Below are 112,613 nucleotides of genomic sequence, written 5' to 3' on the forward strand. Positions count from 1 at the left end.
CGTCGTCGACGCCGGCGACGGGATCGCGCACGTCGAGGGCCTGCCCTCGGCGATGACCAACGAGCTGCTCGAGTTCGAGGACGGCACCCGCGGCATCGCGCTGAACCTGGATGTCCGCGACATCGGTGTCGTCGTCCTCGGTGAGTTCGACGGGATCGACGAGGGCCAGCAGGTGCGCCGCACCGGCACGGTGCTCTCGGTACCGGTCGGCGAGGGCTACCTGGGTCGCGTCGTCGACCCGCTGGGCAAGCCGATCGACGGCCTGGGCGAGATCCAGAACCTCGAGGGCCAGCGCGCGCTCGAGCTCCAGGCGGCCGGCGTGATGGACCGCCAGGAGGTCCGCGAGCCGCTGCAGACCGGTATCAAGGCGATCGACGGCATGATCCCGATCGGCCGTGGCCAGCGCGAGCTGATCATCGGCGACCGCAAGACCGGCAAGACGGCGATCGCGGTCGACACGATCATCAACCAGAAGGCCAACTGGGAGTCCGGCGACCCGAAGAAGCAGGTCCGCTGCATCTACGTCGCCGTCGGCCAGAAGGGCTCGACGATCGCCGCCGTCCGCGGTGCGCTCGAAGAGGCCGGCGCGATGGAGTACACCACCATCGTCGCCTCGCCGGCGTCCGACCCGGCCGGCTTCAAGTACGTCGCGCCGTACACCGGCTCGGCGATCGGCCAGCACTGGATGTACCAGGGCAAGCACGTCCTGATCGTCTTCGACGACCTGACCAAGCAGGCCGAGGCGTACCGCGCGATGTCGCTGCTGCTGCGCCGCCCGCCGGGCCGCGAGGCGTACCCGGGTGACGTCTTCTACCTGCACAGCCGGCTGCTCGAGCGCTGCGCGAAGCTGTCCGACGAGCTCGGCGGCGGCTCGATGACCGGTCTGCCGATCATCGAGACCAAGGCCAACGACGTCTCGGCGTTCATCCCGACCAACGTCATCTCGATCACCGACGGCCAGATCTTCCTCCAGTCGGACCTGTTCAACGCCAACATCCGGCCGGCCATCGACGTCGGTATCTCGGTCTCCCGGGTCGGCGGCGCCGCGCAGGTCAAGGGCATGAAGAACGTGTCCGGCTCGCTGAAGATCGACCTGGCCCAGTTCCGCGCGATGGAGGCGTTCGCGATGTTCGCGTCCGACCTCGACGCGACCTCCCGCCGGCAGCTCGACCGGGGCCAGCGGCTGGTGCAGCTGCTCCGTCAGCCGCAGTACTCGCCGTACCCGGTGGAGGAGCAGATCGTCTCCATCTGGTCCGGGACCCGGGGCAAGTTCGACGACGTCCCGGTGAACGACGTACTGCGGTTCGAGCGGGACTTCCTGGACTACCTGCGGCGCGAGAGCAAGGTGCTCGACGCGATCCGTGAGTCCGGGCTGTTCGGCGACGACGAGGCGCAGGCCGTGACCGAGGCGCTGGACGCGTTCAAGCCGACCTTCCAGACCTCCGAGGGCACGCTGCTGGGCACCGAGGCCGAGGCCGAGGCGATGGACGAGGGCGACGTGGAGCAGGAGCAGATCGTCCGGCAGAAGCGGGGCTGACCGATGCCGGCCAATCTACGGGAACTTCGCGATCGTAAGGCCTCGGTCACGACGATCAAGAAGCTGACCCGCGCGATGGAGCTCATCGCGGCGTCCCGGATCGTCAAGGCGCAGCAACGCGCCCAGGCGGCCGGTCCGTACGCGCGTGAGCTCACCCGTGCCGTGTCGGCGGTGGCGACGTTCTCGAACGTCGACCACCCGCTGACCACCGAGAAGCCGAACCCGAAGCGGGCCGCGGTGCTGCTGATCACCTCCGACCGCGGTCAGGCCGGGGCCTACTCCTCGAACGTGATCCGCGAAGGGGAGCGGCTGAACCAGCTGCTGCGCGAGGACGGCAAGGAGCTGGTCTCCTACCTCAGCGGCCGCAAGGGCCTGGCGTACTACTCCTTCCGGCAGCGTGCGGTCGCGCAGTCGTGGACCGGTGACTCCGACAACCCGAGCTTCGCCCGGGCCCGGGAGATCGCCGACGCGCTGATCGAGGCCTTCCTGACCCCGACCGAGGAGGGCGGCGTGGACGAGATCCACATCGTCTTCACCCGGTTCGTGTCGATGCTGACCCAGCGGGCGGACGTGATCCGGCTGCTGCCGCTGGAGGTCGTCGAGGGCGAGGAAGCACCGGCGGCGGATGACGTGCTGCCGCTGTACGAGTTCGAGCCGTCGGCCGAAGAGGTGCTCGACGGGCTGCTGCCGAAGTACGTCGCCAGCCGGATCCACTGGTGCATGCTGCAGGCGGCGGCCTCCGAGCTGGCCAACCGGCAGCGCGCCATGAAGTCCGCGACGGACAACGCGCAGGACCTGATCGAAAGCCTCACGCGGGACCTGAACCAGGCCCGCCAGGCTCAAATTACCCAGGAAATCAGCGAGATCGTCGGTGGCGCCAGCGCGCTCGCCGACGCGAGCGCCGGGAGCGAGTGAGAGAGATGACTGCCACGGTTACCGAGAAGAACAACGAGGCTGGTGCCACCGGCACCGGTCGCGTCGCCCGGGTGATCGGCCCGGTCGTCGACGTCGAGTTCGCGGCCGACGCGATGCCCGACATGTACAACGCGCTCGAGGTGGAGATCACCCTCGGCGACGTCACCCAGACGATCACCCTCGAGGTTGCGCTGCACGTCGGCGACAACATCGTCCGGGCGATCTCGATGAAGCCGACCGACGGTCTGGTCCGGGGCGCCGAGGTGCGCGACACCGGCGCCGCGATCTCCGTCCCGGTCGGTGACGTCACCAAGGGCCGGGTCTGGTCCGTGACCGGCAAGTGCCTGAACCAGGACGAGTCCGAGTTCGAGATCGCCGAGCGCTGGCCGATCCACCGCAAGGCGCCGGCCTTCGACCAGCTCGAGTCCAAGACCGAGATGCTGGAGACCGGCATCAAGGTGCTCGACCTGCTCACGCCGTACGTCCAGGGCGGCAAGATCGGCCTGTTCGGCGGTGCGGGTGTCGGCAAGACCGTTCTGATCCAGGAGATGATCTACCGGATCGCCCACAACTTCGGTGGTACGTCGGTGTTCGCCGGCGTCGGTGAGCGGACCCGTGAGGGCAACGACCTGATCAACGAGATGGAAGAGGCCGGCGTCTTCAAGGACACCGCGCTGGTCTTCGGTCAGATGGACGAGCCGCCGGGCACCCGGTTGCGGGTGGCGCTGTCGGCGCTGACGATGGCGGAGTACTTCCGCGACGTCAAGGAGCAGGACGTACTGCTCTTCATCGACAACATCTTCCGGTTCACCCAGGCCGGTTCCGAGGTCTCGACGCTGCTCGGCCGGATGCCGTCGGCCGTCGGGTACCAGCCGAACCTGGCCGACGAGATGGGCGTGCTGCAGGAGCGGATCACGTCGACCCGGGGTCACTCGATCACCTCGATGCAGGCGATCTACGTGCCCGCCGACGACTACACCGACCCGGCGCCGGCGACCACCTTCGCCCACCTGGACGCGACCACCGAGCTCTCCCGTGACATCGCGTCGCGTGGTCTGTACCCGGCCGTCGACCCGCTGACCTCCACGTCGCGGATCCTCGACCCGCAGTACATCGGCCAGGCGCACTACGACGTGGCCGTCCGGGTGAAGCAGATCCTGCAGAAGAACAAGGAGCTGCAGGACATCATCGCGATCCTGGGTGTCGACGAGCTCTCCGAAGAGGACAAGATCACCGTCGCCCGCGCGCGCCGGATCGAGCAGTTCCTGTCCCAGAACACCTACATGGCGGAGAAGTTCACCAACATCCCGGGCTCCACGGTGCCGCTGAAGGACACCATCGAGTCCTTCCAGAAGATCACCGAGGGCGAGTACGACCACGTCGCCGAGCAGGCCTTCTTCAACGTCGGCTCGCTGGACGACGTCGACCGCAAGTGGGCCGAGCTGCAGAAGGAAAACTGAGATGGCCGACGAGTCTGCCAAGCACCTCGAGGTCGCGCTGGTCGCGGCCGAGCGGACCGTGTGGCAGGGCCAGGCCAAGATCGTGATCGCCCGGACCACGGACGGTGACGTCGGAATCCTTCCTGGCCACGCGCCGCTGCTGGGCCTGCTGCAGGGTGGCACCGTGCAGGTGCGGACCGTCGACGACGAGTTCTTCGTCGCGGCCGCACCGGACGGGTTCATCTCGGTGGCGAACGACCGGGTCTCGATCCTGGCCGAGAACGCCGAGATGGGTCACGACATCGACCTGGAGGAGGCCCGGCGGGAGCTCGAGGAGGCGCTGGCGGCCGGCCTGGCCGACGCCGACGCCGACGAGGTGCGGCTCGCGGAGGCCCGCGTCCGGGCCGCCGAGCAGACCTCCTGACCGTGCTGCCATAATCGAACAACGTCACTTGGCAGTACGGTTCTCCGGGGTGCCCGGGGCAGTTACCGAACACTGGGCACCGGAAATGGGGTCGGCAAGGTATGAGGACAGTCCTCGACGTGGTCGGGATCTGTCTGGCTGCCGCCGTACTGTTCATCGTTCTCGTCGCGTTCCGCCGTCGCTGGTTGTCCAGGGACGGCGGAACGTTTGATTGCAGCCTCCAGCTCGCCGAGAAGGAGCACGGCCGCGGCTGGGCCCTCGGCCTGGCTCGGTACGTCGGCGACGACCTGCAGTGGTTTCGCGTCTTCAGCCTGGCCTGGTGGCCCAAGCTGGTCGTCAACCGCCGCCAGCTCGAAGGCATCACCACTCGCCGCCCGATGGGCAACGAGCCCCTGGTCACGTACGCCGGCCACGTCATCGTGGACGCCGACCTGCGCGACCGCACTGTCCACTTCGCCATGACCGAAGAGGCCCTCACCGGCGTCCTGGCCTGGATGGAATCCGCACCGCCCAGCACACAGACCTACCTGTAATTCGCTGGGCGTCCCGGTGGCTGGTATGCCACGATCGGGCGCATGAGCATGTTCTACCTCGCCGGCTAGCTTCCCGCTGGCCGGTTCGTGGTTTCGCCCGTGGTCAGCGATGCGGGAGCGGCTGTCTGGTCGCTCCCGAGCGCTCGCCGGGAGTTTGCTCATGCGTGCTGTCTTGGTTCGCACGGTTTCAGGTTTGGAAAGTTTGACGGCCGCCGAGGTGACGGCGGCCGGGCACCGAGTCCTCGAGATCTCCAAGCGCCAACTGATCGTCGAGGGTCTCGCGCTGGTGCAGGAGCCACCGCGCCTCGCCGACGACCTCTTCGTAGTCCACACCGCCCTACCCGACCCCGGTCACCGCAAGACTGATCTGCTGGCAACAGCCCGGGCCTTCCGGTTCGAAACAGCCCTGGGGGAGCGGCGCGGGTTTGCTGTCACGGCCTCGTTCGTCGGTGAGCGCAACTTCAACCGCTTTGATGTCGAGGACCTGGTCGGCTCCGCGCTAGGTGGCAGGTACTACTCGCGTCGAGACGGCCAGACCCCACCGGCCGACCGCGACGACTGGCGGGTCGTGCTCGACGGCAAGACCCTGTGGGTCGCGCGACGCCCGTACGACGTACCACTGCATCGGCGGCCGTGGCGACAGCAGACAGTCGTCGGCAGTCTGCACCCGCCCGTCGCAGCCGCCATGGCGCGTCTGGCGCGCCTCGAGCCGGGTCACCGCGTGCTGGACCCGTACTGCGGAGCCGGCACGCTGCTCGTAGAAGCGCACGCCCTCGAGCCGCGAGCGTCGTACGTCGGTCTCGATCGAGAGCCGACCGCGATCGCAGCAGCCCGCGCCAACTCCGCGGACATCAGGTGGTCCAGGAAGAAGGTCGACGGCTCCTTCGACCGGATCATCACCAACCCGCCCTGGGGCGTCCGGCTGCCGGCCGGTGACCTCGTCCGGCAGCTCGACCAGTGGCAGGTGAGCGGCCGCCTGGTCGCCATCGTCACCCACGACCAGGCGGCTCGGCTGAGCACGGCGTGGCGTATCGAGGAGCGGTACGACGTCTCGGTAGCCGGGCAACACGCCCGGATCGTCGTCGCGAAACGGCCGGTTCCGGACTGACGCACCGGGCGGGCGTGCGAGATCGGGGCGCGCACGTCAAGATCGGACAAGGGGGCCGGAAAGCGTTCTCCGACGGTGGAGAGCGGCGTACGACGACGACTGAGGAGTAGTCGCGTGGCCCGAACGAACGGAATTGTCAGATCCGAGAACGACCAAGCCGCCCTGGTCGACGTGACCGATTCCGGTCCACCAGGGCTCCCCGCACCGTCCGCCGGCTCCGGCGCGCTCTCCTGGTGGGCGCGCGCACGCCGCGACAAGGTGCTGCTGCTGATGGCGTTGCCCGGCCTCGCGCTGCTGCTCGCGTTCCACTACCTGCCGTTGTTCGGCAACCTGATCGCGTTCCAGGAGTACCTGCCGTTCGTGCCGCTCGGCCGCAGCGCCTGGGTCGGCTGGGACAACTTCGCGGTCATCTTCAACGGCGACGCGGAGTTCCTCAACGCACTGAAGAACACGCTGCTGATCACGCTGGTCCAGGTGGTGTTCGTGTTCCCGGCGCCGATCGCGCTGGCGCTGCTGCTGAACAGCCTGCTGTCCGAGCGGATCAAGCGCGTCGTCCAGTCGGTGCTGTACCTGCCGCACTTCCTGTCCTGGGTGATCGTGATCGCGATCTTCCAGCAGATCCTCGGCGGCAGCGGCCTGATCAACAACGTGCTGCGGTCGCACGGGATCGCGACGATCGACTTCCTCGGCAACCCGGACTCGTTCATCACGCTGCTGACCAGCCAGGTGATCTGGAAGGACAGCGGCTGGGGCACGATCCTGTTCCTGGCCGCGCTGACCCAGATCGACCCGGGGCTGTACGAGGCCGCGCGGGTCGACGGCGCGTCCCGCTGGCGGCAGCTGTGGCATGTCACGGTCCCCGGCATCCGTGGGTTGATCGTTCTACTGCTGATCCTGCGGCTGGGCGACTCGCTCACGGTCGGGTTCGAGCAGATCATCCTCCAGCAGAACCTGGTCGGCCGACCGGCCAGTGAGGTGCTGGACACGTACGTCTACAACAACGGCGTACTCGCCGGCCAGTGGGGTGTGTCCGCCGCGGTCGGTCTGGTCAAGGGCCTGTTCGGCGTCGCCCTGGTGATCGGCGCCAACAAGGTCGCGCACATCTTCGGTGAGGCGGGGGTGTACCAGAAGCCATGAGTACTGTCGTGCAGAACAAGGGTATTGACGACGTACCGACGATTCCGACCCGGTTGCTCAAGGGCATCGTGCTGCTGCTCTGTTGCACGCTGGTGATCGTGCCGTTCATCGGCGTGATCTCGACCAGCATCGCGAGCCAGCAACACGTGACGAACTCCGGCGGCTTTGTGCTCTGGCCGGACGGGATCAACCTCGCGGCGTACAAGTCGATCTTCAACGGCGGCGTGGTCCTGCAGGGGCTGCTGATCAGCCTCGTGATCACGCTCGGCGGGACGCTGATCAGCCTGGCCGGGTCGACCATGCTGGCGTACGCGCTCAGCCGGAAGGGCTCGTTCCTGCAGCGGCCGATGCTGCTGATCGTGCTGTTCAGCATCTTGTTCAGCCCGGGCCTGATCCCGAACTACCTGGTGGTGAAGGAGTTCGGGCTGCTCGACTCGCTGCTCGCGCTGATCCTGCCGACCGCGATCAACGGGTTCAACGTGATCGTGCTGCGGGCGTTCTTCCTCGGCATCCCGGAGTCGGTGACGGACTCGGCCCGGATCGACGGCGCCGGCGACTTCCGGATCTTCTGGTCGGTCGTCCTGCCGCTGTCCCGGGCCGTGCTCGCGGTGGTCGGGCTGTTCTACGCGGTCGGCTACTGGAACGCGTTCTTCAACGCGATGCTCTACATCAACGACACGGCGAAGTGGCCGTTGCAGCTGGTACTGCGGACGTACGTGATCAACAACACCGAGCTCAGCGGCGGTGATCTCGGCGGCGCGTCGGCCGACCAGCTGCCACCGCAGGAGTCGATCCAGATGGCGATCCTGGTGGTCTCGCTGGTGCCGATCCTGATCGTCTACCCGTTCCTGCAGCGGCACTTCGCCAAGGGGATGCTGACCGGGGCGGTGAAGGGATGATCACGCGACGAACGCTGCTCGGCGGATCGCTGGCGCTCGGGCTGACCGGCTGCGCGACCGTGACCCGCTCGACCGATATCGCGGCGCTGAACAAGCCGGTGACGTTGCCGGCGTACCGGCGGTTCGACGGGCCGAAGCCGGACCTGCCGCGCAGCCATCCGTTGATGCCGGACTGCTTCTACAAGTTCCCGGCGAACCCGCCGCGGGTGACCGACGGCGCACCGGGGGACGGGACCAAGCTGACCGGGACCGCGCCGACGTCGAACCCGATCCCGCCGTCGGCCGACCGGAACAAGTACTGGCAGGAGCTGAACCGACGGCTCGGATCGCCGCTCGACCTGACCATCACGTCGGCGACGGACTACGTGAACAAGTTCGCCACCGCGGTGGCCGGGGACACGCTCGGGGACGTGTTCAACGTGGAGGGCACGTTCGCGTACCTGCCGCAGTTCCTGGAGGCCCGGGCGCAGGACCTGACCGAGTACCTGTCCGGGGACGCGATCCTGGAGTACCCGTTCCTCGCGAACCTGCGGACCGAGTCGTGGCGCGGATGCGTGTTCTCGGGCGGCATCCGCGCCGTACCGATCCAGCGTGGGGTGATGTCGTCGAGCCTGCTGCTGGCGCGGCAGGACCTGCTCGACAAGCTCGGGGTGGAGCTCGGGTCGCCGACCGTGGACGACCTGATCAAGCTCGCGAAGGCGGTCACCGATCCGAAGCAGAACCGGTGGGCGTTCGCGTTGCCACCCTCGGCCGCGTTGAGCGCGATGCTGCGGATCCCGAACGGGTGGGAGGTGCGCGACGGGAAGCTGGTGAACGCCAAGGAGCTGCCGGAGTACAAGGAGATGATCGCGATCACCCGGCAGCTGCAGACCGCCGGGCTGATCCATCCGGACGGGGTGGCGAAGAACAACCAGAAGGTCTGGTTCAGCCAGGGGTCGGCCGTGCTGACCCAGGACACGTACTCGTCGATCCAGAGCTTCTACCGGCGGAGCGTGTCCCCGGGCTTCGCGATCTCGCTGCCGGTGGTGCGGGACGGCGACGGCAAGGTCGGGCGGTTCCTGCTCGGGTCGCCGAACAACTCGATCGCGGCGATCCGGCCGGGCTCGCCGGAGCGGACCAAGCTGATGCTCCGGATCCTGAACTGGATGGCGGCGCCGTTCGGCACCGAGGAGTACCTGTTCCGCAAGTTCGGCCTCCTCGGCCGGCACTACACCTTGAAGGGGACGGACCCCGTCCTCACCGAGACCGGCGGCAGCGAGGTCTGCCTCGGCGAGTTCCCGATCCAGTACCTCGCCGACGGCGGCTACCCCGTCTACTTCCCCGGCCACCCCGAGGGGGTCGACGTCGCCTACAACCACCTGAAGACGATCCTCCCCACAGCGATCCTGCCGCCCACCTACGGCCTCTACTCACCCACCCAGTCCACCAAGGGCAAGATCATGGACACCCGCCTGGACGCCATCACCAAGGACATCCAGCTGGGCCGGGCCGGCCTCGACTCCTGGGACGACGCGATGGCCAACTGGCGGAAGTCCGGTGGCGACTCGATCCGCGCCGAGTACGAACAAGCCCTCTCGATCCAGGGCAAGAGATAAGAGGAAGAAAAGAAAGGAAGAGACAGGGTATTCAAGCACAGGAAGAACAAGAGCGAAGGGAATCATAGGAAGAAGAAGAGAAAAGAAGAGAAGAGATTTTTAGAGTGGTGGCCGGCCTCGGCGGTCGGCAGAGGTTTCTGGGTGCTGTCTGCGTCTTCGAGGTCCACGAAGGCCGGCCCCAGACACCGGGCCCGACAGGGACGATGCGACTGACCACCTCCCCAAATCTCCATCCTTTCGGGTTGAGGCGGGTGGTGGCCGGATGTGCACGCCATCACAATCTGGAGCCTGTTGACGGCTGACCCCCACCCCGCCGACGACGAGGCGTTGGTGATGGCGCGGCGGTCCGCATCACCCCAAATCCTCGTGGTTACCGAGCACCTGGCGGAGCAGCGGACAAACTTCCAGCCAACCGGTGAGGCGGCGGCGACCTGGATGTTGAGTCCTTGGCGGAGGCGTTTGCTGGAGTAGTTGTGTTTGCTGTCCGCGCGGTTGCCGGTCGGCACGAGGGTTCCGTCGACGAGGACGTCGCGGTTTGGCGAACACCCTGACCAGGTCGGGTTCGTGCAGGCAGAGCACCTGGTCGAGCAGCGGCAGGATCGAGCCCGAGCACGGAGTGCTACCGCATCGACCCACCTGTATGAAGTTTTGTTGTCTGGTAACTCCAATTCTTCTATCCCGGTGGGTCGATGACCTCGCGGCGCTCACCGGAGCCAGCCGGCACTCTAAATCTGTCTTCTTTCTCTGATCCTTCTTTGTTCTCTTCCCTCGAAGGCGCAGACGGCACCCAGACAAACCTCCCGGCTGACCGCCGAGCCGGCACACCACTCTAAATCCCTTCCTTTTCTGTTCTTCTTCATCTCTTCCTGAAAGCGAGGAGGGACGATGGGAGCTGCGGGCGCGGAAGCTTGCGGGACGGGCAGGTGAGTGACTGATCGGCGGCGTGGGGTGCGGGTGACGTGGTGGTTCCGGGCGTGCGGGATGATGGGGGTGATGACGCTTACTGAGAGAGTGCCGGGGTCCGCGGGGCCTGACGAGCTGTTCGAGGCTTTTCAGGGCTGGGTGGGCGAGCAGGGGATTTCGTTGTACCCGGCGCAGGAGGAAGCGTTGATCGAGGTGATGACCGGGTCGAACGTAATCCTGTCGACGCCGACCGGGTCCGGGAAGAGCCTGGTCGCGACCGGGGCGCACTTCGCGGCGCTCGCGGAGGGCCGGCGGACGTTCTACACGGCGCCGATCAAGGCGCTGGTGTCGGAGAAGTTCTTCGCGCTGTGCGACGTGTTCGGGGCGGACAAGGTCGGGATGCTGACCGGCGACGCCGCGGTCAACGCGGGCGCGCCGATCGTCTGCTGTACGGCGGAGGTGCTGGCCAACGTTGCGCTGCGGGAGGGATCCGCGGCGGACGTCGGGCAGGTCGTGATGGACGAGTTCCACTTCTACTCGGAGCCGGATCGCGGCTGGGCCTGGCAGGTCCCGTTGCTCGAGCTGCCGGATGCGCAGTTCATCCTGATGTCCGCGACCCTCGGCGACGTCGAGCGGTTCAAGATCGACCTGTCCCGGCGTACCGGCCGTCCGACCGCGATCGTCGCGTCCGGCGAACGCCCGGTCCCGCTCGTCTACAAGTACGTCACGACGCCCCTGCACGAGACGCTCGAAGAGCTCCTCACCACGCACCAGGCGCCGGTGTACGTCGTCCACTTCACCCAGGCGGCCGCACTCGAACGCGCCCAGGCCCTGATGAGCATCAACGTCTCCTCGAAGGAGGAGAAGGAGAAGATCAACGAGCTGATCGGGCACTTCCGGTTCAGCAAGGGTTTCGGCCGGACGCTGCAGCGCCTGGTCAAGCACGGTATCGGCGTCCACCACGCCGGCATGCTCCCGAAGTACCGGCGGCTGGTCGAGCAGCTCGCGCAGGCCGGTCTGCTCAAGGTGATCTGCGGTACCGACACGCTCGGCGTCGGCATCAACGTGCCGATCCGCACGGTCGTGCTCACCGCGCTCAGCAAGTACGACGGACGCCGCCAGCGGATCCTGAAGGCGCGCGAGTTCCACCAGATCGCGGGCCGTGCCGGCCGGGCCGGGTACGACACCTCGGGCACTGTCGTTGTCGAGGCGCCCGATCACGTGATCGAGAACGTGAAGGCTCTCGCCAAGGCCGGCGACGACCCGAAGAAGCAGCGTAAGGTCCAGCGGAAGAAGCCGCCGGAAGGCTTCGTCACCTGGGGCGAGGAGACCTTCGACCGGCTGGTCGCGGCCGACCCCGAGGCGCTGCAGTCCCGGATGCGGGTCAGCCACGCGATGCTGCTCAACGTCATTGCGCGCGACGGCAACGCGTTCGAGAGCATGCGGCACCTGCTCCGCGACAACCACGAGGACTCCAAGGCCCAGCTCCGGCTGATCCGCCGCGCGATCCAGATCTACCGCACCCTGGTCACCGCCGGCGTCGTCGAACGCCTGGACGAGCCGGACGAGAACGGCCGGCTGCTTCGCCTGACCGTCGACCTCCAGAAGGACTTCAGCCTCAACCAGCCGCTGTCGACCTTCGCGCTCGCGGCGTTGGACCTGCTCGACCCGAACGACCCGTCGTACGCGCTCGACGTCGTCTCGATCATCGAGGCCACGCTGGAGGATCCGCGCGCGATCCTCTGGGCCCAGGAGCACCACGCCAAGGGCGAGGCCGTGAACGCGATGAAGGCCCAGGGCATCGAGTACGACGAGCGGATGGAGCTGCTCGAGGACGTCAGCTGGCCGAAGCCGCTCAACGAGTTGCTCGAGGCAACGTTCGAGATGTACCGGCAGACGCACCCGTGGATCGCCGACACCGGGCTGTCCCCGAAGTCCGTCGTCCGGGACATGTTCGAGCGGGCGATGACGTTCGGCGAGTTCGTCGGGTTCTACGGCCTGGCGCGCTCGGAGGGAATCGTCCTGCGCTACCTGAGCGACGCCTACAAGGCGCTGCGACAGACCGTCCCAGAGGCCTTGGTGAACGAGGACCTGTCCGACCTGGTCGAGTGGCTCGGCGAGGTGGTCCGGCAGACCGACTCCAGCCTGCTCGACGAGTGGGAGGAGCTCACCAACCCGACCACCGACGAGGTGGCCGTGCCGGTGCCGGCCGGACCGCGCCGGATCACCTTGAACACCAGGGCCTTCCGGGTGCTGGTCCGCAACGCCATGTTCCGCCGCGTCGAGCTCATCGCCCGCCACCGCTGGGCCGAGCTCGGCACCCTGGACGCCGACGCCGGCTGGGACGCCGGCCGCTGGGCCGACGCCGGTACGGCGTACTACGCCGAGCACGACTCGATCGGCACCGGCCCTGCCTCCCGAGGCCCGGCCCTGTTCCTCGTCGAGGAACACCCTGGCTACTGGGAGGTCCAGCAGATTATCGACGACCCCGAGGGCAACCACGACTGGCGCATCACCGCCACCGTCGACCTGTCCGCCTCCGACGAGGCCGGCGACCTCGTCCTGGAAATGGTGTCGTTCAAGCCGTTGTAGTGGGCCAGGGGATGTCGACCTCGGCTTCGGCGTCGTACTCCACGTTGGGTACGTCGAAGCCGTAGAGGCGGCGTACCTCGGAGAAGAACCAGGTGGTGTCGGCGACCTCGGCGATGTTGTCCTGGGTCGCTGACTCCCACTGGGCGCGTACTGCGGACTGTACGTCGTCCGTCAGCTCCCAGCGGTCGAGGCGGATGCGGCCCTCGTCGTCGAGGTCCAGCGGTGCCTCACCGGTCAGCTGGTCCCATAGCGAGATCGACTGCTGTACAGGGGTTTCCAGGCCGCGCACCTTGTGCAGCAGGCTGACGTACAGGCCGATGCCGGGGATGGCAGACGACGCTTGGGTGACGGCTGCGCCGTTGACTGAGGTCATGGCGGTCACGCCGTCCTTGGCCAGCTGTACTGCGGTCTGCTCGAGGTCCGCCTTCGCAGCTCCGATCGACCCCTGCCGGTAGATGCGGCCGGTCAGGTCAGACCCGATGTAGGTCAGCGCGACCGTGTTGAAGCCAGGCTTGAGCAGGTCGCGCTCCTGGAGCGCAACGATCCAGCGGGCCCAGTCCTCGCCGCCCATCACCTTCACGGTCTGGGCGATCTCGTCGTCGGTGGCCACGTCGATCGGCACCTCCTGCAGCACCGGCTCCCCGTCGTCGAAGGCGAGGCTCTTTGTGCTGTACGGCGTACCGATCGTCTTCAGCGCGGACTGGTACGTCTCACCGTTCCGCGGGTCGACCCGGCGCGGTGCGGCGACGCTGTAGATGAGGTGGTCGATCCCGCCGAGTCGTGCGGCGATCAGGTCGAGCACCTCGTCCTTGGTGGTGTCCGCAAACGCATCGGCGTTGACGAACGTCCACGACCGGCCCAGCTCCTCGGCGAGCGCTGCTGTCTCCGCAGTGCGGTACCAGCCGGCGCTGGCTGTACGACGAGCCGTGGCCGCCTTCTCGAAGGAGATGCCGATGCCGTCGACGCCGTACCGTGCCAGGCCCGCGATCGTCGTCGCCAGGCCGTAGCCCGAGCTGGAGCCGATCACGAGCGCGGTACGGCGCTCTGGTGTCCGCGGCTCGACCTGCGCGGCCATGTCCCGCACGATCCGGGCACACCCGGTCGGATGCGAGTCGAGGAAGAGGAACCCGCGCCCGACCGGCTTGATCACACGTTGCGTCATCGTCAGTTCCAGTACATCTCGGCGTCGTCGGGCTCGACCACTACATCGGCACCAAGCCGCCGCAGGTTGCCGGCGAAGTCCGTGTACCCGCGGTGCACGTGATGCGCAGCAGACACCAGCGTCTCGCCCTCGGCCGCCAGACCGGCCAGGACCAGCGCCGCACCCGCGCGGATGTCAGACGCAACCACCGGAGCTCCAGAGAGCCGCGGTACGCCGCGGACGACGGCATGATGCCCGTCCGTCTGGATCTGCGCGCCCAGCCGGGTCAGCTCCTGCGCGAAGGTGAACCGGCCTTCGAAGAGGTTCTCGGTCACCATCGCGGCACCGTCGCTCAGCGCGTTGAGCGCGATCACGAACGCCTGCAGGTCGGTCGCGAACCCGGGGTAGGGGAGCGTGACCACGTCCACCGGCTTCGGCCGGTCGTGCATCCGGACCCGGAAGCCCGGGTTCAGCACGGTGATCTCCGCGCCGGCCTTGTGCAGTTTGTCGAGCGGCAGTTCGAGGTGCTCGGCGTGCCCGTTCGTGACGGTGACGTCACCCTTGGTGATGGCGGCTGCGAATGCCCAGCTCCCGGAGACGATCCGGTCCGGCACCACGGTGTGGTCGACCGCGTTCAGGGGTCCGTCCACGCCGGTGATCTCGATCCGCGGGGAGCCGGCGCCGTCGACCTGCGCGCCCATCTCGACCAGCATCTTCGCGATGTCCTGGATCTCCGGCTCGCGGGCCGCGTTCTCGATGATCGTGGTCCCGCGGGCCAGCACCGCGGCCATCATGATCGTCTCGGTCGCCCCGACGCTCGGGAAGTCCAGCCAGACCTCGGCGCCGTGCAGGCCTTGCGGGGCCTCGGCGATCACGAAACCGTGCTCGATGTGGACCTTCGCGCCCATCGCCTCCAGGCCTGCGACGTGCATGTTCAGGCCGCGCGACCCGATGTTGTCACCGCCCGGCAGCGCCACCTCGGCCTTGCCGCAGCGCGCCAGCAGCGGGCCGAGCACCGAGATCGAGGCGCGCAGCTTGCGCACCAGTTCGTAGTCGCACTGGTGCTTCACCTCGCCCGGGACGGCGATCGTCGCGAGCCGTGCCTCCGCGTCCACCGTGACCGAGCACCCGAGCGTGTCCAGCAGCTGCGCCATGAACGTGACGTCGAGGATGCCCGGCACCTGCCGCAGCGTCGTCGTCCCTTCCGCCAGCAAGGCGGCCGCCATCAGCTTGAGCACACTGTTCTTCGCCCCGGCGACCTCCACGGCGCCATCGAGCCGTGCCTCACCCGCGATCCGAAACCGTTCCACCGGTCGACTGTAGCGTTTGACCGGCGCGCGCTTTGCGTAGAGTCCTGGCATGGCAGTGAACTTGACGCGGATCTACACCCGTACCGGTGACGCCGGCGAGACCCGCCTGGGCGACAACTCCACGACGTCGAAGACCGATCCGCGACTGGCGGCGTACGGCGAGGTCGACGAGGCGAACTCGGCGATCGGGGTGGCCATCGCGGCCGGCCACCTGAACAGCGCGATCGTGGTGCTGCTGACCCGGATCCAGAACGACCTGTTCGACGTCGGCGCGGACCTGTGCAACCCGGTCACGCCCGACCCGGAGTACCCGCCGTTGCGGATCACCCAGGACTACGTCGACCGGCTCGAGGGCTGGTGCGATGACTACAACGGTCGTTTGACCAAGCTCCGCTCGTTCATCCTGCCCGGTGGCACCGAGGGCGCGGCCTACCTCAACGTGGCCCGCACGGTGGTACGGCGGGCCGAGCGGGCCGGTTGGGTCGCGGTCGAGGCGCACGGCCCGTCGGTCAACCTGCTGGCGCTGACGTACCTGAACCGCCTGTCCGACCTGCTCTTCATCCTCGGCCGGGTCGCCAACCTGTCCTCGGGCGGCGACGTCCTCTGGGTACCGGGTGGCGAGCGCGAGCAGCCCTGACGATCGAGGGACCGGACGCAACCGATTCGACTGGTTTCGAAAGGGCTCTGCATCGTTGGACAAGCGCTTGATCTGGGTGGTTGCGTGGGTGCCTCGCACTCGTCCGAGGAGGAGCTTGATGGCACGAAAACACCTGCTGACCACCGCCCTCGCTGTGGCCGCCACCTGCACCGCAGTGGTCGCTGTGGCCGGCCAGTTCACTGCATCGCATTCACCATCGACAACCGCTGACCCAGCAGCCGTCGCATCCCGGCCAACTGATGCGCCTGCGGCCGTTGCGTCTCGGCCGACAGATGCGCCTGCGGCCCTTGCGTCTCGACCGACTGACGCGCCGGCAGTCGTCGCGTCCCGTCCCACCGACGCGCCGCGGGCCGTTGCGTCTCGGCCGACAGATGCGCCGGTAGCCGCAGGTCGCTGAGTCAGCTGACGGTCCAGGTCAGCGGCATCGTCAGCACGCCGGTCGGCGGGAGACCGAGCGCCGCGTAGATGCCGCTGGCCACCCCGTCCAGGCTGAGCGGCGGAGCGGTCACCGCCAGGTCGTCGGTCGTCGTCGGCGGGCGGAGCTGGCTGAGGAGATTGCGGTGCGGGACGGTCGTGACGGCGATCTCGTCCCGGTCCAGACCGGCCCGGTTACAGGCGAGGGTCAGCGCATGCTGGAAGCCGCCCAGCTCGTCGACCAGCTTGTGGCCGTGCGCGTCCGCACCTGTCCAGACCCGTCCACGAGCAAGCTCTTCCAGCCGCGCCTCGGGCAGTCCGCGGTCCTGCGCGGCCTTCGCGACGAAGTCCTGGTAGATGCGGTCGAGCGTCTCCTCCAGCCGCGCCCACTGCTCGTCGCTGAACTCCTCCTGCGCCGAGTACATCCGGGCGTTCGCGCCCTCGGACACGGCCTGCAGCGAGATCCCGATCCGGCCCAACGCATCCCGGACGACGCCCTTGCCGGTCAGTACGCCGATCGAGCCGGTGATCGTGCCCGGCTCTGCGACGATCACGTCGGCGGGCATGGCGACGAAGTACCCACCAGAGGCCGCGACGCTGCCCATCGACGCGATCACGGGTCGTCCGGTCGAGCGGAGCCGCAGTACCTCGTTGCGGATGGCGTCAGACGCGACGTAGGACCCGCCGGGGCTGTCGACGCGCAGTACGACGGCCTTGACGTCCTCGTTGTCCGCTACCGCCCGCAGGGCCGCGCCGACGGTGTCGGAGCCCGAGCCGGGGCCGCCCATGGGGCTGTTGGAGTTCCGGCCGACGGTGATGCCACCGGAGACGCGTACGACGGCTACGAGCGGCTTGTGCGGCCAGGGCAGCTGCCTGCGTAGCTCGTCGAGCGTGCGTGGCCCACGCCGTACGTAGCGCTCGGCCAGCAGGCGGTCGTCGTACTGCAGCTGCTTCTCCAGCTCGTCGTACACGTCCGAGCGGTACCCGAGCCGGTCGACCAGTCCGGCGTCCAGACCGGCCTGTGCGTGCAGCGGCGCGCTGTCGACGAGCTCGCGCACGCGGGCGGTGTCCAGCCGCCGCCGTACGGCGATGCCCTCGACGATCTGCTCGTACGCCGACTCCGCCAGCCGCGACGCCATCTCGCGCGCCGGCCCGGTCATCTCGCGCTCGGTGAACGTGTCCGCAGCGGTCTTGTACTCTCGCCGCTTACCGAACTGCGGAATCACCCCTGCCTTGTCCAGTGCACCCCGGACGAAGACAGCCCGCACCGTGACGCCAGTGATGGACAGGTCACCCGACGGCTGCAACCAGATCTCGTCGAACGCCGTAGCGAGGTAGTAGGGCACAGTGCCCTGACCGGACTCCCCGAACGACTCGGACCAGGCGACCGCAGGCTTCCCTGACGTACGGAAGTCGGCCACGGCTTCGCGCAGCTCCTGCACCTGGGCCAGCGACAGCTGCTGGCCGCCCAGGTGGGCGACCACACCGACCACGGTGTCGTCGCGGGCGCCCTTGCGCAGGGCGGCCACCAGTTCGCGCAGCGTCGGCAGGTGACGGGCCCGGAAGGCCGCCACCGGCGAAGCGGGCGGCGTCTCGAGTACGCCGCGGGTCAGGTCGAGCTCCAGCAGAGTCCCCATACCCCGACCCTAGACGGTCGGCCAAAGCCTGTCCCCGCCCAACTCCGCGGGCGGGGACAGAGCTGGTGTCAGCGCACTGAGTAGGCGTTGTGGATCGTCTGTTCCACCGCGTTGCCGGCGCTGTCCACTGCGTGCGCCCGCAGCGACACCAGCGAGCCTCCTGGCTGGTCCGTCTCCGCCACCCAGCCGTGGTCGGAGCGACGGACGGCGAGCGGGTGCCAAGTGCTGCCGTCATACGACGCCTCGATCGTCAGCGAGACAACGGCCCGCGGTACGACGCCGTACCGGTGCTCGACCGTCACCGGTACGTCGAAGCGCCCCGCCGGGGCTTGGTTGCGCTCGTCGAGCGCCGGCTCGTAGCGCACGGTCATCAGGGGCTGCGGCGTCGCCTTGCCGTCCGGCGTACGTTCCGAGCGGAACGTCCAGGCGGACTCGATCTCGGTGGACAGTTGGTACAGCTCTGCTGGACGCCGGACCGTCTTGGTGAGGACGTACTGAGCCTGCCCCGCCGGCAGCGCGAACACTTGCTGACCTAGCGCGTCGCTTGCTCCGACCGCTACCCCGTTCCGGGACAGCGAGGTGTGCTCGGAGTCGACGACAGCCAGGCCGAGCCGGTCACGACCACCGTCGGCGTACATCGGTACCGCGACGGTGAGGCTGTCACCGTCACGGAACACCCACGACTGCGGATCACTGGCCGGTACTCCGGCGCGGCTGTCCGGCAGGCTGGGCCCGAACACCGCTTGTTGCCAGCGGACCGGTGTGGTGCGACCGGCCGGGTACGCGGTCGGCACCGAGTCGACGAGTGAGGTGGTGTCGCCCTGGCCGTTGGCGTCCTGACGCCACACCTCGGTTTCGAAGCTCCAGCGCACCCCCTTGACCGCGTAGTACTCCTGACGGCGGAACGGCAGATTCATCTGCACGGCCGGTGAGAAGAGAAAGACGCCGCGCACCCGGCCGGCACGGTCGACTCCTGGCAGCGACGGGAAGCCGTAGTTGTTCGCGCGTTCGCCGGGGCTCCCGGCGTACGTCGCGTCCAGGCGGGCGAAGTCCTGCGGTGCAGTGGCCAGCACGGGGTGCTCCGGGAACCGGCCAGGCCAGGTGACCACGTCGTGGACAGGTACGGACTGTCCAGGTAGTAGTCGTTGTCGGGTGGCTGGTTCGGCGGCATCTTCGCCCAGACGGCCTGCGCGAAACCGGTGAAGTCCTGCGCGGAGCCGCCGGCGGTCGGTACGACGTACAGGTTCGGGGAGAAGCCCCGTGTGAGGGGGTTGATCACCGCGATCCCACCGACGAACGTCCCGGTGCCGAGCGGGCGGGTGTAGCCGACGCCGGCGCTGGCCGCATCGGCGCCCGCGACCGGGGCCCGCAGCGCGACCTTGACCGCCTCCCGGCCGTCGAGCACCAGGTCGCCAGGGCCGTCGAGGACCAGGTCGGGCTTCCCGAGGTACACGCCTTCGGCGTAGCCCTGACCACTGGGGTTGACCGTGCCGATGAAGGCGTCGACCGCGTAGCGGCCGCGCGGCAGCCGGACGGTGTCACCTGGCTCGGTGCGGTAGGACTCGAGCGTGTCCAGGTTGACGAACGTGGCCAGCCCCAGCCGGTTGTCGTCGTTCGTCACCGGCCGGCCGGCGCGATCCAGCAGCACCAGGCGGTGCTCGTCGGCCGCGGCCTCCTTGCCGACAGCAACGGTAGTGCGGATCGACAGGCCATTGCCAATAGCAACAAGCGTGCCGCCGTACGCGCCGTCCGGACCGGGTCTGGAGGTGTCGGCGGTGACGTCGACGGTGGCGGTGCCGTGCGCGGGGACGTCGACGGACCGGCGGCTCAGGCTGAACATCCGGTTCGGCAGGGCCAGCCGCAACCGCACCAGGTGCGGGCCCGCGTTGTGAAAGGTGACGGTTCCGCTGACCGGCTTGTCATCCGCGTGCGGGGACGTCTGCAGACCCAGGTTCAGCGCCGCCGGCGTCGCGATCACCTGCTGGCGGACGGCGCGTGCGACGTCCACCCGGCCGGTGCCTTGCGCGTAGACGTCCAGCCCGTCCAGGCCGAGGGCCGAGTTCATCAGGGCGGACTTGAGCTCGGCCGCTTTCCAGGTTGGGTGCAGCTGGGCGACCAGGGCTGCCGCACCGCTGACGTGAGGGGCAGCCATGGAGGTGCCGGACAGCTCGGCGTACGACGCGTTGACCGCGGACTGGCCGAGCGTCCCGGCGGCCCGCGCGGAGACGATGCGGTCGCCGGGCGCGGCGATGTCCGGTTTGACCGCGAGGTCGCCGATGCGCGGGCCGCGGCTCGACGTTGCGCTCAGGGTGTCGGACTTGGTCACCGAGGCGACAGCGAGCGCCGCGTCGGCGGCGGCCGGACTCCCTACGGTTCCGCTCCGACCGCGGTTGCCGGCGGCCGCGACGAAGAGCGTGCCTTTGCTCGCCGTCAGCGTGTTCACGGCCTGGGCGACCGGATCGGTGCCGTCCGACGGCGCGCCGCCGAAGCTCAGGTTGACGATCCGGGCGCCCTGGTCCGCCGCCCACTGCAGACCGGCGATGACGTCGGAGTCGCGGCAGAAGACGCTGCACACCTGCCCGACGAGCAGCTCGGCGTCCGGCGCGACGCCGCGGTACCGTCCACCGGACGCCGCGCCGCTGCCCGCGATCGTGGCGGCGACGTGCGTGCCGTGGCCCACCGAGTCGGTGGTGGCGTCACCGCCTTCGACGAACGACTTCGACGCGACAACCCGGCCCTTCAGGTCCGGATGGGTGGCGTCGTACCCGGAATCGAGGACGGCGACCTTGACGCCCTTGCCGGTCAGGCCGGCCCGCCACGCGGCCGGTGCGCCGATCTGCGGGACGCTTCGATCGAGAGTCGGCATCAGTCCGCCGTCGAGCCACACGTGCTCGACGATCCCGGTTCGGCTGGTCCAGGTCTTCCACAACGCGGCCGTTCGGTCCCGGGCCTGGTCGACGGCCACCGCGTCGACGAGGGCGAGTCGGCGGCTCACCGTCATGCCGGGTGGGAGCGCGGCGGCGCGGTGCCGGGCGTTGTACCGGATCAGCAGCGGCAGGTTCGGGGCGGAGGCGTCGTCGAGGTGGAGCGTGGCGAGCAGCTTCACGTCGAACAGGCGAGCGTCGAGGACACCCGCGGCAACCAGCGGTACCGCGTCGAACGGCAGTACCTCCTCCTTGTCGCCGAGGGTCGACTTGTGGAACATCATCCCGGCGCGCCCGGCACCCGGACGGACCTCGGTGCTGGTGACGCCACCTGGGCCCTGATGGACGATCACCTTGTCTCCGGTGATCAAGGTGAAGGTCAGCTCCGTGATCGCCGCACCGGCCCTGGCCCCCGCGGCGGGCCTATGGGTGTCCACGGTGGGCTGCGTGTGCGCGAGCAGGTCAGCAGCGGCAGGGTACGCAGTCGTGGCGATGACGGCGGCGGCGATGGTGGCCGCCACGGCGACTTTGGGGCGGAATCTGGGCAAGGGGGATCGGGCCTTTCCTGGCTCTGGGCAGGGGACGGCCTGGCGGCGGCCTGGGGAGGGCCTGTCGCCGGGTCACTTGACGGTGCGGGACGGGGGCGTCGGTCGGTCGTCCGTCCAGCCGGACTCGAGAACGACGGTCGAGCCGGTCTTGCCGCCGGTGACGGTCTGGCTGAGGAGGCGGCCGGTGGTCGGGTCGACGATGTAGGACGTGCCGACACCGAACATCACGGTGCGTCGACTGTCCGGCTTGTCCAGCGTCGTCCTGAGGGTGATCTCGGTACCGGTGCGGCCCAGCGGATCCTTGACGCCGGTCCGGATCCGCGCGCCGGGGAGGGCGGCGAGGACCCGCAGTGCCGCGCCCCGGAGCTTCGGTGGGGACGGCATCTCGAACAGCAACCGGCCGGCGGCGGCGAAGACGGTGTAGTCGACGTCGGCCCGGTCCGTGGCCGCGCCTGCCAGCACCTTCCGGAGCTGCGACGGGTCGGTCGGCAGCGCGGCGATCTGCTCGGCGCTGAGCGGCCGGTCGCCGGTCAGGTAGTACCCGGGCGGCACGTCCTCGAACGACATCCGATTCACGACAGGCTCGCCGTCGGTGGTGCTGATCGGGTCCTTCTCGTACGGGAGCTGCCACCTGGCGGGTGAGCCCTGAGCGCGCCAGCTGGCCAGGTCGTCGAGGGTCGCGGGCTGGTAGCCGAGGTTGACCCACCCGAACCAGGACTTCACGCCCGGCTTCATCGGCATCCAGCTCTCGGTGATGGACCGCCGCCGCAGCGTGTACTTCGGGTTGCCTACCTGGGTCGAGCTCAGGTGCAGGCTGCGGACCCGGAACCACTTGCCGGAGACCTTCTCGTTCGTCTCTTGCCGGATCGCCATCGCGATCAGCACCTTGGCCGCGGCGGTCAGGCGTGGTGTGGTCGGCGGCAGCGTGCTGCTGGGACCACCCGGGACTGCCTCGTCGGTCTTGTCGTGACCGACGAGGAGTGAGCCGCCCAGCGCGACCACGGCTACCAGCGCGGTGGCCGCTGTCACCGCGGTGCCGACCCATCCGGCGCGCCACCTGGCCATGAACCGGCGCCTGGGCGACCTGGCCGTACGGATCAGGTCCTGCACCTGCCGCCGCGCCCCCGCGGCGGCCTCGGCCGACGGCGGCTCCTGCTCCGGGAACGCCTTCCGCAGTACATCGAACTCGTTCACGACGGCTCCTCGGACGGGTTGGTGATGACAGCGCGGACGGCCTTGCGCGCGCGGGACAGCCGGGAGCACACAGTCCCGTACGCGATGCCGAGCGCTGCCGCGACCTCGTCGTACGTCAGGTCGCCGAGTGCCACGAGCAGCAGCACCTCCCGGTCCTTCGTGCTCAGATTCGCCAGTGCGGCCGCCAGCTCGCGGGAGGCGCCCTGTGCGGTGACCTGCGCCGCGATGTGGTCGTCCGGCGCACCGGACGGCACAGGTAGCGGCAGCTTGGCCATCGCCCGCCACGCGCGGACCTCGTCGCGGCGGTGCCGGCGGATCAGGTTGGTGGCGATCCCGTACAGCCACGCCCGCACGACGCCGCTCCGCCGGTCGAACCGCTCCCGCTGCCTGAACGCGATCAGGAACGTCTCCGCGGCCAGGTCGTCGGCCAGGTCGGTCCCCAGCCGGCGGGCGACGTACCCGTGGACCTGACCGAAGTACCGGTCGAAGATCTCGGCGAAGCGTTCTGGCTCCCGCACCGACGCCTCCAGTGCCCCTCCGTCGTCGTCCTCCGGTACGGCGGTGGGCCGCTGCCGGGCTACTTTCGACGGCAGGGCGACGGCCATGATGGCCAGGTCGGGCGTCATCGAACTCCTCGCGTCTGGTGAGCTCCCGGTGGGTTCACCCTGTTCTTGTCCGATGTCCCCAGCCCCCTTCTCGTGACGCGGTCGACCCGGGAGAGGACGCGCGAGAGCGCTCTCCGGAGGACACGTGCGAGCGAGAAGCCGGAATCAGGGGGCGTCGAGGAGCCCGCGGGCCGCTGCCTCGTCACGGGGCCAGACGTACACCGTCCAGCCCTCCTTGGTCCGGGCGGCGGTCGCCTTGATGCCGAAGTCCTTCAGCCGGGAGACCGTCACCCGGGCCTCGTTGTAGCTGGCGACGGTCCGGATGTCGGTCAGCAGGCCGAACGAATCGCGCTCGGCCGGCTTGGTGTCGACGCGGCGGACCAGCGAGCCGCCCTTGGCCTTCGAGAAGGCCCAGCGGCAGAGCAGTACCATCAGTCCGGCCAGGGCGAGAGCCACCACCGGGAACAGGAAGTACTCCTCGGCGAACACGGACACCATTGTCTCGCGAAAACAAAAGATCGTGAGGCCTTGGCAACCTTCCGTGTCTCCAGGGAGTCTTTACCAACACACGCTGCCTTGCGGCCGATCACTCGGGGGCCGCCGAAGAGCGGAGGGCACGGACATGCACGCACCGACCCCAGACAAGCCTGACAACGTGGTTCACCTGACCGGGATCCTGGACGTCCGCTCGGTGGGCGACGTCCGCCAAACGCTCAACGACCTGATCGACGCCTCGGACGGCGACGTGATCGTTGACCTGGAAGAGGTCGACGCGGTCGACGCCACCGGCCTCGGCCTGCTGGTCGCGACCCACCGCCGGACCCAGTCCCTCGGCCGCCAACTCGTCCTCTGGCACCCGATGCCGTCGGTCGTCCGCATCCTCGCGGTCACCCGCCTGCACCGAGTCCTGAACGTCGAGAGAACGCCGCTCCCAATCTCCGCTTGAGTGTGATCCACACCCCTGGTGACGCGAGTCACGAGGGCGGGACTCACAAGGTCACACGGTCCTACTCTCGGGTACATGGCGACCGATCGACCTTGGGTGATGCGGACGTACGCGGGCCACTCGTCCGCGGCGGAGTCGAACGCCTTGTTCCGCCGGAACCTGGCGAAGGGGCAGACCGGCCTGTCGGTCGCGTTCGACCTGCCGACGCAGACCGGGTACGACCCGGATCACCCACTCGCCAAGGGTGAGGTCGGGAAGGTCGGCGTACCGGTCGCGCACCTGGGTGACGTCCGGGCGCTGTTCGACCAGATCCCGCTGGCGCAGATGAACACGTCGATGACGATCAATGCACCCGCCATGTGGATGCTGGCGCTCTACCAGGTCGCTGCGCAGGAGCAGGGCGCGCTCCCGGACGAGCTGATGGGCACTACGCAGAACGACATCGTCAAGGAGTACCTGTCCCGTGGGACGTACGCCTTCCCGCCCGATGCGTCGCTGCGGCTCACCACAGACCTCATTGCCTACACCGTCAGCCATATGCCCAAGTGGAACCCCATCAACATCTGCAGCTATCACCTGCAGGAGGCCGGCGCGACCCCTGTCCAGGAGCTCGCGTTCGCGATGTCTACGGCGATCGCCGTACTGGACCGGGTTCGTGACTCGGGACAGGTGCCCGCAGAGCGGTTCGGTGACGTGGTGCAGCGCATCTCCTTCTTCGTGAACGCAGGCGTGCGTTTCATCGAAGAGATGTGCAAGATGCGCGCGTTCGTCGAGCTGTGGGACTCGATCACCCTGGAGCGGTACGGCGTGACCGATGCGCGGGCGCGGCGGCTGCGCTACGGCGTACAGGTGAACTCGCTCGGCCTGACCGAGGCGCAGCCGGAGAACAACGTCCAGCGGATCGTCCTCGAGATGCTCGGCGTGACGCTGTCGAAGAACGCACGGGCGCGTGCGGTCCAGCTGCCGGCGTGGAACGAGGCCCTGGGGTTGCCGCGGCCGTGGGACCAGCAGTGGTCGCTGCGGATGCAGCAGGTGCTGGCCTTCGAGTCCGACCTGCTGGAGTACGACGACATCTTCGACGGGTCTGTCGTCGTGGGGGAGAAGGTCGCTGCGCTGGTGTCCGGTGCCCAGGAGGAGATCGACCGGGTGCAGGCGATGGGCGGGGCGGTCGCCGCGGTCGAGAGCGGATACTTGAAGCAGGCCCTGGTCGCGTCGCATGCCGAGCGGCGGCAGCGGATCGAGTCGGGCGAGCAGATCGTTGTCGGCGTCAACAAGTTCGAGAACACCGAGCCGTCACCGCTGACCGCCGACCTCGACACCGCCATCCAGACCGTCGACCCCGCCGCCGAGGCCGCGGCTCTCTCGTCCTTGTCGGCCTGGCGTGCCGGACGCGACTCGGCGGCTGTGGAGCGTGCCCTGGCCCAGTTGCGCGATGTTGCCAAGGGCAACGAAAACCTGATGTTCCCGACCTTGGAGTGTGCCCGGGCCGGTGTCACCACCGGCGAGTGGTCCGCTGTCCTGCGCGAGATCTTCGGCGAGTACCGCGCTCCTACCGGCGTCTCGGGCTCGGTCGGCGCGTCCGGTGCCGAAGCCATCGCCGCGGTCCGCGCCAAGGTCACCGCAACTTCTGCCGACCTGGGCGGCCGCCTCCGTCTCCTGGTCGGCAAACCCGGCCTCGACGGCCACTCCAACGGCGCCGAACAGGTAGCGGTCCGCGCCCGCGACGTCGGCTTCGAGGTCATCTACCAAGGCATCCGCCTGACCCCGAGCGAGATCGTCGCCGCGGCGGTCGCCGAAGACGTCCACTGCGTGGGCCTCTCCATCCTCTCCGGCTCCCACATGGAGTTGGTTCCCCAGGTCGTGGCAGGCCTCCGCGAAGCCGGCCTCACGGATGTCCCGGTAGTGGTAGGCGGCATAGTCCCCGACGCCGACGCGAAATCGCTGCTGGCCGCCGGCGTCGCCGCCATCTACACCCCCAAGCACTACGACCTGACCACGATGATGTCCGACGTCGTCGACGTGATCCGCCGCGCGAACAACCTCACTGCCTGACCTCGCCGGGGATCACGCAGGGTGTTACAACGTGCTCGGTCTGAATTGATCGGCTGATGCTGTGGCGAGAGTGAATGGGGTCGGGCCGGCGGGGGCACCTGGTTGGTTCGTGTGGATTGCCGGGAACTCCTGCGTTACTCGCGGCGTCTACTGGCGGTTGAAGGGTGTGTAACCCTCGGTGGGGTTGTGTCAGGTTGGTGTGGGGCGACGTTGGGTACGGGTGGCTGGGTGTTGGTGGACGAGCGGTACACGGTTGGAGAGCTCCTCGGGCGGGGCGGTATGGGGGAGGTCTATCGCGGGACAGACGACCTCCTGGGGCGAGCAGTGGCGGTCAAACTGCTGCTGCCGTCGGACCGGGACCCGCGGCGGGCCGAGCGGTTCCAGCGCGAGGCGCGGGCTGCTGCCCGGCTGAGTGATCCGCATGTGATCTCCGTGTACGACTTCGGCGAGCACGGCGACGGGTTCTTCCTCGTCATGGAGCTCGTCGAGGGTGGGACCGTCGGGGACGAGCTGACGGAGTACGGCGCGCTGCCCATGGACCGCGCCATCGACATCGTTGAGCAGGCCGCAGCGGGGCTGGCGGCGGCGCATCGAGAAGACGTCATCCACCGGGACGTGAAGCCGGGCAACCTGCTGCGGGCGCCGGGTGGCGTGGTGAAGGTCGGCGACTTCGGGATCGCTCAGGTGCAGGGCGACGGGTCGGCCACGCTGACTGGTACCGGCGAGATCATCGGCAGCGCGCACTACCTGTCGCCGGAGCAGGCGCGCGGCGGACAGGCGGAGAAGGCGTCCGACGTCTACGCGCTGGGCTGCGTGCTCTATCAGCTGGTGACCGGCCGGCCGCCGTACGACGGTGAGCATCCGGCCGCGATCCTCTACCAGCACGTGGACGCCGAGCCGGTCAGGCCGAGCCTGGAACGCCCCGAACTCGCCGGACGCTTCGAGGAGATCCTCCTCGCCATGCTGGCCAAGGAGCCTGCCAACCGCCCAACCGCCGCCGACATCGCGGGTGGTGCGCTGCGTGGCGGCCCTGTGGGTACGGCGTTCGCCGCGGCCCCCACCGCGCCACTCGCCGGAGGCACCGGCGGGCTAGCCGGAGCTGGCGTCGCCGCATTGGCTGGAGCAGGCGAAGCGAGCGCGGCCGGAGCGGGTGCCCTGGCCGGAGCTGGCGTGGGCGCAGCGGGTGTGGCCGGGGGAGCGGGTGGCGTCGGAGCAGGATTGGGTGCTGGCGGCGCGGCTGCTGGCGGACCGGGCGCTGGTGAGCGGAAGACCAAGCCGGTGATGATCGCCGCGCTGGCTGCTCTCGCGGTCGCGGGTGCCGTGATCACCGGCGCCGTACTCAGTCGCCACACCGACCAGCCCCCGACGTCAGACGTAGGCCCGCAGCCAGGAAGCACTCCGACCTCTGCGATCACAAACCCCACTGGCCAGCCAACGGACTCCACCAGCGGCGGCCCAACCACCACCAAGCCAACCACCAGCACCACCACGAAGCAGACACCCACTCAGTCGCCGACCCCCACGCCCACCCCGTCGACGACCCCCAGCACCACGCCATCCACCACTCCGTCCCAGAGCCCCACCCCCTCCAAGACCCCGACCCGCAGCACCCCCACCCCCACCCAAACCGCGTCCAACACCCCCTCCCAAACGCCCACCGCCAGCACCACCCCCACGTCACCGGCCGCCTCCAAAACCCCAGCCCCAGCCGGCAACCAGTAACCGAGCCGGTCAGGACCTCAGCCGGCGGTTCGTGGGCTCGGGTGCGCCGAAGCGGAACAGCTCGCGGGTCCAGATGCCCAGGGCAACGGTCACGAGCACCAAAAGGAATCCACAGACGAACGTCGTGGACGCGGCCCCGTAGCGCTGCGCGAAAGCGCCAATGACCAGTGAAGTCAGCGGCATCACCCCGATCGCCAGCTCCTGCACGCCCAACGCCCTTCCGTGCAGCGGCGCCTCGGTCGTCATCAGCAGCAACGTCGTCTGGAGTACGCCGAACGCCGCGCTGAAGACCCCGATCACCCCCATCAGCACGAACGACACGACCGGGTTCCGGGAGATCGCGAACAACGCCCACAGCGTCCCCCACACCGCCGTACCGACCACGAACAGCCCACCCTTGAACGGAAAGTCGCCCAACCAGGCGATCACCAGCGAACCGAGCAGGCCGCCGACCCCTGCGCAGGTGAGCAACCAGCCGAGCCCGGACGCGCCCATCCCCAGCGACGAGGCGAACACCGGCATGAACGACTGCGCGATCGGCCAGAGGAAGATGTTCGCCCCCAAGGTGATCAGCAGCACCGTCGACGCCAGCCGGTTCCGCGAGATCGCCCGCAGTCCGCCCACCACCATCCGCAACGCCGAACCGCTGTGTGCGTGCACGACCTGACCCAGGCCACGCAGCGGGACGAGGAGTGCGAGCGAGACGGCGTACCAGATCGTCGACACCCAGAGCGTCGCCGGAGCCCCGATGCCGTTGACCATCAGGCCGGCCAGGGCCGGGCTGATCACGCCCGTCATGTTGATCGCCATCGAGTTGAGCGCGTTGGCGTTGCTGAGGTTCTGTCGGCCGACAAGGTCGAGCACGAGCGAGGCCCGCGCCGGTTGCGACGGCGACTGAGCCAGGCCGAGCGCGAGCGCGCCGGCGAGCAGCACGCCGTACGACGCCCGCCCGAGCGACGCCAGCATGGCAATGACACTGACCACTCCGAGCGCCCACGCCGCCGCAATGATCAACAGACGCACGCGGTTGTGCCGGTCCGCGAGCGCACCTGCGAAGGGACCGAGCAGCAGCGGTGCCAAGCGGACCGCCCCGAACACGGCGACCAAGAACTCGGAGTGCGTGGTGTCCCAGGCGAGCCAGCCCAGCACGAGCGTCTGCGTCCACACTCCGCCGAAGAAGAAGAGGTTGGAGTACCAGAGCAGGCGGAACGGCCGGTTGTCGCGGAGCGAGCCGAGCGTCCGGCTGATGACCGTACTCACACCTGTAGCTCAGCGTTGTGTACGACGACCCGCCCGCCGGCGACGACCGTCTCCCGGCGTGGCGCGCGGACCAGCGCGTCCGGCACGTTCTCGGCGTCGACCAGTACGACGTCTGCTCGGGCGCCCTCGACCAGTCCATGCGTCGCCCGGTGCACAAAGCGGCCAGCCGTCGCGAGCTCGACCGCATACGTCAGGTCCTCGTCCGCGCGCAGCCCGTGCAGCCGGGCGAATCCCCGCGCGACCTGCAGCAGATCGCCATCGCCGTACGGCGACCAGAGGTCCCGGATCCCGTCCGTACCAAGGCCGATCGCGACCCCCGACGCTCGCATCTCCTGCCACGGCAGCGGTGCCGACCGCACCGGTGCGACCGTCGTCCACGAGACCCCGGCCGCGCCGAGCTCCGCCACCAGCTCCGCCTGCCGCGCCGGCGGCAGCTCGCCGAGGGCGAACCCGTGCGACACGTTCACCTTCCCGCCGAGGGCCGCCGCGCGCGTGCGCTCGACGATCAGCTCGTACTGGAACGCGCCGAGCTCGCCTCCGTCGTGTAGGTGGATGTCGATGCCGACATTGCGCCGTACCGCGATCTCGAAGAGCGCGTCGAGCTGGCCGACCGGATCACGGTCGATCGTCGCGGGGTCGAGGCCGCCGATGCTAGTCGCGCCCTCGGCGGCGGCCTGGTCGAGGAGCTCGAGTACGCCGGGACGCCGGAGCACGCCGTCCTGGGGAAACGCGACGATCTCCACCTCAACTGCATGGTCGAGCGCCGCCGCTGCCTCCCGGACATTGGCAATCCCGCGCAGGCCGACGCCCAGGTCGACGTCGACGTGCGTGCGCGTCGCGGTGGTGCCGTGGCGGACGAACTCGCGCAGTACTGCGGTGGCGCCGGCGACGCTGGGGATCCCGTACCTGTCCCGCTCGGCCCGCTCATGCGCGATCCGACCCTGCGTGCCGGGCTCACCGCCGTACGAGACCCACGGCTGACCCCACCAGCTCTTGTCGACGTGCGAGTGCGCGTTGACGAAGCCAGGCAACGCCAGGAGGCCGCGGCCGTCGATGCTGTCCTCCGTGTCCGGCGCCGAGCCGGCCGGGACGACCTTGTCGATGTGGTCGCCGGCGATCACGAGGTCGACCGGCTCGCCTCCCCACGGGCGGATGTTGGTGAGCAGCATGACACGAATGGTATACCAAAAATATGTGCTGATAGTGACCGGTTGGTGCGGCATGCTGACGGTGGTATACCAAACCTGGGAGCGAGATGTGGACGAGTCCGAGACCGAGCGTGTGACGCGGCAGTTGCGCGAGGAGATCCTGGACGGGGTCCGGTCGGCGGGGGAGAAGCTGGTCGAGCGGGAGCTGGCGGCGGCGCTGGGTGTCAGCCGGGTGCCGGTGCGCGAGGCGTTGAAGGCGCTGGTGGCCGAGGGACTGGTGACGTTGCGGCCGCGGTCGTGGGCGGTGGTGCGCGAGTTCACCGCGTCGGACATCGCGGATCTGATGGAGGTGCGGACGGCGTTCGAGCCGTTGACGTTCCGGTTGGCGGCGGAACGGCGTACTCGCGAAGGTCTCGAACGGCTCCGGGAGACGCTCGACGCCCACCTGGCCGCAGCGCAGGCCGGCAACGCACTGGTCGCCCGTCGAAAGGCGGCCGACTTCCACGAGATCGTCACCGAACTGGCCTCGAACGAGCTCCTCGTCGAAATCCAACGCCCACTCCGAAGCCGAATCCGCTGGCTCCTGACCCAGCACGACGACCTACTCGCCATCGCCACCCAGCACCAGGCCCTCTACACCGCAATAGCCAACCGAAACCCCACCGAAGCCGAACGCCTCGCAATCAACCATCTCCTCTAGCGGAGGCCTACGTGTATTCACCGACACCGGCGGCCGTCTCGAGCGCTTTCGATCTGGGCGATCCGGATGGCGACCTCGTGCATGTCAGACGTGGCGATGCAGATGCCTGGCGGATCGACACGTCGACCGGAAGCTATTTCGTCAAGGCGTACTTTTCGACGAGCGCAGACGTGACCGAGCAATTGGCGGTCGCAATGGCGTTCGAGCGGCGGGCATTCGAGGCGGGTGTGGACATGCCAGAGCCGGTCATGCCTCGCGACCCGATCCTGGGGTGGGTGGCGCGGATCGAGGACCGGCTGTTTCGGGTGTACCGGTGGGTCGAACACGCTGGGACTCAGCCCGATGTATTGGGTTGGCTTGGGCGGACGATGCTGCAGGTCCATCAGTTGCAGCCTGTTGGCGTCGGTCTGCCTCGGTGGTGGCGGGACGCGGTACAGCCGCCCGCGACCTGGGAGGGTTGGTTCGCCGAGGCGCGGAGTCGTGGCGCGTCCTGGGCGGGGCTCGGCGCCGACACCCTTCCGCACATCCTCGCGGCCAACGCACGCATCTCCTCGTGGTGCGAGGTCGCCCCGGACCTGGTCACCACCCACGGCGACGTCAAGCCCCACAACGTCGTCATCTCTCCCGCAGGACCGGTCTTGGTCGACTGGGACAGCGTCCGCACCGACAGCGCAGCCCTTGAGGCGGCCCGAGTCGCGTACATCTTTGGATCCGGTCACGCCCGCCAGATCCAGCGAATCCTCACCGCCTACGCCGCAGCCGGCGGCAACCTGACCTGGCCCGGCCCGGACCTCTTCCTCAGCGTCACCCGAAATCACCTCCAGACCCTCGCCGACCACATCCGCACCGCCCTCGGCGAAACCCCCACCGCCCATTGGATGGGTGACGCCGCCGCAATCGAAGCCATCATCACCAACAAACTCCGGACCCTCCCCACCCAACTCGACGAACTGCGTCGCCTCGCTGTGGCCGTCGTTTAGGGGTCGAGCAGGTGCCCGAAGAGTCGGGCGGCGAGGTCCAGAGCCTCGGATTGGGTGAGGATTTGACCAGGGACTTCTGGGTGGGCGGCGGTCCAGGCTTTCGCCGCGTCGGGGGTCGCGAAGAAGTTGAGGTAGTTGCAGCAGGTGTCGGCCGAGGGCCCGGGCGCGTCGGCGCCGATGAAGGCGACTGTGGTGGGCGGAGTCCAGGTCGTTTCATCGCCGTTCATCGCCATCGAAATCGCCTCGCCGCTGGTGGGATCGCTGGACCGAATACTCGTCGGCCGGCCGAGCATCGGCGCGATGCCCAGGGCGTCGATCGCGCACATCGCGTAGACGTCAACCTGCCCGGCAATCCGCACCCGATGCCGAGTCGGCAGAGCAGAAAACGGATAAGCAACAACAATCTCGCCACCCCCACGCAGCCGAATCGCATCCATCCCATGCAACCCACCAAGCACCTCACCCACCCTCCGCCCACCAGGCAAACCGCTGGTACTGGTGGACAGTTGCTCCGGGGTTGGTGGGGCACCTGTGGTGGCGAAGGTGCGGAGGATGGTTTGGTGGGTGGTCTTCTCGGCTGGGTCCAGGGGGAGGGCGCGGGTGCGCCAGGCGCTGAGTACTGCGGTTGGTGAGGTGGCTGCGGTGAGTGCGGTTCGGAGCTGGTCGGTGCTGGGTATGCGGACGACCTGACCCTGGTCGCCGCGGTACAGCCGGCACGACAGGCTGGGCGCGACGGTGACGGTGGCGAAGGGGTCGGTGCCGTTGAGGAGGAGGGTGGGGGAACCGGTCATTCGGAGCTCGGCGGCCTGTGCCTCGGTGGTTATTTCGTGGGTGGTGACGGGAGGGTCGTGACCTCGTGCAAGCGTTGGAGGAGGGGGGCGAGGTTGGGGCAGTCGGGGACGTGGAGGACTACCAGGTCGACGCTCATCGGGGTGGCTCGATTGCTTGCAGGAGAGGGCAGGTCCGGTCGGCGCGGGGAAGGTCGCAGGTGGTGATCAAGGCGCCGAGGGAGGCGCTCATCCGTTGGAGATCGGCGATGCGAGCGTCCAGGTCCGCCTTCCGTGACGTCGCCAGGGCCCGGGCGGTATCGCAGCTGGTGGGGCCGCCGGTGTTGAGGTGGAGGAGTTCGGCGACCTCGTCGAGGATGAAGCCGAGCTCCTGGGCCCGCTTGACGAACCGGAGCAGCTCCACGGCATCAGCGGGGTAGTCGCGATACCCGCCGGCTGTCCGCGGCGGCTCGTCGAGCAGGCCGCGACGTTCGTAGTACCGCAAGGTTTCGGTGTTGACGCCGGCCTGCTCGGCCAGCTGACTGGTCCGCATGTCCCGATCATCGACCCCGGACCCAGCTACGGAGTCAAGGGCGGCGTGGTAGAAGTGGAGAATGACCAATGCGCAGGTGACGCGGGAGCTCTCGAACGGTACTGCGATTCCGGTGGTGGGGCTGGGGGTTTGGCAGATCAGCGACGGGGCTGAGTGTGAGCGCGCGGTGACTGCAGCGCTCGAGGTCGGGTATCGGTTGATCGATACCGCACAGGCTTACCGCAACGAGACGAGTGTGGGCCGGGCGATCCGGAGCAGCGGCGTACCGCGGGAGGAGATCTTCCTGACCACCAAGTTCTACCCGGGTGGGAAGGATGCTCGCGTCGAGGCGGAGAAGAGCCTCGAGCGGCTGGGCACGGAGTACCTCGATCTGTACCTGATCCACTGGCCGCAGGGCGGGCCGACGTGGGCCTGGCCGGGGATGGAGGCCGCGGTCGAGGGCAACCTGACCAAGGGGATCGGGATCTCGAATTTCGGCGCCGACGAGGTTCGCGAGCTCGCGAAGGTGGCGCAGATCCAGCCGGTGGTGAACCAGATCCAGTTCAGCCCGTTCGAGTACCGGCGCGGTCTGGTCGAGACCTGCGAGGACGCCGGCATCGTGGCGCAGGCGTACAGCCCGCTGGGTACCGGTCGGCATCTCGACCACCCGGCGATCGCCAAGCTTGCCGAGTCCACCGGCCGGACGCCCGCTCAGGTGCTGATCCGCTGGGCCATGCAGAAGGGCCTCTCGGTCATCCCGAAGTCGGTCCACCAGGCCCGCATCGAAGAGAACTTCAACGTCTTCGACTTCGAACTCGACGACGACGCCATGGCCTCCCTCGACGCCCTCGACACAACCGGCTCCACCTCCGACGCCCTCTCCAAGAGCGGCAAGTGGTGGTCCTGACCCCCTCCGGCTACTGACCGCCGGCCGCCACGCGCAGCCCGAGGCCCACGAGCACGCCTGCGCTCATAGCATCGACCCACCGCCTGACCCTGGTCTTCCGAAACCACCCACCAGCCCGGGCGACACCTGCTGCGAGCGCCAGGTACATGGCGGTCTCCAGCGCGACCTGCACGGCAGCGAGAAGGGCAGTGGTCGCGAGTAGCGGCCGGTCATGAGGTACGAACTGCGGGTAGAACGCGATCATGAACACGGCCGCCTTCGGATTGGCCAGCGACACCATGAGGGCCTTGGCGAAGGTCCGGCCGTGCCCTCGGACCGCCTCTGCAGGCGGTACCTCAGCACCCCGGCCGCGCCACGCCTTTACCCCCAGGACGACCAGCACGGTCGCTCCGGCTACCCGTAGTACGACGAACGCCACCTCTGACGCAGCTACCAGTGCAGCGAGACCAGCCGCGGCCAGCAGTGCCCACAAGTAGAGGCCCACCTCCAGGCCAGCCACCGTGGGTACTGCGGCGCGGAAGCCTCGCAGTGCAGCCTGTCGCAGGATCAACGCCATGGCTGGACCAGGCGCGGCGCTGATGAACACGACAGCCACAACAAACGACGGTAGTGAATTGAGGAGGTCCATTTCACACCGGACAGGCGGCTGGGGTGGTGCGGAGGCGTAGAGCGAAGATCAGCGTCGCGAGGATGCCGGCGGCGATGACGAAGACGGTTGTTCGGATCCCGTCAGCCGCTGACGCGCCGGCGTTGGCGACGAGGACGAGTGCGGCGAGGCCGACGGACGCGCCGATGCCTGAGCTTGTCGACACCATGCCCGACGCGACTCCCTGCTTCCGGTCGGAGACCCCGGTGGCTGCGGCGATGAACATCATCGTGAAGACCGCGCCGTCGCCGGCACTGACCAGCACCAGCCCGGGTACGAGCGCGACGTACGTCCCCGCCGACATGCCCACTCCGAGAGCACCGGCTCCCACCGCACCAATTGCCAGCGCGGCCAGCAAGGTACTGCGCAGCCCGAAGCGAGTCACCGCCTGCCCAGCGACCGTCGACCCGGCCACGACGACCGCGGTGGGGAGGAGGAAGCCCAGACCGGTCTCCAGTGGGTCGTAGCCGCGCACGTCCTGCAGGTAGATCGACAGGAAGTACAGCAGCGATCCGAATGTCGCCGCGAACAGAAACGCGATCACCAAAGCCACTACCAGCACAGGGTTCCGCAGCAGGTTCGGTGGGACCAGCGGGTCCGGACTGCGGCGTTCGATGCGGACAAACGCGACCAGAAGGACAACGGCCACCGAAGACATCAGCACAGCCGCGCCCCACCCGAGCGCAGGCCCCTGGACGAGCGTGAACACGAGCAGCGTCACCGCACCGGTCACCGTCAGCGCACCGGGCAAGTCGAACGACCTGCGAGCCACCGGGTGCCCACGGTCGAGCAGCGGCACCGCCAGTACGAGCGCGACACCGACCAGCGGCACGTTGACGAAGAACACCGCTTCCCACCCGAACAGCCGCGTCAGTGCGCCACCCAGCAGTACTCCGATCACCAGACCGGCTGCCCCGGACCCACCCCAGATCCCCAGCGCCCGGTTGCGGTCCCGCCCCTCGGCGAACATCGTGTTGATGATCGCCAGCGTGCTCGGGAACACCAGTGCGCCACCAAGCCCCTGCAGCGCTCGGGCGCTGAGCTGCCAGGCCGGTCCGGTCGCCAGACCACCTGCCAGCGACGCGACGCCGTACAGGACGAGGCCGGTCATCAGCATCCGGCGGCGGCCGAGCAGGTCGGACGCGCGGCCGCCGAACAGCAGGAAGCCGCTCGACGCGATCGCGTAGGCGCTGATCACCGACTGCAGGGTCTGCGCGGAGTATCCGAGCTCGTGCCCGATCTCCGGCAGCGCGACCACGACGATGTACTGGTCCAGCGACACGATCAGCATCGCGAACGACAGCAGCGCGAGTGCTGCGGACTTCCTCCGCTCCATGACTCCTCCTCGGGTAGCCCTGATTCGTACTGTACGGCACAGTTCAGATGAACTCAACCGTTCAGTTCAGATATCTGCTAGGCTGAAGGCATCATGGTCAAGACATCTCCCCGTGAGCTCACCGGCGACCGGGCAGCGCGGAAGCGGGAAGCGATCATCTCGGCCGCGCGGGCCGCGTTCATCCGCTACGGTTTCGACGCCGCGGTGGACGCGATCGCCGCCGAGGCCGGCGTGTCCAAGGTGACCGTCTACAACCACTACGGCGACAAGGAAACGCTGTTCAAGGCCGTCGTCGGCGATGCGCTCGAGAGTGCGCTGGCCGGGGCGATCGCCGGGACCGCGCAACGCCTGGAGGAGACCGACGACCTGCGGGCCGCGTTGAAGTGGACGGCGACCGCCTGGGTTGCCGGCATGACCCAGCCGGACGTGCTGGCCCTGCGTCGTCTTGTCACCAGTGAGGTGCGGCGCTTTCCCGAGCTCGGCGCCGCCTGGCGGGAGCACGGTCCGGATCGTGCCCGCCCTGCCCTCGTGCAGGCCTTCGAGCGCCTGATCGCGGCCGGCCGACTCACCATGCCCGATGTGGAGACCGCTTTCATCCAGCTCAACGCCCTCGTTCTGTACCCGCACCTGGTCGCCAGCACGTATGGCGACACTCTCGACCCGCACACCACGCAGCAGCTGATCGACACCGGCGTGGACATGTTCCTGCAGTACTACGCGTACCGCGACTAGCCAGGCCCTCTAGGACTTGGCCTTGATCAGGTCCTCGACGGCCTTCGGGATCGTGGTCTCGAAGTCGAGCAGCTTGGCCCAGGTCGGGGTGACGGTGATGACCGCCATCTCGTCGTACAGGCCCTTCACGCCGGCTTCCCACTCCGGGTACTGCTCGTCGGTCATCACCTTGTGGCCGGCGGTCAGGTAGCCCTCGGGCACGCCCGGCACGACCTCGACCTCGGCGGTGCCGCGGATCAGCAGCACCTTGGGCGGGAACTTGCCCTGGTCGATGGTGATCGCGACCTTCGGGTTCTGCCGCAGTGCCGGGACCTTGGCGGACTTCGGCACGGTCGCCATCACCAGCTTGTCGCCCTCGACCCAGAAGCCGATCGGGATCACGCGCGGGTCGCCGTCCAGGCCGACGTAGGCGAAGCGGGCCGGCTCGGGGCCGTTCAGGAGCTGCTGCGAGTACGGCTTGGCGAGGATGTCGGCGATCTGCTGCTGGTCCATGATGCTGGTTCCTTTCCGGAGGAGTGTTCTCATCAAGGGGACGAGACCGGTCCGGCGTTCTCTACATGGATAGGTTGATCAACTGTGGAGATCTTCGCTTTCGGTCCTGGGTTGATCCATGTTGACGATGATGGATCGGTTGATCAGGTCGTCCACCCGGACGGCCGTCAGGTGTTGCGGGCAACCGATGTCGATCATGCCTGGGGCAAGGGTTTCGTCGTCACGGACCGCGGATCGCACCGGTTCGACAGCCCGGTGCTCACGCGCTGGCGGAGCAGTGGGATCGACCTGCTCTACCAACTGGGCGGGCTGGAACTGCGGGTCGGTCGGCGCTTCGGTGAGCAGTGGACGGAGACCTACGAGGTCCGCAACACCACAGCGGACGCCATCACGATCGGCTCGCTCGCGGTGAGTACGCCGTACCGCGACGTCTACACCTCTAGTCGCGAGAGCCTCACTGGTGCGGTACACGCGCACGTCTGGACCGGGGGAGCGGACGCCTGGGTGTGGGCAGTGCCGATGGACGGCAGCAGGCCCGGTCTAGGTCTGCAGCTCAAGGAGGGCGAGCTCTGGGCGTACTCCATCGAGTCACGCGACCCTGGTAGCTCCAGCAACGTCCGCGGCCAGATCTACCTGCATGTCACCGACCAGGCCCGCGCGCCGCACACGCTGGGCGGCCAGCCGACCATCACCTTGCAGCCCGACCAGTCCTACCGCTGGACCTGGCAGCTCGCTTGGTACGACGACCTCCCCGCCTTCCACGCGGACCGCCGACCCGTCGTCGACGCGGACCGTCTGGCAGCTGAGGTGGGCGAGACGATCCACCTGACCGACGGCACCACGGTGACCAGCGACCATCCCGGTATCACCTACGTGGACAGGGCTAACGCGCGCATTGCCGTCCTCTTCCACGAGCCGCTCCAGCAGCTCGCAGTACGCCGGGTGCGCTTCATCCTGGAGCACCAGCGACGCCCGGAACTCCCGGACAGCCGCAAGCACGCGTTCGTCCCGTACGACAACGACAGTGGGCTCACAGTGCTGTCCGGTGCTTGGCGGGACTGGTCCGACGCGCGAGAGCGGATCGGTATGGCGCTACTGCTCCAGGAGGTCCGCAAGCAGGGCTGGGTAGACGTGGATGAGGCGCTGACCGGCTACGAGCAGTTCGTCCGCGAGCACCTGCTCGACGCCGACGCGACCATCAAGGACGACAGCCTGCACGAGTCCGCGGTACGCCTCTACAACTTCCCCTGGTTCGCCCGCTTCCTCCTGGGCCAAGGAGATCGCGACGGTGCCACCCGCATCCTCAACCGGTACTACGAACTCGGCGGCGACCACTTCCTCGCCTTCGACCTCGGTCCACTGCTCACCGAGCTCGGCCTGCACGACCACCTGATCCGCCACGCAAAGACCTTCATCGAGTACGGCGACGAGCTGCCGCCGCACGAGGTCAACTACGAGCAGTCGATGGTGGCGCCGCTCCTCGAGCTCCTGGTCGCCGCGTACCGGGTAGCGCCGGACCAGATCGACGCCGGCGAGCTGACGAGGCGCCTGCCCTGGCTGACCGCGTTTGCCGCCGACCAGCCGGACGTACGGCTCCGGCACGTCCCCATCCGGCACTGGGACGGCTACTGGTTCGGCCGGCTGCGGCTGTGGGGCGACGTGTTCCCGCACTACTGGTCGGTGCTCAGTGCAGCCGTGTACGCCGCTTGGCCGCGCGAGCTCGTTACGCTCGAGCAGGCGGCGTGGCTGGACGCTGCCGAGGAGGCGATCCTGCGCTCGAATCTGGTCAACTTCCGAGCAGACGGAACGGCCACCTGTGCCTTCGTCTACCCGAGCTGCGTCAACGGACAGCCTGCCCATACAGCCGATCCGCTCGCCAACGACCAGGACTGGGCCCTCGTCTACGCCCTGCGAAGGACACCGCCCCGCACCTGACCGTGGCGGTAGCGAGCTGGCGGAAGTCGGTTGGGGCGGGGCCGCGCAGAGGGCGGCCCCACCACGGCTATCCCAACGTGGGTAGTAGTTCTCGTAGCCGATCGTTGAGGTAGGTGTGCAGGCTGGTGCCGTAAGTGATCCGGGTGGCGCCGGCCATCGCCAGGTCGGCGGCCGACGGTCCGTCCGGCGACGCGTGAGCGTTGATCGGCCCGCCGACAGCGTGCGCCACCTCGGTCAGCTCCGGTGCGGGCGCGAGGATCGGGTACACGCAGTCCGCCCCGGCTCGCCGGTATGCACGGCCACGAGCGATCGCGTCCTCCGCAGTACCGCCGCAGAGGAACACGTCAACGCGCGCGTTGATGACCAGGTCGGCACCGGCCGCGGCCCGCACCTCGGCCAGGTAGTCAGCCTGCTCGGCCACGTCGACCAGCCGGCCGTTGACCGAGTCCTCGAGGCTGCAGCCGACCGCACCGGTCTCCAGTGCGCGGTCGACGAACTCCTTCGGTGGCAGGTGGTACCCCGCTTCCAGATCCGCGGTGACCGGTACGTCGACCGCGCGCACGATCCGGGCGACCGCGGCGAACATCATCGCCGCCGGCGTCTGCTGGCCGTCGTCGTACCCGAGGACGCGGGCGACCGCCCCGCTGCTGGTCGCAACAGCGGGGAAGCCGGCCTCGGCGATGATACGCGCGCTGACCGGGTCCCAGGCGTTGGCCAGGATCAACGGAGTGCCGCCGTGGTGCAGCGCGCGGAACAGTTCGGCTGTCATGGCCGGTTCAGCTCGGCTGGTAGTGGCCGGGCTCCATCTTCCCGGTCACGCCGACCCGGGTCCACATGTTGATCGTGATGATCAATGCGATCAACTGTGCAAGCTCCTTCTCGTCGAACGCGTTGGCCGCAACGTTGTACACGTCGTCCGGTACGTGATCAACGCTGACGAGCGTGATCGCCTCGGTCAGCTCGAGGGCCGCCTGCTCCTGCTCGCTGTAGAACTTCTTCGCCTCGCGCCACACCGGCAGCAGGGTGATCCGTTGCTGGTTGTCGCCAAGGTGCAGCAGGTCGAGCGAGTGCATGTCAGTGCAGTACGCGCACCCGTTGAGCTGGGAGGCGCGGATTCGGATCAGGTTGGCGAGCTTGGGGTCGATGCCTTCGTCGGAGACCCGGTCCAGCTCGATCATCGCCTTGTAGAAGTCAGGAACCAGGTTGGCGAGCTTCACTCGCCGCGTCGTTGTGCTCATGACTCCAACCTAGGCGCGGATCGGCCCAGGTGTATGGTCCACTTTCATGGAGGATTCACGGGCCACTTCGCCGTCGGACGGAGCCAGAGCCGAGGCGGCCGGCGCCGATCTGCATCTGGAGTTGAGCGCGACTCGCGGGCGCAACGACCTCGTCCAGGCGTTGCACGAGTCGATCCGGACCGGGCGGCTGGTAGCGGGGACGCGGCTGCCGTCGTCACGGTCGCTGGCAAAGGACCTCGGGATCGCGCGGAACACGGTCGCGGATGCCTACGGGCAGCTGGTCGCTGAGGGCTGGCTGACTGCGCGGCAGGGGTCCGGGACGGTCGTGGCGAACAGGGCCGCCGTACCCACGACGCCGGCTGCTGCCCGGCCGTTGGAGAAGACGTACCGGTACGACCTGCGGCCGGGCACGCCGGACGTGGCGACGTTCCCGCGGACCGAGTGGCTGGCCGCGACGCGGAAGGCGCTGACGATGGCGCCGAACGAGGCGTTCGGGCTGGGCGATCCACGCGGGCGGCCGGAGCTGCGGCAGGTGCTGGCGGACTACCTGGCGCGGGCGCGGGGCGTGCGGGCCGATCCGGAGCGGATCTTGATCTGCTCGGGGTACGTGCAGGCGCTGAGCCTGCTGGGGGAGATCGTCAAGACACTCGGCGGCACAACGATGGCGGTCGAGGAGTTCGGGTACGGGTTGCACCGCGACGTGATCCGGGCACGCGGACTGTCGCCCGTCGCCGTACCCGTGGACTCGCTGGGGGCCTGTACGTCGGAATTGACGGGGGAGGGGGTGCTGCTGACGCCCGCGCACCAGATGCCGACCGGCGTGCCGCTCGCGCCGGAGCGTCGTACGGCGGCAATCGAGTGGGCGCGCGAGACAGGTGGGGTGCTGATCGAGGACGACTACGACGGGGAGTTCCGGTACGACCGGCAGGCGGTCGGTGCGCTGCAAGCGCTCGATCCGGAGCGGGTCGTCTACACGGGTACGGCGAGCAAGAGCCTGGCGCCTGGTCTGCGCCTGGCGTGGATGGTCCTACCCGAACACCTGGTCGAGCCGGTGGTCGCCGCCAAACGCACGTCCGACTATCAGACCGCCACCATCGAGCAACTGGTCCTGGCCGAATTCATTGCCTCCGGCCACTACGACCGCCACGTCCGTCGCTCCCGCCTGCACTACCGTCGCCGCCGCGACCGCCTGGTCGAACTCCTGTCCGTCCGGGCTCCCAACGTGCAAGTGGCAGGCATCTCCGCCGGCCTGCACGTCCTCCTGGACGTCCCCGGCGACGCCGAAGACATGGTGGCCAGAGCCGCTCGCCAAGGCCTGGCCTTGGCCAGCCTCACCACGTACCACTTCAACCCCACCCCAGCCACCCGCCAAGCAGTGATCGTCGGCTACGGCACCCCACCCGACCACGCCTACCCCGGCGCCCTAGACCTGCTGTGCCAGGTCCTGGGCGTGTAGTTCGCGGATCTCGTCAGGGCCGATCCGACAACACCCACCGACGTACTCCGCTCCCCAGGTCGGCGCGAGAGCCGCCAAGCTGATCTTCGCACCCGTCCAGCTGCGAGCGCCGGCGTCCCAAACCTCGCCGCTGTTCGGGTAGGCAACCGCCGGCTTCCCAGTCACCGACATCGCGGTCGCCACGGCGGCCGCCACGTCCGTCGGCGAGCAGCAGTTGATGCCTACCGCAACGACTTGATCGATGGACGGAACGGCGAAGGCTTCGGTCAGCGGTTGGCCGGCGCGGGTACGGTCGCCTTCGATCGAGTAGGAGAACCAGGCGGGGAAGTCGAGCTCTGTCAGCAATGCGACCAGGACTTCGGCTTCCCGGGTGTCCGGAATTGTTTCGATGGCCAGGAGGTCGGGCTCGGCGGCAATCAACAGCTCAAGCCGCGGTGCATGGAAGTCTCGGAGGGCTGCGGAGCTGACGCCGTAGTTCCCGCGGTACTCCGACCCGTCCGCGAGGTAGGCGCCGTACGGTCCCACGGACGCGGCCACCAACCGATCCGCACCGAACTCGTCGCGGGCCTCGCGGGCGAGGAGGACGCTGCGCGTGATCAGGCGCTCGGCTTCGGCCCGGCTGAGGCCGGCTTGCTGGAAGCCGGGGAGGCTGGCCTGGTAGCTCGCGGTGGTCGCCACGGCCGCGCCGGCTTCGTAGTACGCGCGGTGAACAGCGGCGATCTCCTCGGGAGCGTCTTTCAACAGCCGCGCCGACCACAGCGCGTCCGAGAGGTCGTGGCCGCGGGATTCCAGGGCGTTCGACATGCCGCCGTCGAGAACGATCACCTCTCCAGCGTATTAGGCCAGCTGACCCGCTAGGTCGAAGACTTCGCTGGCGCAGCCCCAGGAGAGAGTGATGCCGGAGCCGCCGTGGCCGTAGCAGTGGATGATGGGCGTGCCGGCGGCGGCGCGGACCAGTTCGCAGCGGACTGAGGGCCGGGCGGGGCGCAGACCAACCCGTTGGCGGATGACGCGCGCCTTTCGAAGCTGAGGGACGAGTTCGAACGCCCGGTCCAGGATCTGTTGAGTGGTGTCGGGGTCGACGGCAAGGTTCCAGTCGTTGGGCTGGCTGGTGCCGCCGACGATGACGTCGCGTTCGCGGGGGATGACGTACGTGAGCTCGTCCGGCCCGCGATCCGCGATCAGCCACTCGCTCAACCCGCACGGCTCGAGCGTGAGGACCTGTCCGCGGACCGGCGTCACCGTCGGGTCGCCCGCCATCAGCCGCGCACCGAGTCCGCTGCAGTTCACCACCAGGTCCGCCTCGGTCGGCAGCGCGGACAACGCCGCCCGCGTCAACGTCCCGCCGGCGGCTTCGAGGCGCTTCACCAGCGTCGGCAGGTACGTCGGCATGTCGATCACCGGCGCCGTGTACGACCACCCGTCAGCGAACCCGGCCGGCGGCGACGGCACCCGCGCGAAGTCATCCAGTACGTCGGCCCAGGCCGGATCCGCCGTCCGGTCGACCAGGAACTCCCGCCCGTGCCGCAGCCGGATCGACGGCTCCAGCTCCGCCAGCTTCACGAACTCGTCGTACGACGTCCGCGACCAGGCGGCGACCCGGTCCACCGGCGCCGACAGGTACGGACCCCAGATCGCGGCCGCGACCGCCGACGTCGTCTCCAGCGGCAGGTCCCGGGCGAACACCGCCACCTCGTACCCGCCCTCGGCGAGCCGGACGGCACAGGTCAGCCCGATCACGCCGGCACCCACCACGATCACGCGCATTCACAAATTGTTACCCGCCGACCGCAATCCCGCCACCGTTGCCAACGGCATCATCAGCTCAGCGCAGCAAACACGGCCGTTTCGGGTCGAAGGTCCAGCCCTCGATCAGGTACTGCATCGCCACCGCGTCGTCGCGCGATCCCAACCCCTGCCGCAGATACAGCTCGTGCGCGGCGGCCAACGCCTCGCGATCAAGCTCCACACCCAGACCTGGCCCAGTGGGTACGGCGATCGCTCCGCCGGCGATCTGCAACGGGTCCTTGGTCAGCGCCTGCCCGTCCTGCCAGATCCAGTGCGTGTCCAGCGCGGTGATCTCACCCGGCGCCGCGGCACCCACGTGCGTGAACATCGCCAGCGAGATGTCGAAGTGGTTGTTCGAGTGTGAGCCCCAGGTCAGTCCGAAGTCGCGGCAGAGCTGCGCGACCCGCACCGACCCGGCCATCGTCCAGAAGTGTGGGTCGGCCAACGGAATGTCGACGGCGTCCGTCCGGATCGCGTGCGCGAGCTCGCGCCAGTCGGTCGCGATCATGTTCGTCGCCGTCCGGAGCCCGGTCGCGCGGCGGAACTCGGCCATCGTCTCGCGCCCGGAGTACCCGGGCTCGGCGCCGCAAGGGTCCTCGACATACGCGAGTACGTCGTCCAGTCCGGAGCAGACGGCGATCGCTTCGCGAAGGGACCAGGCACCGTTCGGGTCGATGGTGATCCGAGCCTTCGGGAACCGCTTGGCGAGGGCCCGGACCGCCTCGATCTCGGTCGCAGCGTCGAACACGCCGCCCTTCAGCTTGAAGTCCTTGAAGCCGTAGCGCTCCTGAGCGGCAACCGCCAGCTCGACCACCGCGTCGGTGGTCAGCGCGGGTTGACGTCGCAGCCCGGTCCAGCCGCCGCCAGGTTCGGTCAGATAAGGAAGGTCCGTCCGGGCTGAATCTCCGACGTAGAACAAGTAACCCAGGACTGGGACCTCGGTGCGTTGCTGCCCGTCGCCAAGCAATTCGGCTACGGGTACGCCGAGATGTTGGCCGAGCAGGTCCAGCAGCGCGGACTCGAGCCCTGTCACAGCATGGACCGTGGTGCGGAGGTCGAATGTTTGTAGCCCGCGGCCACTGCTGTCTTCGCCCGCAAACGTGGTGGAGACGGTGTGTAGCAAGCTTCGATAGCGGGCCAACGGCTGGCCGATCAACAGCGCCGTGGCCTCGCGGATCGTGGTGGTGATGGACTCGCCGCCAGGCACCTCGCCCAGGCCTGTGTGGCCCGAGCTGTCGGTGACGATGACGATGTTGCGGGTGAAGAACGGGCTGTGCGCGCCGCTCAGGTTGAGCAGCATGCTGTCGTACCCGGCGACCGGGACAACCTTCACGGACTCGATCGTCGGCGTCACTTCACCCTCCCGATCAGCTCGGTCAACTGCGCCCGTTCGTCCGCGGTCAGGTCCTGCAGCGGCGGTCGCACCGGCCCGGCGTCGCGCCCGACCGCCGTCACGCCGGCCTTCACGATCGACACGGCGTACCCCTTGGTCCGGTCGCGGAGGTCCAGGTACGGGATGACGAACTCGTTCAGCTTCCGGTAGACCTCGGCCCGGTTCTGCGCGAGCACGTCCGCGTAGAACCCGAGCGCGAACTCCGGCACGAAGTTGAAGATGGCCGACGAATACGTATTCATACCGAGCTGCAGCAGCGGCAGCGCGAACGTCTCCGCCGTCGGCAGCCCACCGATGTACGTGAGCCGGTCGCCGAGCCGCGCGTACGTCCGCGTCAGTTGCTCGACGTTCCCGACACCGTCTTTCAGGCAGACGAAGTTCGCGTTCCGCTCCGCCAGCGCCGCGACAGTCACGTCGGTCAGGACCGCATTCGCCCGGCTGTACACGATGACACCGAGCCCGGTACTGCGGCACACGGCCGACACGTGCTCGATCAGTCCGGCCTGCCCCGCCTCGGTCAGGTACGGCGGGAACAGGAGCAGCCCGTCCGCGCCCGCCGCTTCGGCCGCCCTCGCTTGCTCAACCGCCGTCGCCGTACCGCCGGTCGCCGGCGCGATCACGGGGACCCGCCCGTTCACCTCGGCCACCGCCGAACGCACGACCGTGTCGATCTCGGCCGGCGTGAGCGAGAAGCCCTCGCCGGTACCGCCCGCTGCGAAGAGTCCGGCAACGTCGTACTGGCTCAACCAGGACAAGTGCTGCCGGTACCCGCCCTCGTTGAAGCTCAGATCGGCGTTGAAGTGCGTGACGGGGAACGACAGCAGCCCGGTCTTCAGCCGCGCGGCGAGCTCAGAAGGCGAGTAAGGAGTCACGCCGGTCAGCCTAAGAACGTCCGTGGATACCTGTCCAAGATCGTTTGTGGATCTAGTGATGCTCAGGGAGCATCGTCAGCACCCGCTGCAGCACCGGACTGGTCGAGTCCCGCCGCCAGATCGCGTGCAGCTCGACCGGCTCACCCGGTACGCCGAGCTCGCAGTACGCCACGCCCTCGACGCCGAGCCGCCGCGCAGACGCGGGCACCAGCGCGACCCCACGACCGGCGGCGACGAGCAGGATCACGGTCAGGATCTGCTGCACCCGCTGTTCGATCCGGGGCTGGGAGTCGGCGAGGAACCGGACTGTCAGTTCGTGGAAGTACCGAGCCTGGCTGGGGGAGTAGCTGATCACCTGCTCGTCGGAGAAGTCCGCCGGAACCAGTGGACGTCCCAACGACGCCAGCCAATGGTTGCCGGGGACAACGGCGTACAGCGGCTCGCGGAACACGATCCGGGAGTCGAACGTGCGGGTGTCGAACGGCGGCCGGCCGAGTCCCAGATCCAGCTCGCCGCGCAGCAGACCGTCGAGCTGCGCCGGCGTCACCCGCTCGTGCAGGATCACGTCGACGTCCGGCAGCTCCTCGGACAACCGGCGCAGCAGCGGGCCCAGGGTCCGGATCGCCGAGGTCGCGGTGAAGCCGAGCCGCAACGTCCCTGCCGCGCCCTGGTCCACGCGGCGGGCAAGATCACCCGCAGTCTCGACCAGGGCAAGCAGCCGCCGAGCCTCGGTCAGAAACGCCTGACCCGCGTCGGTGAGCTCGACGCGCCGGTTGTCGCGCTCCAGCAGCCGCACCCCCACCGCGCGTTCGAGCTTCTGCACCTGGCGGCTCAGCGGCGGCTGCGTCATGTTCAGCCGCTCGGCAGCGCGCCCGAAGTGCAGCTCCTCGGCGACGGCGACAAACGCATTCAGCTGATCGAGCGAGAACATGATGCCGAAAAGGTATCAATTGCCGCCGCCAGGGCCGCAACGGATCACACAGGTGTTTGACGCTGCCGTAACACCGGGTGACCGGCTCGGAAACACGCGCCATACAAGCTCGTGACATGGCCGAATTCGACGTGGAGAGTCTGTTCCGCTCGTTCGACACCGATCGGACGAACGTGGTCTGGAAGTGGAAGCTGCTGGCGGAGCTGGAGCGGGCCGGGTTACGCGCAGACGATCCGCGGGTCGAGCACGCGCTGCCCTGGGTGCTGGAGAACGTCGGCGCCGGTGCCGACGCGCGGATCGCGCCGTTCGAGCGCGGCCAGCCCGAGTGGCTGGATCGCGACCAGTTCCAGTACCTCCTGCGCGAGCCGGTGATCCGGAAGGCGCTGACGGACGACCTGGCCATGCCGACGGACGAGTTCGCCGAGTTCACCCAGGGCGTCGAGGAGATCTACGCCGACCTGCTGGACGAGCGCTCCGGCGAGGTCGCCGACTATATCCCGACCCTGGCCACGGCCGACCCCGAGCAGTTCGGGATCGCGGTCTGCACCGCCGACGGCCAGGTGTTCATGATCGGCGACGCCGAGAACCCCTTCAGCGTGCAGTCGACGTCCAAGCCGTTCAGCTACGCGATGGCTCTCGAGGAGCACGGCGCGGACTTCGTGCACCAGTACGTCGGGCAGGAGCAGAGCGGCGGCCCCTTCAACGACCCACTGCGCTCGCTGGACGCATCCGGACGGCCGCACAACCCGATGATCAACGCCGGCGCAATCGGGACACTCGCCCTGGTCGACGCCGACCTCGACGATTCCAAGCGGTTCGAGAAGCTCCAGCACACCTGGAGCACGATGGCCGGGGCCAGGGTGCGAATGGACGAGCCAACCTTCCTGGGCGAGCAGGAGACGGGCCACAACAACCGCATGTTCGCCAGCGCGATGGCCGGCCGGGACACGCTGTACAAGCGCTCGAACCGGATGTACGGCCCGATCGAGGCGACCGACTTCTACTTCCGGGTCTGCTCCCTGGAGGTCGACGCACGACGGCTCGCCGCGGCCGGCGCGACCCTGGCCGGTGGCGGCGTGGCGCCGTACAAGGGTCAGCGGGTGTTCTCCCAGGAGAACACCCGCCGGGTGCTGAAGGTGATGGAGCACAGCGGGATGTACAACGACTCCGGCAAGTTCTCCGGCAAGGTCGGGCTGCCGGCCAAGAGCGGCGTCTCCGGCAACGTCCTGATGGTGGTGCCGAGCAAGCGGCTCGCGGTCGTCGCGTTCTCACCGCGGCTGGATCCGGTCGGCAACTCCGTCCGCGGCGTCCAGGTCTGCGAACGCCTGGTCGAGAAGTTCGACCTGCATCCGCTCCAGGACCTCGGCGCGGACAAGAGCCGGGCTGCCGAGGCTGCCCACCGGGTGGCGCTCGGCGGTGTCGCCACCGCCGGCGCACCAGGCGAGCGGACGACGACGGACGAGAACTTCTACGGCTCGTACGAGGGCGGAGCTGCAGGCCGTCACAGAGCGGCGGCCCCCGCCACGACGAACGTGACGAGGGCCGGTGGGCCGCAGTTGTGATGGCCTGGCGGTTCGGGCCTACTCGACAGTGACCGACTTGGCCAGGTTGCGCGGCTTGTCGACGTCGTGGCCGAGGGCAACGGCCGCGTAGTACGCGATGATCTGCAGCGGGATCGTGAGCAGGATCGGGTCCAGCTCCGGCTCGTTCTTCGGGACGACGATCTTCGCGTTCACGCCGTCCGGGACCTCGACGCCCGGGTGGGTGACGACGTACAGCGGGCCGGAGCGGGCGCCGATCTCGTGCAGGGCGCCGATGTTGCGGTCGAGCAGCTCGTCCTGCGGGACGATCGCGACACTCGGCACGTCCGGCGAGATCAGCGCGAGCGGGCCGTGCTTGAGCTCGGAGGTCTGGTACGCCTCGGCGTGCCGGTACGAGATCTCCTTCAGCTTCTGCGCACCCTCACGCGCGACCGGGTAACCGCGGGTCCGGCCAACGAAGAAGAGCGATTCGTGCTGGGCGAGCCGGCCGGCGATCTTGGCCAGCTCCTCCTCCTGCGCGACGATCGACTGGATGTGCTCGGGGAGCTTCTTCAGGCCCTCGATCAGCCGGCGGCCGTCGGCGGGGGAGACGTCGCGGATCCGGCCGAGGTGGATGCCGAGCATCGCGAACCCGACCGCCATGTTGGTCAGCGCCTTCGTCGACGCGACCGAGACCTCCGGGCCGGCGTGCAGGTAGACGCCGCCGTCGACCTCGCGGGCGATGCTGGAGCCGACCGCGTTCACCAGGCCGATCACCCGGCCGCCCTTGCGCTTCAGCTCCTGCACGGCCACCAGCGTGTCCAGCGTCTCGCCGGACTGACTCACCGCCACATACAGGGTGTCGCGCTCGACCACCGGATTGCGGTACCGGAACTCCGAGGCCGGCTCGGCGTCAGCGGGGATCCGGGCGACCTCCTCGATGAACTGCGCGCCCATCTGGCCGGCGTAGTACGCCGAACCGCAGCCGAGGATCTTGACCCGCTTGATCTCCCGCGCCTCGCGCGCGTCCATGTTCAGGCCGCCGAGGTGGACGGTGTGGAAGCGCTCGTCCAGGCGGCCGCGGATGACCCGGCCGACCGCGTCCGGCTGCTCGTGGATCTCCTTCATCATGAAGTGCTCGTGCAGGCCGCGCTCGTACTCGTCGGCCTCCCACTCGACCGTCTTGGCGGTCTTGGTGGTCGGGGCCGCGTCCTGGGTGAAGGTGCGGTAGCCGTCGGCGCGGACGGTGGCGAGCTCGCCGTCGTCCAGGTACACGACCTGGCGGGTGTAGCGGATCAGCGCGGCCGCGTCCGAGGCGACGTGCATCTCGCCGTCGCCGATGCCGAGGATCAGCGGGCTGCCGTTGCGGGCGACCACGATCCGGTCCGGGAACTCGAGGTCGATGACCGCGATGCCGTAGGTGCCCTCGATCCGGCGCAGCGCGGACAGCACCTTCTCCTCGAGGGTGTCGCCGTCGGAATGCTCGATCAGGTGCGCGAGTACTTCGGTGTCGGTCTCGGAGCGCAGCTTGACGCCGGCGTCCTCGAGCTGCGAGCGGATCGCCGCGGCGTTGTCGAAGATGCCGTTGTGCACGACCGCGATCCGCTCGTTGCCGCTGGTGTGCGGGTGCGCGTTGTCTTTGCTCGGGCCGCCGTGGGTGGCCCACCGGGTGTGGCCGATGCCGAGCTTGCCGCCGAACCGCTTGGGCAGCGACGCCTCCAGCTCACGGACCCGGCCGGCGTCCTTGTGCACCTTCAGCTCACTGGATCCGAGGACCGCGACTCCGGCCGAGTCGTAGCCGCGGTACTCCAGCCGGGCGAGTCCGTCCACCAGGATGGGGGCGGCCGGCTTGGTGCCGACGTACCCGACGATTCCGCACATGTAGTGGTGCCTTTCGAAAGGGTGTGGGTGTCCCGCCGGTCAGCCGTAGACGATCCGTCGCAGCTGCCGGGCGGAGAGTTCGGGTGAGCGGACCGGCCAGTGCCGGAGCTCGGTACCGAGGCGCGCGAAGATCTCGTCGTTGCGGGCGCCGTAGGTCTGCAGCTCACGGTGCCGGCGCCGGACGTACTCCTCGGTCGTCTCGGTGAAGTAGGCCAGCACGTCGGCAACCACCCGGCGCGCCACGTCCGGGGACAGTCCGGTAGTCCGGCTCACCTGCTCAGCCAGTTCCTCCACCGGCTCCACCGCCGCCTCACTGATCACCAGTCAACCATGCAGTCTGCCAGGGGCCAAGGCCAAGGTTTTGCCCGAAATCGGGCAAATTTGCCTGTTTGGTCAGGGGGAGAAGACCCCGCTCCGGATCTTGCCGGTCGCCGCGCGCGGGCGTACGAATGGCACTGTACGGGGCGACTCTCGGGGCTGGGGATCGGCCGGCCCGTCCAAGTCCGATTGGCTCGGGAGAGGTGTCGTCATGCCCCGAATCCGCGTCCTGGCCGCGATCGCGGCCCTCGCACTCGTCACCGCCGGCGGTTCGACCGCGACGGCCGGTCAGGTGGCCACGACTCAGCTCGGTGGCGGCTCGGTCGCCCTGTCCGGAGCCGCAGCCCGCGCCTTCGCCGTACCGGCGGGCATGGTCAAGGTCTGGTCGGCGAAGCGTGCCGGTGGCGGCACCCAGACCCGCTACCAGCAAATGGTCGGTGCCGCGTCCGTCCTCGGGGGTCAGCTGACCGTGCTGACCGACCGCTCGGGCCGGACCACTGCGGTCGTCGGGGCGTACTTCCCCGGCCTGCGGGCGAAGAACTCGGCCTCGCTGTCCGCGGCCTCCGCGCGGGGTATCGCGGCCAAGCGCGTCGGAACGGCCGGCAAGTGGTCGTCGGCCCTGCGGATCGATCCCAAGGACGGTCGCCTGTTCCACCAGGTCGTCAGCCAGCGGCCGGCCCAGCGCTGGGTGCAATGGGTCGACGCCGCCACCGGCGCGGTGAAGAAGCAGTACGACGCGCTCGCGTCCGGCGACGGCACCGGCGTCAAGGGCGATCACAAGACGTTCTCCACCATCCGCATCGGCAGCACGTACTACCTGCGCTCGGCCGACGGGCGTCAGGAGACCTACGACGCCGGCAACAAGGCCGTCCAGCCCGGCACGATCATGACCGACAGCGACGACCACTGGAACTTCAACCTGCCCAAGTTGCTGTCGCCCAGCCAGGCACCGGGCGTCGACGCGCACTACTACGCGAACGTCGTCGACGACTTCTACGGCGCCACGTTCGGGCGTAACAGCATCGACGGCAACGGGATGCGGATCATCTCGACCGTGCACTACGCGAACCGCTACTGCAACGCGTTCTGGAACGGTGAGCAGATGACGTACGGCGACGGTGACGGGAAGGTCTGCCTGCCGTTGTCCGGCGGGCTCGACGTGGTCGGGCACGAGCTCACCCACGGCGTCACCCAGTTCACCTCGAACCTCATCTACGAGAACGAGTCCGGCGCGCTGAACGAGTCGTTCAGCGACATGATGGGCGACACCATCGAGTTCTACGCGGCGCAGCACGGGCTCGACCCGGCCGCGGCACCGGACTGGCTGATCGCCGAGGACGTGTACGTCGCTCCGGACCTCGCCCCGGGGTTCCGGAACATGGGTGACCCGCAGGAGGACGCGGATCCGGACCACTACAGCGAGCTGGTCGTCACCTCCGCCGACAACGGCGGCGTGCACACCAACAGCGGGATCTCGAACCACGCGTACTACCTGGCCGTCAACGGCGGCAAGAACAAGGGCTGCACCGGAAGCCTGAGCGGTCACACGCACACGGCCGACTGTGACGTGACGGTGCCCGCGCTCGGGCTCGCCCGGGCGGAGCACGTGTTCTACGACGGCTTCACCAGCCTGCCGGAGTTTGCGAACTTCTGCGACGCCCGCAACAGCACGGTCGCGGTCGCGGGCACCGACGCCGCGGCGGTCAGCGCCGCGTGGGCAGCCGTGGGCGTGCACGACGGGTGTACGCCGGGAACACCGCCACCGCCGCCATGCGTGAGCGACCCCCACGCGACCATCCCGTTCGGATCGCCGCACCCGTACGGCAACAATGCCGACTGCACGTGGGTCTACGCCAACGGCACCGGTGGGTTCGCCTTCCACTTCAGCCTGCTCGACACGGAGAAGAACTTCGACTACGTGACCGTGTCGGACGCCGCCGGCAACGTGCTGGCGACGTACACCGGCACGTACCACCACGCGGTCACGTCACCGTGCATCAGTACGCCGACGGGTTCCGTCCACCTGAGCAGCGACAGCGGGGTGACGGCCCAGGGCTTCACCGTCGACGCGGTGGTTGCCTGTTAGAAGAGGCCTAGAACAGCCGCAGTACGTCGGACTCCATGCCGCGTAACGCGTCGTAGTCGACCGTCAAGCAGTCCAGGCCCCGGTCCGTGGCGAGGAACTGGGCCTGGGGCTTGATGAGTTGGGCGGCGAAGATGCCGCGGACCGGGGCGAGCAGCGGGTCGCGGTTGAGGAGTTCGACGTACCTGGTGAGCTGTTCGACGCCGTCGATCTCGCCGCGGCGTTTGATCTCGACCGCGACGTGCTTGCCGTCGGCGTCGCGGAGCAGGAGGTCGACCGGGCCGATCGCGGTCGGGTACTCGCGGCGTACCAGCGTCCAGCCCTCGCCGAACGTGTGGACGTGCTCGGCGAGCAGCTCCTGCAGGTGCGCCTCGACGCCGTCCTTGATCAGGCCGGGGTCCGTCCCGAGGTCGTACGACGTGTCGCTGTGCACCTCCTCGAGCGTGATCCGGAGCTCCTCACCAGCCTTGTTGGTGACGCTCCAGACCCCCTCGTCCTCGGTCAGCTTGCACGGCGGCGACATCCAGTTCAGCGGCTTGTACGAGCCGCCGTCGGCGTGGATCAGCACCGACCCGTCCGCCTTCACCATCAGCAACCGCGGCGCCATCGGCAGATGGGCCGTCAGCCGTCCCGAGTAGTCCACAGAACACGTAGCAATCACCAAGCGCACGAGAAAGCACCGTAGTCCACATCCCGGCCGGAACCTATGTCGCCGGGCCGGTCGAGGTGGCAGGGTGGACGACATGATGCCGAAGGTGAGCGAGCAGGCCGTCGCGGAGTACGACGCGGTCGCGGACGCCCTCGAGGCGGCCGGCGTGGTCCGGGGCAAGATGTTCGGGATGCCCTGCCTGAAGATCGGCAAGAAGGTGGTGGCCGGCATGTTCGGCGACGCGATGACCTTCAAGCTGCCGCCGGCGCCGCGGGAGAAGGCGCTCGCCCTGCCCGGCGCCGAGCCGTTCGACCCCGGCATGGGCCGCCCGATGAAGGAGTGGGTTGTCATCCCGCTGGCCCAGTCGGCGGTCTGGCCGGGCTACGCCGCGGAGGCCCTGGAGTACGTGCGCGGATGAACCTCATGTGCCCCGCGCGGATCCTCCTCCTGCCGGGGGACTTCCAAGACTCGGCCGTCGGCGAACGCATCGCCCAGGTGTACGCCGGCCCGTTCGAAGCCGCGGCCGGTTCGCAGCTAGCCGAGCGCCTCGGCGTCAAGCTGACCGTCGTACCGGAGCTGACCCAGCGGCCGGACGCGGAGCTGCAGTCGATCGCCGACCTGCACCGCGGCGAGACCGTGGTCGTCCTCGGCCTGGATCTCGGCCTGACCCTCCCGGCCGTCGTCGAGCACACCGGCGACGGCTGGACCCGCGTCCCGAGCGACAACGAGCTGACCCTCGCCGCGTACGAGCAGGCCGCGGACAAGTTCCGCGAGACGATCCCGGCCGGCGCCAACCTCGACCTGATCGACCTGCTGGCCGGTCAGCTCGGGCCCGGGTCCCGCATCCTCGAGATCGGCAGCGGCACCGGCCTGGACGCGATCGAGCTCGAGCACCGCGGCTTCGTCGTACGGCGGACCGACGCCACCCACGCCTTCCTCGCGATGATGCGCGCCGACGGGTACGCCGCCGACCACCTGAACGCGATCACCGACGACCTCGGCGGCCCATACGACGCCGTCTTCGCGGACGCGGTCTTCCTGCACTTCGACCGCGCCGACCTCACCAACGTCCTCCGCAAGGCCGCCCGCGCGGCGAAAGTGCTGGCCTTCGGCACCCGCGAGGGCAAGGGCGAGGAGTGGACCAACCGGCACCTGGACCTGCCGCGGCACTTCGTGCTCTGGCAGGAGCAACCGCTCCGCGACCTGCTCGCGAGCACCGGCTGGACCGTGCAGCAGTGGGAGCGCGGCGAGGGCCGCTTCGGTGGCTGGTTCTACGTCGTGGCGAGCCGCGCGTGATCCGCGCCGGGATCGTCCTGTTCTCCCCGGACGGGGTGGCGGCGATCGAGCGGGTCAGGTCCGGTCGGCGCTACCACGTCCTGCCCGGCGGTCAGGTCGAGGACGGCGAGAGTCCGGCCGAGGCCGCTCGGCGTGAGGCCCACGAGGAGCTCGGCCTGCTGGTGAAGATCCGCGGCCTGGTCGCGGTCGTGCACTTCGGTGACAGCACCCAGCACTACTTCCATGCCGAGGCGATCGGTGGCTCCTTCGGCGCGGGTGAGGGTCCCGAGATGGGCTCGGAGGATCCCGAGCGCGGCACGTACCGCGCCGTCTGGCTCCCCGTCCGCGACCTCGTCGTCCACGACCTCCGACCCAATCCGATCGCCAGCGCGCTGTGCGCCGCGCCGGATCCGGAGTGGCTGATCGACGGCTGGCTGGAGACTCCGGTGGCGTACGACGAGGGCGTGTGAGGTTGGCCTCCCGGGTGACTCAGCTCATGGGCTGACCAGTGCGTCGACTGGCATAGTGCACCCATGGCTCGGGAACTGACGACAGTGGGTGTGGTGGGTCTCGGCACGATGGGCGCCGGGATCGCCGAGGTGTTCGCGCGCAACGGCCTGACCGTGGTCGGGGTCGAACGCGACGACGAGGCCGCCGAGCGCGGCCGCGGGCACATCCAGCACTCGACCGACCGCGCGGTCAAGCGCGGCAAGCTGTCGGTCGAGGACCAGCAGGCGCTGTTCGACCGGGTCACGTTCGCCACCTCGCTGGAGGCGCTGGCCGACTGCGACCTGGTGATCGAGGCGGTCGTCGAGCGGCTCGAGCTGAAGCGCGAGATCTTCTCCGCGCTGGACAAGGTGGTCCGCGAGGACGCGATCCTCGCTACCAACACCTCGTCGTTGTCGGTCACCGAGATCTCCGTCGCCACCCAGCGCCCCCGCCGCGTCGTCGGCATGCACTTCTTCAACCCGGCGCCGGTGCAGGAGTTCGTCGAGGTGATCAAGACCGTCGTCACCGAGCCGGACGTGGTGGACGACGTCCAGGCCTTGGCCCGCCGGCTGGACAAGGTCCCGGTGGTCGCGGCCGACCGGGCCGGCTTCATCGCGAACGCGCTGCTGTTCGGGTACCTCAACCACGCGGTCTCGATGTTCGAGTCGCGGTACGCCACCCGCGAGGACCTCGACGCGGCGATGCGGTTCGGCTGCGGGTACCCGATGGGTCCGCTGGCGCTGCTCGACCTGATCGGCCTGGACACGGCGTACGAGATCCTCGACACGATGTACAAGCAGGGCCGCAACCGGCTGCACGCGCCGGCCCCGATCCTCAAGCAGATGGTCACCGCCGGACTGCTCGGCCGGAAGACCGGCCGCGGCTTCTACACCTACGAGGCGCCGGACTCCCCCGTCGTGGTGGACGACGAGCTGACGCCGTCGAGTGCCGATGGCGCGCCTGCTGTCCGGGCGGTCCAGCAGATCGGCGTCGTCGGCTCCGGCACGATGGCCGTCGGCATCGTCGAGGTCCTCGCCAAGGCCGGGTACGACGTCCTGTACGTCGCCCGCGGTACCGAGAAGGTCGACCGGGTCCGCGCGACGCTGGAGCGCTCGCTGGAGAAGGGCGTCCAGCGCGGCAAGCTGTCCTCGGACGAGCGCGATGCCGCGCTGCGCCGGGTGACCGGTACGGCGAAGCTCGACGACCTGGCGAGTGCCGACCTGGTGATCGAGGCCGTGGTCGAGGAGCTGAGCGTCAAGCAGGCGCTGTTCGAGACGTTCGACGAGATCTGCAAGCCGGGCGCGATCCTGGCCACCACGACCTCGTCGCTGCCGGTGATCGACCTGGCGATGGCGACGAAGCGGCCGGCCGACGTGGTCGGGCTGCACTTCTTCAACCCGGCGCCGGTGATGCAGCTGGTCGAGGTGGTCAGCACGGTCGGGACGGCGGCCGAGGTCGCCGACACGGTCGCGGCGGTCGCCGTTGCCGCCGGCAAGCATCCGGTCCGGTGCGGCGACCGCGCGGGCTTCATCGTGAACGCGCTGCTCTTCCCATACCTGAACGACTCGGTCCGGATGCTCGAGGCGCACTACGCCGGGGTCGACGACATCGACGCGGCGATGAAGCTCGGGTGCCGCCTGCCGATGGGACCGTTCGAGCTGCTCGACGTGGTCGGGCTGGACATCGCGCTGGCGATCCAGCGGACGCTGTACCTCGAGTTCCGCGAGCCCGGGTTCGCACCGGCGCCGCTGCTCGAGCACCTGGTCACGGCCGGGTACCTCGGCCGGAAGACCGGGCGCGGGTTCCGCGACTACTCGGCCTGATCCCAGCTAGCGTGGCTCTATGCCGGAGGAGCCGCGGAAGCACATCACCGAGGCAGTGGGCGGCCGATTCGTCGCGCCGCTGTCGCACGAGGAGCGGGCGGAGCACGAGCGGGTTCGCACGCTGCTCCGGGCAGTCATGTCGGCGTACAACGGTTTGATCGGCACGGCGATCGACGAGTCCCGGCGGGCTGAGCTCGAGGCGGAGCTCGCGGTGCACACCGAACGCTTCCGGCGGGTGGTGGGGCTGTCGGCCGAGGAACGGGCCGAGGTACTGCGGACGTATCCCGACCTCCTCGCCCGGCTGCGAGCTGACCTCGGCGAATGATCGATCTGGCGCTCACGCCGGCCGAGTCCATCCGGCTCGTCGCCCGGCGGATCGCGCAGATCATGCCGCTTCGGCGGCCGGAGCGAGCGCCCGGCGTACCGGCGCTCGCCGTAGTGATCGGTGGGCAGCCGGGTGCGGCGAAGTCGACGATCCAGTACCGGGTGCAGGCGGCGCTGGGGGAGGACACGGCCGCGTCGTACGAGGCGGATGACGACCCCGACGTCCATCCGCGGTACCAGGCAGCGACGCGCGACGGCGGGATGGAGGCTCACGGCGAGGTTGTGCGGAGCCTGCCGCCGGACTTGTCGGAGCGGTGCCTGGACAGTCTGCTGACGGCGGATCCGCCGTACGACGTGGTGACGAGCGCGTGGCTCGAGGCGGCGGAGCGGGCCGAGCAGACGCTCGCGCCATTCCGGGATGCTGGTCACCGGGTGGTGGTCGTGTATGTCGCGACGAACGAGGCCGACAGCATGCTCGCGATCGCGGACCGGTACCAGCGGGCGAAGGACGCGGCCGGGAGCGGGCGGTGGGTGGATCCGCGGACGCACGACGCCGTGTATCCGCGGGTGCCGGACGCGGCTCACGCAGTGGAGACGTTGGGGTACGCGGACGACGTGTACGTCGTGGATCGCGCCGGCAACGTGCTGTACGAGAACCACCGCAGGGCGGACGGCGCACTCGAACGGGATCCGGGGGTGCGCGAGGCAATCATTGCCGAACGCAACCGCCCACCGACCCCGGACGAGCAGCGCCACTTCGTCGAAACAGCACGGTCCTTACGGCAACGCGACGACTTGGAGCCGGCGGTTGACGACCTGGTTCGAGCAGCTATGCGCGCACAGGTCGACCGCCCCGCAGTCCAACCCGCAGCTGAACCGGATTCGTCGACCCGCCTCGATGCTCGGTTGGCAGCGTTGCGGCACGTGACTGGCGCCGGCATCGCGCCGCCCGGCGGGACCAGTGCGGGCGATGGATCTCGACGTACGGACAAGGGGCGACGCCCGCCGGGGCAGCAGTTGGATCGGTGATCTACGGCTCGGCGGTCGCGTATTCGCCGCAGGGACCGCCGCCGAGGGCTTCGGGCAGGACTGTTTCGCGGCGGTCCGGGTAGATGAGGGGGTTGTAGAAGGCGGCGATCTCCTGGCTGGCTTCGGGGATGTAGTGGAAGATCAGCGATCGCCGGAAGCGGTCCGCGGTGGTGTTCGGGCGGGAGCCGTGGACGACGCTGCCGTGGAAGAACAGCACGTCCCCGGCCGTCATCCTCGTCTGGACCTTGGTGAGGCCGTCGGGCACGGGTACCTCGACGTTGGTGAACGACTCGGCGAGGTCCGCAGGCTCGGGACAGACCAGCTCGGTCCGATGAGACCCCGGTACGACGGCCAGCCCACCGTTCCCCGCGTCCACGTCGTCGACCGCGATCCACGCCGCCAGACACGTCTCCGGATCGGCCCGCAGGAACGTGTTGTCCTGGTGCAGCGCCTGCCCGCGCGCCCCCGGCGGCTTGAAGTAGAACATCGACTGGGCCCCGAGGGCCGGCCCGATCAGCGCTTGGACCACATCGAGGATCCGGCTGTCGAGCATCAGCTCCAGCGCGACCTTCCCGGCCTCGGTGTCCGTCCGCCGGTGCGGGTGCACGAACCGCGGGTACTTCGCCAGCGGGTCGTCGTCCGGTACGCCGTCGTCGATCGCCAGCGAGTGGTCGACGGCGACCTGGTCCATGAACACGGTCCTGATCCGCTCGACCTCGGCGGGCTCGAGCAACTGGGGCACCTGGACGATGCCGTCCTGCCGGTAGATGTCCACGACTGTCATGCCCTCAGGATCTGCTCCCCACGGCGTCGCGAGCGATAGTCTATCGAGCTGTGAACCTTCGAGATCCTGCTGAGTCGCCGCACCCGGTGGTACGCCGGCTGGTGACCGGGGAGTTCGACGAAGGGTCTGAGTACGCGACGTTTCGGCGACACGGGACCACCGACTGGCTGCTGGTGCAGACCTTGCACGGCCGAGGACGATTCGGTCAGCCGGCCGAAGTGACTGGCAGTGTGGCCGCCGTACCGGGGAGCGTCACGCTGGTCCGGCCGGGCGTGCTGCACGACTACGGCACGGTCGGTGAGCGGTGGCACTTCCTGTACGCGCACCTGCACCCGAAGCCGGACTGGCTGCCACTGCTCGACTGGCCGGAGGTTGCCCCCGGCATCCTTCAGCTGCACCCGACCGCACTCTTCGACCAGATCGCGAACCACCTGCGCGACGCCGTCCGGCACCAGCGGAGCGTGTTGCCGCAGGCCGAGCAGCTGAGCGTCAACTCGCTGGAGGCAGCGCTGCTCTGGTGCGACACCCAGAACCCGAAGGCGGTCCAGATCGACGACCGGTTGCTGCGGGCGATCGAGCTGGTGGACCAGGACCTGACCGCGGCACTCGATGTACCGCGTCTCGCCCGCGCGGTGAATCTGTCGGTGTCGCGGTTCGCGCACCTGTTCCGCGAGCAGCTCGGAGTCACCCCGCAACAGTTCGTCGAACGCCGCCGGCTGGACGCGGCCGCCCGCCTCCTGGAGCTCACCAGCCGCTCCGTAGCCTCGGTCGCCGCCCAGGTCGGGTACGCCGATCCCCTCTACTTCTCGACCCGCTTCCGCCTCCACACCGGAACCAGCCCCACCACCTACCGCCGAAGGTCGTAGGGGGTGTCTGGCGATTTCCCGCCTACTGCGCGGCACTCGGCACGGCACCTCGCCGCACGGGTGCAAAGGCCACGATGCTCCGCATCGAGACCTTCGCCCCCGCGCGCCGATGCACCGCGCCGAGCACCTGCTCGCTACGGCGCGAAATCGCCAGACACCCCCTAGGCTTCTCCGCATGAAACCGGGAGTGGTGGTGGGGGTAGCGGCTCTGGTCGTGCTGGGCCTAGGGGCGTGCGCGCCGGAGGACAACGCGTCGTCGGGGCCGTCGACGCCGGCGGGGGCGGGTGACTGTGCGAAGGACAAGCTGGCGGTGAAGACGGCCGGGAAGCTGACGGTCGGTACGGACAAGCCGGCGTACGAACCGTGGTTCAGCAAGAACGATCCGAGCAACGGGCAAGGGTACGAGTCGGCCGTCACCTACGCGGTGGCGAAGAAGCTCGGGTTCGAGCAGGCGGACGTGACGTGGCGGACGGTGCAGTTCAACACCGCGTTCGCGCCGGGTACGAAGGCGTTCGACCTGGACGTGAACCAGGTGTCGATCTCGGAGGAGCGCCGCAAGGCCGTCGACTTCTCGTCCGGGTACTACGACGTCCGGCAGACGGTCATCACGACCGCGGGCAGCAAGATCGCCGGGGCCAAGACCGTCGCGGAGCTCGCCGACGCGAAGCTCGGTGCCCAGGTCGGTACGACGAGCTACACCGCGCTCCGCGACCAGGTGAAGCCGACGCAGGCACCGGCCGTGTTCGACACCAACGACCTGGCCGTCCAGGCGCTGAAGAACAAGCAGATCGACGGCATCGTGGTGGACCTGCCGACCGCGTTCTACATGACCTCGGCGCAGCTCGACGACGGCAAGATCGTCGGGCAGCTGCCGTCGAGCGGGGCCGCCGAGCAGTTCGGCTTCGTGCTGGAGAAGAACTCGAAGCTGACCGGGTGCGTGACGCACGCGGTCGACGCGCTGAAGACAGACGGGACGCTGGCGGCGCTGCAGAAGCAGTTCTTGACCGAGTCGGGCGCGCCCGAACTCTCGTGAGTACCTGGCAACCTTCGGAGCTTCAGCTTTCGCGTGATGCCTATCGCCGCCGGCGCGCCCAGCGGTCGACGGTGATCGCGGTGGTCAGCTCGGCGGTCCTGCTGGTGCTGGTGGTTCTCGGCGTCGGTTCGACGCCGGGCTGGCCGCGGGTCCGGGAGACGTTCTTCAACGTGCACCGCGGGTGGGAGGCGCTGCCGGTCGTCGCGCAGGGCTTGTGGCTGAACGTCCGGGTGATGCTGGTCTGCGCGGTGCTGATCGTGGTCTTCGGGATGACGCTGGCGATTCTGCGGACGCTCCGCGGGCCGATCTTCTTCCCGCTGCGGGTGTTCGCGGCTGCATATACGGACGTGTTCCGTGGGCTGCCGTTGCTGCTGGTGATCTTCCTGCTCGGGTTCGGCGTACCGGCGCTGCAGTTGCGGGGGCTGCCGAACCAGGCGGTGATCTGGGGCGGTGCGGCGCTGGTGCTGACGTATTCGTCGTACGTCGCCGAGGTGTTCCGCGCCGGGATCGAGTCGGTGCATCCGTCGCAGCGGGCGGCGGCGCGGTCGCTGGGGCTGACGTACCGGCAGACGTTGCGGTTCGTCGTCCTCCCGCAGGCGGTCCGGCGGGTGCTGCCGCCGTTGCTGAACGACTTCGTGAGCCTGCAGAAGGACTCGGGGCTGATCGCGGTGCTCGGGGTGATCGACGCGATCCGGGCCGCGCAGCTGGAGACGGCCGAGGACTTCAACTTCACGCCGTACGTCGTGGCCGGGCTGCTGTTCGTCGCGCTGACGATCCCGCTGACGCGACTGACCGACTACGTCGCGCGACGGCAGGGCTGGTACGGCGGGGGAGGTGGTCCGGTATGAGTCTGCTGAGCTTGCGTGGCGTGCGGAAGTCGTACGGCGACCAGTTGGTGCTGGACGGGTTCGACCTCGACGTCGAGGCGGGGGAGTGCGTCGTACTGATCGGCGCGTCCGGGTCCGGGAAGTCGACGTTGCTGCGGTGTGTGAACCTGCTCGAGACGGTCGACGACGGCGTGGTCGAGCTGGACGGCGTGGACATCACCGACCCGCGGGTGAACGCGGACCAGGTGCGGTCCGGGATCGGGATCGTGTTTCAGTCCTACAACCTCTTCCCGCACCTGAGCGTGCTGGACAACATCACGCTGGCCCCGATCCGCGTTCACGGCGTACCCCGCGACGCGGCGCGAACGCGCGCTCTGGAGATGCTCGACCGCGTGGGCCTGTCCGACAAGGCGGGCGCCCGCCCGGACGACCTGTCCGGCGGTCAGCAGCAACGAGCCGCGATCGCCCGGGCCATGGTCAACTCACCGCAGCTCCTGCTCCTCGACGAGGTCACCTCGGCGCTCGACCCCGAGCTCGTCGGCGAGGTCCTCGACCTGCTCCGGGAGCTCAAGTCCGACGGTATGACCATGCTCGTCTGCACCCACGAGATGACCTTCGCCCGCGACGTCGCCGACAAGGTCTGCTTCCTGCACCAGGGCCGCCCGCTGGAAATCGGCCCGCCGGCCGAGCTCCTGGACCATCCGCGCGAGCCCCGGACCCAAGACTTCCTCCGCCGGCTCCGCTCCTGACCGCGCTCAGCGGAACGACAATCGCTCAGCGGGACGACGATCGCTCAGCGGGACGACAATCGCTTAGCGGGCCGACAGGAACGTCAGCACCGCCATGACTCGGCGGTTGTCGTCCTCAGACGGGGGAAGGTCCAGCTTGGCGAAGATGTTGTTGGTGTGCTTGCTGACGGCCTTCTCGGTGACGAAGAGCGCGTTGGCGATCGCGGCGTTGGAGCGCCCCTCGGCCATCAGGCCCAGCACCTCGGACTCGCGCGGCGTCAATCGACTCACCGGCGAGTCCTTCGTGTTGCGGGCCAGTAGTTGGCCGATCACGTCCGGGTCCATCGCGGTCCCGCCGCCGGCCACCCGCCGTACCGCGTCCAGGAAGTCGGCCACGTTGGAGACCCGGTCCTTCAGCAGGTACCCGACGCCGCCTCCGCCGCCGGTCAGCAGCTCCCGGGCGTACAGCTGCTCGACGTACTGCGACAGCACGAGAATCGGCAGGCCCGGGACCTTCTCGCGCGCCTCGATCGCGGCCCGCAGGCCCTCGTCCGTGAACGTCGGCGGCAGCCGGACGTCAACAACCGCAACGTCCGGCCGGTGCTCCGTCAGCGCGGGCACCAGCCGGGGACCGTTGTCGACCGCTTCGACGACCTGGAAGTCGTGCGCCTCCAGCAGGCGGATCAGGCCGTCCCGGAGGAGGGCGTGGTCTTCAGCGATGAGGACTCGCAAGGTAGCTCCATGATCACAGTGGTCGGCCCGGCGCTCGGGCTCACCACGGTCAACGTACCGTCGAAGGCGGCCAGCCGCCGCTCGATACCGTACAGACCGCCGCCGGGCCGGACGACCGCACCGCCGATGCCGTCGTCGCCGACGATCATGTGCAGCCTCTCCTCCTCGTGGGTGATCTGGATCCACGCGGTCGTCGCCGCCGAGTACTTGACCGCGTTGGCCAGGCACTCCGCGATCGCGAAGTACGCCGCCGACTCGACCGGAGCAGCCGGCCGGCCCGGCACGTCGAAGGTCACGTCGACCTTGAACGGGCAGGAGAGCGCGAGCGCCTTGACCGCTCCTTCGAGGCCGCGGTCGGCCAGCACCGGCGGGTGGATCCCGCGGACCAGGTCGCGCAGCTCGGACAGCGCCGTACTCGCGGACTCGCGCGCCTCGGTCAGCAGCGCCGCCGCCTGGGCCGGGTCGCGGGCGACCATCTCCTCGGCCATGCCGAGGTTCATGCTCAGGGCGGCCAGCCGGGCCTGGGCGCCGTCGTGCAGGTCGCGCTCGATCCGGCGCAGCTCGGCGGCCTGGGTGTCGACCGTCTCGGCGCGGGACTCGGCCAGCTCGCGGACCCGCATCGCCAGCTTGGCGCTCTCGGTCGGGCCGAGCAGCGAGCGGGCCATGAACGCGTTGGCCTTCAGCAGCCGCTCCCCGGCGGCCTGCCAGATCAGGAAGGCGATCAGCGCGACCGGCATTAGCAGGAAGCTGCTCCAGAAGTTGACCGTGAACAACCCGCCGAACGGCTCGGTGAAGACGCCCTCCGGGGTGACGCCGACCAGCAGCGGGTAGACCAGGTAGAACAGGCTGGCCAGCGCGAGCACCGCGCTCAGCAGGCACAGCGTGAAGCCGACCACCGAGTTCACCAGCAGCCAGGCGATGTCGCGCCAGGTCTGCGGGTCGGTCATGATCGTCCGCAGCCGCATCAGGAGGCCCGGGAGCGGGGGCTGCTTGTACGGCCGGGGAATGGGTTCGCCGATGAACCCGGCCAGCATCGTGCGGTGACAGTTCGCGAACCAGCGGCTCGCGGGCACGACGACAAGCAGCATCGGGATCCCGACCCAGACCGCGATCAGTGGCAGCGACACCACGGACAGCACGAAGAACGCGATGCCGAGCTGGGCCAGGATGGCCAGGAACAGGGCGATCCACGGCTGGGCAGCCTTGGGATACCGCATCGGCGGTGCTGGGGTGGTGGCGACGGTGCTCATGGACCCATCATGACTGAGCGTGAGGCCGCGCACAGTGGGGTTATCCCCCCTTTTCCTGGGGCACTGACCCCCCGCCCGGTTCGGGGGTTAGCACCGCTGTTTTCGGCGGTTAGGGCACACAGACTTGATGCCGTACGCTGGCCGTGGCTGTACGCCTAGGCCTCCCCCGATCCCAGAGACGAGGCCTCGATGGTTCAGCCCATGCTTTCCTCCCCGCCTATCCGCGGCAGCGAATTCTCGCCGTTGCTGCGTGAGATCAAGGCGGCCGGCCTGCTCGAGCGCCGGACCGCGGCGTACGCGATGGCGATCGGGCTCAACGTCGTCCTGATGGCCGTCACCTGGGCGGCGATCGCCACCATCGGCGCCTCCTGGTGGGTGGTGCTGCTGGCGGTCCCGCTGGGCATCCTGACCACCCGGGCCGCGTTCTTCGGGCACGACGCCGGCCACCAGCAGATCGGCAGCTCGCGCAAGCTGCACGACTGGATCGGCATGCTGCACGGCAACCTCGTCCTCGGCATGAGCTACGCCTGGTGGAACGACAAGCACAACCGCCACCACGCGAACCCGAACCACACCGACAAGGACCCGGACGTCGGCGAGGGCATCCTGGTCTGGACGATGGAGCAGGCCGAGGGCCGCGAAGGCCTGTTCGGCTGGCTGACCCGCAACCAGGCCAAGGTCTTCTTCCCGCTGCTCACGCTCGAGGGCTTCAACCTCAAGGTCTCGAGCATCCGCTTCCTGCTCGAGCGCCGCCGGACCGAGCGGGTCGAGCTCGCGCTGATCGTGGCGCACCTGGCGGTGTACTTCGCCGCGCTGTTCCTGATCCTCACGCCGGGCCAGGCGATCGTGTTCGCGCTCGTGCACCACATGGTCTTCGGCCTGCACCTGGGCAGCGTGTTCGCGCCCAACCACAAGGGCATGGAGATGCCCGACCCGGAGGCAGCGAACAGCTGGGGCCACCTGGAGAAGCAGGTCCTCACGTCGCGCAACGTGAACGGCGGTCTGGTCACGGACTGGATGATGGGCGGCCTCAACTACCAGATCGAGCACCACCTCTTCCCGAGCATGCCGCGCGCCAACCTCCGCTTCGCCCAGCCGATCGTCCAGCGGTACTGCGCAAGCATCGGAATGCCCTATGTCACGACGACTCTGATCGATTCGTACCGAATGGGCCTGCGCCACATGCACGAGGTCGGCAGCGAACTCCGCGCCAACGCCTGAGGACGGCCGGGGGTGACCTAGGTCATACGACTAGCCTTGAAGCGTTATGTCGCGTCGAAAGCCTTCCAAGTGGCAGCGGCCGGTCAGCGACCGGCCGCTGCTCGGTGGTACGCAGAATCGGGAGACGAAGGGCAGCGGCGAGTGGATGGTCCGTCGGGTGTCCGGGTCCGCGTCCGCCAAGGCGTACCGCTGCCCGGGATGTGAGCAGCAGATCCTGCCGGGGACACCGCATGTCGTGGTGTGGCCGGAGAACCCGAGCCTGCTCGGCGCGATCGGCGGTGCGCAGTCTCTCGATGAGCGGCGGCACTGGCATACGGCTTGTTGGCAGCGCAGTCGGTGACCGCGCAGGGAAGGTGTAGGGGATGAAGCTTCCGGTCACGTCGTACGGCGAAACCGGTACTCCGGTCGTGGTCATGCACGGGCTGTTCGGCTCCGGCCGGAACTGGATGACCGGGGCCCGGCGGCTCGCCTCGGACCATCGGGTGTTCGCGCTCGACCTGCGCAACCACGGCACGTCCCCGCACGTCTCGTCGATGAGCTACCCCGAGATGGCCGACGACGTCCGCGAAACGATCGAGTCGCTCGGGGTCGGACCGGTCGCGCTCGTCGGGCACTCGATGGGCGGCAAGACCGCGATGCTGACGGCGCTGCAGTACCCGGCCGTCGTCGAGCGCCTGGTGGTCGTCGACGCAGCGCCGGTTGCGTATCCGCCGGCGTTCGTCGAGTACGCCCAGGCGATGCGGACCGCCGACCTGTCCGCGGTCCAGCGCCGCGCGGACGTCGACGCCCAGCTCGTGGACGCCGTACCGACGCCTGGGACGCGCGCGTTTCTCCTGCAGAACCTGATCCTCGACGAGGCCGGCGCGCGCTGGCGGCCGAACCTCCCGGTGATCGAGGCGGCCCTCCCCGCGATCTCCGACTGGCCGGCCGAGGCAGCTGGGCTGCGCTACGACGGCCCCACGCTGTTCATCTATGGCGGCAAGTCCGACTACGTCCAGCAGAACCACCGCGCGACGATCGCGCAGTACTTCCCCCACGTCCAGTACGCCGAGATCCCCGAAGCCGGCCACTGGGTCCACGCCGAACGCCTCGACGACTTCCTCGCCGCGCTAACCCCGTTCCTGCCTCGGTAAGAGTGGTGTCGCTCCCACGCGGCGCTGCGCGCGGCTCCTCCGCCGCCGTGCCGCGCGCCGCTCCCGCCCACCCTCCGGCTTAGCGCCGGCTTCCTGCGAGCTAACGCTCGCGTGCTGCCAGCTGCCGCTGGCGTGTTGCGGGCCGCCGCCCGCGGTTGCTCGCTGCGCTCGCGGCTGACTACGGCGTGGTCCGACCTGCTGCTGATGCCTTGCCTACACCTGGTGGGTGGTGTCGTTCCCACGCGGTGCTGCGCGCGGCTCCTACGTCGTCGTACTGCGCGGTCCGAATCAGCTACAAGGGTTGGCACTTCAGGCGGTCGGCCACGGGCTGCAAGGCCGACTGCGGGATCGAGCCTGGTCGGTGGCAGGCATAGAGCCAAAGCACTGGATCAATCTCGCGGATGTGGTTGCCCAGCACTTGCAGATAGGCCAGTACCTGATCCTCGGTGAGCTCGACCAGGTAGGCGCCAGTTGGGTCGTGCTGAGCAAAGACGAGTCGGTCTTCCGCGGGTTCGGAGTTCGCCGCGTCGATGTGTGAGCAGGTTGCGTAGCTCGTCACCGGCCGCACCGACTCAGGCCGTTGCTCGACTCCGAGCAGGTCGAAGAACAGTTCACGCTCCGACAAGGACGGATTCTGTGCCGGTCGTCTCCGATGGACTCGATGCGCGAGCAGGACTTCGTCGAGGACCTTGGTCAGGTAGACCTCATGCGCTGAGACGGCGTCCTTGAGTGTGTTGGCGAGTGTCAGCCACTCGTGCTCGTGCGGCATGAGGCCGTATACCCGGTCGTAGAAGACGTCGAAGGTCTCGCGCTCGTCGTGGTCGAAAGGGTCGGCGCTGGTGGCCAGCCAGATCTGGTCGTAGCGCTCGGTCATCCAAGCGAGCGTCACGTGGAGACAAGTCCGCTGATCGCGGTCGGTTATGAGCCACTCGTCCAATGCATAGGTGACCGACCCGCACCCATCGTCACGGCACTCCCACCCATCCTCGATTGCTCTTGAGCGAGGAGCGGGCGTCCAGGTGGTCATCTATCGAGAATCAGGCACTGCGGCGTACGCGGCCAGTGATTTGTTGTCGCCGTAGGCCGGTCATTCGACGTTGCGGAGGGCGCCGGGGGAGGTGCCGGTGGTGGATTTTATGTGGCGGGAGAGGTGGCTGGGGGAGTTGTAGCCGGTGAGGGTGGCGATGGCTTGGAGGGGGAGGGTTGAGTTGTGGAGGTGGGCGAGGGCGTGGCGCAGGCGGATTGATTGGAGGGCTGCTTGGGGACTGGTTCCGCGGAGGCGGGTGAAGGCGGCTCTCAGGGCTGAGGTGGAGATGCCTAGTTCGGCGGCTACCTCGGAGATCTTCACGCCGGTGGCGAAGCGGGACTCGAAGAGGCGTTCGGCTTGGGTGACGAGTTGTTCGGTGGGGGTTGGGGGTGTGGTGGCGGCGGCGCGTTGGAGGCGGAGGTCCAACTCGGCGAGGAGGAGGGCGCAGAGGCGGTCGGTGGTTGCGGCTGGTTGGGCGGTCTCCTCGACGAGCGCGTCGAAGATCCGGCCGAGGGTGCGCGCGCCGTCGTCGAAGCACACGCGCGGCCACGGGTGGGTGGTTGCGGCGGTGACCTGGAGGAAGCGGTTGGTGTATCCGGTGCGGCTTTGTTCGGCGTGCCAGGTCTGGGGTGGGGTGAGCAGGACGGTGCCGGGCGTGGCGGCGTACGTGTCCTCGCCGACGGGACAGGTGATCCGGCCGCGAACGTAGTACACAAGCTCCCAGCACGTGTGCGCGTGGCTCGGGTAGTCGTTGCCCGGCGCCGCGGTGTGTACGCCGGCGGTCAGGAGCTGGAGCGATTTGTGCATAAGGGTGGTCGCCTTCTGCATTGTTTTCCAGGTACGTCGGAACGATGCTGGCACGGATTCGTGCAACTCGGAAGGAGTACTGCGATGGACATGGCGACGGCGTTGCGGGACCTCGGGGTGAGCGACGACGTACTCTCGTCCGCCGAGAAGGAACAGCTCGACCGCGACGGATACCTGCCGCTGGAGGGGATCTTGTCGGCCGAGGAGGTGTCGGGGATCAACAAGCGGCTGGCGGAGCTCACCGCGGTCGAGGGGGATCGGGCCGGGCTCGAGGTACATCAGGAGAAGGGAACCGATCGGCTCGCGGACCTGGTGAACAAGGACGCGCGGTTCGAGGTCTGCTTCAGTCATCCGCGGGTGCTGGGGGCGATGCGGCACGTGCTGGGTGAGTTCAAGCTGTCGTCGCTCAACAGCCGGGCCGCGCTACCAGGCGAAGGACACCAGGGCCTGCACGCCGACTTCAGCCACCCGGTCGAGCCCGGCGCGTACGAAGTCTGCAACTCGATCTGGCTGCTCGACGACTTCACCCCGGAGAACGGCGCCACCCGGGTCGTCCCCGGCTCCCACCGCCGCGGCACCATGCCCGGCGACGAGATGGCCAACCCTGCCGACGACCACCCCGACCAGATCCTCCTCACCGGCAAGGCCGGCACCGTCATCGTCTTCAACAGCCACCTCTGGCACGGCGGCACCCTCAACCGCACCAACACCCCCCGCCGAGCCCTCCACGCATACTTCGCCCTCCGCCACCTCCCCCAACAACTGGACCAGCAAGCCCACATCCGCGTGCAGACCTACAACCGCCTAACCCCCGCCCAACACTTCATCCTCGCCGTCACCGGCACGAACTGAGGAAGCGTCTAGGCGGTTTGCCTTGATTACGTCTAGCTTTCTAGACTAAAATGCATGGTCAGTGAGCAACCGGCGCGGAAGGTTGTGAAGGCACTCAAGGCTGCTGGTTGGCGGCTCATCAGGACGGAAGGGTCGCACAGCTTGTACAAATGCCCTTGTGGGCAGCACACGTTCATGTTGCCGGACGGGCATCGGGTGATCTCGCCGGGTGTCGTACGGAAGGTCGGTAAGGCGCTGGCTGAGTGTGAGAGGTGGGGCGATGAAGACCTATGAGGTAACGGTCAGCCGGGATGGTCGGTGGTGGATGGTCTCGATTCCCGAGCTCGACGGGTTGACTCAGGCTCGGCGGTTGGACGAGGTGGAGCAGATGGCACGGGAGTACATCGCGCTCGCGACTGATGTTCCGCTGTCTCGGGTCGCGGTCGAGGTAGCCGGGATCGAGGCCGATGGCAGAGATCTGCTCGAGGCGAGGACGTTGGTTGACGGTCTCCGTCGCCGGGCGATGGATCTCGAGGCGTTGGTTGCCGTACTCGCGCGGGACATCGCGGCGGAGTTGACGACTGCGAACGTACCGGTCAGGGACGTGAGCACCGTGCTCGGAGTCTCGCATCAGCGGGTTTCGCAGTTGGTGCAGGCGGCCGGTGCCGACGAGGAGACCTCGGGGGAAGTCCGACGCAGGTCGAAGCAAGAGTTCGCCCATGATCTCGTCGTACAGCTTGATGACGGTCGATCTCTGCAGGTCGTCGAGGTGATCTCCAAGGGCAAGGCGCGGGTTGAACAGGCCGCGGCACCGGAGGAGCTCGCTCGCCCAGCGCGGAAGGGTGCGCGCGCACGACCAAAAGCCACACAAGCAGCCGGACATTCGACACCGCGGAAGCAGCGCGTCTAGCGGCGTGGCGAACCGCCTGGGCAGACAGCTCCCGTGGCCACGGCTCCGTCGCTCACGAGCCGCCCGTCGTACCGCGTCGGGCTTATGAGGCGTCGGCTTTGCGGACCCAGACTTCTCGGATTATCAGGAGGATGGCGGCGGCTGAGGGGATGGCTAGGAGGGCGCCGACCACGCCTAGGAGGGCGCCGCCCAGGAGGGCGGCTATGACGGTGACTGCGCCGGGGATGTCTACGGCTCGGCGCATGATTCTGGGGGCGACGATGTAGTTCTCGATCTGCTGGTAAAGGATTCCGTAGCCCAGGCAGGCGAGGCCGGTGACGAGGCCGTCGGTGAAGCCGATGAGAGCGACGACGACCACGCCGATCAGGCCGCCGACCATGGGGATGAAGTCGCAGAACATCACCACGATCGCGAGCGCTACGGCGTACTGACCCAGGCCGAGGATCTCCAGGAAGATGAACATGCAGACGCCGGCGCACAGCGCGACCAGGAACTGGCCGCTGACGTAGCCGCCGACGCGGGTCAGAACCTCGTCGCCGAGGATCGCGACGCGGGGGCGGCGGGAGCGCGGGACCAGGCTGTACGCCGCGCGCTTCACCGACGGAAGGCTGGCGAGGAAGTACAGCGTCAGGATCAGGATCGTGAACGTGTTGAACAGCGCGTTCGCGACCACCTTGCCGACGCCGAGGATGCCGCCGAAGGCGCGCTGAGCGAGGGCCGGGTCCTGGATGTAGTCCTGGGCCTTCTGGATGAAGTGGTACCGGTTGTTCAGCTCGTTCAGCGACTTCGACTTCTGCAGCAGGTCGAGCCAGCCGGGCGCGTTCTTGATCAGGCCGTCGATCTGGTCGGTGACGACGGGCACGATCGCGAAGCCGACGCCGACGACGGCGAGAATCATCAGCAGGAAGACGACGCCGACGGAGAGGCCGCGCTTCAGGCCGCGGCGCATGAACCACTCCACGAGCGGGTTCAGGCCGACGGCGATGAACATCGAGACGAGCAGCAGGATGAGGACGGAGCGGGCCTGGCCGAGGGCGTGCCAGAGGCCCCAGGCGACGAGTACGCCGAGGGCGGCGAAGAAGCCGAACATGAACGGGTTGGACCGCCGGAGCGGCGGGCCCGGCAGGCCCATGCCGGCGTCCGGGTGACGTTCCTCGATCAGTAGTTCGTCGGCGAGGTCCTCGTCGGCTTCCTCGGCGGCGTCTTCTGCCTCGTCCGCGGAGTCCTTCGCCGCAACCGCGGACTTGCCGGCCAGCGCGGCCGACTTCTCGGCGTCCTCGGCCGAGTCGTCGGCTTCGTCGGCTGACTTGTCGGCCTGCGTGGCTGACTTGTCCGCGTGCTCGGCTGACTTGTCCGCGTGCGATGCGGAGGTACGCGCGTCGTCCGCGGAGTCATCAGCCTGGTCAGCCGCCGCCTGAGCCTCAGCCGCAGCCGACCGAGCTTCCCGCGCAGCCTCAGCAAGATCAGGTCCCGCGTTTGACCCGGTGCCGGCGTTTGGCCCGGTGCCGGGGTTCGACCCGGTGCCGGCGGCCGATGCAGTCTCAGCGGCCTCGGTCGCGGTGTCCGACCCAGTCGCGGTGCCGGAAACCGTTGTGGTGCCGGGACCCGTTGTGCCAGGGGTTCCGGGCTCGGGGTCGGTTGCGGTGGTGGACGGAGTACCCGGTCCCGGCTTTGGGGCGGGGGTGGTGCCGGGGGTTGCTGTGGAGGTGTCGTCGCCGGGTGGCGTCACGTCTTGTCCTTCGGGGATCGCGCGCTCGCGGTGGTCTTGGCGGCGGAGTTGTCGCCGGACTTGGCCGAGCGTGCGTTCCCCGCTTGTCCCCGAGTCTCTTCCTTGGCGAGGTCATCCAGCCGGAACTCGTCGACCATGGTCGAGTCCTTCGGCTCCTCGTCGTCAGCCGGACCGCCACCGGTCTTGCTCGACAGGTCTGCCACATCCTTCGGGTCCACCCGCAGGCTGGAGTCGATCCGCGTCTCGTCCACCCGTGCGTCCCCGGCATCCAGTCCCACGAACGGGCTCGACCCGGTGAACGGGCCGCCGTGGTCTTCCTCGTCGGCCGGTTCGTCAGCAGTTGCGTCCGTCGCCGGGAACGGGGTGGCGCCGGCAAACGGGTTCTCATCACCAGCCGGAGTCGCCCCCGGGAACGGGTTGTCGGCGTCACTGCCACTCCCGAGAGCCGAGCTCTCGGAGTCGGCCGCGAACGGGCTGTCGGCAGTCGACGCCGCCGAGGTCGGGCCGCCGTCTGTGCCGGTCGCGTACGTGTTGTCCGCGGCGTCGCTTGCGCTGCCGAGAGCCGAGCTCTCGGAAGCGGAGGGTGCGAAGGGGCTGCCGGCGGACGACGCCGAGGAACTAGGGCCGCCGTCGGGGGTGCCGGTTGCGCTGCCGAGAGTCGAGCTCTCGGAGGCGGAAGCGGACGGGGCGAAGGGGTTGTCGGCGGATGGCGCCGAGGTAGCCGGGCGGTCGTCCGTGGTGTCGCTTCCGTTGCCGAGGGACGAGGCCTCGGGAGTGCGCCGGGCGAACGGGCTGTCCGAGTCGGCGGCGGCGGTTGCGCTGCCGAGAGCCGAGCTCTCGGAGGGGGAGGCGGATGGGGCGAAGGGGCTGTCCGAGGCAGCGGACGGGGCGAAGGGGCTCTCGGTGGAAGGTGCGGGGGAACCCGGGAGTCCGGCGGAGGGTGCTCCGGTGAGGGGGCTGCCGGAGGGGCCGGATTCTTCGGTGGAGGGGCGGGAGAAGGGGTTTACGTAGGGTGGGGCGGCGGTTTGGGAGTCCAGTTCGGCGGCCTGGCGGGCGATGTTGCTGGCGATTTCGTTCAGGCCGGCGATTTGGGTGAGGATTCCGTCGCGGCGCTTGGCGAGGCGTTCGGTTTCGCGGGCGACGATGGTGCGGGAGCGCTCGGCCTCGTCGGCGGCGTTCGCGAGCTCGGCCTCGGCGCGGGTGCGGGCCGTGGTGAGGAGCTGCTCGGCTTCGCGGCGGGCGCGGGAGATGGTGCGTTCGGCGGATTCCTCGGCCTCGGCGCGGATCTTGCGGGCCTGCTCGGTGGCCTCGGCGACGCGGCGCTCGGAGGCCTCGGCGGCCTCCTTCATCTGCTCGGTCAGGTTTTCGGTGTCGGCCGCGATCTGCTGGTGCTTGTCGGCCAGCTCCTTCGCCTGCTGCTCACGCTCGTCGGCCAGCCGTGCGCGCAGTGCGGCCGACTCGCGCTGGATCGCCGTACGGATCTTCTCCGCCTCGTGCAGCGCGCCGTTCTTCAGCGTGCTCGCCTGCGACTCGGCCGTCAGCTGCAGCTGCTCCGCCTTCCGGCGGGCGGCGGCTAGCACCTCGGACGACTCGGTCTCAGCAGTACGGCGCAGCTCGGCCGCGTCGCCTTCCGCGGTACGGCGCATGCTGTCCGCCTCGTTGAGCGCGACGGTGCGGATGTCCTCCGCCTCGCGCTCGCCGGTCGCCCGCGCAGCGGCCGCCTCCTTGGCGGCGTTGGCCCGCAGCTCCTCGGCCTCACGCTTGGCCTCCTCGAGCGCCTCGGACGCCTGGTCCTGGGCGAGCCGGAGGATCTGCGCGGCCCGGTCGCCGAGACCGGCGTACGACGGGTTGGCGCTGGCGTCGAGCTGACGCCGCGTCTCCGCGAGCTGCTGCTGCATCGGCGCCACGCTCTGCTGGAGCTCGTCGGCGCGGTTCCGCGCTTCGACGAGTTGCATTTCCAGCGCGCGGACGTAGTCGTCCACCGCCTGCTTGTCGTATCCACGACGGCTGACCGGGAAGCCCCCGGCCGCGGTCGCCGTACGGTCGAAGAACGGCAGGCTCGACTCGTCAGGCATGTCCCGAGATTCCCTTCTGGCGGTGTCCGGTGAATCCCCCACCGTAGCCTGTCAGAAAGGAGCCGACATCGGCCAATCCGAGGTCAATCGGAGGTCGGCAAACTACCTGTTCCGGAAGCGATTGATCCCGCCCAGGTGCTGCTCCCGCAGCTCGGTGTCCCGCACGCCCAGCCCCTCGGTCGGAGCCAGGGTCAGGACGCCGACCTTGCCCTGGTGCAGGTTGCGGTGCACGTCGTACGCCGCCTGGGCCGTCTCCTCGAGCGGGTAGACCCGGCTCACCGTCGGGTGAACCATGCCCTTGGCAATCAGCCGGTTCGCCTCCCACGCCTCGCGGTAGTTGGCGAAGTGCGACCCGATGATCCGCTTCAGGTTCATCCACAGGTATCGGTTGTCGTACTCGTGCATGAACCCGGACGTCGACGCACACGTCACGATCGTCCCGCCCCGCCGGGCGACGTACACCGACGCCCCGAACGTCTCCCGCCCCGGGTGCTCGAACACGATGTCCGGGTCGTCCCCGCCGGTCAGCTCCCGGATCCGCGCCCCGAACCGCTTCCACTCCTTCTGGTCCTGCGTCACCGGGTCCGACCAGAAGCGGTACCCCTCGGCCGACCGGTCGATGATCAGCGAGGCACCCATCGCCCGGCAGATCTCCGCCTTCTCCGGCGACGAAACCACGCACACCGGGATCGCGCCGCCGTTCAGCGCGAACTGCGTCGCGTAGGACCCCAGACCGCCCGATGCGCCCCAGATCAGCACGACGTCGCCCTGCTTCATGTTCGCGCCGTTCGCCGACACCAGCTGCCGGTACGCCGTACTGTTCACCAGCCCAGGCGACGCGGCCTCTTCCCAGGTCAGATGCGCCGGCTTCGGCATCAACTGGTTCGACTTGACCAGGGCGATCTCCGCCAGCCCGCCGAAGTTCGTCTCGAAACCCCAGATCCGCTGCTCGGAGTCGAGCATCGTGTCGTTGTGCCCGTCCGGCGACTCCAGCTCGACCGACAGGCAGTGCGCGACCACCTCGTCGCCCGGCTTCCACGCGTTCACGCCCGGCCCGGTCCGCAGTACGACGCCGGCCAGGTCGGAGCCGACCACGTGGTACGGCAGGTCGTGGCGGGCGGTCAGCGGCGACAACTTCCCGTACCGCTTCAGGAAGGAGAACGTCGACACCGGCTCGAAGATCGAGGTCCACACGGTGTTGTAGTTGATCGCACTCGCCATCACCGCGACCAGCGCCTCACCCGGCCCGAGCTCCGGCGTCGGTACGTCGTCCAGGTGCAGGCTCTTCCGCGGGTCCTTCTCCTTGCTCTCCAGACCGTCGAACATCGACGCGTCGTCGGCATGGACCGTGATCCCGCGGTAGTGATCGGGTACGTCGAGCTCGCCGACGGCGGCGGTGTCACCGGACAAGATTGCTTCGAGGATCTGCTTCACGGAAGTACCTCCTGCAACGGCGGCCCAAGGTCAATCGGTGAGCGGAACTTACCGTCGAGTATGCACGCCTGGCTGTGCCCTGTGACACAGCGAGCGACGGTTGAGACGACCGTCACTTCATCAGTCCACCGTTGTCGGTGGTCTTACCCCGGATCAGCGCAGCCGGGTGTACAGCCGGACCTGCGTGAAGTCGTCCCCGGACCGCAGCTGGACCAGGTCGCAGAGCTGGTTCGCCAGCCAGACGCCGCGCCCGCCCAGCCCGTCGAGCGGGGGCAGGACGCGCCCCACCAGCAGGTCGTCGATCCGCCCGCGGTCCGTGACGTCGGCGATCAGCGCGCCGTCGGCGATCCAGACCGCGAGCTTCCCGTGCCCGCCGCCGAACCGGAGGCTGTTCGTGCAGACCTCGTGCAAAGCCAGCGACAGGTCCTCGAGCCGGTCCCGCGAGACGCCGTGCGACGACGCCTGCCCGCCGACCCACTGCCGTACGTCGCCGAGCTCGGCCGGCCCGAACACCCACCGCTCGGCCCGATCCGGTACGTCGACCAGACCGGTCCGGAACTCCTTCTCCGCAAGGGCTTCCGCGCCGGAATGCGTCACCGTCGGGTCGATCCCGACCGACGCCTCGTAGGCGCAGTACAGCCGAAACGAGCCGTCGCCGGCGAAGGCGATGTCCGACAACGCCTCGTGCAACAACACCTCGTCGTACTCCGCAAGGCTCCGCCCCCGGTACGCCGTCTCGCACAGCCCGCGAAGTGCACGCTCCGGATCACGCCCGAGAGCCTCGCGCCAGAACGGGATCAGCCGCGCTGGGTTGCCCGCGGCAACGGTCGCGTCGGCGAACCGCACCGCGTCGGCGGCGGAGCCGAGGGCGGCCCGCAGTACCGCGATCCGTTCCGGTGGAAGTACGGCCACGACGTCGTCCCCCGCCGCCAGACCCGCGTGAACGAACGCAGCCGAGCGCTGCACGAACTCCCTGTCCGACGAGTAGACGAAGGCGTCGTGCCGGAAGCCGGTCGGCGCACCGTGCATGGAGTCGGTGGCGCTGTCCTTCAGCACCCGAACAGCGTAGACCGCCGCATCCAACTCCGGCGGGTGTCGGCGCGTGCCGTCACGCGCTGTGCGACACCGGTGGCTCGACGAGTTCGACCAGCACGCCGCCGGCCGATCGAGGGTGAAGAAAGTTCACCCGCGAGCCGGCGGTTCCGCGCCGCGGCTCGTCGTACAGCAGCTCGGCGCCCCGGGAGCGCAGCGTGGCCGAGACGGCGTCGAGATCGGTGACCCGGTAGGCGAGCTGCTGGATGCCCGGACCGCGCTTGTCCAGGAACTTCGCGATCGGTGACGCGTCGGACAACGGCGCCAGCAGCTGGATCGACGAGCCCGACGTACCGACCGACAGCATGGCCTCCCGGACGCCCTGCTCCTCGTTGACCTCCTCGTGCGCCACGGTCATCCCGAAGAGGTCGGCGTACTGCCGCACGGCCGCGTCGAAATCGGGGACCGCGATCCCCACGTGATCGATCGCCTCGAAGAGCTCGTCCATGCCCTTCACCCTAGGACCCGATCCCGGCAAGACGTCGTTCGTGTGACCCGTTCGACAGCCGCGTACCAGTGCTCGCGCAGGTATCGTGACGATATGTCTGACACGCGGAACCAAAGCGTCATCGTCGCCGGTGCACGGACCCCGATCGGGCGGTTGCTGGGCGGTCTCAAGGGCTTCACCGGCGCCGAGCTCGGTGGATTCGCGATCAAGGGCGCGCTGGCGAAGGCCGGCGTCGCGCCGGACCAGGTCGAGTACGTGATCATGGGCCAGGTGCTGCAGGCCGGTGGCGGTCAGATCACCGCCCGCCAGGCCGCGGTCAAGGGCGGCATCCCGATGGACGTGCCGGCGATCACGATCAACAAGGTCTGCCTGTCCGGGCTGAACGCGATCGCGCTCGCCGACCAGCTGATCCGCGCCGGCGAGTACGAGGTCGTCGTGGCCGGTGGCATGGAGTCGATGACGAACGCGCCGCACCTGCTGCCGAAGTCCCGCGAGGGCTTCAAGTACGGCGATGTGCCGCTGGTGGACTCGATGGCGTACGACGGGCTCTGGGACGCGTTCACCGACCAGGCCATGGGCGCGCTCACCGACCAGAAGAACAACACCGACGAGAAGCTGAGCCGCCAGGAGCAGGACGAGTTCAGCGCTCGTTCGCACCAGCGCGCCGCCGAGGCCTGGAAGAACGGCGTGTTCGCCGACGAGGTCGTCCCGGTCGAGGTGCCGCAGCGCAAGGGCGACCCGCTCGTGGTGGACAGCGACGAAGGCGTCCGTGGCGACACGTCGGTCGAGGTGCTGGCCAAGCTGCGGCCCGCGTTCGGCAAGGACGGCACGATCACGGCCGGTTCGGCGTCGCAGATCTCGGACGGCGGCTGTGCCGTCGTCGTGATGAGCAAGGCGAAGGCCGAGGAGCTCGCGCTCAGCTGGATCGCCGAGATCGGCGCCCACGGCTCGGTCGCCGGGCCGGACTCGACGCTGCAGAGCCAGCCGGCGAACGCGATCGCGAAGGCCTGCTCGAAGGAAGGCATCGCGCCGGCCGAGCTCGACCTGATCGAGATCAACGAGGCGTTCGCGGCCGTCGGCATCGCCTCCGCGCGCGAGCTGCAGGTCAGCGAGGACAAGGTCAACGTGAACGGCGGTGCGATCGCGCTCGGCCACCCGATCGGGATGTCGGGCGCGCGCCTGGTGCTGCACCTCGCGCTGGAGCTCGGTCGCCGCGGTGGCGGGGTCGGTGCGGCGGCGCTGTGTGGCGGTGGTGGCCAGGGTGACGCCCTGATTGTTCGCGTACCGAAGATCTGATGCCACGCCGCACCCCGCCTGTCGGTGAGCTGGTCGAACGTGCCCGGGACGGGGATTCCCGGGCCGTCGCCCGGCTGATCTCGCTGGTCGAGGACGAGTCGCCGCTGCTGCGCGAGGTGATGGCCGCGCTGGCGCCGTACGCCGGTCACGCGCACATCGTCGGGATCACCGGCTCGCCCGGCGTCGGCAAGTCCACGTCGACGTCCGCGCTCGTCTCGGCGTACCGCGAGACCGGCAAGCGGGTCGGCGTACTCGCGGTGGACCCGTCGTCGCCGTTCTCCGGCGGGGCGCTGCTCGGGGACCGGGTGCGGATGCAGGACCACGCGACCGATACCGGCGTGTTCATCCGGTCGATGGCGTCGCGTGGGCACCTCGGCGGGCTGGCGTGGTCGACGCCGCAGGCGCTCCGGGTGCTGGACGCGGCCGGGTACGACGTCGTCCTGGTCGAGACCGTGGGTGTCGGGCAGTCCGAGGTGGAGATCGCGGGCATGGCCGACACGACGCTGATCCTGCTCGCGCCGGGGATGGGGGACGGGATCCAGGCGGCCAAGGCCGGGATCCTCGAGGTCGGCGACATCTACGTGGTGAACAAGGCGGACCGGGACGGCGTACAGACCGTGACGCGCGACCTGCGGGCGATGCTGGCGCTGGCGGAGCGGGTCGAGGGCGCCTGGGTGCCGCCGATCCTGAAAACGGTTGCATCCCGCAACGAAGGCGTCGCCGAGGTGGTGCAGGCGATCGAGGACCGGCTGGCCTGGATGGAGTCGAACGGGGTGCTGACCGAACGCCGGCAGACCCGGGCGCGGGACGAGATCGAGGCGATCGCGACCACCGCGCTGCGCCGCCGGTTCGCCCATCTGCACGGCGACGCGCGGCTCGACGTGCTCGCCGCGAAGGTCGCGGACGGGGGTACGGATCCGTATTCGGCGGCCGACGAGCTGATCGCGGCCTTGTGATTTAGGTCTCGTGTGCAACACTCGATCACACAGTGTCACAACGTTCCCCGCTCGCCCGTGGGAACCGCGGGACCTGGGATCCACGTCTCACGGCGGCGCGCCGGTGGCTGCCATGCCCCCGGATCCGTTACAGAATGGACCTTGTAGCTGGTGAGCATTGTGCGGTGGGCTGTGTTCAGTCAGTGACAATTGGTGACGGTCCGTGATACAAACTCAAACACAGTCGACCGAGTGGTTGCGAACGAGGAGTGGCGACATGCCGAAGAAGCTGTTGATCTGGTCGCTCATCGCGTTTGCCGGCTTTTACCTGTTCACGCAGCCGGCCAACGCCGCCAACGCGGTGGGAGGGGCGTTCTCGGCCGTCGGTGACGCGTTCGCGAGCGTCATCACGTTCCTGACCGCGCTGTTCAGCTGATCTGCGGTTCGAGTGTCCCGTTGCGAGCGATCGTGCGGGACACTTGGCTGTACGGGGTCAACCGACGGCGTGACAGGGGAGTGAGCGGATGGCCGGAATTGGCCTGTTCCGGATCTTCGACCCGAAGGTCCGGCGCCATCTGATCTCGGACGAGGGTGAGGTCGTCATCGACGAGGTGCGGCACCACTGGGTGGTGTTCACGTTGCCGATGCTCGAGGTGGTGCTCGCGGCCGCGCTGCTGATCACCATGGCCAGCACCAAGATCGGCGGTCAGCCGGTGCTGCTGGCGATCGTGCTCGTCCTCCTCGGCCACGCCTTCTGGCAGTTCCTGACCCAGCATCGGGACCGCTTCGTGGTCACCAACATGCGCGTGATGCGGATCCGCGGCGTCTTCTCGCAGACCGTCGCGACGACCCCGATCGCGCGGGTCCTGGACATCACCCTGCAGAAGCCGATCATCGGCCGGATGCTCGGCTACGGCCACTTCGTTTTCGAGTCGGCCGCCCAGGACCAGGGCTTCCGCGAGATCAAGTGGGTCAGCCGGCCCGACGACCGGGACCTGACCATCCAGCGCGTCATCCAGCGCACCGGTCTGCGGGCCTCGGCGAGCGTCGACGTCGTCCAAGGCGACGAGGACTCCGACGACGACGGCACGGGCCCGATCGGGATGGACTCCGCGGCCGAGGTCAGCGGCGCGTACGCCCCGGTCACCACCACCACGAAGTCGTCGTCCAACGAATCGCGTCCGGCCCCGTCGACGGGAGCGAAGTCGATCTTCAACTCCGAGCGCGGCAACTGGAGCGACGAGGACTGACCTCAGCCGGCGGCCCGGCTCCGGAAGTGTTCGAGCCGCTGTTCGCGGTGCAGTCGTTCGGTCGCGGTGGTTGGGCCGGCCAATGAATTGGTCAGCTCGGCCACCGCTTCGTCGTACCGGTGCAGGCGGGCCAGGAGCTCGGCCCGGACGGCTTGCGAGCGAGGCGTGGGTGGGACCGCGTCCAGGAGCGGAAGGGCCGCCTCGGGGCCGTCGGCTTCGGCTTTGGCGACTGCTCGGGCCAGCTCGGCGGCGGGGCTCGGCGCGAGGTCGATGAGCAGGTCGTAGAGGCGGAGGATCTCGCGCCAGTCCGTGGCCGAGTAGCTGGGGACTCTGGCGTGCTCGGCGGCGATGGCGGCCTGGAGCTGGTACGGGTCTGCCTGGCGGTCGGAGCGGATGAGGGAATCGTTGAGCAGGGCAACGCCTCGGGTGATCAGCGACTGGTCCCAGAGGGAGCGGTCCTGGAGGTCGAGGGTCACTGCCTCGCCGGCTTCGTTGAGGCGGGCGGGACGGCGGGACTCGCTGAGGAGCAGCAGGGCCAGGATCGCAGTGGGCGTGGGCTGTTCGGGGAGCAGAGAGTGCAGGAGCTCGGCCAGGCGGATCGCCTCGGTGCAGAGGTCGACGTCGTACGCCGCTTCGCCTTCGAGAGGCGCGTGGCCGGCCGTGTAGAGGGAGTGGATGACGGCGCAGACCGCGGGGAGGCGGTCCGGGAGCTCGCTCTCGGTGGGGACGCGGTACGGGATGCGGGCGGCGGCGATCTTCTGGCGAGCCCGGACCAGGCGTTTGGTGGTGGCGACCTCGGTGGTGAGCAGGACGCCGGCGATCTGCGCGGGGGAGAGGCCGCAGAGGGTGCGGAGCGCGAGCGCCACTCTGGTTGCCGGGGACAACGATGGGTGACAGCAGGTGAAGATGAGCCGCAGCAGGTCGTCGGGCACGATGTCTGCCGGCTCGAGCTCGAAGCGTTCGGGGTCTTCGAGGTCGAGGCCGGAGTGCTCGGGCCGGGTCTGCTCGAGGAGCTCGGTGCCGGCGCGTTCCTTCTCGGCGCGGGCTCGCTCCCGGCGCAGGATGTCGATCGCCTTCCGCCGGGCGGTGACGGTCAGCCAGGCGCGCGGCTCGGGCGGTACGCCGGTCACCGGCCACGCGTTGAGCGCCGCCACCGTCGCTTCCTGCACTGCATCCTCGGCCAGCTGCACGTCCCCGACGGTCCGGATCAAGGTCGCAAGAATCCGCGTGCCCTCGATCCGGACCGTCTCGGCGACCGCGTCGTGCCGGGTGTTCACTTCGCCAGGATGACCGGGCGCACCTCGACCGCGCCGCCCCACGCGGCCGGGATCTCGGCGGCGATCTTGACCGCTTCCTCCAGGTCCTCGGCCTCGATCAGGTAGTAGCCGGTGAGCGCTTCCTTGGTCTCGGCGTACGGTCCGTCGGTGGTGATCACCGGCCCGCCGCGCGTCCCCTCGACCCGGACGACGGTCGCCGTCGAGGTCGGGTGCAGGACAGCGCTCGCCTTCACCTGCTCGGCGAAGTCCACGCCGAACTTCCGGTACTCGGCGAGCTCTTCGGCCTGCTCGGGCGCCCACCAGTCGACGTCCGCTGTGTAGGTCAGTGCCAGGTACTGCGCCATCTCAGTCCTCCTCGTCTCAGGACCACTCTGGCCCCTCAGCAAAGGAACGAACAGCCAGGCCGGATCAGGACATCAGGTCGTACATTCCGATACCCGGCCGCGGAACGCCCGGACGACCTCCGCGTCGCCGGCGGTCTCGATCGCGTCGTCACCGACCCGGCCCCACAGCCACAGGTACACCGCGGCCGGCTCCCCGAAGATCTCCGCCGCCGCGTCCCCGGCCGACCCCTGCTGTACGTCGACACTCGTCGCGTCCGCCCGAACCGTCCACGACCGCCCTGCTGCCGTGAGCCGGATCGTCGCATCCACCGGGTACGCCGTGTCGCCCTCTTCCCACCATGGGCCACCGATCGTCGGGTACAGAACCTCGTCGATCCCGTCCAGTGCGAGCTCCGGGTCGATCGGCGTCACCACGTCGTGCGCCTGCTCCACGTCGATCCGGTGCACGGTCGTCTCGTGCGCCATCCGCCGGTACCAGAACGCGGACGTGCTGTCCCGCGGGCTGAAGGTCCACGTCTCCAGACCGGTCCCCGCCTTCTCCAGCGCCTCGACGATGGCGACGCGCGCCTCGTCGTACCACGTCAGAGACTCCCGTCCGGAGAAGTCCGGCGGCCACTCCTCCGGCAAGGCGCCGAGCCGCAGCACCTCGATCTTGTGCTCGTAGACCTGAGCCACATGCTGCACCACCGAGTCGACCGTCCACCCCGGACAACTGGGCACCGCGGCATCCAGCCCCATCCGCGCCACCTCACTCAGCCGCCCCGACTCACTCCGCACACTCGCCAGATAGTCCATCCCCGAACCCTCCCAGACCCCACGGACAGTTTTTCGTCGCGGTTATTTCGCGCGTTGCTTGAGCGCTGCGACCCAGTCGGCTGTCTCGGTATGGCTGATCTCCACGACCCGCTCGGCGAGCAGCCGGCTCGCGTCGTCGGTGGTCTCGTAGCGCCCGGCGCGCTGCACGTAGAGCCAGGCCTCGTTCCGCAGGTCCTCGGCGGTACGTCGGTACGTCGGGTAGGAGTCCTTGAACCCGAACAGCGTCCGGATGCCCTCGGCCAGCGCGATCACGCCACCGAGCACCGGCGCGAACCAGGTCGGCGCCTGGATCGCCAGCGAGATGGCAATGAAGAGGGCGGCCAGCAACTGGATCGAGCCGAGCGTGCTGTAGGCGATCCGGGAGTAGTTGGCCTGCCGGTTGTACCAGCGGAAGCGGAGGCTGATGAGCTGCTCGGCGGGCGCGTCGGTGCCGAGCGCCGGGAAGTCGGAATCTCTGAGTTTCGACATGGTGGGAACAGTCTGGGGCTAATCTTCGGGCCATGGCGAGGAAGAGGGCGTTGCCGTTCGATCCTATTGACGAGGCTTCGCGGCAGTGGGGTCGGCGGTGGGGGGCCGTGGAGCAGATGCGGGCCGTGACGTCGCTGATGCGGGCGCAGCAGATCGTGATCAACGAGCTCGACGAGCTTCTTCGCAAGCACGGGTTGACGTTCGCGCGGTACGAGGCGCTGGTGCTACTGACGTTCTCGCGGCGCGGGTCGTTGCCGCTCGGCAAGATGGGGGAGCGGCTCCAGGTCCACCCCACCTCGGTCACCTCGATCGTTCGCCGCCTCGAGGCCGCCGGCCTCGTCACCCGCACGCCGCACCCCGACGACGGCCGCGCGATCCTCTGCGAGATCACCGAAGAAGGCCGCGACCTGGTCGAACGTGCCACCACCGACCTGGTCACCCACGACTTCGCCCTCGGCGGCCTCAACGACGAGCAGCTCAAGATGCTCTGGTCCGTACTGGAGCCGCTGCGCCACAACGCCGGCGACTTCACCTGATCGGCGGGACCCGTTCACACCCGGCGGATGGAAAATAGTTGGACGTCCTAGTATTTTGGGGAGCAGTTCCCGAGGAGGTCTTACTGATGGATGCCGAGCAGGTTGCCGCCGGACGTAGCCGGTGGCAGGAGCGGTACGACGCGTCCCGGAAGCGGGAGGCCGACTTCACCACGCTGTCCGGCACCGAGGTCGAGCCGGTGTACGGGCCGCCGGAGGGGTACGACGACCCGCGGATGGAGCGGATCGGGTGGCCTGGGGAGTTCCCCTTCACGCGCGGGCTCTACGCGACCGGGTACCGCGGCCGGACCTGGACGATCCGCCAGTTCGCCGGCTTCGGCAACGCGGAGCAGACCAACGAGCGGTACAAGATGATCCTGAACGGCGGTGGCGGCGGTCTGTCCGTTGCGTTCGACATGCCGACGCTGATGGGTCGCGACTCCGACGAGCCGAAGTCGCTCGGCGAGGTCGGGCACTGTGGCGTCGCGATCGACTCGGCCGCGGACATGGATCGGCTGTTCAAGGACATCCCACTCCAGGACGTCACCACCTCGATGACGATCTCCGGCCCCGCCGTACCGGCGTTCTGCATGTACCTGGTCGCCGCCGAGCGCCAGGGCGCGGACGTGACCAAGCTCAACGGCACGCTGCAGACCGACATCTTCAAGGAGTACATCGCGCAGAAGGAGTGGCTGTTCCCGCCGGAGCCGCACCTGCGCCTGATCGGCGACCTGATGGAGTACTGCGCGAGCACGATCCCGGCGTACAAGCCGCTGAGCGTGTCCGGCTACCACATCCGCGAGGCCGGCTCGACCGCCGCGCAGGAGCTCGCCTACACGCTCGCCGACGGGTTCGGGTACGTCGAGCTCGGCCTGTCCCGCGGCCTCGACGTCGACGTGTTCGCGCCCGGCCTGTCGTTCTTCTTCGACAGCCACCTGGACTTCTTCGAGGAGATCGCGAAGTTCCGCGCCGCCCGTCGGATCTGGGCGCGCTGGCTGCGCGACGAGTACGGCGCTCGCACGGAAAAGGCCCAGTGGCTGCGGTTCCACACCCAGACCGCCGGTGTCTCGCTGACCGCGCAGCAGCCGTACAACAACGTCGTACGCACCGCCGTCGAGGCGCTCGCCGCGATCCTCGGCGGCACCAACTCGCTGCACACCAACGCGCTCGACGAGACGCTCGCGCTGCCGAGCGAGGAGTCGGCCGAGATCGCGCTACGGACGCAGTCGGTGCTGATGGAGGAGATCGGCGTCACCAACGTCGCCGACCCGCTCGGCGGCTCCTGGTACGTCGAGGCGCTGACCGACAAGCTCGAGGCCGAGGCCGAGGAGATCTTTGCCCGGATCAAGGAGATGAGCCCGGACGGGTCGATGACCGGCGGGATCCTGCGCGGCATCGAGGACGGCTGGTTCATGGCCGAGATCGCCGACGCCGCGTTCGAGTACCAGCAGAAGCTGGAGAAGGGCGAGAAGAAGATCGTCGGCGTGAACACGCTGACCGACACCGTGTCCGGCGAGCTGGAGATCCTCCGGGTCAGCCACGAGGTCGAGATCGAGCAGTGCCGGGTGCTCGCGGCGCGCAAGGCTCAGCGCGACGAGGACCGGGTCCGTCGTACGCTGTCGGCTCTGGTGGAGGCGGCCAGGGGTACTGGCAACCTGATCGAACCCATGCTGGAGGCGGCGCGTGCGGAGGCCACGATGGGGGAAATCTGTCACGTTCTTCGGGAACAGTGGGGCGAGTACCGAGAGCCCGCCCGGTTCTGAGGATCCACCGCCGCCACCGCCCCGCATCGGGCCCGAGGAGCCGGCCGGACCGGCCGACGGGCGCAGCGTGGTGGTGTGCGGTTCGGACCGCACCATGCTCCGGGTGGTCACCGAGCTGGTGAGCTCGGGCGAGCGGGTGACCGCGATCGTCAACCCCGCCTCCCGGCACTACGACCGGATCAGCGAGCTCGGCGCGACCGTGATGGGCGTCCGGGTGATCAGCGAGAGCCTGCTCCGGCGGGCCGGCGTGGACGCGGGCGACGGTAAGCCCTCGACCGCGCGGGCGCTGGTCCTGCTGGACACCGACGACGTCCACAACGTGCACACGGCGCTGACGGCCCGGGATATGGATCCGGAGCTGCGCATCGTCGTACAGATGGTCAACCCGCGGCTGGGCAAGCAGCTGATCAGCCTGCTCGGCGATTGCGTGGTGATCAACGGGCCGTCGCTCGCTGCGCCGGCGTTCGTCTCGGACGCGCTGGAGGACGACGAGCTGACGTGGCTCGAGCTCGGCGGGCGCCGGCTCGTTGCCGGTCAGGCGGACCTGATCCGCGATCCGCACCTGATGGTGCTGGCCGACACCACGTCGTCCGCGACGCCGGAGCTGCTGCCGATGTCGACCTCCGACCCGGAGGGCGACATCGTGCTCGGCACCGGCGTGCGGACCGTGTGGCGGAGTCGCGACGTACGGCGGGCCGGCTGGCTGATGGGGATGCGCGACATCTTCGACAGCCGGGTCCGGCGGATCGCGGCGGTGATGGCGATCCTCGTCGCAGCCGGTACGTCGGTGCTCCACTTCTTCGGCCACATCGAATGGTGGCGGTCGATCTACCTCGCGGCCGGTGCGGTTACCTCGGCGGGGATCGACGACGACAAGTTCTCGAACGCGGACCCCTGGGTGAAGGTGGTCGGGGTCGCGGTGCAGCTGACCGGGATCGTGCTCGTGGCACTGCTGACCGCGGTCGTGGTCGACTCGCTGATCGGCGCGCGGCTGTCGCGGATCATCGGCGGAGTACGTGGTCGGCCGCGCAACCACGTCGTGGTCTGCGGCCTCGGTACGGTCGGCGCCCGGGTGCTGGAGATCCTGTCCGAGCGAGGCGTCGCGGTGGTCGGGGTCGACCAAGACGACGACGCGCCCGGTGTGCAGGTCGCGCACCGGCTCCGGATCCCGGTGATCATCGGCAACAGCAGCAATGAGGAGACGCTGCGCTCGGCCGGTGTCCAGCGTGCCCAGGCCGTGCTGGCTATCACCGACGGGGACATCACCAACCTGGAGTCGGCCATGGTCGCCAGGGACCTCAACCCGGAGTCCCGGATCACCATGCGGATGTTCGACCACGACCTGGCCCAGCGGGTCGAGCGGCGGCTCGATCTGGGCCACAGCCGGTCAGTGTCGATGCTGGTCGCACCTGCGGTCGCTGCTGCGGTGGCAAACCGGCGTAGTCAGGTGACGGTCCCGGCCGGTCGCCGTGTGCTTCTGCTGACCGAGGTGACCGTCGAGCCGGGGTCGGTCGCAGCTGGTCTGCGGCTGGGCGAGCTGGACGAGGCGGGCGGCCTGCGGGTGCTGGCGCGACAGGACCCTGGAGAGGCGTGGGAGTGGACGCTGAAGTACGAGCGGGTGCTCCGTCCTGGCGACCGGATCGCAGTCGCCGGCACCCGGAGTGGCCTGGCCCGGCTACTCTTGGCGACCCGGCCGCAGCAAGGCTCGGCCGCGTCGTAGAAGATGGACCTGTGAACGAAGCGCACGGAATGCGAGGGCAGTGGTGAGCCAGTCCAACTTCTCCCGTCCTGGGGCGATCGACCTGTCGTCCCTGCGCAAGCCCGCTGCGGGCGGTGCCGCGGCGGCGCCCGGTGGTGGAGCTCCGGCCGGCGGTGCCGGTGGTTCGTACGTGCTGAACGTGAGCGAGCCGACCTTCCAGTCCGACGTGATCGAGCGGTCGCTGCAGGTCCCGGTCGTGGTCGAGTTCTGGTCGCCACGCTCGCAGGCGTCGGACACGCTCGGCCCGGTGCTGGTCAAGCTGTCCACGGAGTACGCCGGCAAGTTCCTGCTGGCCCGGATCGACATCGACGCGAACCCGCAGCTGGCCCAGGCGGTCGGCGTACAGACCGTGCCGCTGGTGATCGCCGTACTGCGTGGGCAGGTCGTCCCGCTGTTCCAGGGGCCGGTTGCTGAGGCCGAGGCGCGGCAGTACCTCGACCAGCTGCTGACTGTCGCAGTGGCGAACGGCATCACCGGTCGGGCTGAGCCGGTCGGTGCGCCGGCTTCCGGTGCGCCGGAAGAGGAGGACGCACCGAACCCGCGGTACGAGAAGGCCGAGAACGCGGTCGGTGCGGGTGACCTCGACGGTGCGATCGCGGCGTACGAGGAGCTGCTGAAGGAGACGCCGAGCGACGCCGAGGCGAAGTCCGGGCTGGCCCGGGTGCAGCTGTACAAGCGGACGCAGGACGTGCCGGCCGACGTGCGGACGCGCGCCGCCGACAACCCAGGCGACGTCGAGGCACAGATGCTGGTCGCGGACGTCGATCTGATGGGGGGACACGTCGACGATGCGTTCGATCGGTTGATCAAGACCGTTCAAACGACCGCGGGTGATGAGCGGAACGCCGTACGGCTGCATCTGCTCGAGCTCTTCGACGTCGTCGGCGCCGATGACGAGCGGGTGGTCAAGGCTCGTCGTCGGCTGATGGCCGCGCTCTTCTAGGTTTCTTCTAGGTTTTTAGGATCGGGTCGCTGGTCAGGGTCTCGGAGACCCTGGCCAGCAACTCCTTGAGCGTCTCCAGCTCGTCCTTGGTGAACGCTGCGGCCAGTCGGCGCTCGACGCCGGCGGCACGCTCATCCGCGTGGTCCAGCGCCTTGCGGCCGGCCGGGGTCGGGCGGGTCTCGATCACGTGCTTGTGCAGTGGGTGCGGCGTGCGCTCGATCAGCGCGGCCGCCTCCAGGTTGCGCAGGATCGTCGTCATCGTCTGCGGCGTGACCAGGCACCGCCGCGCCAGCTCGGCGGCCGAGATTCCCGGCTGCTCGTCGAGCACGAACAGGGCGGCGTACTGCGGAACCGTCAGCCCGGCCGGCTTCACGGCGGCCGACTTCGCCGCCTGCAGCTCCTGCTCCACGCGCTTGAGGTGACTGCCGAGCCGCTGGTCGAAGGACATCCGCATACGGACCATCGTACGAACGACGGCGGTGATATATGCATTGACGAGCATCAGAGGTCTGATTAGTCTCTGTGTTCGTATCTACTAGAGGAGAGGTTTGTGATGAAGCTTCGTGTGCTGGGTGCGGCGCTGGTGATGCTCGCCGTACCTGTTGCTCCTGCCGGTGCTGCGGCCTCCGCGGCGCCGGCGCAGATCGAGGGGCGGACGGCCGACCGTTACCCCGAGGGCATCGCCTGGGATCCAACCCGGCGGGCGTTCCTGATCGGGTCGATCGCCACCGGACGGATTTCGGTGGTCGGCGCGGACGGCGTACCGCATCCGTTCGGTGCCGCGCCTGGGGTGTCCACGTTCGGCCTTCATGTCGATGCCGCGCGCAACCGTGTGCTGGTCACGTACGCCGATATCGGCCAGGGTGAGCGATCGTCGGACGCCACCGTGAACAAGCAGTCCGGGGTTGCGATCTACGACCTGCGCACCGGTCGGCTGGAACGACGGGTGGACCTGAACACTGTGCGGCTGAACCCGGTCGCAGGCAACCACGGCGTCAATGATCTCGCGATCGATGCCGGTGGCAACGCTTATGTCACCGACCCGGCGGGAGACGCGATCTACAAGGTGTCGGCGGCTGGGCATGCATCGGTCTTCGTTCGCGACGACCGGCTGCGGAGTTCGTCGATCGGGGCCAACGGGATCGTGTGGGACCCGGCGGGGTATCTGCTGACGGTTCGGTATGACACGGGCAAGTTGCTCCGCATCTCGTCGGGTGGCCGGCTTTCCGAGGTGTCGATGGGTACGGCGTTGGTCGGTGGCGACGGGCTTGCGCTCAACCGGTCGGGTCGGCTGACGGCGGTCACCAACAAGCTCGGTGCGGCCGGTGTGGAGGCGGTGACCGTGCTGACCAGTCGGGACGGGTTCCGGACCGCGCAGGTGCAGTCGGTCGAGGCGTGGCCGGTCGCGGGACCGACCACGGCGGCGCTCACGCCGTACGGGACCTACGTGTTGAGCGGGCGGATCGACGTACTGCTGGCCGGCGGTCAGTCCGACGAGTTCACGATCCGCCGTGCGTAGGTTGGCTTGCTGTGGCCGGAAACGGTCAGTGTGAATTCTTGTAATTGATGGCTGGATGCTCTGAGAATTCTTTACATGAGAGTTCCGGCGGAGTCTCCGGTGCCGAGCCTGGAGGTGCGGTTACGCGGTCTGCTCCCTGCGCTGAGTCCGGCGCAGGGGCGGATCGCGGCTGAGGTACTGCGGGATCCGGCGGGCGTCGCGTCGTCGACGATCGGGCAGCTCGCGGCGCGCTGCGGGACGTCGCTGCCGAGCGTGACGCGGTTCTGCCTCGCGCTGGGGCTGTCCGGGTACGCAGAGCTGCGGCTCGCGCTGGCGGCGGAGAGCGGGCGGACCAGCATCAGCTGGGAGCGGGGGACCGGGACCGAGGTGGGGCCGGACGACTCGCTGGACGACGTACTGCGAACGCTGCTGCGCGCGGACACGCGGGCGCTCGAGGACACGGTGGCGTCGCTGGACGTGGACGCGCTCGGGCGCGCCGTACGGGCGATCTCGGACGCGCGGCGAATCGACCTGTACGCGGTGGCCGGGTCCGCCTCCGTCGCGGAAGACCTGCGGCTGCGCCTGCACCGGATCGGGCGCGGGGCGAGCACGTGGAGCGACGTACACACGGCTTTGGCCAGCTCCGCCCTGCTCGGCCCCGGGGACGTTGCCGTCGGCATCTCCCACAGCGGCGAAACCATCGAGGTCCTCGAACCGCTGTCCCGAGCCGGCACCCAAGGCGCCACCACAGTCGCCGTCACCAACTACCCGCGCTCACCCGTCGCCCGCGCCGCCGACATAGTCCTCCTCACCGCCGCCCAAGACATCACCTTCCGCACCGGCGGCCTCTCCGGCCGCCACGCCCAAATGATCGTCCTGGACGCCCTCTACCTAGGTGTAGCCCAACGCGACTACCCCCTAGCAGAACAAGCCTTCGACGCCACCGCCCAAGCAGTCTCCACCCACCGCCACCCCCACTAACCCCGCACCCCGCCCATCCACCCGCGCCCGTCCCCCCGCCCAGCCACCCACAGCAGCCACCCACAGCAGCCACCCACAGCAGCCACCCACAGCAGCCACCCACAGCAGCCACCCACGCCGCGGCACTAGGCCCCTGGCCCAGGCACCAGCACGCTCGCACCCACCCGCCAGCACCTCCGGACCAGCACCCCGGCAGCAGCACCCCCGCCTAGGGCCGCCCCGCTGGCTTTTCAGACACTCCGTTCGGCCGCCTTCGAAGGAGCATCATGCAGAGTCCTCATCGTGTTCTCGGACCTACTCGTCGCACCCTCCTGCTGGGAGCTGGGGCGACTGCGGCAGCGGCAGCTGGGGTTGCAGCAGCTGGCCCGGCTGCTGCTACCGCCAGCGGATCAGCTGCGTCTGCCGGCCTGACCACCGGCTCGGCGACAGCCGCGATCCCCTCGCCTGACACGCTTCCCTTGACGGGTGGGACGGAGTTCCCGGTGGGGTTGTTCTGGCCGCCGCACCCGTACGCAAGTACGCCGGAGCGCTTCGCCGAGATCAAGAACGCCGGGTTCGACTTCCTGCTGTCCGGCAACTACGCCGGAGACGGCAACATCTTCCAGTATCAGCTCGGCCTCGCCCGCGACGCCGGGTTGAAGATGCTGATCTCGGACGACATCCAGATCCGGAACATGTCCCGTTGGTTCTCGATCTCCGACAACCCCGCCGACTTCCTCAGCGTCACCCCGGGCGAAGCTCAAGCCCTCTACGTCCGCGCCCGCGACGCCTACGGACCCTTTTCCTCCCTTGCCGGGTTCAACTTCTACGACGAGCCCGGCCCGGGCTGGTTCGGCACCCTCGCCAAAGCCGTCGCGATCTCCCGCGATCTCGCCCCGGGCCTGCTGCCGTACATCAACCTCTTCCCGTCCGACGACCCGAACTACTACCGCGACTTCATCGACGTCGTGAAACCGTCGCTGATCTCCTTCGACCGCTACCCGCTGCTCTCCGAGGGCCGCGAGGACGCGAACTACTTCCACAACTGGGCGATCGTCCGCGACGCCGCCCTCCGCGGCGACGTACCGTCCTGGGTCTTCATCCAGACGCTCGCCTACAACGACCACCGCGAACCGACGGCGGCCGAGCTGCTCTGGCAGGTCAACGTCAGCCTCGCGTACGGCGCCAAGGGCATCCAGTACTTCACCTACTGGACCCCAGAGAAGGCCCGCGGCGAAGGCTTCGGCCCCGCACTGATCACAGTCGACGGCCAACGCACCCCGCGGTACGACGCCGCTCGTGAGATCAACACCACGTGGCTCCACCAGGTCGGACGCGAGCTCAAGCCGCTCGTGTCCGAGTCCGTCGTCCACACCAACGAGAACCCGCTACCGAACGGCGCCGTCGGCTTCACCCCGACGAACCTGGTCTCCGGGATCGCCGGGAACTCGTTGGTGGTCGGGACGTTCCGCTCGCGCGACACCGCGGTCCGGGACCGCTGGCTGCTGGTGGCGAACCGCTCCCACAGCTCGCGAGCGCGCGCGTCGATCGCACTGAACCAGCAGACGGTCGCGGGGGCCGGTCAGTTCGATCCGAAGGGGCAGAGCTACACGCCGGCAACGATGCGCTTCCCGGTGCCGGTCTACCTCGCGCCGGGCGAGGCAACGCTGCTCAAGCTCACCGCGAAGTAGTTCCCGGCGAACTTCACGCGGACTTGTTCACGGCGGACGGCGGACTGGCTGACCGCGAACGGGTTCACGGCGAGCTGGTTTGGCGAACTGGTTCAGGGGGTTTGACCGGTGTAGACGCCCATCGCGCGGAAGCGAAGGGCCGGGGCCGCGTACTCCTCCAAGGCGTGCGCGGTCCAGCCGATCATCCGGGCAAGCGCGAAGATCGCATCACCGGCGTCGGGCCGGAAGTCGTACGCGTGCATCATCGCGGCCAGCGCGAGATCGCTGTTCGGGAACGTCGAGGTCCGCTCCGCGATCGCGTTCACGGTCGCGACGATCGGCTCGTCCTTCATCAGCTCGAGCAGTACTTCGGCGCGCGGATCGTGCTGCTGGTAGATCTTGTGCCCGAACCCGGGAAGCGGCTCGCCCGACCGCAGCTGATCGGACAACGCCTGCACGGGATCGTCCTGCGCTCGCCGGAGAAACTCGTAGGCCAGCGTCGGCGCGGCCCCGTGATACTGCCCGTCCAGCGCCCCGAGCCCCGCCGAAATGACGGCGTACAAATTCGCCCGGGCACTGGCCGCGACCCGAGCCGCAACGGTCGACACCGCCAGCCCATGGTCTGCCAGCAGAATCAAAGCCGCATCCAGCACCTCGGCCCGCGCCGACTGCTTGGAAACCTTCGCCCACAGCTGCCCACCCAGCGATGCCCGCACCCGGGTCGGCCCAGGCAACGCAGCCACCAACGTCCCGATCAACCTCCCCGCCGCACCCGTCACCGCAGGCACCGACAGGTCGAACCGCAACGGGTCCGCAGCCCCCAACACCGCAACCGCCACCCGCAACCGATCAGTCAACCGCGCCCCCTCCGGCAAAACCTCCATCCCCGCCCGAGCCAACAAAACCCCCTCCCGCCCAACCCCAAACCCCAACCCCTCCGAGGCCCCAACCCCCTCCTCGCCACCACCTAGCAGGTCACCCGCCGCCCCACCGGACACAGCCGCAGATACACCCCCGCGCCACTCAGCACCACCACGCAAAGCCGCCCGCCCCACCCCACCCGACCCGCGCTGGTCCGCCCCATCCGACCCGCGCTGGTCCGCCCCACCTGACCCGCGCTGGTTCACCCCACTCGACCCGCGCTGGTCCGCCCCACCCGACCCGCGCTGGTTCACCCCACTCGACCCGCGCTGGTCCGCCCCAGCGGCCCCGCGCTGGTCCACCCCAGCCGTCCCGTGTTGGTTCACCCCACTCGACCCGCGCTGGTCCGCCCCACCTGTCCCCGGGTGGGGTTGGTTGCCGGTCCAGAGGAGGTGGGCTACTTGTTCGACTGTGGCGGTGGTGGCTAGGGAGCGGGCTGAGAGGCCTCGGTAGTAGAGCTCGTCGTCCTTCAGCAGGGTTAGTTGGGACTCGATGCGTTCGACTACCCCGGAGTGCTCCTGGGAGCGGCCGGCCAGGCGTTCTACCTCGGTTGCGGGGAAGAGGCTGCCGCGGCGGCCGCGGGCGCGCACGCTCGTGAGCAGGCCGCGGCTCACGTACGCGTAGATCGTCTCCGGCTTGACCTGGAGACGGCGCGCCAGCTCCGCGGTCGTCAGGTAATTCTCGTCACTCTCCGGCGACATCCCCGCTCCTCCATCAACTCATATTGACTGGATCAATATTGACAATAGTTGATTGCCTGTCAACTCTGAAGATATGTCAACGACGATCAACGTTCCGCCCGGTCTCCGCAACGTCGTCGTCACCGAGACGACCCTTGGTGACGTCCGTGGTGACGAGGGGTTCTACCACTACCGCGAGTACTCGGCGATCGACCTCGCCAAGTCCAAGACCCTCGAAGACGTCTGGTACCTGCTGTTCGAGGGCCACCTCCCGACCCCGGCCGAGCGCGACCGGTTCGTCGCCGAACTGACCCCGCTCCGCGCACTCCCCGAGGAGGTTGCGGCGGTCCTCCCGGCGATCGCGGCCGCCGGCACGGCGTTCAACCCGCTCGCCGGCCTCCGCACCGCGCTCTCGCTCCTGGCCGCGGTCCGCGGTCTTCGACCGCTGTGGGATCTCGATCCGGTGCAGCGCAAGGCCGACGCGATGCTCGTGTGCGCGGTGACGCCGACCATCCTGGCAGCTCTGTACCGGCTGCGCGAAAGCCAGGAGCCGCTTTCGCCGAGAGCTGATCTGCCGGCTGCGGCCAACTGGCTGTACATGGTGACCGGGGTCGAGCCGACCGCCGTGCAGTCAACAGCGATCGAGCATTACCTGGTCTCAACTGTTGATCATGGGTTCAATGCATCAACGTTTACCGCACGGGTCATCGCGTCATCAGGTGCAGATGTCGTGTCCGCTGTTGCCGGGGCGATCGGTGCGTTCTCGGGTCCGCTGCACGGCGGTGCGCCGGATCGTGCGCTGGCCAGCCTGGACGAGATCGGTACGCCGGACCGGATCGACGCCTGGGTCCGCGCGAAGGTCGAGGCTGGGGACCGGATCATGGGGTTCGGGCATGCCGTGTACCGCACCGAGGATCCGCGCTCGCTGATGCTCCGCGACATTGCCCGCGGGATCGGCGGTGAGCTGGTCGACTTCGCGACCACTGTCGAGCAGCGGATCGTCGACGTACTCGCCGAGCTCAAGCCCGGGCGCAACCTGTACGCCAATGTCGAGTTCTACGCCGGTGTGGTGATGGAGCTCTGCGGCATCCCGCGGCCCCTGTTCACCCCAACCTTCGCCACCAGCCGCATCATCGGCTGGTCCGCGAACATCCTCGAACAGTCCACCGATCCCAAGATCATCCGCCCGATCGCGACCTACGTCGGCCCGCAGCCGCCGGTGCCCGTCTCCTAGCCGCGCGGTCACCAGCCTCAGCCAAAGGTCCGGTACCTCATCCACAGATCCCCATGCCCGAGCCACAGGTCCCGCCTGGCCGCAGGTCCCATGCCGTGACCACAGGTCCCGGGTGACTCAGCCGCGGGTCCCGGCTGGCCGCAGATCCCGTGCCGTGACCACAGGTGCTCGCGCCTCGGCAGGTTCCCTACCTCGGCATACGTGGCTGCCTCAGCTACTGGTTCGCGTGCCGTCGTCACAGGTCCTGTGCCGTGGCCGCCGGTGCGGTGGCTCAACCGCCGGTGCCATGTCTCAACCGCTGGTGGCGGGCCTCAACTGCTGGTTCTGGGGCTCAGTTGCTGGGGCCTGTGGGTTGGGTGACGGGGGCTGGGCGGAACTGCATTGCGCCGTCGGTGAGGGAGCGGTAGCGCAGGCTGACGAGGTCGCGGGGGTAGTTCTGCCGGAGGCGCCAGGGGCCGTAGGAGCCCTGGCGGGGGAGGATGCCGGCGGCGCGGCGGATGTAGCCGGAGGACAGGTCCACCACCGGGCGGGCGGGGGCGTCGTACTCGGCCGGGTCGATCTCGGGGACGCAGATGCGGGTGCCGGTGGCGGTCAGGTGGTTCAGCAGGCGTGCGACGTACTGCGAGGTCAGGTCGGAGCGGAGCGTCCACGAGTTGTTCGTGTAGCCGACGCACCAGGCCAGGTTCGGTACGCCGCTGAGCATCATCCCCTTGTAGACGAAGGTGTCGTGCGGGTCTACCGCCCGCCCGTCCACCGTCAGCTTGATGTTGCCGAGCGCAACCATGCGGAGGCCGGTCGCGGTGACGACCAGATCGGCCTCCAGCTCCTGACCGGACTTCAGCCGCAGACCGGTCGGCGTGAACGACGCAATCTCGTCCGTGACGACCGAGGCCGACCCGTCCCGCAACGCCTTGAACAGGTCCGCGTCCGGCACGAGGCACAGCCGCTGGTCCCACGGCTTGTACTGCGGCGTGAAGTGCGGGTCGGCCGGGATCGAGTCTGGGAGCTGCTTAGCGGCCATGGTGTTCAGCAGCCACGCCGCATGCGCCGGCCACCGCCGGAACGCGCTGTAGAGGGCAGTGCTCGTCGCGACGTTCTTGCCCCGGATCAGCCGGTGCGCGAGCTTCTCAGGCAGTACTGCGCGGATCCGGTCGGACAGGGCGTCGTGCGCTGGGCGGGAGGCGACGTAGCTCGGCGTGCGCTGCAGCATGGTCACGTGGGCCGCCGTGCCCGCCATTGCTGGTACCAGGGTCACTGCGGTGGCGCCACTGCCGATCACGACGACCCGCTGGCCGGTGTAGTCGAGGTCCTGCGGCCAGTGCTGCGGGTGGACGACCTGTCCGGTGAACGAGCTCTGGCCCGGGAAGTCGACGACGTAGCCGCTGTCGTAGTCGTAGTACCCGCTGCAGGCGTAGAGGAAGGAGCAGGTGTACGTCGTGTCCGCCGTCGTCACGGTCCACAGCGCGTCGTCGGAGGACCAGGAGGCGCTGGCGACGCGCTGGTTGAAGCGGATGTGCTTGTCCACGCCGTACGTCGACGCCGTCTCGTGCACATAGTCGAGGATGGACGGGCCGTCCGCGATCGCCTTTGCCGCCGTCCACGGGTGGAACGGGAAGCCGAGCGTGAACATGTCCGAATCCGAGCGGACGCCGGGGTACCGGAACAGGTCCCAGGTGCCGCCGATCGCGTCGCGGGCCTCGAGGATCGCGTAGGACCGGTCCGGGGCCTGGGTCTGGATCCGGTACCCCGCACCGATTCCGGACAGGCCTGCGCCGACGATCAGAACGTCGAAATGCTCCATGTACTCAACAGTAATGAAGAAACCTCCCGGTGTTGTCGATTCCGCCTGTCGGCGATCGTCAGCAAGATGTCCAAGTACAAGCCCTAGACAAGGGAGCCTGAGATGGCGCAGTACATGTTCCTGCTGTTCGACAGCGAAGAGTGGTACGACCAGGTTGACGCGGAGACGTGGCAGCAGGCGATGAAGCTGCACGGGGCGTTCGCGGAGGCGGTGGAGAAGGCCGGGGCGCGGATCCTTGGTGGGGAGGCGCTGGAGCGGTCGACGACGGCGAGCACGGTCCGGCAGCAGCAGGGCGGCGAGCCGCTGGTCACCGACGGTCCGTTCATCGAGACCAAGGAGGCGCTCGGTGGGTACTACGTCATCGAGGCGCGCGACCTGGACCAGGCGCTCGAGCTGGCCAAGATCTGCCCGTCCGGCAACGTCGAGGTCCGTCCGGTGATGGACACCAGCGCAGGCTCCGGCCCGGCGTGACATGACCCCCGAACAGCCGGGCACCCCGACGAGCCTCCCCTCGTCGGCACCCCCGGCTGCCCCGGGGCAGGTTGACGGGCAGAGAGCGGGCTCGCCCCCCGAGCCGCCCGCGGAGGAGCCAGTCGCGCGCGGTGTGGAGGCGTCGACTGAGCCCGGTGCGGAGGGGTCGACCGGGCGTGGTGCGGGGGAGGCGGTCGGGCGTGGTGCGGAGGGGTCGGTCGCGCGTGGTGCGGGCGAGGCCCGGGACGTCGTGGAGGAGGCGGTCGGGCCCCGGGCGGAGCAGTCGGCTGGGCACGGCCTTGGGAAGGTGGGCGGGCACGGCTTGGGGCGGGTGGTTGGGCGTGGGGCGGGGGAGTCAGGTCGGCGCGGTGTGTGGGAGGGGGCTGGGCGTGGTGGGGTGGGGGGTGGGGTGGTGAGTGCGGTTGAGGTGGCTCGGGTGGTGGAGGGGGCTCATCGGGAGTGTTGGTCGACGGTGCTGGCTTCGGTGGTGCGGTTGACCCGGGATCTGGATTTGGCGGAGGACTGTACGCAGGACGCGTTCGTGCGGGCGTTGCGGACGTGGCCGGACGGGATTCCGGACAATCCGGGTGGGTGGTTGACGACCGTGGCGCGGCGGCTGGCGCTGGATCGGTTGCGGCGGGAGACGACGCTGCGGCGGAAGCTGCCGTTGCTGGTCGAGGAGCCTGTGGAGGATGAGCAGCCGACGGACCCGCTGCGGCTTGTCTTCACCTGCTGCCACCCGGCACTGGCCCGTGACTCGCAGGTGGCGCTGACCCTGCGGCTGATCTGTGGATTGACCACGCGTGAGGTGGCTGCCGTCCTGCTCATCGGTGAGGCGACGGCGGCGGCCCGTATCACGCGGGCGAAGAAGAAGATCGCGGCGGCGGGCATCCCGTACCGGATCCCGGCTGACCACGAGCTGGCGGGCCGGGTGGATGTGGTGCTGACCGTCGTACATCTGGTCTACACGGCCGGACACGTGGCCGCCGGACCGGAGCTGACGCGGGCCGACCTGACCGGGCGGGCGATCGAGCTCGGTCGCCTGCTCGTGCGGTTGATGCCGGACGAGCCGGAGCCGCAGGCGCTGCTCGGGCTGCTGCTGATGACGGAGGCACGCGGCGACGCCCGGCTGAGCGAGGACGGCGAGCTGGTGCTGCTCGCTGACCAGGACAGGTCGCGCTGGGACCCGCGGATGCTGGCAGAGGGGGTGTCGCGAGCTACGGCGGCTCTTATGCGGGGTCATGGCCGGTTCGCTCTCCAGGCAGCTGTGGCTGGATTGCATGTCACGGCGCCGAGCTGGGAGAAGACGGACTGGCGCCAGGTGGTGCGCATGTACGACGCGATGCTGGTCAGCTGGCCCACGCCGATCGTCGCGCTCAACCGAGCGGCTGCCCACAGCCTGGTCCCTGGTGCCGACCTGCATGAGGTCCTGTCGGAGCTGGACACGCTTGGCAGCGAGCCGGCGCTTGCAACCTACGCGTATCTCCCTGCGACCAGAGCCGATGTCCTCACTCGCCTGGGGAGGCGAGCGGAGGCCGCCACCGCGTACGAAGAAGCAATCCACCTCACCGCCAACGAAGCGGAACGACGGTTCCTCACCCACCGCCTCCAAGCCCTCACGCGCTAACCAGCCGGGAATTAGGGGTGGGGGGCCCAGAGTTGGTCGGCGTCGCCGGCTTCTAGGCGGCCTCGGTAGACGTCGATTTTGTGGTCGATCAGTTCGAGGCTGTCCTGGAGTTCGGCCAGTTTGGTGAGGACCTCGGCGCGGTGGGTTTCCAGGAGCTCCAGGCGGTCCTTCTCGTTGCCGCGGCCGGCCGTTACGAGTTCGGCGTACCGGCGGATGCTGCGGATCGGCATGCCGGTGGCGCGGAAGCGGGTGCAGATGCGGATCCAGTCGAGGTCCAGCTGGCGGTAGCGGCGCCGGCCGCCGGCGGTGCGGTCGACGTTCGTCACGACCAGCCCGGCGCGTTCGTAGTACCGGAGGGTGTGCACACTCACTCCGGTACGTTCGGCGGCCTCGGCGATGCTGATGCCCTGCTCGGGAATTTCGGCGGAACGTTTGACTTCGAGCACGCTCTAAATCCTACCGTCGAGATATGACTGTGCCAACGCTCTCCCCGGCGTCGGAACTGACGCCCGCCCGCAGGCTGGCCGTCCTGATCATCTGCTGCGCCAGCCTGCTCGTCTCGGTGATGGACATCTCCATCGTCAACGTCGCCCTGCCCGCCATCCGCGACGACCTGCACGCGTCGACCGCCGGTCTGCAGTGGACCGCCGACGCCTACACCCTGGTCCTGGCGAGCTTCCTGATGCTCGCCGGCTCGAGCGCCGACCGCTTCGGCCGCCGCCGGATGTTCCGCCTCGGACTGATCATCTTCGGCCTCGGCTCGCTGCTCTGCAGCCTCGCGCCGACCATCGACACCCTGATCGCCGCCCGCGCCGTCCAGGCCGTCGGCGGCACGATGCTCAACCCGGTCGCGATGGCCATCGTCGTGACGGTCTTCCCGGACCGCACCGAGCGCGCCCGCGCGATCGGCCTGTTCGGCGCCACCGCCGGTATCTCGCTGACCCTCGGCCCGATCCTCGGCGGCGCGCTCGTCGACGGCCTCGGCTGGCGCTCGATCTTCTGGGTGAACCTGCCGATCGTCGTCCTCGCGGTCGTCTTCACGACGCTGTTCGTCCCCGAGTCCCGCGCCGAACGCGCCCGCCGCTTCGATCCGGTCGGTCAGCTGCTCGTAGTCCTCCTCCTCGGCGGCATCGTCTCCGCGATCATCGAGTCCGAGAAGCACGGCTGGGGTACGCCGCTCGTCCTCGGCCTCCTCGCCGTCGCCGCTGCCTCGGCGGCCGCCCTGATCGCGTACGAACGCCGCCGCGAGCAGCCGCTCCTCGAGCTCGCGTTGTTCCGCTCCGTACCGTTCAGCTCGGCGGTCCTGATCGCGCTCTTCGCGTACTGCGGCTTCGGCGCCTTCCTGTTCATCACCACGCTCTACCTGCAGAGCGTCCGCGACCTGTCCGCCCTGTCGGCAGGCCTCTGCCTGCTCCCGGTCGGCGCGCTCATCGTCGTATTCTCGCCACTCACCGGCCGGGTCGTCGGCTCCCGAGGCCCACGCCCGCCACTCGTCGTCGCGGGTACGGCGCTCACGCTCGGAGCGGCCGCTTTGCTGCTGATCGGTACGACCACGCCGCTGCCCGCCGTACTCGCGGTCTTCCTGTTCTTCGGCGTCTTCCTCGGCACCGTCAACCCGCCGATCGTGAACACGGCCGTCTCCGGCATGCCCGCCTCGATGACCGGCCTGGCCGCGTCCGTCGCGTCGGTCGGCCGGCAGACCGGCATCTCGCTCGGCGTCGCGATCGCCGGGTCGATCGTCGGGTCCCGCGCGACGACCGACCCCCAGGCGTTCACGCGGTCCGCGCACATCGTCTGGTGGCCGGTCATCGGCATGGGTCTCGCAGTACTCGCGCTCGCCCTGCTCAGCACGAGCCGCTGGGCTCAGCGTACGGTCAGGGCGGTGTGAGCGGCAGCCCGAAGTGCTCGACCAGTTCCGGCGTGCTGAACACGTGGATGTGCGTGATCCCGGTCGGTGTCGGCGTGAGGACGGCGACGCCGTACGGCTCGCCCTTGAAGTACGCGCCGACGGCCGGCTGACCGTTCGCGACGATCGGGCGCATCCGCCAGTCGCCAGGCTCGCCGACGGCCCACGCGAGCAGCTGCATGCACATCACGCGGCCGTTGAACCAGGTCGTCGTACCGACCATCTCGATCGCTGCGTCGGCTCGGAGTGCACGCTCGAGCGCGGCCGTGTCGGAGTTCTCGAAGCCGGCGATGTAGTCGGCGAGCAGGGCCTGCGCGACCGGATCGGTCGGCTCGGAGATCGCCTCTGGTTTGCGCTCGTCCAGCGTTGCCCGCGCGCGTTGCAGTGTGCTCTTCACCGCGGGCACCGACGTACCGAGCATCTCGGCCACCTCTGCGGCCCGGAACCCGAGCACCTCCCGGAGGATGAGCACAGCGCGTTGCTTCGGCGGCAGGTATTGCAGCGCGGCGATCAACGCCAGCCGCAAGCTCTCGCGGGTGGCGACGATCGTCGCCGGATCGCTGGAGTCACCCAGGACCAGCGACTCGGCCAGAGGTTCCACGAATCGCACGCTCGGGTCGTCCGGCGGCGACCCGGGCGTCGTCGGGTCGGTCGCCGGCGCGCCCAACCCGGACGGCAGCGCCCGCCGCCCGCCCTGCTTGAGCAAAGTCAGGCACACATTCGTGGCGATCCGGTAGAGCCAGACCCGCACCGACGACCGGCCTTCGAACTCCGCCCACGCCCGCCACGCCCGCAGGTACGTGTCCTGTACGGCGTCCTCCGCCTCGTGCACGGCCGCGAGCATCCGGTAGCAGTGCGCGAGCAGCTCCCGCCGGAACGGCTCCGTCTCCGTAGCGAAGTCGGTAGCGAAGTCCGTCATCACCGCCCCTTGCGTCATCAGTCCACCAGCCCGAGCAACGGCCGGACCCAGCCTGCCATGCGCTGGATGGCATCATCGGCCTCCGGCGCGCGTCCGGCCGCCATCTGGAACGTGTGCTGCATCTCGGGGAACACGTCGACCCGTACCTCGACGCCGGCCTTCTCTGCGGCAGCCGCGAGCATGTGCGAGTCGTCGAGCAGTACTTCGTCGCCGCCGACCTGGATGTAGATCGGCCCGAGCCCGGTGAGGTCGGCGTACAGGGGGTTCGCCAGCGGCTCCTGCGGCGACACGTCCGGACCGAGGTGCATCTGCACGAGGCCACGCACGAGGTCCCGGCCGAAGAAGGCGTCGCGGTCCCGGTTGGTGTCGTACGACGCTCCAGTCACCTCCTGGTCGAACGCCGGCGAGAACGGGAGCGCCGCGGCCGGCAACGGCAGTCCGAGCTGCCGTGCCCGGAGCTGCGTCGTGATGGTGAGGGAGCCGCCGACGGAGTCACCGGCAAACGCGATGTGCTCCGGAGCGATCCCTTGGTCGAGCAGCCACCGGTACGTCTCCGCGGCGTCGTTGACCTGCACCGGAAAGCGGTGCTCTGGTAGGAGCGGGTAGTCGAAGAAGAGCGCCCGTACGCCGGCCGCACGCGCCAGGTGCGCGAACAGCTTGCGGTGCGAGACCCAGGACCCGCTGACGTAACCGCCTCCGTGCATGCACAGCAGGACTCGGTCCTGGGCTGCGCCGTGCGGGACGATCCACCAGGCCGCTCGGCCGTCGATCGCCAGGTAGTCGACATCGGCCGGCTCCGTCGTGAGCGCGCCCCACCGGTAGTCGTTCAGCTCCGCGTCCGTCTGTTCGTCCGGCACCTGGACGTTCTCCCAGTGCTGCCGGACCGCCTCGGACTGCTTGCTCGCCATCATGATCCCTTTCGTTGCAGGTCTGTCACCGGTACTGACCAGCGACCTCCCGAAAAGGAATCGGTGTGCTTGACTGGAGTATGAGTACGCCGAACTCTGGGCCGGGCACCGGCCCGCCGCTGTCGGCCTCGGAGGAACGGACCTGGGCGATGGTGTCCCATATCGGGGTGCTGGTCGCGGCGTGGTTCGCGATGGGGTTCCTCTGCCCGCTGGCCATCTGGCTGCTGTTCCGGAGCCGCTCGGAGTTCGTCCGCCGGCACGCGGTCGAGTCCCTGAACTTCCAGATCTCGCTGCTGATCTACAGCGCGATCGCGTTCGTCCTGGTGCTGATCACCTTCGGCCTGGGCGTGCTGATCATCGTCCCGCTGATCGTGATCGGCGCCGTCGCGGCACTGGTCGTGCTGATCATGGCGACGATGGCGGCCTCGAGCGGAAATGAGTACCGGTACCCGTTGACGATCCGTATGGTCCACTGAGTGGAGCTGATCGGACAGGGGATGGAAGGCGCGGTCTACGACCTCGGCGACGGGACCGTGCGGAAGGTCTGGTTCGACCGCCGGCCGGAGGACGTGCTGCCGCTGAAGGCGTTTCTGGACGAGCTGCCGGCGTTGCCGTTCCGTACGCCGCGCATCCGCGACGTCAGCGTGGTGGACGGTCAGACGGTGTCCGTCGAGGACAAGCTGACCGGAGTGCCGCTCCACCAGGCCGGTCTGCCCGAGGAGCAGGCACTGGACGCGTTCGTAGCTGTGGTGGAAGCCCTCCGCACCACCACCCCAGGTCCTGCAGCCAGAGCGCTACCTGTCGTGAACGAACCTTTCTACCAGCAGTCCTGGGGTGTCAATCTGGGACTGCTGGTGAAAAGACGTTCGGAGGTGTCGCGGCAGTACCTAGAACGCGACGTGCCCGGCTTCGCCCAGCTAACAGACCATGTCGTGCGGGAGCTCGAGCAGCTCGAGCTGGAGCAGCTGAGTGTGGTGCACGGAGACATCTGCCCGCCCAACGTGCTGATGGATGGGTCAAGGGTGGCAGCCGTGCTGGACTGGGGTTTCCTGAGCACAGCCGGCGACAACACCTTCGAAGCCTCGCTGGCCGCCGGTTTCTTCGACATGTACGGGCCAGACGCCCAGCGGCTCGACAACCTGTTGCTGGACCGCTTCGAAGCCCTAGGCCACGACCGCGAGCGCATGCGCCTCTACCGCCATGCCTACGCGATCATCACAGCGACCATCTACGACGAGCAGGCCCAAGACGGTCACTACCAGTGGTGCGTCAATCAGCTGACGAGGTGATCGGCGTACCAGCCCGCAGGTGGTGGAGCCGGGACGGCTCGGCCAGCAACCCCGGCAGGCGACGCGCGTTGAGCGGCGACACCAGACCCTCCAACGCGTCCGGCGCGTGCCAGGACAGCCCGCGGATCTCGAAGCCGTCCGGCTGCAGCGTGTCGATCAGCGACGGGTCGTGGACGCCACCGTCGTACAGGACCTCGACCGCGTCGCTCCAGCCCTCCCAGCGGGGTAGCCAGTCGATCGCGAGCACACCGAGCAGTGGCAGCGCCACACCGATCTCCTCGCGAAGCTCCCGGGACGCACCGGTCGCCGGGTCCTCGTCCGGCTCGACCACACCGCCCGGCAGCTCCAGGTCCTTCTTGTAGCTCACCTGGCAGAGCAGCACGCGTCCAGCCGTGTCCCGTATGACGACGTGCGCGATCACTCGCTTCTTCGGCAGCGCGGAGTCCATCAGCGCGGTCCAGCCCGGCAGCGTGTCCGGACGCGGGTCGTCCTTGCGCATGCCGTAGATGGCGAGGTCGCGCCGCTCACCGTCGACCAGTACGGCGCCACGCAGTACGCCCTCGCGCCGGAAGCCGGACCGGATCGCCACCCGCCCGGACGCATGCAGCCCTGGATCGGCCTCCACCTGCAGACGCTCGAACCCCAGCTCGGTGAAGGCATGCTCCGCCACCAGCCGCACAGCCCGCTCAGCGACCCCCGGACCGCCGTCGAGCGACCACACCACCAGGCCGGCGCCCTCTGTGGTCCGTCGCACCTCGACCGTGCCGAGACCGAGACCCATACCGTCGGACACGTCGAAGCGGACAACCGAGGCGTCGTCCAGCACCAGTCGGAGGGTCAACTCACCATCGGTCAGCGGGTGTACGGCGGTCACCCCGTGAACGCTACCCGGTGAAGCGAAGGTAGACGGTCGCCAGGGGTGGTACGGACAGCTCGGCGCTGGTGGACATGCCGTGCCACTCCGGCCCGTCCGCCTCGACCGCGCCGAAGTTGCCGACACCGGAGCCGCCGTACGTGTTCGCGTCGGTGTTGACGACCTCTTCCCAGCGCCCCGCCGACGGCAGGCCGAGGCGGTAGCCGTGGTGCGGGACCGCGGAGAAGTTGCTCACGCAGGCCACGGCCGGTGCACCGTCGTCGCCGTACCGGACGAAGGAGAAGATGTTGTTGCCGGCATCGTTGGCGTCGATCCAGCTGAACTTGTCGGCCACGTGGTCGGTCCGCCAGAACGCCGGGCTCTCCTGGTAGACCCGGTTCAGGTCGCGGACCAGCTGCTGCAGGCCGCGGTGGTCGCTGTGGTCCAGCAGCCACCAGTCCAGCTCGCCCTTCTCCGACCACTCCGACTCCTGGCCGAACTCGGAGCCCATGAACAGCAGCTGCTTGCCCGGGTGCGCCCACATCATCGCCAGGTACGCACGCAGGTTCGCCAGCTGCTGCCAGCGGTCGCCGGGCATCTTGCGCAGCAGCGAGCCCTTGCCGTGCACGACCTCGTCGTGGGACAGCGGGAGCACGAAGTTCTCGGAGTACGCGTACATCATCGAGAACGTCATCTCGTGGTGGTGGTACTGCCGGTGGATCGGCTCGTGCTCCAGGTAGCGGAGCGAGTCGTTCATCCAGCCCATGTTCCACTTGAAGCCGAAGCCGAGCCCGCCGAGGTGCGTCGCACGGGTGACTCCCGGCCAGGACGTCGACTCCTCGGCGACCGTGATCACGCCCGGGACGCGCTTGTAGAGCGTCGCGTTCATCTCCTGCAGGAACGAGACGGCCTCGAGGTTCTCCCGGCCGCCGAACTGGTTCGGCACCCACTGACCGTCTTGCCGCGAGTAGTCCAGGTAGAGCATCGAGGCGACCGCGTCCACCCGCAGGCCGTCGATGTGGAACTCCTCGGCCCAGTAGATCGCGTTCGCCACCAGGAAGTTCCGGACCTGGGGACGGCCGAAGTCGAAGACCAGCGTGCCCCAGTCGGGCTGCTCGCCGCGGCGCGGGTCCGGGTGCTCGTAGAGCGGCGTCCCGTCGAAGCGGGCCAGCGCCCAGGCGTCCTTCGGGAAGTGCGCCGGCACCCAGTCGACGATCACGCCGATGCCGGCCTGGTGCAGCTTGTCGACCAGCAGCTTGAAGTCGTCCGGGTCGCCGAACCGCGAGGTCGGAGCGAAGTACGAGGTGACCTGGTAGCCCCAGGAGCCGCCGAACGGGTGCTCCATCACCGGCATCAGCTCGACGTGGGTGAAGCCCATGTCGTTGACATAGGCAACGAGCTCGTCGGCCAGCTCGCGGTACGACTTGCCCTTGCGCCATGAGCCGAGGTGCACCTCGTAGACGCTCATCGGCTCGGCGTAGGCCTGTGCCTGCGCGCGCCGCTCCAGCCACGCGGTGTCGTCCCACTGGTACGTCGACTCGTGCACGACGGAGGCGTTCGCCGGGGGAGTCTCGGCCAGGTTCGCCATCGGGTCGGCCTTCTGCCGCCAGACGCCGTCGCGGCCGCAGATGTCGAACTTGTACCGCGTGCCCGGGCCGACGCCGGGGACGAACAGCTCCCACACGCCGGACGAGCCGAGCGAGCGCATCGGGTGCGCGCGGCCGTCCCAGAAGTTGAAGTCGGCGGTCAGTCGGATCCCTTGCGCACCGGGCGCCCAGACCGCGAACGACGTACCGGTGATGGTGCCGCCGGGGCCGTCGTACCGGCGGACGTGCGCGCCGAGCACGGTCCAGAGCTGCTCGTGCCGGCCCTCGCCGATCAGGTGCAGGTCGACCTCGCCGAGCGAGGGGAGGTAGCGGTACGGGTCGTCGAGCTCGCTGGCCGGTCCGTCGGTGTAGGTGACCTCGAGCCGGTAGTCCGGGACCTTGTCGGTGTCGAGCACCCCGACCCAGACCCCTTCGAACTCGTGCCGGAGGTTCAGCCGCTGCCCGTCGTACAGCACGGTGACGCTGCGCGCGAACGGCCGCAGCACCCGAACTGTCACCCCGTGTTCACCGAGATGTGGCCCGAGCACCTGGTGCGGATCGTGGAACGTCCCACCGACCAGCTGCTCCAGCACCGTCCGGTCCACCGGAACCGCTGTCACGACAGGCTCGTCCGCTGCGACCACCGGTACCTCGAAAGCTTCGCGCTCACCCATGCATCCCATCCTGCCCGATCAAGAGCTGCTTCACCGAAACCCCGTACCCGTCGAGTCCGGACGTACACACGAACCCATCTCTCGAGCGCCGCACGGACCGTGTTCAGGCGGTGGGCGTAGCGCGGCCGGGTTTCGGCGAAAACGGCGTCGAGCAGCGCGGCGGCCTCGGTCGTCTCGCCTTGCAGGATGAGGAGATCGGCCAGATCGATGTACGCGTGGGTGACGCCGGACTCGTCGGCGACGGCGTACTCGACCGCGGCGCGAGGCGGACCAGTAACGCTCGCTCCAAGGGGCGGTCGACCGAGAGCGCAGTACCGCCGAGCCGGACGGCCAGAGGTCCGAGCATGAGGACCTCTAGCTGGGGTCTGCCTGTTCGGCCAGCTGTGCCGCTGCCCCCAGCGGGATGCGGAGCCAGCTCGGGCGGTTCCGGGCCTCGTACAGGACCTCGTAGATGACCTTGTCGGCCAGGAACGCGTTCATCAGCACGGTCTGCTCGCGCGGATCGGTGCCCGCGACCTCGGCGTACCCGTCGCAGAAGGCGCGCTGGTTCCGCCCGGCCCACTCGGCCGCGCGGTACGCGATCTGCTGGTCGCCCTCGTGGTCCTGCAGCAGCGACCGGGCCGCGTAGTCGAACGAGCGCAGCATGCCGGCGATGTCCTTCACCGGAGTGTCCAGCGCCCGCCGCTCGATCAGCGACTTGGCCGGCTCGCCCTCGAAGTCGATCAGCTTCCAGCCGTGGATGGTCCGTAGCACCTGACCCAGGTGGAAGTCACCGTGGATCCGCTGCACGGTCACCGGCTGGTCGTACGCCGCCAGCGCGCCGAACGCCCGCGCCAGCCCATCGGCGTACGGCGCCAGCTCCGGGATGACCGCTGCCGCCGCGTCCAGCCGGCGGCGCATCGCGGCCGCGTGCTCGACCAGCTTCTCCGGCTCCCAGATGTCCGTGCCGAGCGCCTTGGCCAGCTCGGAATGCACCTGCGCCGTGCTCGCACCGAGCCGGTGCGACTCGGCGGCGAAGTCACCGCCGACCTCCTCGGCGTGCAGGTCGCCCTCGGCGTACAGGTCCCGCACCGACGAGGTCGCGAACGACCAGCCGTCGGTCGCGTTCTTCTGGAACGCCGTCATCATCGCCAGTTCACCCGAGTCGGTGCCGCCGCCGGCGCGCGGCCACCTGCCGCGCGCGGACCCGAGCACCTCGGGGACCAGCTCCGACCCCGCCTCGGTGAGCGCCGACTCGATCTCGACTCCCGGGTTGCTCCCGGGCTCGAGCCGGCGGAACACCTTCAGCAGCGCCACGTCGCCGAACACCAGCGACGTGTTGCTCTGCTCGACGGTGAGGACGAGCGACTGCGCGTCCTCGGGTACGACGATGGTGTGGTCCGGAGCGTGGACGGGATGGAACTCCAGCCCGTCCAGCTGCCGTCCGTGCGTGAGCCCGTCCAGCCAGTACGGCGTGGCCTCCTTGTCGTGGAGGGCGTCGTACACCCACACCTGGGCGTCGCCGAGATCGGGCTCCGCCCACTCACCGACCAGCGCGTGGCCGAGGTTGTCGACCGGCGCGCGGTGGTAGCTGAGCGGCAGCTGGTACACCCGGATCGGGGTGTCCATCCCGGGCGGGCCCGCACAGTAGACGAACCCGATCCGGACCGCGGGCCAGGCGTCTTCGTCCGACAGCCAGACCGAGGTGGCCATCGCTTCGACGTGGACGTCGTGTCCCTTCTCGCCGAACCACCTCTGGCCCGAGCAGAAGGACTGGACCTGGTCCAGAAGGGAAGTCACTTAAATGCTCTCCTCGTCATCCGGCTTCGCCACCGGCAGCCGGAACCAGTAGAAACCGTGCGCGCCGAGCGTCAGCAGGTAGGGCAGCTCCCCGATGGTCGGGAAGTGCACCCCGCCGAGCAGCTCGACCGGCTCCACGCCCTGCCACTGCCGCAGGTCCAGCTCGATCGGCTGCGGGAACCTCGAGAGGTTGTTCACGCACAGCACCACGTCGTCGCCGAACTCGCGAACGTACGACAGCACGCTCGGGTTGGAGCCCCCCAGGTCAGTGAAAGTACCCATCCCGAAACAGGGGTGCTGCTTGCGGGTCTGGATCATCCGCCGGGTCCAGTGCAGCAACGACGAGGCGTTCTCCATCTCGGCCTCGACGTTCACCGCCTGGAAACCGTAGACCGGGTCCATGATCACCGGCAGGCTGAGCTTGCCGGGAGTCGCGGTGGAGAACGACGCGTTCCGGTCCGGGGACCACTGCATCGGGGTCCGGACACCGTCGCGGTCGCCCAGCCAGATGTTGTCGCCCATGCCGATCTCGTCGCCGTAGTACAGGATCGGCGAGCCGGGCAGGCTGAGCAGCAGCGCGGTGAACAGCTCCATCTTGTTCACGTCGTTGTCCAGCAGCGGGGCCAGCCGGCGGCGGATGCCGATGTTCGCCTTCATCCGCGGGTCCTGGGCGTACTCGCCCCACATGTAGTCGCGGTCCTCGTCGCTGACCATCTCGAGCGTGAGCTCGTCGTGGTTGCGCAGGAAGATGCCCCACTGGCAGGTGTCCGGGATCTCCGGGGTCTGGGCCAGGATCTCCGAGATCGGGAACCGGGACTCGCGCCGGACCCCCATGAAGATCCGCGGCATCACCGGGAAGTGGAACGCCATCTGGCACTCGTCACCACCGGAGCTGCGGTCGCCGAAGTACTCGACCACGTCGGCCGGCCACTGGTTCGCCTCGCAGAGCAGGACGCGGTCCTCGTAGTTCGCGTCCACCTCCTTGCGGATCCGCTTCAGGAACTCGTGGGTCCGCGGCAGGTTCTCGCAGTTCGTCCCGTCGGTCTCGAACAGGTACGGCACCGCGTCCAGCCGGAAGCCGTCGACGCCGCGGTCCAGCCAGAACTTCAGCGCGTCCACGATCGCGTCGCCGACCGCCGGGTTCTCGAAGTTCAGGTCCGGCTGGTTGGCGTAGAACCGGTGCCAGAAGTACTGCCCGCGGACCGGGTCCCAGGTCCAGTTCGAGCTCTCGGTGTCGACGAAGATGATGCGCGCGTCGGCGTACTTGGTGTCGGTGTCCGACCAGACGTAGAAGTCGCCGTACGGGCCCTCGGGGTCCTCCCGGGAGGCCTGGAACCACGGGTGCTGGTCCGAGGTGTGGTTCATCACGAAGTCGACGATGACCCGGATCCCGCGCGCGTGCGCCTGGACCAGGAACTCCTCGAAGTCCTGCACCGTACCTACCTCCGGCATCACGCCGGTGTAGTCGGAGACGTCGTAACCGCCGTCGCGCAGCGGGGACGGCTGGAACGGCGGTAACCAGAGGCAGTCGACGCCGAGCCACTCGAGGTAGTCGAGCTTCTCGGTCAAGCCTTGCAGGTCGCCGATGCCGTCGGCGTTCGAGTCCTTGAAGGACCGCACGAGGACCTCGTAGAAGACGGCCCGCTTGAACCACAGCGGGTCACTCTTCGTCAGTCCGTGGTGCTGCTCCGGCAGCATGTCGGTCACGCTCACCTCCATCGGGTGTCTCCAAACCTAGCGGTACTGCAGCCGGTCGCCACGACGTGACGACGGTGTGTGAGCCGGCTCGGTTCGCTTTGTGTCTCGTACCCCATGGGCGGCGTACGTAAAAGGACGAACCGGGCGGACCCGGGTGATGTGGTGACGCCGTTGGTGGGCGGTTCCGCAAGGCGTTCCGCACAGTGTGACGGCCCTTTGCCAGTACAAGCAAATAGGGGCCGGATCGCGCTATTCGCCGCGGCCCTGCGGCCCTCTTCCGCGTGCGCCCGTCCCGCGCGACGTGCTCTTCGGCCCGGTCCCGGCGGTCCGCCGTCCACCACCCGAAGCACGCCGGAACCACGCCCAGCGGCGGCCGTTCAGCATGTTCTTGGCGGGCGGTTGCGCGCCGTCCTCCAGGGAGAACTTCCCGCGCTCCGCGGCCGTGCTCACGTGGTTCAGGTCCACGGGCTCACCCGCCGGCAGCTCGGCCGGCTTCGGTGCATCGGCATCCATGGCGTCCTCCTTCGCGCGGGTCAGTCCACCTCGACGGTGACGACGAGTTGCTCGGGAACACCGACCACCTCGGCCAGGGCGACGACGGCGGCCTTCAGGTCTTCGATGGCCGCCTCCCGCGTCGCGCCTTCACCGTTGGCGAACGAGTCCGGGTTCAGGGCCGCTGCGGCGTACCAGGAGCCGTTCTCGTCCTGCTCGACGGTGAAGGGAACCGTGATCTCGCGCTGCAACTCCGCCTCCACGGGGACTGAGTGGTGCCGCGATCGTAAAACCGCGCCGGGGTCAGTCGCGGGGGTCCGGGGACTTCCGTGGACGGCGGGTGTACTTGGTGAAGCCGGCGCGTTCGGCGTCGGCCTCGGTGCGGAACCAGACCTCGGGTTTGGTCCGACCGTAGTACGGCGAGTCGGGAGTGTGGAACAGCATCGACTGGGCGTTGCCCTTGATCGTGAAGCCGTCCGGCGGGCCCTGGTGCGGGACCGCTTCCGCCGAGCCTTCGCCGTAGCGGCCGGGGACCGCTTGGTGCTCGTCCGTACCGAGGTGGTCGAAGAGCGTCTCCTCGCCGTCCATCAACTGCGAGA

Annotated in this window: 107 protein-coding genes (2 of these 107 running past the window's edge); 55 read left to right on the forward strand and 52 right to left on the reverse strand. The window is 68.8% G+C overall.

Going from position 1 to position 112,613, the window contains the following annotated elements:
• The 10 genes from atpA to AB0E69_RS27485 form a co-directional block, all read left to right on the forward strand.
• A protein-coding gene (gene atpA / locus AB0E69_RS27440) for a F0F1 ATP synthase subunit alpha (protein ID WP_360152002.1) crosses the window boundary here: on the forward strand, positions 1-1,537 show its 3' portion. The gene continues 101 nt to the left of window position 1, outside the view; the window shows 1,537 of its 1,638 coding nt (coding positions 102-1,638); its start codon lies off the left edge, out of view; the stop codon is at positions 1,535-1,537.
• Between the two features lie 3 nt (positions 1,538-1,540).
• A complete protein-coding gene (locus tag AB0E69_RS27445) occupies positions 1,541-2,452 on the forward strand; it encodes a F0F1 ATP synthase subunit gamma (protein ID WP_360152005.1) in 912 nt (303 codons plus the stop codon).
• A gap of 5 nt (positions 2,453-2,457) precedes the next feature.
• Entirely contained in the window at positions 2,458-3,912 is a 1,455-nt protein-coding gene (gene atpD, locus AB0E69_RS27450) for a F0F1 ATP synthase subunit beta (RefSeq protein ID WP_360152008.1), read from the forward strand.
• 1 nt (position 3,913) lies between these two features.
• Positions 3,914-4,315, forward strand: a complete 402-nt coding sequence (locus AB0E69_RS27455; RefSeq protein WP_360152011.1) for a F0F1 ATP synthase subunit epsilon — start codon at positions 3,914-3,916, stop codon at positions 4,313-4,315.
• Positions 4,316-4,416: 101 nt separating this feature from the next.
• A complete protein-coding gene (locus tag AB0E69_RS27460; protein ID WP_360152014.1) occupies positions 4,417-4,848 on the forward strand; it encodes a DUF2550 domain-containing protein in 432 nt (143 codons plus the stop codon).
• Positions 4,849-5,041: 193 nt separating this feature from the next.
• Positions 5,042-5,956 carry a methyltransferase domain-containing protein gene (locus AB0E69_RS27465; RefSeq protein WP_360152017.1) on the forward strand — a complete coding sequence of 305 codons (915 nt, stop codon included), beginning with the start codon at positions 5,042-5,044 and terminating at the stop codon, positions 5,954-5,956.
• A 114-nt stretch (positions 5,957-6,070) separates the two neighbouring features.
• On the forward strand, positions 6,071-7,093 hold the full coding sequence (locus tag AB0E69_RS27470) for an ABC transporter permease subunit (protein ID WP_360152020.1): 1,023 nt from the start codon (positions 6,071-6,073) through the stop codon (positions 7,091-7,093).
• Positions 7,090-7,992, forward strand: coding sequence for a carbohydrate ABC transporter permease (locus AB0E69_RS27475; protein ID WP_360152023.1), 903 nt, complete (start codon positions 7,090-7,092; stop codon positions 7,990-7,992). The genes AB0E69_RS27470 and AB0E69_RS27475 overlap by 4 nt, the downstream gene beginning before the upstream one ends.
• Positions 7,989-9,587, forward strand: coding sequence for an extracellular solute-binding protein (locus AB0E69_RS27480; RefSeq protein WP_360152026.1), 1,599 nt, complete (start codon positions 7,989-7,991; stop codon positions 9,585-9,587). Before AB0E69_RS27475 ends, AB0E69_RS27480 begins: the two co-directional genes overlap by 4 nt.
• A 993-nt stretch (positions 9,588-10,580) precedes the next feature.
• Complete coding sequence (locus tag AB0E69_RS27485; protein WP_360152029.1) at positions 10,581-13,082, forward strand: DUF3516 domain-containing protein; 2,502 nt, start codon at positions 10,581-10,583, stop codon at positions 13,080-13,082.
• On the opposite strand, the gene fabV is transcribed toward AB0E69_RS27485, so the two are convergent.
• Both fabV and murA read right to left on the reverse strand, forming a co-directional pair.
• Positions 13,069-14,244 carry an enoyl-[acyl-carrier-protein] reductase FabV gene (gene fabV, locus AB0E69_RS27490; RefSeq protein WP_360152032.1) on the reverse strand — a complete coding sequence of 392 codons (1,176 nt, stop codon included), beginning with the start codon at positions 14,242-14,244 and terminating at the stop codon, positions 13,069-13,071. The two genes, AB0E69_RS27485 and fabV, sit on opposite strands and share 14 nt — an antisense overlap.
• A gap of 2 nt (positions 14,245-14,246) precedes the next feature.
• Positions 14,247-15,533: a UDP-N-acetylglucosamine 1-carboxyvinyltransferase gene (gene murA, locus AB0E69_RS27495; RefSeq protein ID WP_360152035.1), complete on the reverse strand. Its 1,287-nt coding sequence runs from the start codon at positions 15,531-15,533 to the stop codon at positions 14,247-14,249.
• Positions 15,534-15,582: 49 nt separating this feature from the next.
• On the opposite strand from murA, the gene AB0E69_RS27500 reads away from it, so the two are divergent.
• Complete coding sequence (locus AB0E69_RS27500) at positions 15,583-16,170, forward strand: cob(I)yrinic acid a,c-diamide adenosyltransferase (RefSeq protein WP_360152038.1); 588 nt, start codon at positions 15,583-15,585, stop codon at positions 16,168-16,170.
• 419 nt (positions 16,171-16,589) lie between these two features.
• On the opposite strand, the gene sppA is transcribed toward AB0E69_RS27500, so the two are convergent.
• From sppA to AB0E69_RS27530, 6 genes are all read right to left on the reverse strand, one after another.
• Positions 16,590-18,242, reverse strand: coding sequence for a signal peptide peptidase SppA (sppA, locus tag AB0E69_RS27505; RefSeq protein WP_360152041.1), 1,653 nt, complete (start codon positions 18,240-18,242; stop codon positions 16,590-16,592).
• Between the two features lie 68 nt (positions 18,243-18,310).
• Positions 18,311-19,165 (reverse strand): hypothetical protein, encoded by an 855-nt coding sequence (locus tag AB0E69_RS27510; protein WP_360152044.1) that lies wholly within the window; start codon positions 19,163-19,165, stop codon positions 18,311-18,313.
• On the reverse strand, positions 19,156-21,687 hold the full coding sequence (locus AB0E69_RS27515; protein ID WP_360152047.1) for a S8 family serine peptidase: 2,532 nt from the start codon (positions 21,685-21,687) through the stop codon (positions 19,156-19,158). The genes AB0E69_RS27510 and AB0E69_RS27515 overlap by 10 nt, the downstream gene beginning before the upstream one ends.
• 99 nt (positions 21,688-21,786) lie before the next feature.
• Positions 21,787-22,908 (reverse strand): CU044_5270 family protein, encoded by a 1,122-nt coding sequence (locus AB0E69_RS27520; protein WP_360152050.1) that lies wholly within the window; start codon positions 22,906-22,908, stop codon positions 21,787-21,789.
• Positions 22,905-23,534, reverse strand: a complete 630-nt coding sequence (locus tag AB0E69_RS27525; protein ID WP_360152053.1) for an RNA polymerase sigma factor — start codon at positions 23,532-23,534, stop codon at positions 22,905-22,907. Before AB0E69_RS27525 ends, AB0E69_RS27520 begins: the two co-directional genes overlap by 4 nt.
• Positions 23,535-23,678: 144 nt before the next feature.
• Entirely contained in the window at positions 23,679-24,011 is a 333-nt protein-coding gene (locus AB0E69_RS27530; RefSeq protein ID WP_360152056.1) for a hypothetical protein, read from the reverse strand.
• A gap of 157 nt (positions 24,012-24,168) precedes the next feature.
• Here AB0E69_RS27530 and AB0E69_RS27535 point away from each other — a divergent pair, with 157 nt between their 5' ends.
• The 3 genes from AB0E69_RS27535 to AB0E69_RS27545 all read left to right on the forward strand — a co-directional run bounded on the left by AB0E69_RS27535 (position 24,169) and on the right by AB0E69_RS27545 (position 28,233).
• Positions 24,169-24,459 (forward strand): STAS domain-containing protein, encoded by a 291-nt coding sequence (locus tag AB0E69_RS27535; RefSeq protein WP_360152059.1) that lies wholly within the window; start codon positions 24,169-24,171, stop codon positions 24,457-24,459.
• Positions 24,460-24,534: 75 nt separating this feature from the next.
• Complete coding sequence (locus AB0E69_RS27540) at positions 24,535-26,511, forward strand: protein meaA (RefSeq protein ID WP_360152062.1); 1,977 nt, start codon at positions 24,535-24,537, stop codon at positions 26,509-26,511.
• A gap of 228 nt (positions 26,512-26,739) precedes the next feature.
• Positions 26,740-28,233, forward strand: coding sequence for a serine/threonine-protein kinase (locus AB0E69_RS27545; RefSeq protein ID WP_360152065.1), 1,494 nt, complete (start codon positions 26,740-26,742; stop codon positions 28,231-28,233).
• Positions 28,234-28,242: 9 nt separating this feature from the next.
• Here AB0E69_RS27545 and AB0E69_RS27550 read toward each other — a convergent pair whose 3' ends face one another.
• Both AB0E69_RS27550 and AB0E69_RS27555 read right to left on the reverse strand, forming a co-directional pair.
• Positions 28,243-29,493 carry an MFS transporter gene (locus AB0E69_RS27550; RefSeq protein ID WP_360152068.1) on the reverse strand — a complete coding sequence of 417 codons (1,251 nt, stop codon included), beginning with the start codon at positions 29,491-29,493 and terminating at the stop codon, positions 28,243-28,245.
• Positions 29,490-30,662, reverse strand: a complete 1,173-nt coding sequence (locus AB0E69_RS27555; protein ID WP_360152071.1) for an amidohydrolase — start codon at positions 30,660-30,662, stop codon at positions 29,490-29,492. Before AB0E69_RS27555 ends, AB0E69_RS27550 begins: the two co-directional genes overlap by 4 nt.
• 52 nt (positions 30,663-30,714) lie before the next feature.
• On the opposite strand from AB0E69_RS27555, the gene AB0E69_RS27560 reads away from it, so the two are divergent.
• Positions 30,715-31,341 (forward strand): GntR family transcriptional regulator, encoded by a 627-nt coding sequence (locus AB0E69_RS27560; protein ID WP_360152074.1) that lies wholly within the window; start codon positions 30,715-30,717, stop codon positions 31,339-31,341.
• Positions 31,342-31,511: 170 nt separating this feature from the next.
• Positions 31,512-32,321: a phosphotransferase gene (locus AB0E69_RS27565; protein ID WP_360152077.1), complete on the forward strand. Its 810-nt coding sequence runs from the start codon at positions 31,512-31,514 to the stop codon at positions 32,319-32,321.
• Here AB0E69_RS27565 and AB0E69_RS27570 read toward each other — a convergent pair.
• Together AB0E69_RS27570 and AB0E69_RS27575 are read right to left on the reverse strand one after the other, a co-directional pair.
• Entirely contained in the window at positions 32,318-33,112 is a 795-nt protein-coding gene (locus AB0E69_RS27570; protein WP_360152080.1) for an alkylmercury lyase family protein, read from the reverse strand. The two genes, AB0E69_RS27565 and AB0E69_RS27570, sit on opposite strands and share 4 nt — an antisense overlap.
• 133 nt (positions 33,113-33,245) lie before the next feature.
• The gene (locus AB0E69_RS27575; protein WP_360152083.1) at positions 33,246-33,641 is read right to left on the reverse strand and encodes a MerR family transcriptional regulator; all 396 of its coding nucleotides are present in this window, start codon (positions 33,639-33,641) and stop codon (positions 33,246-33,248) included.
• Positions 33,642-33,702: 61 nt separating this feature from the next.
• On the opposite strand from AB0E69_RS27575, the gene AB0E69_RS27580 reads away from it, so the two are divergent.
• Positions 33,703-34,527: an aldo/keto reductase gene (locus AB0E69_RS27580; protein WP_360152086.1), complete on the forward strand. Its 825-nt coding sequence runs from the start codon at positions 33,703-33,705 to the stop codon at positions 34,525-34,527.
• Between the two features lie 10 nt (positions 34,528-34,537).
• On the opposite strand, the gene AB0E69_RS27585 is transcribed toward AB0E69_RS27580, so the two are convergent.
• Together AB0E69_RS27585 and AB0E69_RS27590 are read right to left on the reverse strand one after the other, a co-directional pair.
• Positions 34,538-35,122, reverse strand: a complete 585-nt coding sequence (locus AB0E69_RS27585) for a LysE family translocator (RefSeq protein WP_360152089.1) — start codon at positions 35,120-35,122, stop codon at positions 34,538-34,540.
• 34 nt (positions 35,123-35,156) lie between these two features.
• Positions 35,157-36,509, reverse strand: coding sequence for an MFS transporter (locus AB0E69_RS27590; RefSeq protein ID WP_360152092.1), 1,353 nt, complete (start codon positions 36,507-36,509; stop codon positions 35,157-35,159).
• A gap of 93 nt (positions 36,510-36,602) precedes the next feature.
• Between AB0E69_RS27590 and AB0E69_RS27595 the strand changes: the two genes are divergently transcribed.
• Positions 36,603-37,241 carry a TetR/AcrR family transcriptional regulator C-terminal domain-containing protein gene (locus AB0E69_RS27595; protein WP_360152095.1) on the forward strand — a complete coding sequence of 213 codons (639 nt, stop codon included), beginning with the start codon at positions 36,603-36,605 and terminating at the stop codon, positions 37,239-37,241.
• Between the two features lie 9 nt (positions 37,242-37,250).
• Here AB0E69_RS27595 and AB0E69_RS27600 read toward each other — a convergent pair whose 3' ends face one another.
• The gene (locus tag AB0E69_RS27600; RefSeq protein ID WP_360152098.1) at positions 37,251-37,733 is read right to left on the reverse strand and encodes a pyridoxamine 5'-phosphate oxidase family protein; all 483 of its coding nucleotides are present in this window, start codon (positions 37,731-37,733) and stop codon (positions 37,251-37,253) included.
• 84 nt (positions 37,734-37,817) lie between these two features.
• Between AB0E69_RS27600 and AB0E69_RS27605 the strand changes: the two genes are divergently transcribed.
• The gene (locus AB0E69_RS27605) at positions 37,818-39,668 is read left to right on the forward strand and encodes a hypothetical protein (protein WP_360152100.1); all 1,851 of its coding nucleotides are present in this window, start codon (positions 37,818-37,820) and stop codon (positions 39,666-39,668) included.
• Positions 39,669-39,735: 67 nt separating this feature from the next.
• Here AB0E69_RS27605 and AB0E69_RS27610 read toward each other — a convergent pair whose 3' ends face one another.
• Positions 39,736-40,437 carry an isocitrate lyase/phosphoenolpyruvate mutase family protein gene (locus tag AB0E69_RS27610; protein WP_360152102.1) on the reverse strand — a complete coding sequence of 234 codons (702 nt, stop codon included), beginning with the start codon at positions 40,435-40,437 and terminating at the stop codon, positions 39,736-39,738.
• Between the two features lie 7 nt (positions 40,438-40,444).
• Positions 40,445-40,906 (reverse strand): carboxymuconolactone decarboxylase family protein, encoded by a 462-nt coding sequence (locus AB0E69_RS27615; RefSeq protein WP_360152105.1) that lies wholly within the window; start codon positions 40,904-40,906, stop codon positions 40,445-40,447.
• A gap of 46 nt (positions 40,907-40,952) precedes the next feature.
• Between AB0E69_RS27615 and AB0E69_RS27620 the strand changes: the two genes are divergently transcribed.
• Entirely contained in the window at positions 40,953-42,362 is a 1,410-nt protein-coding gene (locus tag AB0E69_RS27620) for a PLP-dependent aminotransferase family protein (RefSeq protein ID WP_360152108.1), read from the forward strand.
• On the opposite strand, the gene mmuM is transcribed toward AB0E69_RS27620, so the two are convergent.
• The 5 genes from mmuM to AB0E69_RS27645 are packed head-to-tail and all read right to left on the reverse strand — an operon-like array spanning position 42,330 to position 47,346.
• The gene (gene mmuM, locus AB0E69_RS27625) at positions 42,330-43,187 is read right to left on the reverse strand and encodes a homocysteine S-methyltransferase (RefSeq protein WP_360152111.1); all 858 of its coding nucleotides are present in this window, start codon (positions 43,185-43,187) and stop codon (positions 42,330-42,332) included. The genes AB0E69_RS27620 and mmuM overlap by 33 nt on opposite strands.
• 12 nt (positions 43,188-43,199) lie before the next feature.
• A complete protein-coding gene (locus AB0E69_RS27630; RefSeq protein ID WP_360152114.1) occupies positions 43,200-44,129 on the reverse strand; it encodes an FAD-dependent oxidoreductase in 930 nt (309 codons plus the stop codon).
• A 58-nt stretch (positions 44,130-44,187) separates the two neighbouring features.
• Complete coding sequence (locus tag AB0E69_RS27635; RefSeq protein ID WP_360152117.1) at positions 44,188-45,504, reverse strand: enolase C-terminal domain-like protein; 1,317 nt, start codon at positions 45,502-45,504, stop codon at positions 44,188-44,190.
• Positions 45,501-46,415 carry a 5-dehydro-4-deoxyglucarate dehydratase gene (kdgD, locus tag AB0E69_RS27640; RefSeq protein WP_360152120.1) on the reverse strand — a complete coding sequence of 305 codons (915 nt, stop codon included), beginning with the start codon at positions 46,413-46,415 and terminating at the stop codon, positions 45,501-45,503. The genes AB0E69_RS27635 and kdgD overlap by 4 nt, the downstream gene beginning before the upstream one ends.
• 52 nt (positions 46,416-46,467) lie before the next feature.
• On the reverse strand, positions 46,468-47,346 hold the full coding sequence (locus tag AB0E69_RS27645) for a LysR family transcriptional regulator (RefSeq protein WP_360152123.1): 879 nt from the start codon (positions 47,344-47,346) through the stop codon (positions 46,468-46,470).
• A gap of 116 nt (positions 47,347-47,462) precedes the next feature.
• On the opposite strand from AB0E69_RS27645, the gene glsA reads away from it, so the two are divergent.
• On the forward strand, positions 47,463-48,908 hold the full coding sequence (glsA, locus tag AB0E69_RS27650; protein ID WP_360152126.1) for a glutaminase A: 1,446 nt from the start codon (positions 47,463-47,465) through the stop codon (positions 48,906-48,908).
• An 18-nt stretch (positions 48,909-48,926) separates the two neighbouring features.
• On the opposite strand, the gene glmS is transcribed toward glsA, so the two are convergent.
• Together glmS and AB0E69_RS27660 are read right to left on the reverse strand one after the other, a co-directional pair.
• Positions 48,927-50,747, reverse strand: coding sequence for a glutamine--fructose-6-phosphate transaminase (isomerizing) (glmS, locus tag AB0E69_RS27655; RefSeq protein ID WP_360152129.1), 1,821 nt, complete (start codon positions 50,745-50,747; stop codon positions 48,927-48,929).
• A 39-nt stretch (positions 50,748-50,786) separates the two neighbouring features.
• Positions 50,787-51,065 (reverse strand): hypothetical protein, encoded by a 279-nt coding sequence (locus AB0E69_RS27660; RefSeq protein ID WP_360153095.1) that lies wholly within the window; start codon positions 51,063-51,065, stop codon positions 50,787-50,789.
• Positions 51,066-51,276: 211 nt separating this feature from the next.
• Here AB0E69_RS27660 and AB0E69_RS27665 point away from each other — a divergent pair, with 211 nt between their 5' ends.
• Positions 51,277-53,151 carry a M4 family metallopeptidase gene (locus tag AB0E69_RS27665; RefSeq protein WP_360152132.1) on the forward strand — a complete coding sequence of 625 codons (1,875 nt, stop codon included), beginning with the start codon at positions 51,277-51,279 and terminating at the stop codon, positions 53,149-53,151.
• A gap of 7 nt (positions 53,152-53,158) precedes the next feature.
• On the opposite strand, the gene nucS is transcribed toward AB0E69_RS27665, so the two are convergent.
• Positions 53,159-53,818, reverse strand: coding sequence for an endonuclease NucS (gene nucS / locus AB0E69_RS27670; RefSeq protein ID WP_360152135.1), 660 nt, complete (start codon positions 53,816-53,818; stop codon positions 53,159-53,161).
• Between the two features lie 64 nt (positions 53,819-53,882).
• On the opposite strand from nucS, the gene AB0E69_RS27675 reads away from it, so the two are divergent.
• The 6 genes from AB0E69_RS27675 to AB0E69_RS27700 all read left to right on the forward strand — a co-directional run bounded on the left by AB0E69_RS27675 (position 53,883) and on the right by AB0E69_RS27700 (position 58,737).
• Complete coding sequence (locus AB0E69_RS27675; protein ID WP_360152138.1) at positions 53,883-54,215, forward strand: hypothetical protein; 333 nt, start codon at positions 53,883-53,885, stop codon at positions 54,213-54,215.
• Positions 54,212-55,093 (forward strand): class I SAM-dependent methyltransferase, encoded by an 882-nt coding sequence (locus tag AB0E69_RS27680; RefSeq protein WP_360152141.1) that lies wholly within the window; start codon positions 54,212-54,214, stop codon positions 55,091-55,093. Before AB0E69_RS27675 ends, AB0E69_RS27680 begins: the two co-directional genes overlap by 4 nt.
• Positions 55,090-55,542, forward strand: coding sequence for an NUDIX domain-containing protein (locus tag AB0E69_RS27685; RefSeq protein WP_360152144.1), 453 nt, complete (start codon positions 55,090-55,092; stop codon positions 55,540-55,542). Before AB0E69_RS27680 ends, AB0E69_RS27685 begins: the two co-directional genes overlap by 4 nt.
• Positions 55,543-55,605: 63 nt before the next feature.
• Entirely contained in the window at positions 55,606-57,384 is a 1,779-nt protein-coding gene (locus AB0E69_RS27690) for a 3-hydroxybutyryl-CoA dehydrogenase (RefSeq protein WP_360152147.1), read from the forward strand.
• A 19-nt stretch (positions 57,385-57,403) separates the two neighbouring features.
• On the forward strand, positions 57,404-57,709 hold the full coding sequence (locus AB0E69_RS27695) for a hypothetical protein (RefSeq protein ID WP_360152150.1): 306 nt from the start codon (positions 57,404-57,406) through the stop codon (positions 57,707-57,709).
• Positions 57,706-58,737, forward strand: a complete 1,032-nt coding sequence (locus tag AB0E69_RS27700) for a zeta toxin family protein (RefSeq protein ID WP_360152153.1) — start codon at positions 57,706-57,708, stop codon at positions 58,735-58,737. The genes AB0E69_RS27695 and AB0E69_RS27700 overlap by 4 nt, the downstream gene beginning before the upstream one ends.
• Before the next feature lies 1 nt (position 58,738).
• On the opposite strand, the gene AB0E69_RS27705 is transcribed toward AB0E69_RS27700, so the two are convergent.
• Positions 58,739-59,521: a phytanoyl-CoA dioxygenase family protein gene (locus tag AB0E69_RS27705; protein WP_360152156.1), complete on the reverse strand. Its 783-nt coding sequence runs from the start codon at positions 59,519-59,521 to the stop codon at positions 58,739-58,741.
• 50 nt (positions 59,522-59,571) lie between these two features.
• Between AB0E69_RS27705 and AB0E69_RS27710 the strand changes: the two genes are divergently transcribed.
• The 4 genes from AB0E69_RS27710 (at position 59,572) to AB0E69_RS27725 (ending at position 62,996) form a co-directional block, all read left to right on the forward strand.
• Positions 59,572-60,387 carry a helix-turn-helix domain-containing protein gene (locus AB0E69_RS27710; protein ID WP_360152159.1) on the forward strand — a complete coding sequence of 272 codons (816 nt, stop codon included), beginning with the start codon at positions 59,572-59,574 and terminating at the stop codon, positions 60,385-60,387.
• Positions 60,388-60,562: 175 nt separating this feature from the next.
• Complete coding sequence (locus AB0E69_RS27715; protein ID WP_360152162.1) at positions 60,563-61,420, forward strand: ABC transporter substrate-binding protein; 858 nt, start codon at positions 60,563-60,565, stop codon at positions 61,418-61,420.
• An 80-nt stretch (positions 61,421-61,500) separates the two neighbouring features.
• Positions 61,501-62,268, forward strand: coding sequence for an amino acid ABC transporter permease (locus AB0E69_RS27720; protein WP_360152165.1), 768 nt, complete (start codon positions 61,501-61,503; stop codon positions 62,266-62,268).
• Positions 62,265-62,996, forward strand: a complete 732-nt coding sequence (locus AB0E69_RS27725; RefSeq protein ID WP_360152168.1) for an amino acid ABC transporter ATP-binding protein — start codon at positions 62,265-62,267, stop codon at positions 62,994-62,996. The genes AB0E69_RS27720 and AB0E69_RS27725 overlap by 4 nt, the downstream gene beginning before the upstream one ends.
• Positions 62,997-63,059: 63 nt before the next feature.
• Here the strand turns inward: AB0E69_RS27725 and AB0E69_RS27730 are convergent, their stop codons facing one another.
• Complete coding sequence (locus AB0E69_RS27730) at positions 63,060-63,707, reverse strand: response regulator transcription factor (RefSeq protein ID WP_360152171.1); 648 nt, start codon at positions 63,705-63,707, stop codon at positions 63,060-63,062.
• Positions 63,659-64,957 (reverse strand): sensor histidine kinase, encoded by a 1,299-nt coding sequence (locus AB0E69_RS27735; RefSeq protein ID WP_360152174.1) that lies wholly within the window; start codon positions 64,955-64,957, stop codon positions 63,659-63,661. The genes AB0E69_RS27730 and AB0E69_RS27735 overlap by 49 nt, the downstream gene beginning before the upstream one ends.
• Positions 64,958-65,158: 201 nt before the next feature.
• Between AB0E69_RS27735 and AB0E69_RS27740 the strand changes: the two genes are divergently transcribed.
• Genes AB0E69_RS27740 through AB0E69_RS27750 form a run of 3 tightly spaced genes read left to right on the forward strand, consistent with a single transcriptional unit; the run spans position 65,159 to position 67,311 of the window.
• Positions 65,159-66,178 carry an acyl-CoA desaturase gene (locus tag AB0E69_RS27740; RefSeq protein ID WP_360152177.1) on the forward strand — a complete coding sequence of 340 codons (1,020 nt, stop codon included), beginning with the start codon at positions 65,159-65,161 and terminating at the stop codon, positions 66,176-66,178.
• 46 nt (positions 66,179-66,224) lie between these two features.
• Positions 66,225-66,518, forward strand: coding sequence for a hypothetical protein (locus tag AB0E69_RS27745; RefSeq protein ID WP_360152180.1), 294 nt, complete (start codon positions 66,225-66,227; stop codon positions 66,516-66,518).
• A gap of 22 nt (positions 66,519-66,540) precedes the next feature.
• Complete coding sequence (locus tag AB0E69_RS27750) at positions 66,541-67,311, forward strand: alpha/beta fold hydrolase (RefSeq protein ID WP_360152183.1); 771 nt, start codon at positions 66,541-66,543, stop codon at positions 67,309-67,311.
• 292 nt (positions 67,312-67,603) lie between these two features.
• Here AB0E69_RS27750 and AB0E69_RS27755 read toward each other — a convergent pair whose 3' ends face one another.
• The gene (locus tag AB0E69_RS27755) at positions 67,604-68,185 is read right to left on the reverse strand and encodes a hypothetical protein (protein ID WP_360152186.1); all 582 of its coding nucleotides are present in this window, start codon (positions 68,183-68,185) and stop codon (positions 67,604-67,606) included.
• A gap of 213 nt (positions 68,186-68,398) precedes the next feature.
• Positions 68,399-69,145 carry an AraC family transcriptional regulator gene (locus tag AB0E69_RS27760; protein WP_360152189.1) on the reverse strand — a complete coding sequence of 249 codons (747 nt, stop codon included), beginning with the start codon at positions 69,143-69,145 and terminating at the stop codon, positions 68,399-68,401.
• 84 nt (positions 69,146-69,229) lie between these two features.
• Between AB0E69_RS27760 and AB0E69_RS27765 the strand changes: the two genes are divergently transcribed.
• Genes AB0E69_RS27765 through AB0E69_RS27775 form a run of 3 tightly spaced genes read left to right on the forward strand, consistent with a single transcriptional unit; the run spans position 69,230 to position 70,886 of the window.
• Positions 69,230-69,997, forward strand: a complete 768-nt coding sequence (locus AB0E69_RS27765) for a phytanoyl-CoA dioxygenase family protein (RefSeq protein WP_360152192.1) — start codon at positions 69,230-69,232, stop codon at positions 69,995-69,997.
• Between the two features lie 54 nt (positions 69,998-70,051).
• On the forward strand, positions 70,052-70,270 hold the full coding sequence (locus AB0E69_RS27770; RefSeq protein ID WP_360152195.1) for a type II toxin-antitoxin system HicA family toxin: 219 nt from the start codon (positions 70,052-70,054) through the stop codon (positions 70,268-70,270).
• Complete coding sequence (locus tag AB0E69_RS27775) at positions 70,257-70,886, forward strand: hypothetical protein (protein ID WP_360152198.1); 630 nt, start codon at positions 70,257-70,259, stop codon at positions 70,884-70,886. Before AB0E69_RS27770 ends, AB0E69_RS27775 begins: the two co-directional genes overlap by 14 nt.
• An 82-nt stretch (positions 70,887-70,968) precedes the next feature.
• On the opposite strand, the gene AB0E69_RS27780 is transcribed toward AB0E69_RS27775, so the two are convergent.
• The 5 genes from AB0E69_RS27780 to mce form a co-directional block, all read right to left on the reverse strand.
• Positions 70,969-72,615, reverse strand: coding sequence for an AI-2E family transporter (locus AB0E69_RS27780; protein WP_360152201.1), 1,647 nt, complete (start codon positions 72,613-72,615; stop codon positions 70,969-70,971).
• Positions 72,612-74,690 (reverse strand): hypothetical protein, encoded by a 2,079-nt coding sequence (locus AB0E69_RS27785; protein ID WP_360152204.1) that lies wholly within the window; start codon positions 74,688-74,690, stop codon positions 72,612-72,614. The genes AB0E69_RS27780 and AB0E69_RS27785 overlap by 4 nt, the downstream gene beginning before the upstream one ends.
• A 102-nt stretch (positions 74,691-74,792) precedes the next feature.
• Entirely contained in the window at positions 74,793-76,124 is a 1,332-nt protein-coding gene (gene ccrA, locus AB0E69_RS27790) for a crotonyl-CoA carboxylase/reductase (RefSeq protein WP_360152207.1), read from the reverse strand.
• A 153-nt stretch (positions 76,125-76,277) separates the two neighbouring features.
• Positions 76,278-77,180, reverse strand: a complete 903-nt coding sequence (locus AB0E69_RS27795; RefSeq protein ID WP_360152210.1) for a sensor histidine kinase — start codon at positions 77,178-77,180, stop codon at positions 76,278-76,280.
• A 52-nt stretch (positions 77,181-77,232) separates the two neighbouring features.
• Positions 77,233-77,664 carry a methylmalonyl-CoA epimerase gene (gene mce, locus AB0E69_RS27800; protein ID WP_360152213.1) on the reverse strand — a complete coding sequence of 144 codons (432 nt, stop codon included), beginning with the start codon at positions 77,662-77,664 and terminating at the stop codon, positions 77,233-77,235.
• 93 nt (positions 77,665-77,757) lie between these two features.
• On the opposite strand from mce, the gene AB0E69_RS27805 reads away from it, so the two are divergent.
• The 4 genes from AB0E69_RS27805 to AB0E69_RS27820 all read left to right on the forward strand — a co-directional run bounded on the left by AB0E69_RS27805 (position 77,758) and on the right by AB0E69_RS27820 (position 81,145).
• Entirely contained in the window at positions 77,758-78,960 is a 1,203-nt protein-coding gene (locus AB0E69_RS27805) for an acetyl-CoA C-acetyltransferase (RefSeq protein ID WP_360152216.1), read from the forward strand.
• A complete protein-coding gene (gene meaB, locus AB0E69_RS27810; protein WP_360152219.1) occupies positions 78,960-79,916 on the forward strand; it encodes a methylmalonyl Co-A mutase-associated GTPase MeaB in 957 nt (318 codons plus the stop codon). Before AB0E69_RS27805 ends, meaB begins: the two co-directional genes overlap by 1 nt.
• Positions 79,917-80,172: 256 nt before the next feature.
• Positions 80,173-80,331 carry a hypothetical protein gene (locus AB0E69_RS27815; RefSeq protein WP_360152222.1) on the forward strand — a complete coding sequence of 53 codons (159 nt, stop codon included), beginning with the start codon at positions 80,173-80,175 and terminating at the stop codon, positions 80,329-80,331.
• Positions 80,332-80,419: 88 nt separating this feature from the next.
• On the forward strand, positions 80,420-81,145 hold the full coding sequence (locus tag AB0E69_RS27820) for a PH domain-containing protein (protein WP_360152225.1): 726 nt from the start codon (positions 80,420-80,422) through the stop codon (positions 81,143-81,145).
• 2 nt (positions 81,146-81,147) lie between these two features.
• Here the strand turns inward: AB0E69_RS27820 and AB0E69_RS27825 are convergent, their stop codons facing one another.
• The 4 genes from AB0E69_RS27825 to AB0E69_RS27840 form a co-directional block, all read right to left on the reverse strand.
• Complete coding sequence (locus AB0E69_RS27825; RefSeq protein WP_360152227.1) at positions 81,148-82,422, reverse strand: DUF6596 domain-containing protein; 1,275 nt, start codon at positions 82,420-82,422, stop codon at positions 81,148-81,150.
• Positions 82,419-82,766 (reverse strand): YciI family protein, encoded by a 348-nt coding sequence (locus tag AB0E69_RS27830; RefSeq protein ID WP_360152230.1) that lies wholly within the window; start codon positions 82,764-82,766, stop codon positions 82,419-82,421. Before AB0E69_RS27830 ends, AB0E69_RS27825 begins: the two co-directional genes overlap by 4 nt.
• Before the next feature lie 72 nt (positions 82,767-82,838).
• Entirely contained in the window at positions 82,839-83,561 is a 723-nt protein-coding gene (locus tag AB0E69_RS27835; RefSeq protein ID WP_360152233.1) for a maleylpyruvate isomerase family mycothiol-dependent enzyme, read from the reverse strand.
• Between the two features lie 42 nt (positions 83,562-83,603).
• Positions 83,604-84,050 (reverse strand): DUF4231 domain-containing protein, encoded by a 447-nt coding sequence (locus tag AB0E69_RS27840; protein WP_360152236.1) that lies wholly within the window; start codon positions 84,048-84,050, stop codon positions 83,604-83,606.
• A 32-nt stretch (positions 84,051-84,082) separates the two neighbouring features.
• Between AB0E69_RS27840 and AB0E69_RS27845 the strand changes: the two genes are divergently transcribed.
• From AB0E69_RS27845 to AB0E69_RS27860, 4 genes are all read left to right on the forward strand, one after another.
• Positions 84,083-84,586 (forward strand): MarR family transcriptional regulator, encoded by a 504-nt coding sequence (locus AB0E69_RS27845; RefSeq protein ID WP_360152239.1) that lies wholly within the window; start codon positions 84,083-84,085, stop codon positions 84,584-84,586.
• Between the two features lie 86 nt (positions 84,587-84,672).
• Positions 84,673-86,346 carry a methylmalonyl-CoA mutase family protein gene (locus tag AB0E69_RS27850; RefSeq protein ID WP_360152242.1) on the forward strand — a complete coding sequence of 558 codons (1,674 nt, stop codon included), beginning with the start codon at positions 84,673-84,675 and terminating at the stop codon, positions 86,344-86,346.
• Positions 86,267-88,066, forward strand: coding sequence for an NAD-binding protein (locus AB0E69_RS27855; protein ID WP_360152245.1), 1,800 nt, complete (start codon positions 86,267-86,269; stop codon positions 88,064-88,066). Before AB0E69_RS27850 ends, AB0E69_RS27855 begins: the two co-directional genes overlap by 80 nt.
• A 43-nt stretch (positions 88,067-88,109) precedes the next feature.
• Entirely contained in the window at positions 88,110-89,048 is a 939-nt protein-coding gene (locus AB0E69_RS27860) for a tetratricopeptide repeat protein (protein WP_360152248.1), read from the forward strand.
• Between the two features lie 7 nt (positions 89,049-89,055).
• On the opposite strand, the gene AB0E69_RS27865 is transcribed toward AB0E69_RS27860, so the two are convergent.
• The gene (locus AB0E69_RS27865) at positions 89,056-89,502 is read right to left on the reverse strand and encodes a MarR family transcriptional regulator (protein ID WP_360152251.1); all 447 of its coding nucleotides are present in this window, start codon (positions 89,500-89,502) and stop codon (positions 89,056-89,058) included.
• 99 nt (positions 89,503-89,601) lie between these two features.
• Here AB0E69_RS27865 and AB0E69_RS27870 point away from each other — a divergent pair, with 99 nt between their 5' ends.
• The 3 genes from AB0E69_RS27870 to AB0E69_RS27880 all read left to right on the forward strand — a co-directional run bounded on the left by AB0E69_RS27870 (position 89,602) and on the right by AB0E69_RS27880 (position 93,197).
• Positions 89,602-90,567 (forward strand): hypothetical protein, encoded by a 966-nt coding sequence (locus AB0E69_RS27870; protein ID WP_360152255.1) that lies wholly within the window; start codon positions 89,602-89,604, stop codon positions 90,565-90,567.
• Positions 90,568-90,642: 75 nt separating this feature from the next.
• Complete coding sequence (locus AB0E69_RS27875; RefSeq protein WP_360152258.1) at positions 90,643-91,527, forward strand: MurR/RpiR family transcriptional regulator; 885 nt, start codon at positions 90,643-90,645, stop codon at positions 91,525-91,527.
• A 482-nt stretch (positions 91,528-92,009) separates the two neighbouring features.
• Complete coding sequence (locus AB0E69_RS27880) at positions 92,010-93,197, forward strand: hypothetical protein (protein ID WP_360152261.1); 1,188 nt, start codon at positions 92,010-92,012, stop codon at positions 93,195-93,197.
• A 92-nt stretch (positions 93,198-93,289) separates the two neighbouring features.
• On the opposite strand, the gene AB0E69_RS27885 is transcribed toward AB0E69_RS27880, so the two are convergent.
• Positions 93,290-94,798, reverse strand: a complete 1,509-nt coding sequence (locus AB0E69_RS27885) for a citrate synthase (protein ID WP_360152264.1) — start codon at positions 94,796-94,798, stop codon at positions 93,290-93,292.
• A gap of 73 nt (positions 94,799-94,871) precedes the next feature.
• Here AB0E69_RS27885 and AB0E69_RS27890 point away from each other — a divergent pair, with 73 nt between their 5' ends.
• Positions 94,872-96,011, forward strand: coding sequence for a citrate/2-methylcitrate synthase (locus tag AB0E69_RS27890; protein WP_360152267.1), 1,140 nt, complete (start codon positions 94,872-94,874; stop codon positions 96,009-96,011).
• A 331-nt stretch (positions 96,012-96,342) separates the two neighbouring features.
• On the opposite strand, the gene AB0E69_RS27895 is transcribed toward AB0E69_RS27890, so the two are convergent.
• Positions 96,343-97,812 carry an NAD(P)/FAD-dependent oxidoreductase gene (locus AB0E69_RS27895; protein ID WP_360152270.1) on the reverse strand — a complete coding sequence of 490 codons (1,470 nt, stop codon included), beginning with the start codon at positions 97,810-97,812 and terminating at the stop codon, positions 96,343-96,345.
• A 102-nt stretch (positions 97,813-97,914) separates the two neighbouring features.
• On the opposite strand from AB0E69_RS27895, the gene AB0E69_RS27900 reads away from it, so the two are divergent.
• On the forward strand, positions 97,915-98,283 hold the full coding sequence (locus tag AB0E69_RS27900; RefSeq protein ID WP_360152273.1) for a YciI family protein: 369 nt from the start codon (positions 97,915-97,917) through the stop codon (positions 98,281-98,283).
• A gap of 412 nt (positions 98,284-98,695) precedes the next feature.
• Positions 98,696-99,910, forward strand: coding sequence for a sigma-70 family RNA polymerase sigma factor (locus AB0E69_RS27905; RefSeq protein WP_360152276.1), 1,215 nt, complete (start codon positions 98,696-98,698; stop codon positions 99,908-99,910).
• Between the two features lie 11 nt (positions 99,911-99,921).
• On the opposite strand, the gene AB0E69_RS27910 is transcribed toward AB0E69_RS27905, so the two are convergent.
• The gene (locus AB0E69_RS27910) at positions 99,922-100,356 is read right to left on the reverse strand and encodes a MerR family transcriptional regulator (RefSeq protein WP_360152279.1); all 435 of its coding nucleotides are present in this window, start codon (positions 100,354-100,356) and stop codon (positions 99,922-99,924) included.
• A gap of 23 nt (positions 100,357-100,379) precedes the next feature.
• Between AB0E69_RS27910 and AB0E69_RS27915 the strand changes: the two genes are divergently transcribed.
• Positions 100,380-101,798: an MFS transporter gene (locus AB0E69_RS27915; RefSeq protein ID WP_360152282.1), complete on the forward strand. Its 1,419-nt coding sequence runs from the start codon at positions 100,380-100,382 to the stop codon at positions 101,796-101,798.
• Here AB0E69_RS27915 and AB0E69_RS27920 read toward each other — a convergent pair.
• Both AB0E69_RS27920 and AB0E69_RS27925 read right to left on the reverse strand, forming a co-directional pair.
• Positions 101,785-102,735 (reverse strand): sigma-70 family RNA polymerase sigma factor, encoded by a 951-nt coding sequence (locus AB0E69_RS27920; RefSeq protein ID WP_360152285.1) that lies wholly within the window; start codon positions 102,733-102,735, stop codon positions 101,785-101,787. The two genes, AB0E69_RS27915 and AB0E69_RS27920, sit on opposite strands and share 14 nt — an antisense overlap.
• Positions 102,736-102,752: 17 nt before the next feature.
• A complete protein-coding gene (locus AB0E69_RS27925) occupies positions 102,753-103,643 on the reverse strand; it encodes an alpha/beta hydrolase (protein ID WP_360152288.1) in 891 nt (296 codons plus the stop codon).
• A gap of 65 nt (positions 103,644-103,708) precedes the next feature.
• Between AB0E69_RS27925 and AB0E69_RS27930 the strand changes: the two genes are divergently transcribed.
• Together AB0E69_RS27930 and AB0E69_RS27935 are read left to right on the forward strand one after the other, a co-directional pair.
• On the forward strand, positions 103,709-104,119 hold the full coding sequence (locus AB0E69_RS27930) for a DUF4870 domain-containing protein (RefSeq protein WP_360152291.1): 411 nt from the start codon (positions 103,709-103,711) through the stop codon (positions 104,117-104,119).
• Positions 104,120-104,932, forward strand: a complete 813-nt coding sequence (locus tag AB0E69_RS27935) for a phosphotransferase (protein WP_360152294.1) — start codon at positions 104,120-104,122, stop codon at positions 104,930-104,932.
• Here the strand turns inward: AB0E69_RS27935 and AB0E69_RS27940 are convergent.
• From AB0E69_RS27940 to AB0E69_RS27970, 7 genes are all read right to left on the reverse strand, one after another.
• Positions 104,913-105,806, reverse strand: a complete 894-nt coding sequence (locus tag AB0E69_RS27940) for a GNAT family N-acetyltransferase (protein ID WP_360152297.1) — start codon at positions 105,804-105,806, stop codon at positions 104,913-104,915. The two genes, AB0E69_RS27935 and AB0E69_RS27940, sit on opposite strands and share 20 nt — an antisense overlap.
• A gap of 10 nt (positions 105,807-105,816) precedes the next feature.
• Complete coding sequence (gene glgB, locus AB0E69_RS27945; RefSeq protein ID WP_360152300.1) at positions 105,817-108,045, reverse strand: 1,4-alpha-glucan branching protein GlgB; 2,229 nt, start codon at positions 108,043-108,045, stop codon at positions 105,817-105,819.
• Between the two features lie 354 nt (positions 108,046-108,399).
• A complete protein-coding gene (locus tag AB0E69_RS27950) occupies positions 108,400-109,824 on the reverse strand; it encodes an aminoglycoside phosphotransferase (protein WP_360152303.1) in 1,425 nt (474 codons plus the stop codon).
• Positions 109,825-111,522, reverse strand: coding sequence for a maltose alpha-D-glucosyltransferase (treS, locus tag AB0E69_RS27955; RefSeq protein ID WP_360153098.1), 1,698 nt, complete (start codon positions 111,520-111,522; stop codon positions 109,825-109,827).
• A gap of 249 nt (positions 111,523-111,771) precedes the next feature.
• Positions 111,772-112,035 carry a hypothetical protein gene (locus tag AB0E69_RS27960; protein ID WP_360152306.1) on the reverse strand — a complete coding sequence of 88 codons (264 nt, stop codon included), beginning with the start codon at positions 112,033-112,035 and terminating at the stop codon, positions 111,772-111,774.
• Positions 112,036-112,055: 20 nt separating this feature from the next.
• The gene (locus AB0E69_RS27965) at positions 112,056-112,277 is read right to left on the reverse strand and encodes a hypothetical protein (protein WP_360152309.1); all 222 of its coding nucleotides are present in this window, start codon (positions 112,275-112,277) and stop codon (positions 112,056-112,058) included.
• Positions 112,278-112,317: 40 nt separating this feature from the next.
• Positions 112,318-112,613, reverse strand: the 3' portion of a protein-coding gene (locus AB0E69_RS27970) for a hypothetical protein (RefSeq protein ID WP_360152311.1). It continues 244 nt past the right edge of the window; only the last 296 of its 540 coding nucleotides appear in the window; the start codon falls outside the window, past its right edge — the gene reads right to left on this strand; the stop codon is at positions 112,318-112,320.

The sequence above is a fragment of the Kribbella sp. NPDC026611 genome, assembly GCF_040638345.1.
GTDB lineage: Bacteria > Actinomycetota > Actinomycetes > Propionibacteriales > Kribbellaceae > Kribbella.

Excerpts from the sequence above, each read along its gene's own strand:
- AB0E69_RS27445 (WP_360152005.1), top strand. The coding sequence starts at position 1,541 with ATGCCGGCCAATCTACGGGAACTTCGCGATCGTAAGGCCTCGGTCACG.
- atpD (WP_360152008.1), top strand. The coding sequence starts at position 2,458 with ATGACTGCCACGGTTACCGAGAAGAACAACGAGGCTGGTGCCACCGGC.
- AB0E69_RS27455 (WP_360152011.1), top strand. The coding sequence starts at position 3,914 with ATGGCCGACGAGTCTGCCAAGCACCTCGAGGTCGCGCTGGTCGCGGCC.
- AB0E69_RS27460 (WP_360152014.1), top strand. The coding sequence starts at position 4,417 with ATGAGGACAGTCCTCGACGTGGTCGGGATCTGTCTGGCTGCCGCCGTA.
- AB0E69_RS27475 (WP_360152023.1), top strand. The coding sequence starts at position 7,090 with ATGAGTACTGTCGTGCAGAACAAGGGTATTGACGACGTACCGACGATT.
- AB0E69_RS27480 (WP_360152026.1), top strand. The coding sequence starts at position 7,989 with ATGATCACGCGACGAACGCTGCTCGGCGGATCGCTGGCGCTCGGGCTG.
- AB0E69_RS27485 (WP_360152029.1), top strand. The coding sequence starts at position 10,581 with ATGACGCTTACTGAGAGAGTGCCGGGGTCCGCGGGGCCTGACGAGCTG.
- fabV (WP_360152032.1), bottom strand. The coding sequence starts at position 14,244 with ATGACGCAACGTGTGATCAAGCCGGTCGGGCGCGGGTTCCTCTTCCTC.
- AB0E69_RS27500 (WP_360152038.1), top strand. The coding sequence starts at position 15,583 with ATGGCAGTGAACTTGACGCGGATCTACACCCGTACCGGTGACGCCGGC.
- sppA (WP_360152041.1), bottom strand. The coding sequence starts at position 18,242 with ATGGGGACTCTGCTGGAGCTCGACCTGACCCGCGGCGTACTCGAGACG.
- AB0E69_RS27525 (WP_360152053.1), bottom strand. The coding sequence starts at position 23,534 with ATGACGCCCGACCTGGCCATCATGGCCGTCGCCCTGCCGTCGAAAGTA.
- AB0E69_RS27530 (WP_360152056.1), bottom strand. The coding sequence starts at position 24,011 with ATGGTGTCCGTGTTCGCCGAGGAGTACTTCCTGTTCCCGGTGGTGGCT.
- AB0E69_RS27540 (WP_360152062.1), top strand. The coding sequence starts at position 24,535 with ATGGCGACCGATCGACCTTGGGTGATGCGGACGTACGCGGGCCACTCG.
- AB0E69_RS27555 (WP_360152071.1), bottom strand. The coding sequence starts at position 30,662 with ATGCTGCTCACCAACATCCGCCCGTGGGGAGGCGAGCCGGTCGACCTC.
- AB0E69_RS27560 (WP_360152074.1), top strand. The coding sequence starts at position 30,715 with ATGCTGACGGTGGTATACCAAACCTGGGAGCGAGATGTGGACGAGTCC.
- AB0E69_RS27570 (WP_360152080.1), bottom strand. The coding sequence starts at position 33,112 with ATGACCGGTTCCCCCACCCTCCTCCTCAACGGCACCGACCCCTTCGCC.
- AB0E69_RS27575 (WP_360152083.1), bottom strand. The coding sequence starts at position 33,641 with ATGCGGACCAGTCAGCTGGCCGAGCAGGCCGGCGTCAACACCGAAACC.
- AB0E69_RS27580 (WP_360152086.1), top strand. The coding sequence starts at position 33,703 with ATGACCAATGCGCAGGTGACGCGGGAGCTCTCGAACGGTACTGCGATT.
- AB0E69_RS27590 (WP_360152092.1), bottom strand. The coding sequence starts at position 36,509 with ATGGAGCGGAGGAAGTCCGCAGCACTCGCGCTGCTGTCGTTCGCGATG.
- AB0E69_RS27595 (WP_360152095.1), top strand. The coding sequence starts at position 36,603 with ATGGTCAAGACATCTCCCCGTGAGCTCACCGGCGACCGGGCAGCGCGG.
- AB0E69_RS27600 (WP_360152098.1), bottom strand. The coding sequence starts at position 37,733 with ATGGACCAGCAGCAGATCGCCGACATCCTCGCCAAGCCGTACTCGCAG.
- AB0E69_RS27610 (WP_360152102.1), bottom strand. The coding sequence starts at position 40,437 with ATGACAGCCGAACTGTTCCGCGCGCTGCACCACGGCGGCACTCCGTTG.
- AB0E69_RS27615 (WP_360152105.1), bottom strand. The coding sequence starts at position 40,906 with ATGAGCACAACGACGCGGCGAGTGAAGCTCGCCAACCTGGTTCCTGAC.
- AB0E69_RS27620 (WP_360152108.1), top strand. The coding sequence starts at position 40,953 with ATGGAGGATTCACGGGCCACTTCGCCGTCGGACGGAGCCAGAGCCGAG.
- AB0E69_RS27630 (WP_360152114.1), bottom strand. The coding sequence starts at position 44,129 with ATGCGCGTGATCGTGGTGGGTGCCGGCGTGATCGGGCTGACCTGTGCC.
- AB0E69_RS27645 (WP_360152123.1), bottom strand. The coding sequence starts at position 47,346 with ATGTTCTCGCTCGATCAGCTGAATGCGTTTGTCGCCGTCGCCGAGGAG.
- glsA (WP_360152126.1), top strand. The coding sequence starts at position 47,463 with ATGGCCGAATTCGACGTGGAGAGTCTGTTCCGCTCGTTCGACACCGAT.
- glmS (WP_360152129.1), bottom strand. The coding sequence starts at position 50,747 with ATGTGCGGAATCGTCGGGTACGTCGGCACCAAGCCGGCCGCCCCCATC.
- AB0E69_RS27665 (WP_360152132.1), top strand. The coding sequence starts at position 51,277 with ATGCCCCGAATCCGCGTCCTGGCCGCGATCGCGGCCCTCGCACTCGTC.
- AB0E69_RS27680 (WP_360152141.1), top strand. The coding sequence starts at position 54,212 with ATGAACCTCATGTGCCCCGCGCGGATCCTCCTCCTGCCGGGGGACTTC.
- AB0E69_RS27690 (WP_360152147.1), top strand. The coding sequence starts at position 55,606 with ATGGCTCGGGAACTGACGACAGTGGGTGTGGTGGGTCTCGGCACGATG.
- AB0E69_RS27695 (WP_360152150.1), top strand. The coding sequence starts at position 57,404 with ATGCCGGAGGAGCCGCGGAAGCACATCACCGAGGCAGTGGGCGGCCGA.
- AB0E69_RS27700 (WP_360152153.1), top strand. The coding sequence starts at position 57,706 with ATGATCGATCTGGCGCTCACGCCGGCCGAGTCCATCCGGCTCGTCGCC.
- AB0E69_RS27705 (WP_360152156.1), bottom strand. The coding sequence starts at position 59,521 with ATGACAGTCGTGGACATCTACCGGCAGGACGGCATCGTCCAGGTGCCC.
- AB0E69_RS27715 (WP_360152162.1), top strand. The coding sequence starts at position 60,563 with ATGAAACCGGGAGTGGTGGTGGGGGTAGCGGCTCTGGTCGTGCTGGGC.
- AB0E69_RS27725 (WP_360152168.1), top strand. The coding sequence starts at position 62,265 with ATGAGTCTGCTGAGCTTGCGTGGCGTGCGGAAGTCGTACGGCGACCAG.
- AB0E69_RS27735 (WP_360152174.1), bottom strand. The coding sequence starts at position 64,957 with ATGAGCACCGTCGCCACCACCCCAGCACCGCCGATGCGGTATCCCAAG.
- AB0E69_RS27740 (WP_360152177.1), top strand. The coding sequence starts at position 65,159 with ATGCTTTCCTCCCCGCCTATCCGCGGCAGCGAATTCTCGCCGTTGCTG.
- AB0E69_RS27745 (WP_360152180.1), top strand. The coding sequence starts at position 66,225 with ATGTCGCGTCGAAAGCCTTCCAAGTGGCAGCGGCCGGTCAGCGACCGG.
- AB0E69_RS27750 (WP_360152183.1), top strand. The coding sequence starts at position 66,541 with ATGAAGCTTCCGGTCACGTCGTACGGCGAAACCGGTACTCCGGTCGTG.
- AB0E69_RS27755 (WP_360152186.1), bottom strand. The coding sequence starts at position 68,185 with ATGACCGAGCGCTACGACCAGATCTGGCTGGCCACCAGCGCCGACCCT.
- AB0E69_RS27760 (WP_360152189.1), bottom strand. The coding sequence starts at position 69,145 with ATGCACAAATCGCTCCAGCTCCTGACCGCCGGCGTACACACCGCGGCG.
- AB0E69_RS27765 (WP_360152192.1), top strand. The coding sequence starts at position 69,230 with ATGGACATGGCGACGGCGTTGCGGGACCTCGGGGTGAGCGACGACGTA.
- AB0E69_RS27770 (WP_360152195.1), top strand. The coding sequence starts at position 70,052 with ATGGTCAGTGAGCAACCGGCGCGGAAGGTTGTGAAGGCACTCAAGGCT.
- AB0E69_RS27775 (WP_360152198.1), top strand. The coding sequence starts at position 70,257 with ATGAAGACCTATGAGGTAACGGTCAGCCGGGATGGTCGGTGGTGGATG.
- AB0E69_RS27785 (WP_360152204.1), bottom strand. The coding sequence starts at position 74,690 with ATGCCTGACGAGTCGAGCCTGCCGTTCTTCGACCGTACGGCGACCGCG.
- mce (WP_360152213.1), bottom strand. The coding sequence starts at position 77,664 with ATGGACGAGCTCTTCGAGGCGATCGATCACGTGGGGATCGCGGTCCCC.
- AB0E69_RS27805 (WP_360152216.1), top strand. The coding sequence starts at position 77,758 with ATGTCTGACACGCGGAACCAAAGCGTCATCGTCGCCGGTGCACGGACC.
- meaB (WP_360152219.1), top strand. The coding sequence starts at position 78,960 with ATGCCACGCCGCACCCCGCCTGTCGGTGAGCTGGTCGAACGTGCCCGG.
- AB0E69_RS27815 (WP_360152222.1), top strand. The coding sequence starts at position 80,173 with ATGCCGAAGAAGCTGTTGATCTGGTCGCTCATCGCGTTTGCCGGCTTT.
- AB0E69_RS27820 (WP_360152225.1), top strand. The coding sequence starts at position 80,420 with ATGGCCGGAATTGGCCTGTTCCGGATCTTCGACCCGAAGGTCCGGCGC.
- AB0E69_RS27830 (WP_360152230.1), bottom strand. The coding sequence starts at position 82,766 with ATGGCGCAGTACCTGGCACTGACCTACACAGCGGACGTCGACTGGTGG.
- AB0E69_RS27835 (WP_360152233.1), bottom strand. The coding sequence starts at position 83,561 with ATGGACTATCTGGCGAGTGTGCGGAGTGAGTCGGGGCGGCTGAGTGAG.
- AB0E69_RS27840 (WP_360152236.1), bottom strand. The coding sequence starts at position 84,050 with ATGTCGAAACTCAGAGATTCCGACTTCCCGGCGCTCGGCACCGACGCG.
- AB0E69_RS27845 (WP_360152239.1), top strand. The coding sequence starts at position 84,083 with ATGGCGAGGAAGAGGGCGTTGCCGTTCGATCCTATTGACGAGGCTTCG.
- AB0E69_RS27850 (WP_360152242.1), top strand. The coding sequence starts at position 84,673 with ATGGATGCCGAGCAGGTTGCCGCCGGACGTAGCCGGTGGCAGGAGCGG.
- AB0E69_RS27865 (WP_360152251.1), bottom strand. The coding sequence starts at position 89,502 with ATGCGGATGTCCTTCGACCAGCGGCTCGGCAGTCACCTCAAGCGCGTG.
- AB0E69_RS27870 (WP_360152255.1), top strand. The coding sequence starts at position 89,602 with ATGAAGCTTCGTGTGCTGGGTGCGGCGCTGGTGATGCTCGCCGTACCT.
- AB0E69_RS27875 (WP_360152258.1), top strand. The coding sequence starts at position 90,643 with ATGAGAGTTCCGGCGGAGTCTCCGGTGCCGAGCCTGGAGGTGCGGTTA.
- AB0E69_RS27885 (WP_360152264.1), bottom strand. The coding sequence starts at position 94,798 with ATGTCGCCGGAGAGTGACGAGAATTACCTGACGACCGCGGAGCTGGCG.
- AB0E69_RS27890 (WP_360152267.1), top strand. The coding sequence starts at position 94,872 with ATGTCAACGACGATCAACGTTCCGCCCGGTCTCCGCAACGTCGTCGTC.
- AB0E69_RS27895 (WP_360152270.1), bottom strand. The coding sequence starts at position 97,812 with ATGGAGCATTTCGACGTTCTGATCGTCGGCGCAGGCCTGTCCGGAATC.
- AB0E69_RS27900 (WP_360152273.1), top strand. The coding sequence starts at position 97,915 with ATGGCGCAGTACATGTTCCTGCTGTTCGACAGCGAAGAGTGGTACGAC.
- AB0E69_RS27915 (WP_360152282.1), top strand. The coding sequence starts at position 100,380 with ATGACTGTGCCAACGCTCTCCCCGGCGTCGGAACTGACGCCCGCCCGC.
- AB0E69_RS27920 (WP_360152285.1), bottom strand. The coding sequence starts at position 102,735 with ATGACGGACTTCGCTACCGACTTCGCTACGGAGACGGAGCCGTTCCGG.
- AB0E69_RS27925 (WP_360152288.1), bottom strand. The coding sequence starts at position 103,643 with ATGGCGAGCAAGCAGTCCGAGGCGGTCCGGCAGCACTGGGAGAACGTC.
- glgB (WP_360152300.1), bottom strand. The coding sequence starts at position 108,045 with ATGGGTGAGCGCGAAGCTTTCGAGGTACCGGTGGTCGCAGCGGACGAG.
- treS (WP_360153098.1), bottom strand. The coding sequence starts at position 111,522 with ATGCTGCCGGAGCAGCACCACGGACTGACGAAGAGTGACCCGCTGTGG.
- AB0E69_RS27960 (WP_360152306.1), bottom strand. The coding sequence starts at position 112,035 with ATGGATGCCGATGCACCGAAGCCGGCCGAGCTGCCGGCGGGTGAGCCC.